The organism is Methanosarcina sp. MTP4 (assembly GCF_000970045.1).
Taxonomy (GTDB): Archaea; Halobacteriota; Methanosarcinia; order Methanosarcinales; family Methanosarcinaceae; genus MTP4.
Genome location: NZ_CP009505.1, coordinates 2018500 through 2133842, shown reverse-complemented (window position 1 = coordinate 2133842; position 115343 = coordinate 2018500). Strand labels below are relative to the sequence as shown.

Genomic DNA, 115343 nt, shown 5'->3' with positions numbered 1-115343 from the left:
GGATAAATCAGGCTTTAGACAGATTTTTAAGCAGATTTTTTGGACAGTTTTTTCAATCTATCCTTTATATCTTGTAGCTCGTTTTCCAGGGATTCGAGCGTCTCTTCAAGGTAGGCGATTTCCCCCTCCCTTGAAGGCTCAGGCCAGGGAACTTCGCAAGGAATGTATGGTTCGGGTGTATAGTAAGGATCAGGATGCGGATACCATCTGCACCAGAAACCCCTGCCGAATCCGAAGTGTCTGTATCCACGTCCGGGCACACCTCGATAATCAGCAAAGTACCCCCTCTCCCTTTCCATTCTGGAATAAGGTGGAGTTGTAGGGAAAGCAGTTTCTTGAAGTGCATCTGTTTTGTATTGCTCGATTACCTCTCTAACCGTACCTCTGACGCCCGTTACTACTTTTATGCCGGCATTTGAAAGGACCGGTAATGCATTTGGGCCGATGTCTCCTGTTAACATTACGTCAATACCTTTATTTGCTACTGCCTGGGCGGCCCGGACTCCTGCACCCCCCCGCGCTGAAGCTCCCGGGTTTTCAAGCACTTCAAATTCCATCGTCTCAGGATCAACGATAACAAAATACCGGCATCTTCCCAGGAACGGGTCTACGGAAGCGTCCAGATTCCTCTCAGTAGCTGTTACACAAATTTTCATTTGTTCCCCCCAAATTATTAAGGAATTTCAAAAAAATACAGGCTTTCAAATAGCTTTCAAATAGCTTAACATCAGTTTTTTGTCATTGAAACACTGTTTTGCTATTGGAACACTGTTGCTTCCCTTATTATTACCCATTTTTATATATATGACTTTATTATAAGTAATTTCTGTTTTGCTAAGAGATCATACAGGTTTTCATAAATAATACATATTAACCAGTAAAAAATATCACAATTTCAATCTAAAACCTGCCTTAACCTCCGAAAAAGCATTCGGGAATCTCCTGGAAATTTCTTCTTTATGAACGGTGCAGTGACAGGGACCAATAAGGGTTAAGCCTTTAAGCAGGTCGTACTCGGTACTTCCATGAAACCCACCGATTATGCCCACCACCACACCGAATTTCGATGCCTTGTCAATGATTTCGGCAAGTCCCGGGTGGGAACACCCGGTAATAACATACAAACCCCTTCCCGAATCCAGAATAAGGGACTGTTCTCTTACGCCCGTACCAAGTTCCCCTGTACTACGGATATTCTTGCAAATTTCCCGTGCCCCGGAAACCTCAATTAATTCCGCCATTGAAGCTATTTCATTTTTCAGGCGATTGGAAAATGAGGCAGGTGCATAGACTTCAATTTCCGGGTTTATATTTAACAAAGCAAAAAGTCCGCCGGTATGATCCCCATGCTCATGAGATAATACTACTTTTGTAATCTCCCGGGAAGGGATATCGAGCATTCTCAAATTATATAGTAGTGCATTGCCATCCCCACCAGTGTCGAAAAGGACACTTTCGTCTTCTGTCTTTATATGGCAGGAAAAACCCCAACCGCTAATTAAACCTTCCTTTGCTTCGTTATCGTACACTACTGTTAATTTCAACTTTTCCACTCCCATTCCAGCCTTTCTGTTCCGATTCCCGCTTTTTCACTTTTACTCCAGCATTTGTGCCCCAATTCCCGTTTTCCTACTCCATTAGCCATCAAGCTTTTTCTTTATATTTTCCCAGAGACCTTTGACCATTTTTGAAAATTCACCATCTGAATACTCTATAACAGTCATTTCCTGCATCATAGCTTTTGTCGGTGTATCGTCATAGGGCAGTTTACCCGCAAGTTCGATCCCATGCTCTTTGCAATACTCCTCGATAACGCGGGAATTCTTCTCATTTATATCGTATTTATTTATACAGACCATAGCCGGAATATTGAAGTGGCTTGCAACACCCAGTATCCGCTCAAGATCGTGTATGCCGGATACACTTGGCTCGGTTACTGCCAGAACCAGGTCTACACCTTTAATTGAAGCAATCAAGGAGCACCCGGTCCCCGGAGGGCCGTCTATGAGAACCAGATTTCGATCATATTTTTCTGCAAGTTTTCTGGCGTTTTCCCTGACAACCGCAACTAACAGCCCACTTGCCTCCTCTGCGATGCCGAGTCTTGCATGTGCCATTGGCCCGAACCTTGTTTCGGAATTGCAGGCATATCCTGCTTTTCGTTCAATCAAGCTGATCGCTCCTTCCGGACAGACATATGCACAGACCCCGCAACCTTCACATGCATAAACATCAATCCTGATATCATTGCTTATGGCATCAAACTTGCAGGCATCCCTGCAAATGCCACATCCGGTACAGATGATTTCATCAATAGAAGCTACTTTTAATCCGGTAAAATCCATGGTTTCAATTATTTCGGGTTTCAAAATTAGATGCATATCGGAAGCATCAACATCACAGTCAGCAATCACGGCACTTTCTGCAAGCGAGGCAAATGCCGCTGCAATAGTCGTTTTCCCGGTGCCCCCTTTTCCGCTTATTACAGTAAGCTCTTTCATGTTCCCGCTTCCTTCAAGTTACCTGCTTCCTCTGAGGCAAGCTGTACCCGTATCTTATCCAGCAGCTGCACAAATTTTTCCCTCCACTCCGGCATCCTGCTAACAAAAGGAATTCCTTCGGAATACAAACGTGCAATCTCACGGTCATGCCGTATCTTCATAAGAACAGGAATTCCCTCTGTTTCGCAGTACTTCTCCACCCTGTCATCACCGATATCGGAACGATTGATTATTATGCCGAAAGGTATCCCCAGTTTCTTTATAACGTCAATAGTAAGCAGCAGATCATGGAAGCCAAAGAGCGTAGGTTCTGCAACAAGGATACAATAATCCGAACCCCTGACAGAAGTGATAACCGGGCACGTCGTACCCGGAGGGGCATCAAATATTACGGTTTTGCTTTCATCTGCATATTTTTTCAAAACTTTGATAACCGCAGATACCAGCGCTTCTCCGATATTCAATGCACCCGAATAGAACTCCAGGTTTTCGCCTTTTGCTTTTTCTTTTGCTTTTTCGATTATTCCGATGCTTCTGTTTTTATAAACGATTGCGGCTTTCGGACACACCAGGGCACATCCGCCGCAGCCATGGCAGAGTGCCGGAAAAACAAGTATATCTTCCGGCAGTACGGCAATTGCATTGAACTGGCAAAACCCGGAACATTTGCCGCAGAAATCACATTTTGTCCTGTCCACGATGGGCACTAAAATATTTACATCTTCAATCTTTTCAAGATCCAGGCCCAAAAATAAATGGCAGTCGGGTTCCTCAACATCACAATCAAACAACTGTACATCTTCAATTGAAAGGGCAAAATTAACAGCTACCGTTGTTTTCCCTGTCCCTCCTTTTCCGCTTGCAATTGTAATTTTCGTATATTTAGCCTCCAGCCTGTTTTCATATTTACTGTTCTTCAGGAATTTACTCTGTATGTGATGTGAGCCTGCTCAGGCCTGATACCTTCTCCACAACTTTTTCAACATCTTCAGCCTCTTCCGGCATCCGGAGCATCTTCACAAAACTATCGTGAAGATTGTGAAAGGGGCCTTCGCCGATTTCACCCACAATCACAACATTGACCCCCTGACTTTTCAGAAATTCTGCAGTCTTAAGACCTCTTTTCCTTTCAAGACCCGAGGCAGGGTTCCGGTTGACCTGCCAGCTTTTTATTTCGTCACCTTCGAGTTCAAAAATAATAAAATACGGAGCCCTTCCAAAATGCCGGGAAACTTTTGATTGCAGACCTTCCGGTTCCAGGACGGGAACTGCGATTTTCATTGCTGACATCTTTCCGGGTTTTGCATTGATAACCAGATGTTCCAAATTCTTGACCTCATTTTTCACCGTTTTTTCGATTTCCTCAGAAAGCATCTCCACTCTTTTAAGATCGGCATTACCCTCGATTTCAATTTCAATCTCCCCGAATACCACCAGACCGGACTTTCGAAGTCTGATTTCTTCGACCTGTTTCACGCCCTGAATACTGGCTACATTCTGCCTGGTTCTCGTAATCGAATCCCTATCCAGCCACGCGTCCATCAGTGTCAGTACTGAGTCCCGAGCAATACCGATTCCAAGTTTGAATATCATAAGCGAGATCAGCAGCACCCCGACACTATCGAGCCACATTATGCCAAGGATTGAACCTGCAATTGCAATGACAACTATCAGGGAGCTAAAAACGTCTGTGTAGGAATGCAGTGCATCAGCAATCAAAGCCTGGGAATCTATCTGTCTGCCGACTCTGGCTTTGTATTGAGATAAAGCATACATTGACATCGCCGAAAACAGGGCTGTTCCAAGGGCGATACCCTGCAGTTTTATCTCAACAGGATTTTTGATGTTCAGCAGTGCCTCGTGTACAAGTTCGATTCCGGAAAAGAGGATTATAACCGAAACAAAAAGTGAAACCAGGTTGTCTGCCTTATAATAGCCATAGGGAAATTTCTCTGCGTTGCCTTTCAGGCTGAGCTTAAGCCCGACCCAGACGGCGAATGAAGTAAAAATATCCAGTGATGTATGCACAGCATCTGCGATCAGGGCTGAACTTCCGGAATGAAACCCGACAAAGCCTTTCAGAATTGCAAGAAAAACTAAGGTAAAGGTTGAGTTCCTTGAAGCATTTGCCCCTAACAGTAAGTTTTCCTGTACAACCATTCTCCCGCATCACTCCTGAAATGCACATACGGGAAACATATATTTTGGGAGTTGATATTCGGCCCCTTCCTTTCCGGGACTTTTTTTTCAAAAAGATGTTCACCAAACTCCATCGCCTTCTCCATGCCTGCCAAGAAGGTTTCGGAATTTGTCCCACTTAGAGAATATTACGTTATACTGGATTTTATAATAATTTATATAAAAAAATAGATTAGTTCCTGCCCGGACAAAATAATTTACCTGAAGCCTGAACGCATTTTAATAATGATATTCATAGGTAATCCCATGAATGAAAGCCTGAAGAGAACTCTCCTTAAAAAATGCAAAGATATGGAAATACCCATGGTCGGGATAGCCAGCACAGAACGCTGGGAAAAACCTCCGTTTCGGCCCTGGATGCCGGAAGAGTTCTACCCGCAGTCAATCTACCCCGAGGCAAAATCTGTGATCGTTATCGGGCTTCCTATCAACCTTCCGGTGCTTGAAAGCTCTCCTTCCATACATTACAGTGAGCTTTACAGGACCGTAAACATCCTGCTCGACCAGTACACCTACCGCCTGTCCAATTATCTGACCGAAAAAGGCTATCCTTCAATATTCATCCCCCGAGACGGGTACGGCTCGGGCAAGGTGCTCCTGGAAAATCCCTTTGCCTTTTTTTCACACCGGCACGCGGCTCTCCTTGCAGGGCTCGGGAATTTCGGGGTAAATAACATGCTCCTCACCGAAAAATACGGCCCTCGGGTGCGCTTTGGCTCGGTATTCACAAGCGCGGAGCTGCCTCCGGACCCTTTAATTGAGGAACGGCTCTGCACCCGCTGCATGCGCTGTGTACGCATGTGCCCCTCAAACGCCCTCAATGAAGCTGATTATCCGGAGGGAAAGACCGACAAGAAAGCCTGCACTTCCTACAGCCTGGAACTTGCCAGACGCCATATATCCCCCTGCGGCATCTGCATCAAAGTCTGCCCCGTTGGAGAAGACCGGAAGCTGTACGGAAGGGAAGATGCCTCGATCTACGCCAGGAAAGAAGAATTCCCGAAATACCACAAAGCTTGGGAGCACGTCAGGGCCTATGGAGGAAAGTGAAGGCAATTTTAGGGGCTTGATGGTAATTGGGAGGAGGGTTCTCGCATGGTGGGAATTGGAAACATTGAGGGAAAAGTGAAGGTGCAAGTCAGGACATATGGAAGAAAGTAAAGGCATCGCCGGGTGCCCATTCTTTTTTACGTCCACGCTTTCCCCACAGGTATTTTTTGGGTGGTGGGGGCGAGTTACTGAAAAACATAAGCCTACGAATCTCTCAACGTTTTTTTCAAATATGTGGTATGTGCTCGTTTTTTCATATTTAATCAATGACTCGCCCCCACGACCTATTCTGAATTTGAGTATTTTTTTCAGACACTTCTTTCAAGAAACAACATTCAAATCACTCTTCAACAACCAGCCCCCATATCCTTTTCAACGGCAACTCCGCCTTCAACTCATCATCAAACTTTTCGTAATACTTGAATATCTCGTGAAGTATATTCCCCTGGTCCCATAAACGTATAGTGAAAAATGCGTCCTTTGCTTCTTTCCTGGCTTCTGAATTATAGCCGCCCCATGAAACGAAAAGACCCTGTTCTGCCCTTACCTTTGACATCACACCCTGCAGCTCCCTCAGGACCTTGACATCTGCAGGCGTGCAAGCCCTGTACAAGACTGTTAATTCCTTCCAAGATTCCATTAGTTATCTTGGAATCGAAATAATTGAGAACTCCATCCCAATGGTTTTTTACGGTCTTTGATGCTTCAATTATTGGTTTAGATATCCTTGGCTATAGTAGTTGATTACTGAGCTGGAATAAGTTCTTCAAGGTTAGTAAACTAATAGTAATGATTAAGGGGGAAATATAGCCAGAATCGGAGTCTTAAGACCTAAAGTAACGGACTTCCAGGATTGGAAAGGCAAATTCGACAAGAAGCTGGCGATTTGAAAGAATAGCGTATGGCCTTTACACGAGCTGTATTATGATGAAGCCCATTAAAGCTTATGTCGTTCATACCTTAAACGATGACAAATTGGACATGGCAAAACAGCATGTAAGAATTTCAAGCTTTTGGAAAGCAGACCGAAATTAAGCCCTCTGGCAATCGGCACTCAACTCTTCCGGGAGGAGATAAGGTTGAAGAGATTGCTATTGGAGATTTGGTCTTGAATTTTTAATCAATGGGGGGTAACGTTATGACTGACGACAGAAAGAACCCTGAAACGGGCAGAGCAGACAAACAAGAAACCGGTAGAAGCATGCCGAACCGCGACTGGTGGCCAAACCAGTTGAAGCTCGAGATCCTGCACCAGCATTCTTCCAGGTCCAACCCTATGGGCGAGGACTTCAACTACGCAAAAGAGTTCAAGAGCCTTGACCTGGCGGCTGTGAAGAAAGATCTTGCGTCGCTGATGACTGATTCGCAGGACTGGTGGCCGGCGGACTTCGGCCACTATGGCCCTTTGTTCATTCGCATGGCGTGGCACAGCGCCGGCACCTACCGCGCCGGTGACGGCCGCGGCGGTGGCGGTAGAGGCCAGCAGCGCTTCGCACCGCTCAACAGTTGGCCGGACAACGTCAACCTGGACAAGGCACGTCGCCTGCTCTGGCCGATCAAGCAGAAGTACGGCCGGAAGATTTCATGGGCTGACCTCATGATTCTTGCGGGCAACGTCGCCCTGGAATCGATGGGATTCAAAACGTTCGGTTTCGGAGGCGGCCGCGAGGACGTCTGGGAGCCGGACCAGGACGTCTACTGGGGTTCCGAGGACACGTGGCTGGGTGGTGATAAACGCTACTCCGGTGACCGGGACCTCGAAAATCCGCTCGCTGCCGTGCAGATGGGGCTGATCTATGTCAATCCTGAAGGCCCGAACGGCAACCCGGATCCGATAGCGGCGGCCAAGGATATCCGCGATATTTTCGCTCGCATGTCCATGAACGACGAAGAGACCGTTGCGCTCATCGCTGGCGGTCACGCCTTCGGCAAAACCCACGGTGCCGGCCCTGCGTCCCATGTCGGGCCTGAACCGGAAGCGGCCAGTATTGAGGAGCAAGGCCTCGGTTGGAAGAGCAGTTTCGGCACCGGAAAAGGCGGTGACACGATCAGCAGCGGTTTGGAGGTCACCTGGACCAGCACGCCAACGAGGTGGAGCAACAACTTCTTCAGGATCCTGTTCGGCTACGAATGGGAATTGACAAAAAGCCCGGCCGGTGCATATCAGTGGCAACCGAAAGGTGGCGCCGGCACCGGCACGATTCCTGATGCTCACGACCCGTCCAGGCGTCACGCGCCAACCATGCTGACAACTGACCTTTCCTTGAGGTTCGACCCTGCCTACGAAAAGATTTCAAGGCGCTTCTACGAGAACCCGGATCAATTAGCGGAAGCATTCTCACGCGCGTGGTTCAAGCTGACGCACCGCGACATGGGTCCGCGTGCACGCTATCTTGGCCCGGAGGTTCCTGCCGAAGAGCTCATCTGGCAAGACCCCATCCCCGCGGTCAACCACGAGTTGATCGATGAGAAGGACATTGCCTCCCTCAAGGGCAAGGTCCTTGCCTCAGGGCTGTCGATCCAGCAACTGGTTTCGACCGCCTGGGCGTCGGCGTCCACCTTCCGTGGCTCCGACAAGCGCGGCGGTGCGAACGGCGCACGAATTCGCCTTGCGCCGCAGAAGGATTGGGAAGTCAACCAGCCAGCCAAACTGGCGAAAGTGCTGAACACTCTCGAAGGTATCCGGAAAGAGTTCAACAGCGAGGCCTCTGGCGGCAAGAAGGTCTCGCTTGCTGACCTGATCGTTCTGGCTGGTTGTGCAGGTATTGAGCAGGCTGCGAAGAATGCCGGTCACGATGTGACGGTCCCCTTCTCGCCAGGGCGCATGGATGCCTTGCAGGAGCAGACCGATGTGGTCTCCTTCGCCTTACTCGAACCGATTGCTGATGGTTTCCGCAACTACCTCAAGAGCCAGTACACCATATCAGCCGAGGCATTGCTGGTTGACAGGGCGCAATTGCTGACGCTGTCCGCACCAGAGATGACGGTGCTCGTTGGCGGTATGCGCGTGCTAAACACCAATTTCGGACAGACCCGGCACGGCGTTTTTACCCGGAAGCCGGAAGCGCTAACAAATGACTTCTTCGTGAACCTCCTCGACATGGGCACGGAGTGGAAGGAGGTATCGGACGCCGGGGACATGTTTGAAGGGCGTGATCGCAAGACCGGAAAAGTCAAGTGGACCGGCACGCGTGTCGATCTTATCTTCGGTTCGAACTCCCAGCTCCGAGCTCTGGCCGAGGTCTACGGAAGCGCGGACGCGCAGGAGAAGTTTGTTCAGGACTTCGTGGCGGCCTGGGCAAAGGTAATGAACCTTGATCGCTTCGACCTCGCCTGATCGTAGCATAAACGTCTCCAAGGGCTTGAAGATCTTCAAAAAAAACGACTTTGCTCAGGCTGGAGAAAGGTACCGGTTGCTTGACAATACAGGGCAGAAACATATGATTGGCAACCTTGTGGCCGATCTGAGCCATGTCACCATTCCAGCTATTCAGAGACGTGCAATCGAAAAATTACGGCGGGCTGATGAGACTTTGCAGTATCTGTAGAGCCAAAAGGAGTTCGAGGATATATTAAATTAAAGAAGCGAGGATATGTCGAAATAAAGAAGGCTATCCTCGAATTCTCTATTTTTATCGCGGAATCGCCCATTAATTGCTTTCACTTTGGCTTTTGGATTGCCTGATTGTTATGCGAGATTACTATTTCCGTAAGTAAAGAATCTCTATTAATCAACGAACTCACTCATTCCAGGCCCCATTTCTTCCTGAACTTGAGCTTCTGCTGGCTGCTCATCCAGTGGCTGCCGTCACAGTAGGGCTTGTTCTCTGACTTCCCGCAGCGGCAGAGGGTTACTCTGTTTCGGGATTCATACATGCTGCCATCTGCAGATTCAAAGGGGATACCACCTCGAACCCAAAGGGGGCCTTCACAACCTTTTTGTTCGTCATGAACCAGTACAATAGAAGGTTCAAATTCTTTTTCAAAGGGTTTGCCTGTCTTCTTATCCCACATGACCAGCCGGCCCGAAGGGCAGATCATGGCTTCCTCTATAGCGTTTTGTCTGGCTTCCGAGTCGTCCGATTTTTTTATGAGATCCCTTATTCCGCCAGACCGCTGGCAGAAACGGGAATGATCGCAGAGCTCGTGGGCATCGGTGAGTTTTAGATCAGGACCTTCAAACGTTTCCGCTTTTTCCAGGTAAGGCTTTCGACTGGCTGTTTCGCTGCCGTCAAAACCGATTTTGCGGTGGGTCCCATCACAGAAGGGCTTATTTTTGGATGAGCCACAGCGGCATAAGATATAGGCATCCTGCCGGGGGTATTCCTTTATATCAATTAATTCTCTGGTATGACCAGCGTCGTCGGTGACAATTATCTGTTCGAAAAGCGGCACTCCACCTGTAACCCGATAAGGTCCATCTTTGATTATCTTAATCCTCATTTCTTTTTCATTGACTGCCATAACCATAGTCTCCCATTACCTCTTATAATGCAGTACTGGATGTTTAGTCTGACTATTCGCCTCTTTGATGATTCCTCCGCGTATACACGCTCAAAGACTATCCCAGTCTGGAAATCGGATATTTTCGTAATTAAGAGGACAGCCACGCAGCTACTTTCTGAGTTTATCGGAAGTCAAAAAACACATCTCCTTGTGGTTTTCTAAAAATTACCGAGATCTGGGTGACATAGGAATAGGATTCCATAATGTTTTATACTAGACACGAAATTAACGATTTTTATATGACCCTTATTAAAATAATCATCATTGAGTATAGCAGAAAAATAAGTTCGGAGCAAAGGTAACTGAATAATTCCTATTTGAATAGAAGCACTCTAAATGTTTAGGAGGACGAAAAACAAGCTTTATCGAAAACTTCAAAATAATTTAGATTCCCACCCCCCTCACATCCACCAATTTCTAACTTTTTTGTATAAAAAGTTGTAACTTTCCGTAGTTACGAATCTCTGTTGATACTTATTTATTAGACACCCATGCAAATCACATAAAAAATATATTTTACAAATTACCTCCATAGGGAATTTAGTATTAAGAAGTTGTAATATTCTCCGGTTCACGCTTCAGAAACACCATCATGAGCCTGCAAGCCCTCATAATTGATCATCGAAGCAAAAAAGTACCAAAGGCAACTTCAACCCCCGGCACCTGCCGCACGCCAACTCCCTGATGTGGCCTGACAGGGCATCCCCACGGATCAGGGTATAAAAAGGGGCTTAAACCTCAGGGAGATGCGCCCCATTCTGAAAATGGCTTACTTTTTGAAACTTTTCAGTGAACACATGTATTTATCTGAGCGCGGTTAAAACTATAAATGGAGAAATATAACTACGTCTCCTTTAAACCTCCTCCTAGCCTCCTGAGGAGCCCATGAAAAAAGTGTGAGGAAGCCTCGTATAGAGATACTCCGGCTGTGGAAATCTTGAGGCATCTGTCAGGATATCTGTCTTGAATGAGGTGCCAAAATACTGAACATCTTAGCTACACAGCTGTTATTCAGGGAAAAAGGTAGGGTGTTTCTACGAAACATTCGTAGGAATCTTTACGAGTTTAAGATAGCCCGGCACGGATTCGAACCGAGGTTGCGGGATCCAGAGTCCTGCATGATTGACCACTACACTACCGGGCTTCGTTGATTTAACTCTCGGGCACGCCTTCGAGCGCCCCTGAGCGTATCTTCTAAAGGACAAATCTGTATATATAGCTTTCGGCCCACATTATGAAATTTTACGGTTTACTTTAAAGGTTTTCTTCTTTCTGGTCCAGGACAGCGGTCCACCACCAGCGGGCCATGTCCATCAGGTCGCTGGAAAACTGGCCTGAAAGCCTGTACTCCCCTTTGCTTATGGAGATGAGCCCTGCACCCAGGAGCTTGTTGCGCATAGCATAAAAAGAGGCACGTCCAACCTGAAGTTCTTCAAGTATCTTTTCCCATTCTTCGGTCCTGACCGGGTTGCCTGCAGCCTGCCTTTCTTCTATTATAGTTAAGAACTTCCGGCCTCTCAGGGCAGTGGCATCTTCCTGGAAAATGCGCCGCATGAGGGCATCGTAAGGGTTCCTTGTTTTAGTTATGCGGGAATTTGCGTCCGAGCGGACAATAATGGTCGTCGCTGTTCTTGGGGCGTTTTTAACAAGTGACATAGTCCATCAGCAAAATTAGAATGAGATCAAAATTTATGTGGCAATCTTAAATTTATGCAGCAATCTTTATGCAATTGCATCATTTGACGACTCAGGTGGCGTATTTACGACTTTCATAAGCAGATCCAGATATTCTTCTCGCAGAGTGTATACCATCGGGGTCTTATAGGACTCCTTGTGAGACCTCAGTATCCCGAGCTTTGAATGAATATATCCCACCATGGATGCAACCGTATTCCTTGAAACATTGTATTTTTTTCCAAGCATTTCATGCAGCTCGTCAATGGTTGCTTTCTTGACTTTTATAAAGATGCATAAAATTGCTCTTCGATAGCCGGTGGAATCTACTTCAATAAATTTCTCTACTCTAGATTTGATTTTGGAACGGATGGATCCCATGTGTTACCACCTCTACTGATACAGTAAACTATGTCAGTTTTAACTCTATATATAGGTTTGTAAATTAATTCGTTATGATGGGAATGATTATAATTTTTTTTACTTGCTCGATAATTATATTTTTATCACTGATACCATTAATTCTAATGTATATATATGCCCTCCCTCGATATATTGTTTTTTACGCCCCAATAATATATTTGCTGGATTTAGGGGACTTGCCCACAAAGTAATCCTACTTCTATATTTTTATTTTTCATCCGTTTTTTCAAAAAGCCATCCTATGGCGTAAAACTCTGAAATAGGCCTTAGAGTACCCTCCAATCTTTGAAAACTTGTAATATATATTTACCCCGGTACTTAATAAGTTTCGAGTAACTTCTATATAAAGATTTCTCCTCAGGCGGTTACTGGTATCGATTTTATAGGGGGCTCCTCTCGATGACTCTAGCGAACTCCCCAGTCTCCTGTATGAACCGATCCCCGGCATAATTCGGAGTTATTTTGAGTTTTCCTCAGGATCTCCTCCGGAATTTAATATAAGTTCTCCCTCCTTTCCCGCTTTTTACCTTCTGTAGCTTTCAAAGTTAAACTGTTTGTGCTTTCACATATTTTCAGTCCTGAGGGGGATGAATTTTAATAGTTTTATTACCTTAGACAGAAATGTATGGGGAGGCTGGCTTGCATAGAGGCCTTCCTAACTTCCCGCCCACGTTAAGGTGTGATAATAATGGATTACAGGTATGACCTTCAGGGTAATGTTCTCTACATGGGGGAAACTCCGATGCCCGCATACAGTCTAGAAGAAAATGAAATCGGTACCTGCACGCACTGTGACTCCCCAATGGTTAGCATTAGCTATCATGTTTCGGGGGAGGAAATCGTAGTTGCAACAAAGTGCACGGCATGCGGGGTATTTTATGCGATCATATATGGCCCGGAGTGGAACTGGCTGGACGAAGCTCCCATTTCTCTGCTACCTGTCCCGATTCCTATAAGTAATCCGGTAGTTAGGGATCTGGAAGGGCTTGAAGCCATACCCTTAAAAAAAATGGAGGCTGTATTTTCAAAAGGGGAAATAGAAGCGCTCTTTGCAAAGGCCAGGGAAATGGCCCCTATTCGGCAGCACCTGTACCGCGCCCGTAAAAAATATGGACAGTTTGAAGAAATTTTCGAGCTCAGGCTCGAATTATAAATTATTACTCCATTTTTTTATCAAATACTGTTTTTTTGCAAGGACCTGGTGAAATATTTCTCATAAATCGGGTAAATAGGAGATTAAATTAGTTGTAACAATATATTATTACACCACAACCTTATTAACATCTTCCCATATTAATTCAATGTTGACTATTAATAAAAGGATCTTATTAATATTTTGTGAATATTATCTTAAAATATGATATTATATTTAATCATGCATATTGGGGGATGGCTCAGATATATATGGTAACATGAGATTATATAAGGTTATATATCACAAAAATTTAGATCACTATTCTATAAATAGTTCTTACAATTCCCAAAGATTGTATATGCGTTTTTAGTACTTTATGACTCACGTAGTCTAGCATATATGGGCCAAAAGATAATATATAAAAATATGCTTATTTATTACTGTCTCAATGGGTGAACTTTGAAAAAAAAGCATAACTTTCAGGAAATAAATACTTATTTCGTCCTGGGTTCATTTCCTTCAAGACTAATTTTTCTACTTTGGGCTGCTTGTGAACATAAACCCACTTTTGTAATAATCACCGTGGCACATAATTACTAAGGGTAATCAAGGTGTTTCTCCTGCTAAATTGAGTCTCCATTTCCTGCATCAAGGGGCTGTTCTTATAGTTTATATGGATTGGTTTCCAGGCAGGTCAAAATCTATGTTTTGGTTGACCCGATCATTACATAACATATAGGAATATGCCCTTTTCCACCGATATACCCGTTATTTAGTAAGAAAAATAGTTCAGAAACATATATCACCCTGCAAAAACCAGATAATTACCATATGTTATATGAATATGCTTAATTGAGATCTCTGGACCCATAGTTATTATTGGGATAAATCGCCATCTCGGACTTAATTAATGTAAAATTTTACTATTTATTACTATGTGTACTTAACTCATTTTTTGTAAAATAGTCTAGCGTTATCAGCTCAAATAACATTATATAAATATAGGCAAATTTAAATGGTTTTTTAAAATAACTCTATTTGTATAATTGAATTTCCATTTTATATTGTTTAAGGTGTGTAATAATCTTAAGCAGAGTCATAAAAATGAATATTGTATACTATATACCTCTTTGAATTGTATCTAATCATAATTCTTAAAAGTAACTTAAATATCCCCTATCTACTCCCATATGCATATCTTTTCATGTAATATCATCTAAGGTCAAATTGCCTTGAAAAAATCAATTAATTATCAATATATGTTTTATATAGTATATATTAATTGATATGCCCTTGCATTTGATGCCAGTATGCAAATTATCATGCCTTCATTAAGATATATATATAATTGGTTATCTGCTGTAATATGTATGTTATTAAGGTATGGTTTACAACATATCATTCATACCTCTAAGTGCATATATAGTATGTGTATATTATGATATATGTTTTTAATTTAATACTTATTTCTTATGACTTTTGTATTGGCAACTTATATGCATAATACACCTCATTGCATATAAAATATAATACATCTAAGTTCAGCATCCATTAAATACATTATCATATGAATAGGCTGTCACAAACCACTATTTATTAGAATTTTTAACTATCAATAGTCATTTCCCTATATTTATTTCTGTATTGGTTTGCAAGCAAGCACATTTTACCATATATCCATAATTTTTATTGAGCTATATTTATATATTATTTTCCACTTTGAATGAGCTAGACTATCGGAGGCCAGATTCCCCAAAAACATATGCTTGCTAAATTTTGCCACCTTTTCAATTTAAAAGTGAAATTTTAAATTAAAATGACGGGATATTTTATTTAATGGGCAACTATAATAATATTCAACATGTATAGTATATTTATTATATAATAAAATCCCCATTATTATAATATGTCAAATATAATTTAAGAACAATACATTATATTGCCCTACTGCACTTAACCTGGTGACCCCCCGGCAGGATTTATAATATAACAGTATATAATATAACAGGACTATTTACTTTAGATATTCTTTGTTTCTTATGCACAATCAGCATTTATTTAAGGGCGGATGCTCTATTTCAAATAGTTCATCAATTGAAATGTACAGTGATGTGAGACCTCCCCATATGCAATTTATTTTTACATAGAGTTTCCTGCGAGACCCGTTATGCTAGAAAATATCGACCTGACAATGAGCGTGAAAAACGGAGATTATAAAGAGAGTCTAGACTCCCTGGAAGAAGAACTTGGAGAAATCCAGCGCCAGGCCTGGGAGCTGAAGATCCCGATTATTCTTGTGTTTGAGGGCTGGCATGCCTCGGGGATTGCGGAGGACATTAACAGGTTCATCCTGCCCCTGGACCCCAGGGGATATGACTTCCACACAATGGTGAGACCTGGCTATGAGGAAGCCCTTAAACCTTTTCTCTGGCGTTTCTGGACCAAGATCCCGGTCAGGGGTAAAATTGCAATCTTTGACAGGAGCTGGTACAGCCGGGCAATTATCGAAAAGTACGGAAGAGAAAGCTCTGATAAGGCCCTGGAAAATTGTCTGAAGGAAATCAATTATTTCGAACGCCAGCTTTCCAAGGACGGCTACCTTATCCTCAAATTTTTCCTCCATATAAGCGAGAAGGAACAAAAAGAACGCTTCAGGAAAATCCGCAAGAGCAATATCCCCCTGATCGTGGATGAATACGAAGATGCCGGCGGAGAAGAACTTGACTTCATTCACGAATACTCCAGGTATTTGCCTGTGGTAGAAAAGGTCCTGGAAATAACCGACTTTCCCCATTCCCCCTGGACAATTGTAGAGGCAAATGACAGGAAATTTGCAACCCTTAAAATCTTCAGCACTGTCATTCAGGTTGTCAGAGAACATATAGAAAAAGTTACCAGGACTCCCGGGCAGCAGACCATCAAATACCTGGACATCTCGACCTCCAAAACCCTCGACCTTAACGGTTCCTTGCTGGAAAAGACAGACCTTTCAAAAGCGCTTTTATCCGATGAATATAAAAAATCAAAAAAACAGTTTCAGAACACACTCAGCGAACTCCAGTACGAACTTTTCAGGCAGAAGCGTTCTCTGGTAATCGTCTTTGAAGGTATGGATGCGGCAGGCAAGGGGGGGGACATCCACCGACTGGTCCAGGAACTGAACCCAAGGCTTTACAGGGTGATCCCTGTAGGAGCCCCAAACGACATCGAAAAAGCCCACCACTACCTCTGGCGCTTTTTTGAGGGCATTCCGAAAGCCGGGCACATGACTATCTACGACCGGAGCTGGTACGGGAGAGTCCTGGTGGAACGGATAGAAGGGCTCTGCAGTGAAGATGAATGGAAGCGGGCCTACCGGGAAATCAATGAGTTCGAAGAAGTCCTAGCAAACTCGGGAACAATTGTCCTTAAGTTCTGGCTCCAGATCGACCGGGATACGCAGCTCAAGCGCTTCGAAAGCCGAAAAGCAGACCCCCGGAAACAGTGGAAAATCACTCCTGAAGACTGGAGAAACCGGGAAAGATGGATAGCGTACGTAGACGCTGCAGAAGAGTTGCTCCAGAAAACCAGCACAAGCTATGCCCCCTGGATTGTCGTGGAAGCCAATGACAAGTACTATTCAAGGATCAAGGTCCTGAAAACCGTGGCTGAAACGCTGGAAAAAGAACTTAAGTCCTAATTTGCAGTAGAAATTAGCTGCCAGACAGGGCATCAAATCGAATTTTTTGATAATTAATAGAAAACTATTTCAAGTAACCCACAAATAATTCTATATGTTCGATGAAGACCTGATCCGAAAATGGGTGGACAACGGCACGATAAACCCGGAACAGGCACGGAAAATGTCCGAAGATCTTGCCGAATACAGGGAAGAGCACAAATCAAAAGGACAGATTATTGCTTTTTCGGTAATCGGCACAATCTTAATCGGTGTCGGTGCCATTCTCTTTGTAGCCTCTCACTGGAATGGAATCCCGGATTATGCAAAAACGCTGCTCCTTGTGGGAAGCACCCTTGGTATACATCTCTCAGGCTACCACTTCCTATACCAAAAGCAGAAGTACCCGAGGTTGGGATCTGCTCTTCTCTTTTTATCAGCAATCTTCTTCGGGGCCAGTGTCTTTCTTATCGCCCAGATCTATAATGTTAATGCCAATTCCCATTTTCTGGTGTTCATCTGGCTGCTGGGTTCCCTCCCTCTGGTCTACGGGTACTGCTCCACCGCAAGTGCGGGCTTATGTTCTCTACTATTTTTTATATGGGGCGGACTGCTGTACAGCGAGAACCGGAGGCTTGAAGAGGCAATTGATATTCTGGACCTCTTTCTCTTGCAGGGGCTTGCCCTCTATCTGGTCGGGACTCTCCATGAACTCTTTGAAAAGGTAAAGTCTGCTGCCAGGCCCTACAAATTCATAGGGCTGCAGGCAACCCTCCTCTTTTTGTTCCTGCACACATTTCGTCTAAATTACGAATTCGGAAAAACAACTCCCATTATTTATGCAGCCATCGGAACCTTACTGCTGATCCTGCTGCTCCCCCCAAGCCTGCGCACCCGGTTGAGAAGCTATCAGACCGATGTGGGAGTCTTCATACTGGTGCTGCTCCTGCTCGGCATGAGCCTCGTCACAGGCTACTACCCCGAAAATGAAAAAACTTACATGATAGTATTCAATGTTATCTTTCTCGGGGTGCTTATTATGCTGCTCTATACCGGCTACAGCAGCGAAAACATGGGGGCCATCAATACCGCAATGTTCTGGTTCATTCCCTTCATCATTGCCCGGTACTTTGATTTCTTCTGGGAAATGCTGCCAAGGTCCCTTTTTTTCATTGCAGGAGGTCTTGTAATGCTTGCAATCAGTATACTCCTTGAGCGAAAAAGAAGAGAACTCAAGGCCCGGTTCGGGAGAGAAAAGGCATGAACCCGAAGAAAATCCTCTATATAACTTTCGCCATCTGGCTCCTTATTTTCGCAGGCCTCATCGCCTCAAAGGAGTATACCCTGCGGACAGGGGAGGAAGTGCTCCTGAAAACAGTACCTGTAGACCCCAGGGATATGTTCAGGGGGGATTATGTGGTCCTTAACTACGATATCAGCCGCCTTGATCTTACCGAGGTCCCGGCCGAATCCGCCGATTTCGAATACGATGACAGGGTATACCTGGCGCTGGAACTTGAAGACGGCTACGGCGTGCCCAAAAAAATATACAGGACCCCGCCGGAAGGTGAGCTTTACATCAAAGGGACCGTGAAAAGTATAACATACGACTATGAACCCACCGTGGAAGAAGTGCCTCACGAAGAACCTCCTGTGCCCCGGAGAACATCTGTTTCCAAAATCCGGGTCGAGTACGGCATTGAGAGCTATTTTGTGCCTGAAGGCCGGGGCCGGGAGATCGAAACGCAGCAGTGGAAAGGAAAACGTGTGGACGTAAGGGTCGTGCTTGACAGGCAGGGAAATGCCATAATCAAGGACCTGCTGATTGATGGAGAAAAGGTGGCGTTTTAAAACTGGTTTGAAAGCCGGTTTGTGGGGGGCCGTTATTCTGCGGTCCCTTTCTTTTTACAATGCGATCATCCTGTATTTTTTACTTTAGACCCTTCGCCCTGCACGTTTTTACCTCCTCCCTCTCAGCATCCGGAGTATTTCAATTATCAGGACCCAGAACGCAAGAATAAGTGCAAGTAGAATCAAAAGGAAAATAATCAGCATTGGCCGGAGAAGAATAATCCAGATTGCGGCCAGGATGCCAAGAACGCGTATGATTATATCCAGGATTCCAGGGTTCGAATTGCGCCTTCCGGCCTGCCAGCCAGGTGTTTTTCCACGGCCAGATGCCGAAGTTCTGCTGCCGGGACCTCCGGAATAACTGCCCCATTCTTTTCTGCCTGAAGTCCTGCCTGTTCCGCTTTGCCTTTCCCACGTCCATGTATACTCTTTCCTCCAGGTGTACTCCCGGGGTTTCGAGTAACTGCTCCGGCCCGAAAAACCTGGTCCGAATTTCCTTTCCCGGTCATATTCAGCCCGGTTTTTCGGGTCCGAAAGAATATCATGCGCCTGGTTTATATTCTTCATCTGCTCTTCGGCATACGCACTGTTGTTCCTGTCGGGGTGGTATTTAAAGGCAAGCCTGTGGTAGGCGGCTTTTATTTCCTCTGCAGAGGCATTTTCCGAAATCTCCAGAACCCTGTAGTAATCGTTTACGACCATGATTGTACCGGGAGAACCAAATTCAGGACCTAACATTCAAAAGCCTGACACCCAATTTATGGGGTGATCCAGGACTAATCCTTATTGAATTTAAAAGTAAATCAATAAAGTTTAAGGCACTAATTTTCACCTGAATATTATAAACTTATCGAATGGTATTAAAGATGTTTTGCTGAAAATAGTCTTAAAGACGTTTTGCCGAATCAAAAACAATGAGATACAATACTGAATAACTGAAAATGAGATAAAATACCGAATCAAAAACAATGAGATACAATACTGAATAACTGAAAAAAACAGTACAAAAAGCAAAAAATAGGCTCGGAAGAAGAGAAAAGGATAGCAGAAAAAGAGCCATGAAATTGCAGCTTCAGAAACACGTTTTATTTTTTCTTTAGGTTAGCAGGGGTGCCGACAGGGGACAACTATTGCCCCTCAGGAACTAAGTCTGAGGGCAGGGAAATTATTAATTCAGGAAATGTCTTCATGTTACTGCTTTTCTTTTCAGCTTCGTGGTTCTTTAAAGCTGTTTCTATACTTTCGGCCAGCTCATTTTCATCAAAAGGTTTGGTGATATAGCCAAAAGCTCCCGTCTTTTCGGCCTGTGCCCGGATCTTTTTATCGGAGCAAGCGGTAATGTATATTACAGGGGTATTGAACCTGGTTTGGATCTCTTCTGCAGCTTTCAATCCACCAAGCTTGCCTTTGAGCATGATGTCCATAAGTACCAGGTCAGGAAAGATGCTTTCAGCCTTGCAAACTGCGTCTTCCCCTGTGGAAGCTATGCCCGTAACCTGATACCCCAGGCTCTTTAACATTCTCTTTATTCCCATTGCAACTATGTGTTCGTCTTCAACGACAAGAATCTTTTTCCCTTTCATTAATTTACACCTTTATCTGTTCTCCCTCTCGTTGAAATGTTAAACCCGGTTTTCCTGCCCGAATAATACACCATCTTCCCTTCATTTCATTTCTCAGAAATTCTTAGTATGAAGGCATGGAGCCTTACTTTCGGAAACCATCGCAGGGATATTTCCCTCCTCCTGTTAATTGGGAAATACGGAGATCTTTGCTTATATCCCCTCTTTTGCCTGCCAGAACCTTTATCCTGCCATTTTCGGTCCCGATAAAGCTTTATCCACCAGGGTTTTATCCACATAATTCAGCACTGGAAAACGGCCCATATATTCCGCGTCCTTTCCGTTTCCCGGAATTATTGCATGTCGGCCTACATCCAGCTTAATTCCAACCTACCTACAACTTAACGTCCGGCCTGACATCCATCCTGACACCTGATTGCGTTATTTAGCTCCATTTTCGGGAGGCTATTTTTATTCCCCGGAGCCTGGAGAGGCCCATAACATCATGAAAGGTGGAAAAACAAAATCCCAGGAAGGGGTGAATCATTCTGAATTTCAAGAGCTAATAGATTGGGTTATTTCTTAATGGATTGGATTATCTCCTACAGGTTGTTTTTATAGAAATAAATCTATATAACCTGCTTTGTGGTGCTCTTTCGGTGGGGAAGGGATTTGAAAAGGGCCATGTTCCTGGCGCATGAGGGCTGACATTTCCAGTGCCATGGGATATTTTCATTACGTTATAATTTTTAAAGGCATTAAAATTCATCTTCAGGCATTCACTCTTCAGATCGGGTCTGACGTGGTACAGCCTTAAGGAAACACATGAAAAAAAGAGGATTTAAAAGAAAGAACACTTAGCCAACTATTGAAGATGTTCTGCCAGTTCCCTTCTACACTCACATGAATAATCAAAGTTGCGCTGGCGCACCCCGCTGCAAGCAACGGGGTATGTTCGCGCCACCGCTGAAGATTCCATGAAAGGAGACATTAAACATAATAAGGTTTAGTTCGAGCAGAACTTAACAAACAAAAAGTGGAATTGAGAATTAGCATTATCATCAACGTTTCCCGGGGAAGTATCCATCCCCGCAGCAAGCTACGGGGTATTCGACTGAAATAAATGCATTAGGAATTACTGGACCCGGTTAACTGAATATAATAACTCGGTTATAGCAACTCGGTTATAGCAACTCGGTTATAGCAACTCGGTTATAGCAACTCGGTTATAGCAACTCGGTTATAGCAACTCGGTTATAGCAACTCGGTTATAGCAACTCGGTTATAGCAACTATAGTCAAGGCCCCAAATTCCTTCACCAAGCTCAAGTGAAAGTTTACCACAGAAAGCACGGAAAACACGGAAGACACGGAATAAAGGAAATAGGGGCACAATTCTTCCGTGCTTTTCGTGTCTTCCGTGGCTATAATGTAAGTGTAAATATTTGCTTTCGGGACTATAGACTATAGTAACCCGACCCGGAGCACTGGAACTTAATCCTGTACTCCGGGTTGCTGTCGAAAGCCTGATATTAAAGGTTACGTACTGTCAGGATTTTCTTCCTGCTTCTTTTTTTCCACTTCATGCCTGTGCAGCGCCACTTCGATACTGCTGTGCAGGTCTTTTTCTTCAAAGGGCTTGACGATATAGCCGAAAGGCCCTGTCTGCTTTGCCCGTTCCAGGATCTGGCTGTCGGAATATGCAGAGAGATAGACCACGGGGAGTTCGAAGCGTTTTATGATTTCCCGAGCGGCTTCTATTCCATCAATGTTTCCTTTCAACATGATATCCATAAGCACAAGGTCCGGGAAGGTGCTCTCGGCTTTGCTGATAGCGTCTTCTCCTGAGGAGGCTATCCCCGTGACCTGATATCCCAGGCTCTTAAGCATTTTTTTTATGCCCATTGCAACTATGTGCTCGTCTTCAACAACAAGAATCCTTCCTTCGGCCATTTTAAACTCCTTTCATACTTTGATCCTGTATTTTAACTCCCCGAACCGTATCTTGAATTCGGTGCCTTCCCTGCTCGTGTCAAGCTCTACAACGCCTTCTATCTGATCGACAAGGTTAACTACCAGCTGAAGGCCCAGGGATTCCGTATCCCTGAAATCAATGGCTTCCGGGAAGCCCACGCCGCTGTCTCTGACAGTAAGCAAGAAACACTCTTCGGCTTCCCCTGCCTGCTGCTCGCCCCGGGTGCCAGATGCTTTATCTAAAGATTCACATTCATCCCTTTTCAGGCTGATGCTGATCTCTCCGCAGTTCCTTCCCGCAAAAGCGTGTTTCAGGGAATTCGAAACCAGTTCGTTGATGATAATCCCCAGGGGGATAGCAGTGTCCATCCCAAGGAAGATGTTATCCACATCAAGCTTCAAGCTTACTTCACTCACTCCTACGGAATAAGACTGGAAGAGATAATCGGTAAGGTTCCGGATATAGTCCGCAAAGTCCACGCTTACCATGTCCTCGGACTGGTAGAGCTTTTCGTGGACCAGGGCCATGGATTTTACCCGGTGCTGGCTGTCCTTGAAAGCCCCGATTGTCTTTTCGTCCAGGAAATTCCCGGATTCCAGGTAAAGCAGGGTTGAAATTACCTGCAGGTTGTTCTTGATCCGGTGGTGGATTTCTTTCTTCCGGATTTCTTCCATCTGGAGCAGGGCTTCTTCGGCTTTCTTGTGCTCCGTGATATCCAGGATGATACCCTGCAGCCGGATTTCTCCAAGATGGTTTCTCTGGATGAAAGTCCTTTCATCAACCCAGCGCGGTTCCCCGGATTTCGTAAGGATCCGGTATTCCGAATTATAAACTTCACAGCTGGACTCCACGTTTTTGGAGAGTTCTTCCTTCATCCTGTCCAGGTCATCCGGGTGGACTATTTCCCCGTAGAGGAGCCTTTTGGAGGTGAAATCTTCGGGACTGTAGCCCAGCCTGGAGACATTTTCGGAAACGAATTCCGCAGGCCACATGTCTTCGTATTTCCAGAGGAAGACAATCACCGGGCTGTTGTTGATAATATTCTCCATCTCTTCTTTAAGCTTGTTGGACTGCTCAAGCTCCAGTGCATAGGCAAGCAGGGCTTCTTCTGTCTTCATGCGCTGGGTGGTTACCCTGTCAAGCACTTCCCGGGTTTCTTCTATCCCGTCGGTCAGGAGCTTGAAGTCTCCCTGCCCATGCACCTCAATACTGCGTTTGAAATCGTTGTTCTGGAAAGCGGTGAGGACCGTATTTGAATCGTCAATGATCATATTGAGGGTTTCCGAGAACTTGTCAAGGGTATCCCCGAGTTCCCTGAACCCCCCCTGCAGGTCCGCATTGACCCTTTCTTTCAGTTCCCCTGCTGCAAGGGCATTGGTCACCCTCATGGTTTCCCGGATGGGGACGATTACCGCGTCAAGGATCTTATTCAGGCCCCTCGGGATTTCCCGGAAATCGACTTCAACATCTGTATCCGCCCTTACATCGAGTTTTCCTTTAACGGCATCCTCGGCGATGCTCTTGAAGTCTTCAACTATTTCGTCTATGGGCTTTGTAATGGACCTGGCAATCATGTAGCCAAGGGCGGCCATGAAAAGAATTGAAATTGCAGAGATTATAAGCAGCCTGTTCCGGAGGTCCGTCACTCCGGCCAGCATTTCTTCTTTGGGAACTGCCAGGACGAATGCGAACTCCCCCGTCTTAACAGGTTCGTAGAACATCACAACAGTCTTTCCTGTGGTGGGGTCGGTGGTTTCAATATGTCCTCCCACACCATTTTGAATATCTTCTGCTGCTGCGAGGACCTCTTCCGCTTCAGAATCCCGGAGGCTCCTTTTTCCGATCCATTCCTTATTGGTAGGGTGGGAGAGAAAAATTCCTGTATTGCTTACCATGAAAGCATAGCCCGTATCAAAAGCCTGGATATCACTTATGACATCATCCAGATATTCCAGAGGGACGTCAACACCTGCTATCCCCACAAACTCACCGTCCCGGATGATGGGGGAGTCATAGCTTACCATGAATATCCCTTCGTAAAAGTAAGGCTCGGTCAGGACATCTTTATTCGTGCTTTTTGGCAGCTGGTAATAGTCAGAGCTCTCATAGTCAACAAGCGGCTCGATAGTCGTGGGGCCGTTGATATTGTTGCAGTAAGGGACAAACCTTCCAGTAGAGTCGTAGCCCGGGGTATCCGCGTAGTCCGCATCCCTGCCATCAAAAGCGTTAGGCTCAAACCCAACATAAGCCCCGATCAGGTTAGGTTTTTCTTCAAGGACCCTTCTCAGAATATTCTTCACTTCTTCCCTGTCGGCGCCTTCATACTCGGCCATCGTGAGGGCAAGAGTGTTCGCAATTGCCCGGTTGGCTTGCATATTACTGTCAAACTGGTTCGCATAGTTGCTCGCCATTTCGACGGATTTCCGGTAAGCAAGGTCTTCTTCCTGGGAGGTCACCGTGCCGATAATGACTGCCGTAGACACGGCCAGGACAAGAAAAACCCCTACGACAATAAAAAGAACCAGCTTTGTTTTTAAGGGGACGTTTTTGAACCTCATTGTACCAAACTCCCGCCAGTTGATGGCCAGGTAGGCTGAACGGCGAAAAACAGGTTGCCATTTCACGGCTTTGACGGCCGACAGCGTTTATACACCGGTTACTTCCCGGCATAGCCCCCTGTAATGCATGAAAAGTTCTCTGCCCCAGCGAACTGCACTTGCATCGAAGCTCATTGCCTTTCTGTGATCGTATTTTCCCTGCTTGTCGAAAAGGCAGATGTACATGAAACGGTCGGTGACAGCAATTGTGGGAAGCCTGAGGCTTTTTTCACTAAAGACTTTCACTACCGTATTTCCGGAATTCAGCAGTACTCCAAGTTCGGTCGGAGATTCGGTTTTCAGTCTCTCGAATACTGCTTCCGTCACCACGATTTCCACTTTTGCATCACTCTGTGAAAGTTTCGAATAAAGGGAAGGGTAAAGGGGATGATAATAGGAAAGAGAACTCATGATGCACCTGGATTTCGCAAGGTTTTCAGTAAATTCTCGGGGGAGGTCAAACATATGGTTCAGGTCGGGCTCTATCACCATGCATTCCCCGAGTTCCCCCAGGCGCATAAACAGGTCTTCGGGTATGGCACTCATGTCCCGGCTTGCCCAGTACCCTTTGTTGTCCTCAAGGACTTCAAACGTGTTCAGAAGAGGGAGCATGTTTCCAACTACCAGTTTCCCAATCTCCGATAGCTCGTACACTTCCTCGGCCTGAAGAATCAGCTCCTGCTTTTTCAGGATCTTTATCTGGGGCATCATCGCTTTTGAAGTCACATTAAGAGAGGCTTTTATTTGCTCGATGTCCCGAGGCCCTTCCATCAGCAAAAGGAGCAGATTTTTCCTTTTTTCAGAAAGCCAGATTGTATCACTCAGGGAAGAACTCATTATGAAAGATATTTTATAAGAATCATTTTATTTAAAAATTGTGTTCTTAATCGGAAAATAAATGGAATATAGAAAAAGTTAACGGTGTAAAAGGTAATCTAAAAGGGATAAAAGGCTAGCAAAAATAACTGCTTGATTTTGGGATAAGGTCGTTTCACGAATGGCATTGAAAATTTTAAAGGCGTTGAAATATCCGTTCACCCTGGCATTTTCCACTCATCCGTCCATTTCCACCTCATTTGTCCAATTTCCTATCCCCCTCACTTTAACCTGAAAGTTCGGAAAGAGCATCATGGTTTGGGCTATATAATATACAGGCCCTATAATTGATCAGGAACTGGAAGGGAATACCTATCCGGCACAAACAAATTGCCAGGAGAAATCCCGGCATATTGACTTAGATAATTTCAAAAAATTGGCACTAAAAACGGTTTAAACGGTTTAAACAACAAATGGCACAAAAAACGGTCTAAACGGTTTAAACGACTAACTGGTACTAAAAACAGTTCAAAAGACGAAAGTCAAAAAAATTGCATCCTTAAAAAATGGGAAAAAACATCTCAGGAAGAACGGAAGAAGTCGGCTCGCACGTGGGAGTGCAGTTTGGCTCTTTACGGGCCCGCCTGAGAAAATGAGAGCTGGAACGGAACTGGCCAAACCAGAAATGGAGGCAGTTCTTCATGCTCCTCTTTTGAACCCCAGCAAATGCATTGAAAAATAACCTGAAGGTTGTGGCGGTGGGATTTTATGTCACAACCCTCAGGCCCCTCCAACAATTCTTTTCTGTTTTTGAATTGGACTTTGAATTTTTTAGTAGGCATTTTTTCGAGACTTTTTATTTTTATTCCCCAATATGTTTTTTCGGGATTACAGGTGGCCGGATTAGTTATTCAACTATAGTTGTTAGTCATCTCAGTGCCTTAAATGGTTATGGAAATGTATTTTCCTGGTTATCCCAATGCCCTTACAGCACCATATTTTTTTGTGCATCCTGAACTACAGTTTTAGCTTCCGGGATGCCAGGTACCTGTTTTCATGTCTGACGAAAACTGCATTTTAATCCCATTGTAATTTTTAAAGCCATAAAAAAATCTCCTGTCGCAGGCAAAGTCCCCGGGCCCTATCCAGAACCCGTTACTCTTGATGAAACCTCAGAGTTTGGGCTTTATATAAGCAAGGGCATATACTAATTTGTCAGGGAACAGTGAAACCCGTTGGTCGTTCTCCGGTCAGCGTCGGTTTTAACCTTGAAATGATCAGAGGTTCAAGAAAGTAAATAATCGGGAATAAGATATATGTGAGCAGATCCGCCCCCTTCTGACGTAGTGGGAAAAGAAAAGGGAGGGCATATAGCGGAAATCTGGACATATGGGAAACGAACCTCAATGCCGGGATATGAGTTGGGACTCATCAATGAAGAAGCCGGCAGAATAAGCACAAATGGATATGAGTTGATGAGCCGGGAACTCATCAGCAGAAAAAAGGCAGCTAAACGCAAACAGGATGTAAGTTGGGAACTCACCAACAAAAAAACAGCAATAGTAAAACGGCAATAGTAAAAAATAGGATATGAGTTGGGAACTCACCAATAAAATAAGAAATCTGCTGGGATTTAATTAAACTGACAAATGAAAGTTTAAAACCCTTCAAAAGTGAAAGCCCCATGCGAGAGGAAACCCGATTCTCAAAAAAGGGGAAGTGTATCTGATTCAAACAACCCCTTTAAAAAGAAAAACCGGCGTGTAAAAAGTATCCCGCAGATTTTACCCATCTCTTTTTTGATTCAGGGCTTAATATTACTCCTATACTATTTTTTAATTCAATGGAGATTTTCCACATTTATAGTCAAAGACCCAAATTCCTTCACCAATCTCAAGTGAAAATTACCACAGAAAGCACGGAAAACACGGAATAAAGGAAATAGGGGCACAATCCTTCCGTGTCTTCCGTGTCTTCCGTGGTTAATAAAATAAGTGTAAATATTTACATTCGGGACTCTAATTGAAAATGTCCCACTCTTATTGAAAATCGTTCTACATTTAATTGAAAATATCTGCATCTTATTGAAAAATTATATACATTTTACGGTAAATCAGGATTTTCTTCCTGCTTCTTTTTTTCCACCGCGTGCCTTTGAAGCGCTACTTCGATACTACTGTGCAGGTCCCTTTCTTCAAAGGGCTTGACGATATAGCCAAAGGGGCCTGTCTGCTTTGCCCGCTCAAGAAGCTTGCTGTCGGAATATGCGGAGAGGTAGACCACGGGGAGGTCGAAACGTTTTATGATTTCCCGGGCGGCTTCGATCCCGTCAATGTTTCCTTTCAACATGATGTCCATGAGCACAAGGTCCGGAAAGGTGCTTTCGGCTTTGCTGATAGCGTCTTCTCCTGAGGAGGCTATCCCTGTTACCTGGTACCCCAGGCTCTTCAGCATCTTCTTAATGCCCATTGCAACTATATGCTCGTCTTCGACGACAAGAATCCTTCCTTCGGTCATTGTAAACTCCTTCATAATTTTGTCCTGCATTTCAACTCCTTGAACCAGATGAAGAATTCGGTTCCTCCTTTACTCGTGTCAAGCCTGATTTCACCTTCGATCTGGTCAACAAGGGAAACCACCAGCTGAAGACCCAGAGAATCCGTGTCCCTGAAATCGAGGTCTTCCGGGAAACCCACACCGCTGTCTCTGACATCAAGTAAAAAGTACTCTTCAGGATTTTCAGCCGTACTGTTTTCATCCCTTTTCAAGCTGATGTTGATCTCTCCGCTGTCCTTTTCCGCAAAAGCGTGTTTCAGGGAATTTGAGACCAGCTCGTTGATGATGATTCCCAGAGGAACTGCCGTATCCATTCCTAGGAAGATCCTGTCCACGTCAAGTTTCAGACTGATATTTCCGTTTCGAATGGAATAGGACTGGAAGAGGTAATTGGTAAGGTTCTGGATATAGTCTGCAAAGTCCACGCTTACCATGTCTTCGGACTGGTAAAGCTTTTCGTGGACCAGGGCCATGGACTTGACCCGGTGCTGGCTGTCCTTGAAAGCCCCGATTACTTTCTCGTCCTCGAAGTTCCCGGATTCCAGATAAAGCAGGGTTGAAATTACCTGAAGGTTGTTCTTAATCCGGTGATGGATTTCTTTTTTCCGGACTTCTTCAATCAGGAGCAGGGCATCCTCAGCCTTCTTATGCTCTGTGATATCCAGAATGACACCCTGCAGGTGAACCCCGCCCTTCAGGTCCCTCTGGACAAAGGTCCTCTCATCAACCCAGCGCAATTCTCCGGATTTAGTGAAGATCCGGTATTCCAGGGAATAAGCGTCCGAACCTGACTCCACGTTCTTTACCAGTTCGGATTCTACTATCTTGAGGTCATCCGGGTGGATTATATCCCCGTACAGGACGCGCTGAGAAGTGAAATCCTCAACCTCATACCCAAACCGGGTGACGTTTTTCGAAACGAACTCTGCGGGCCACTTATCTTCGTATTTCCAGAGGAAAGCAACCACAGGGCTGTTATTAACAACCCTTTCCATATCTTCTTTCAGCTTGTTGGACTGCTCAAGCTCCATTGCATAAGCCAGCAGAGCTTTTTCAGCTTCCCTGCGCTCGGCCGTGACCCTGCCCAGGGAGCGGCGGGCTTCTTCTATCCCGTCGGTCAGGAGCTTGAAGTCTCCCTGCCCGTGGACCCTGACCGGATGTTTGAAATCGTTATTCTGAAAGGCGGTGAGGACCGCATTCGAGTCATCGATTATCGTGTTGAGGGTCTCGGAGAATTTGTCAAGGGTATCCCCGAGTTCCCTGAACTCACCCTCGACATCCAGGTTGACCCTTTCTTTCAGTTCCCCTTCCGCAAGGGCATTGGTCACCCTCATGGTTTCCCGGATGGGGACGATTACCGCGTCAAGGATCTTATTCAGTCCCCGCGGGATTTCCCGGAAGTCAACTTCCACGTCGGTATCTGCCCTGCTGTCGAGTTTTCCTTTTACCGCATCATCAGCGATGCAGCTGAACCCTTCAACAATTTCATCAATTGGCCTTGTAATGGACCGGGCGATCATCCAGGCAAGGGCGGCCATGAAGAGGATCGAGACAGCCGAGATTATGAGCAGCCTGTTCCTGAGGGCTGTCACCCCGGCCAGCATTTCCTCTTTGGGGATGACCAGGACGAATGCGGAGTTGCCCGTTTCCACGGGCTCGTAGAACATTACAATGGTTTTCCCGGTTGTAGGGTCCGTGGTCTCCAGATGCCCTCCCACCCCGTTTTTAATGTCCTTGCTGGCTTTCTCCAGGTCCTCTTCCCCAAAATCATGGAGGCCTTTTTCCCCGATCCAGTCCTTATGGGTAGGGTGGGAAAGGAATGTCCCTGTGTTGCTCACCATAAAAGCATAGCCCGTATCAAAGGTCCTTACCTCGCTGACTACCTCGTCCACGTATTCCAGGGACACATCCACTCCTCCTATCCCTACGAACTCTCCGTCTTTAAAGATCGGGGAGACATAACTCATCATGAACACGCCTTCGTAGTAATAGGGCTCTGTAAGCAAATCTCCTTTCGTTTCCTTTGGAAGCTGGTAATAGTCCGAGTGCTCGTAGTGGAGCAGCGGGTCCAGAACAATCGGCCCGTTCATTTTGTTCCAGTAAGGAACAAAACTGCCCGTGGAATCATGGCCGGAAGAATTTACGAACTCAGCGTCCTTCCCGTCAAAGGCATTTGGTTCGTAAGCTACGTATGTCCCTAGAAGGAGGGGGTTTTCAATAAGCAGGTTTTTCAGGATGCCCAGGACTTCTTCCCTATCCGAAGCCTCATAGCTGTCCATGGTGTTGGAAATCGTCTTTGCTATGGCAAAGTTGGCTTTCATGTCCGCATCGAACCGGTTCGCATAATTGGCGGACATTTCTACCGACTGCTGGTATGCCAGCTTTTCTTCCTGGGAGGTAACCGTGGAGATGATAACCCCCATGGAAGCTGCCAGAACCAGCAAGACCCCGATTACGATGTAAAGGATCAGTTTGGTTTTTAATGGGACATCCTTGAATCTCATGATGGGTTCAATCCTGTGTTTTTTGGCTTGCTGTGAAGGAGTAAGGGGGAGGACGAATGAAGGGAAAAATGATTAAGGGAAGGACGAATGAAGGGAAGAATGATTAAGGGAAGGACGAATGAAGGGAAGAATGATTAAGGGAAGGACGAATGAAGGAAATGATTAAGGGAAGCTTAAGGCAATGACTCTCGAGTAAAACCCGAATTCGGACTTCTCATTTTACTTCTTCTTGAAAATACCCGCATTCTCAGGCATCTGATACTTTCCGGGTTTCTTTCCGGTAATGCATGAACAGTTCCCTGCCCCATTTCAGGGCACTTGCATCAAAGCTCATGATTTTACTGTGGTCATATTTCCCCTGCTTATCAAAGAGGCAGAGGTACATGAAGCGGTCCGTGATGGCAAGGGTTGGCAGTCCCGGCTTTTCGCTGCAGACTTCTAGCTGAGTATTTTCCGCATTAATGATGGTCTCAAAATCTTCCTTGCACTCGTTTTTCATTCGGTCAAGCACAGGTTCGGTAACCACTATTGACATTTCAACCCCGCTTTCCGCAAGTTCCGAGTACAGGGAAGGGTAGAGTGGGTGGTAATAGGAAACCAGGGTAAGGATTTTCCCGGCTTTTTTCAGGTTTTCCGTAAACTCCCTGGGAAGGTCGAACATGTGGTTGAGGTCGGGTTCGATAAGCATGCATTCCCCAAGTTCCCCGAGCCTCAGGAAAAGATTTTCAGGAAGGATGCTAAGGTCCCTGCTAGCCCAGTATTCCCGGTTATCCTCAATAACCTCCAGGGTATTAAGGAGGGGGAGCATGTTCCCGACAACAAGCCTGCCGATTTCCGAAAGCTCGTAGGAATCCTCTTCCAGGACGACCAGTTCATCTTTCAGCAGGATCTTTACCTGGGGCGTCATGGCTTTGGAGGTCACGTTCAGGGACGTTTTGATTTGTCCCATATCCCTTGGACCCTCCATCAACAGAAGGAGCAGGTTTTTCCTTTTCTCGGAAAGCCAGAGTGTATCACATAACGAAGAGCTCATTTCAATCATATTATATACTTACGATTTATAAAAATATTGTGCTTTTTATCGTGGCTTCCGGTCCCGGACCCCAATAAAGCAGCAATAAGCAGAGAGATGAAGGTACGAGGAAGTGAAACTTCTCCGTATCCTGTATACTATACTGAATACCCTGTATACTATATCCTATATATTGTACTTTGAACAGATCTTTCTATATTGTACCCCGAACAGGTCTACTCTAATTATTCAAGCATTTCCATATATACTAATCTCCCGCGTATGGCCAACCTCTTGCGCCATGCTAATCCTTTGCGCTATACCAGCCCCCTGTGTATATGCGCATAATTAACGCCGTTATCCCCCTGAAGGGATCTGGCACATCTGCCTTCCTGAATCTCTTTATCCCTGCCAATGCCTTCTGACCTTCTCGGAGATCGGAATAGCGCCCAATTCCCGGCATTCTGGTAAAAACAGGATGGGCTAGGCTAAATATTTTTGAAAACAAAAAGAAAAGCAATCAGGGTTATTCAGATTTCCAGATTATCCCTGTACTTCAGAAAGCCGGACTGTTTCATGACACACAACAGAGGTTGAAAATGGCAGATGAAAAAGGATCAGCCCTGTCCCTATCAGGAGCAAAACGGTTTTCCTATGAATGGAGGTTTTAAAAATGGCAAACAAAGAAGAATTAATTCAGGAACTTTCGGATGCGATTATCTCCTGTAAGAAGGACGCAGTACTCGCTGCCGTAGAAAAGGCAAAAGAAGTAATGGAACCTGCAGAAATCATTGAGAAAGGACTTGCAGCAGGCATGAACGAGGTCGGAGTCCTTTTCGAAAGAGGGAAACTTTTCCTGCCCCATGTGATGATGGCTGCAGATGCAATGACCGCAGGGGTCGCAGTTCTTGAAGCCAACATGCCAGAAGGCAGTGAGAGTAAAAAGCTCGGGGTCATCGTGAATGGGACCGTAGAGGGGGACGTACACGATATTGGGAAGTCTATTGTTTCTACCATGCTCCAGTCTGCAGGTTTTGAAGTCCATGACATTGGAAGGGACGTCCCTCTCAGGAACTTTATTGAAAAGGCAAAGGAAGTCAAAGCAAACATGATTGGACTGTCTGCCCTGATGACCACAACCCTACCAGGCCAGAAGGAAGTCATCGAGCTCCTGAAAGAGGAAGGTATGAGGGAGAACGTCAAGGTAATGGTTGGAGGCGCACCCGCCACCCAGGCCTGGGCTGACAAAATCAGCGCGGACTGCTATGCTGAAAACGCCAGTGAAGCAGTTACCAAAGCAAAGGAGCTTCTCCTTTAATCCAGATCCCGGAGGATAAAGATAGCTTTTTTTCGGGAGGCCTTTTCCCTGGAAAGAATCCTGGCCTCTTTCCGGACAGGACATCCTGTTTTCTCCTCTAAAATTACGGAACCTGTTTATTGCTGTCAAGAGTGGAGCTAATCATCGTTCAATCCAAAAAAATGTGGAGTGTGTGCAGAGTATGACTGAAGAAAGCAGCGAAGCCGGAGGGCTTCAAAGAACAATAGACTGGAAGCAAGGGCTTGCAATTGCTCTTGGGGTCCCTGTGCTGATCCTGCCATCCATCGGCTATTTTGCAAGTTATGTCTGGGCTTTTGCAATTATTATATGGGCTCTTTCCGTATTCCAGGGTTTCATGCAGAACTTTGCTTACGGAGAACTTGCTACCATGTTCCCGAAAGCCTCAGGGTTGCCCGGGTATGCCCAGAGCGTATTCAAGACAAAAGATAAGAACACGAGGTATGACAAAAGCAAGCTCCTTGGAGGTTTCAGCGCCTGGAGTTACTGGTTTGCCTGGAACCCGGTGCTGGCGATCTTTGCAATCCTGATCGGAAGCTACCTCAAAGGCCTTGTCCCTGCCTTTGCCGGGGTGCCTGACCTGGCGCTCTACATCGCATCCGGGGCAGTTGTATTCCTCTTCCTTATTGTTGTTAATTATCGCGGGCTTTCCGGCGGAGCAACGCTCGGGTATATCCTCGCCGTACTTGCCCTTGCCCCTCTTATCGTAATCACTCTTGCCCCCTTTGTAACCGGGCACTTTGAAATGAGTAATATCACAGGCGCCTGGCTGCCTCCCGAATGGTCCTGGGACCTTGAGCACGTCCTGATCCTGCTCGGGCTCTTTGCAATGGCCCAGTGGAGTGCCTGTGCCTGGGAAACCGCAGCAATCTATGGGCCCGAGTACAAGGAACCGAAGTCCGATGTCCCAAAAGCCCTCTTCATCTGCGGGGGGATCTGTCTTGTGACCTTCATCCTGGTCCAGGCAGCATGTACGGGGACCCTTGGGATTGAAGGCATCCTGGCCGAGCCCTTCTCCCCGATGCTCCCGGTTGCCCAGATGACCCTCGGACCCATAGGAGGTGCCATTGCCATCCTCATGCTAATTGCAGCAATGGTCCTGATCATCCAGACCGCCTTCCTCGGAGCTTCAAGGGCAATGTACTCCCTGTCCGAAGAAGGAAACCTGCCGAAGTTCTTTGGTAAAATGAACAGCCACGGGACCCCGGTCAATGCCATGATCGTGATCGCGGTCTTCAACCTTGGTCTCATTACCCTGGGGACCCCCTCAGCCATCCTTGCAGCATCCTCTATCGGCTATGTCTTCGCAAACGGAATCAGTCTCTTTGCCTATGTGAAGGCAAAACTGAACCCGGAATTCTCAAGCCTCGAAAGGCCCTTCAAGGCCCCCAAAGGCTGGCAGTATATCGCCTTCGCCTTCGGGATATTCAACCTACCGCTCTGCCTGATCGGTGTGATCTTCCTGAACAGCCTTGAAGTGGGATGGACTTCCACAATAGTTGGGTTCGTGGTGCTGGCCCTCTATGTACCGCTCTGGCTGTACTCCCAGAACGAGACTGCAGAGCCTGCGATGAAGGAAGCAGCAGTGCCGAGCGAATCCATAATGTAAGCCTGGAAAAACAATACATGGGAAAATGCCCGAAGATTCCTGCAGTTGGAAGCATAGCTGCAATCTCCGGGCTTTTATTTTTTATATTTTATCTGTTATGTTTCCATTCATTCTTTCATATCATTTCACTTCACTTCACTTTATCTAGATTATATTCTTACTTAATTAAAATTTGTAGAATTGCAGGAGAACCTTCGATCGTAGGCGTCTTCATGAAAAATTTACTGAAAAATTTGCAGTCGCTTAAAAATTCTAAAAGGAATAAAAAATTCCGGGTCAGAGGAAATTGCTCATACTTGTTGTAAAGGCACAGAGCTTTTGAAAAACCAGGACAATTCAGGCTATATATATGTATAAATATATAATTGGCTGGTGAGCTGAATAGAAAGCTAGCCAGGTAATATAATACAGGGGTGAACTACAGTAGAGACCCGCAGGTGTTGAGTATGAGTTGGGGCTCATCACTCAAAGCAGGCAGGATTCCGGAAGTTAGTAAGGCTCGTGAGTCCGGCCTGCCAGAGAAAACAAAACCGCAAGAAAGCCTCAAGTACGGACAGTAGATAAGGAAAAAAATCGTATTCTCAGGTGCACAGGGCTGTGCTGTCCGCCTTAAGGCTTTTAAAATAACTTTTTTGTTGCACGAAAAATGGGACGGTAAAAAGCATGATCCGTAAGGTAAAGTGTCCTTCTGAAAAAACATACATTGGTGCCTGATTGCAGGGCTGAAGCACCGAAATCCACCTCATTCCCCCATGCAGAAATACTGGCCTTCAAAGCGGAACTTCCTGTAAAGCTCACAGTCCCGGCACAGGCAATCGTCCTTCTTTTCAGGGAGCATGTCATCTGTTAGCCTGCTTTTTCCCCTTGCACAGAACATATTTCCGCTTCCCGGGTACGAAGGGCAGCTGCCGCAGATGCAGGCCTTTGAGTTGTGATAGGAAAAACAAACCCCGAAATACTTGCCGTAGTTTTCAGGTCCTTTTCCAGGGTCTTTTTCCAAGATCCGTTTTTTCCTTTCACTTCCCATTTCCACTCTTCCTTTCCACTCTTCCTTTCCACTCTTCCTTTCCACTCTTCCCTTTGAGCATCACCTGACTCTTTTTTCCTATTCAAATTACATCCCTTGAAACTATCATTCTCCGGGCTCCGTGCATAAGGACAGCAATTTATAAGATATCAAAACATATCTTATATTCAGAATATATTATATTTACCTGGGAGTTTCACGGGCAAATTGCCCGGAACTACCAAAAAAGGGTTCTTGAGAGTGAGAGGAGTTACAATGGGATTCAATCATTTAGCTGAAAGTGATGAAGAGGCTCTGGATGAGGCACTGGATAGGCAAAAAGTCCTGGAAACCGTGATCAACAACAGCCCTGTGATGGTTTTCCTGTGGACCGCGGAAGAAAACTGGCCTGCGGAATATGTCTCTGAAAACGTCAGCCTGCTGGGGTACAGCGCAGAAGATTTCCTTACCGGCAGGATCGTATATGGCAACATCGTGCATTCCGAGGACCTGGAGAAGGTCCGATCGGGGCTCAACAGGTGCTGTGCACTGGGAAAAGATATTTTTGTCCAGCGCTACAGGGTGCTCACCGGTAAGGGAAAAGTGCGCTGGGTAGAAGAAAAAACCTTTATACAGCGTGATGACCTGGGGGAAGTAACCCACTTTCAGGGAATAGTCCGGGACATTACCGAAGAAATTGAAAAAGAAAGGGCCCTGAGGGATGCCCTGGAAAGCCAGAAAGCCCTCATGGAAAAACAAAAAGCCTTGCTAGACCGGGAAAAAGCCCTGGAGACCGTGATTAACAACAGCCCTATGGTCGTATTCCTGTGGAAAGCCGATAAGTACTGGCCAACGCTCTACGTGTCCGAAAACGTCCGGCAGTTTGGGTATTCCCCCGAAGACTTCATCTCCGGCAGGGTCCTCTACGGAAAGATCGTCCACCCTGATGACCTGCTCCAGGTGGAACTCGAACTCGACGAGAACTGCAAGGAAGGCGGAAAAATGTTCAACCGTGAATACCGCATCCTTACAAAGTCCGGGGAAGTGCGCTGGGTGGAAGAAACGACTTTTATCCAGAGGGATGAAGAAGGAGCCGCAACCCATTTCCAGGGCATAATTGAGGACGTCACGGAAAAATACGAAAAAGCCTGAAAAAAACCTTAAGGTTCCGAAAGTCCGGAGAAGCCTGAAAGAACCTGGCAGGTACCTGATTTTTAAACGGATTTTAACCTGTTTTATCCAGGAACCGTGCAGCTACCTGCAGGAGTTTTTTTCTCTTTTCCCCTGACATTTTATCCCAGGTCCCGACCAGCACGGCTGTCCTGTAGTTTTTAAGGAAAAACTCCCGGTTTTTATCGATAAAGCTCCAGAAAAGGGCATCCCAGACCTCGCACCACTCCCCTTTTTCATAATCCCCCATCTTAAGGAGGTAGTTTGAGCCCGAGATGTAAGGTTTCGTGGCAAAGCTCCCGCCGTCCGCAAACTGGCTCATGCCGTAGACGTTCGGGACCATCACCCAGTCCGCGGAGTCCACGAAGAGTTCCATGAACCAGCGGTAGACTTCGGCAGGGTGGATTTCACAGAGCAGCATGAAGTTCCCGAGCACCATCAGCCGCTGGATGTGGTGGGCATACCCGTATTCCAGGACCTGCCGGATGGCCCGGTCTACTGGCTCGATGCCCAGGTCCCCCCGGTACCAGCGCCCTTCCAGTTTCCTTTCGTGCCCGAAGAAATTTCCCTCAATCTCCGAGCAGTGGTACATCCCCCGCATGAACTCCCTCCAGCCAATCACCTGGCGCACAAAACCTTCCAGGCTTGAAAACGGAAAATATTCTTTTTCACTTTCTTTTAGTCTCTCCTCATCATCTTCTTTCCCAACCTTTCTGAATATTTCATCTGCTTCTGTGCTCCTTTCGTAAGTTTCGATAGCCTTTTCAACCACCTCTCCGGGGGTCAGGAGCCCGAAGTTAAGTAGGGGCGAAAGTACGGAATGAAAAAGGAAAGGTTCCCCTTCTGCAAGGGCGTCCTCGTAAGGCCCAAAATACCTGAAACGCTCTTTGAGAAAGGTGTCCAGCCAGGCAAGGGCTGCTTTTCTTGTCGTGGGCAGGTAAAAATTCTCAGTCCTCCCGGGGTGGTCCGGAAAGAGGGTGTCTACAAGGGCTATTACTTCTTCCGTATTCCCGGTTTGAGGGGCAGCCTGAAGTTTCGGGACTTCCAGTCTCCGGGGAAGAGGTTTTCGGTTTTCCCGGTCAAGGTTCCATTTGCCGCCAACAGGAAGCCCGTCTTCTGTCAGCAGGACTCCAAGGCGTTTTCTCTGCCAGATGTAAAAGTCGTTAAAGCGGAGCTTTTTCCTCTTCCCTTTATAAGCCCTGAAAGTCTCCACAGGGGTTAGGAAACCGGGAGAGTCCACCGTTTCAAGCTCAACCCCGTTCCGGGCACAGAAATCAAGGATGCTTTCCCTGAAAAAGGAGTCTTCGAGCGTATAGGTAACGATCTTTCCAATCCCGTACTTTTCCAGGACATTCCTCAGTTTTGTCTCGTAAGTCAGGTTTTTGGTTTTTTGCAGGGAACCGGGTTTGCCCGAGTTTGCTGAGGGGATAAAGTTTTCCGAAGTGACCGGGTTTTCCAACTCTTTGAAGTTTTCACCGGAATCGGACTCTTTTTTTCCGGGAAGCGGATAGTAAAGCACATCATATTTTTCGGCCAGCCAGTCACGGTATGAACGCATTGCCGAAAGTACGAAAACCAGTTTATGTTTGTGAAAAGTGTAGCGTGTACAGAGTCCCGGATCTTCGGCCATGAAGAAAAGGGTTTTTTCGTCAGGCTTCAGCCGATCCGTGGACGGGAAAAGGCAGTTTCCCGGTATCAGGGCAAGCCTGTCGTAGCTGTGTACTCCTTTTTCCTGTCCCGTAAAAGTTTCCTCCCCATTCATCCCCTCGCATCTTTCAAAAGCCATACCTTTCCCCAAACCCATGTACCTGCAAAACCATCTCTCCAAACCCATGTACCTGCAAAACCATCTCTCCAAACCCATGTATTGGTTTCTGATCCCTTAATGCTTGTTTAATGCCAAGTCCCGGAGTTCATTTCATCCTGGAAAGTGTGCATTCAGTGTGAAATAATAGCAATTGTTAATACTGCTAATAAGGTTTGGCACTTCCTTAACAATTAACTATTTATGCGTGAGAATATACATGAGTAACTTACAGACATAATTTTAATTGTGTCGGCATTTGCTCCATATTTCCCTTTGGGGGGAGGAGTAGGTATGAGTATGGAAATCCCATACTCCGAATAACTGACGAAAGTGTAAACCGGAAACAGGAATTGCTGGGGAACTGAAAGGAAAACCGGCATGATCTAATCCGGAAATAGCTGCAAACCCGGGGTTTTGTGGGATACGGTTCCGAATCCTGTATTCTAAAACCGTATCCTGCAGAACCTGTATTTGGGAATAATAAAGTTTATTAGGGTGAGGTTCCGGAAGTGTTCAGGGCCCGGAAAGACTGCTCTTTTTATGCCCTCCTGAATGGAGGACCCAGTAGTAGCATTTTCCCTGCCTGGTTTTAGGGGTGATTTTTCCTTTTATTTTTATGGGGCCTCTGGTCTTTATGTTTCTCGCGGCGTCCCTGGGGACCTCAAACTCCATGTTGCTTATACCGCAGCCCGGGGGGACGTAGTACATCAGGGTAATGTCCCCTTTGCCAATAAATTCCGAGACATCTCCCAGAACAAATTCGAATTCGCTTCCGTATTCGGATTTTGTTTTTATCCTTTTTATCGTGAGCTGGTATCCCTTTTCAACGGCTGATTTTTTCATGAAATCCGATTGAAAGTCATAGATGACCCTGTGCTCCAGGTCCACGGGGGTAAAATCAAAATCGTGCCTGCAAACTTTTTCCTGCCAGGAGAGGTTTTCCTGCATGGCATCAATCAGGAGCTGACCGTGCAGCAGTTCATGGTAGAGCAGGCCTTCGTTTTCTATTTTTCCGAAATCGTCTCTTTCTTTTTCTCTCAGTTCCTCGGGGTTGAGCATTAGGTAGTTTGTAAATTTCAGCGTTTTAATTCCCTTCTTTATCCCAATCCCACATTCGTTCCACGAATAGGCTCCAAAGCTTCCCTCTTCCAATTTACCTGACTGGCTCTCATCCCAGCTGATCAACAGGGTCCTTATCCGGATCCTGACTTTTTCCACCTGACTTTCCTGAAAAACAGTGCAGTTTATTTCTTTCCTGAAAGGTTCCGTTGAGAGACTTTTAACTACATCGTGTATGGAATGGGGAAGTATTTCTTTTTCCGAAGCTTTTATAAGGCGCTCGGCAATCGCAAGGAAAAGTTCCTTCTCTTCCTCGGTGGGTCTCTGCGGATTTTCAATTTCCCCTGAGACCAGAGAAACGGGTAAACGAGTGGAAACTAAGGCAGACCCTCCCCAAACATGCACAATATTTATTCTGTATAATATATAACATATGGTCTAAATATATGCATTTTGAAATAGAGTTCCTGAATAAAGATTTTCCGGGAGGAAAAACTGTGCAAAGCTACTCGAAAATCATAAACACACAACATATATAATAGGAAAATAAATATATTAATAATTGATCTGTATCTTGTTATATATGCTCAACTATTAATTGTTATGCACTTAGTTAATATGCATCGGTTAATGTTCATTTATTAATGTGCGCCGGTTAATGTGCATTAGTAAGCAACACGCATTTAACCATCAACACCCGATTAATGAATATAAACTGTCACGCACTACAACTGCCGCCCACAAAAATATCCCGTAACCCTTTCCCACGGTGCATGCTTATGGTAAACCCACTGGTCGATCTGCTCTTCCTTTCCGAGAAACGAAAGAATATACTCCTTCTTTTAATGGAAGGCCCAAAAAACATCGAAACGATAAGGGAAATCCTCAAAGCCAATGCCACTTCGGTCCAGCCCCAGCTAAAGAAGCTCAAGGAACAGCACCTGGTTACCCAGGAAGAAGACCTCTACGTACTTACCGATATCGGAAGTGTCGTTGTGGAAAAAATGAAACCTCTGCTGGACACCCTTGACCTGCTGGAAGAAAATGTGGACTACTGGGCTAACAGGGATATGGTCACAATTCCCCCGGAGCTCCTGCGCAGGATCAATGAACTTGGGAAATGCACCACGACTGAGCCCGATATTGACCGCATGTTTGAGTTGATACCCCTATTAGTAGAAAACATGAAAAAGGCTAAAAGGGTAAGAGCGCTGCTTTCTTACTTCCATCCCCTCTTTCCTTCTCATTACCTTGACCTGGCTCGGAAAGGTATCAGAGTTTCTCTCCTCATTCCCGAACCGATCCTGAGAAGGTGGGTTGAAGATTACAGGGCGGAAACGGAAGAATTACTTAGCCTTGAAAATGCCGAGCTTTTTACCTTTAAGAAAAATGATAAAGTCCCCTCACTCATGGTAGCAGACAATTTCATGGCAATGGCTCTCTTCCCCAAATCAGCGGTTTTTGACCGGAAATACATGATGAGTTTCGAGCCCGCTGCCCGCGTATGGGGAGATGAATATATTGACCACTTTCAGAAACTGGCAACCCGAATAGAAAAGCTCGAAAACTCTGAAGGATAATCGGAACAGGAAGCTGCCTGAGCCTGAACCAATCTAACAGGGAACCAATCTAACAGGGAACCAATCTAACAGGGAACCAATCTAAAAGGACTTGCAGGTGAGCTATTCCCGTATTACTCGGCTCCCGTATTTGCAGGACCTGTTGTGACTTTTTTATTCGATTAAGGCTCTTGAGCTTTCATTTTACCATCCGGAGTACTCTTCAAACCCCACCTCTCCTCTTGCATAGGCTTCATGCCAGCCCTCGGGCACGGGCAGTTCTCTGTAGAGGGCTTTTCTCCTGGCTTCCAGCAGATTCGGCTTTTCCCCCATAAATTCCGCAGCACAGAGCACTCCACCCCTGTTTCCTGCAGCTTCACCCAGTTCCTGTAACCAGCTGTATCCGGAAAAGGACCTGAGCAGATGGTGGTCAAGGATAAGCGTATCAACATTGCCTGCAAGTAGGAGCCCATTTTCAAAAGCTTCCGTTTTGGCTTCCGGGACACGGTGGGAAAGGTAGATTGGAGGCCCCGAAGCCAGGACTGTCGTGGGTTTCCAGGCAAGTACGGTGAGGACTGCTTCCCTGTCCAGGAGCTGGATGTCCGAACAGTGGACAAAGACCTCATCCCCTTCCCGGATGCAGGTCATCAGCACCTCTCCGAAACCCTTACCCTGCGCACCGTGGGGGACTGGCCGGGAAAAAGAAATGCAGCCGGAGTTTTCCCCTTCCGAATTGGGGAGGGGGAAACCGAGAAAGGTGGAAAGTTCTTTTCTCCTCCGGGCTGAGAGCCGTGAAATATTTTCCGGCCCCTTGCACCAGAACCTGACCCCTTCGAGAGGAGGGAGAGCTTCTACGGGGAGCTGGTAGGGGTCTTCGGCTCTCATGGGCATGTGGTCCCCGTGGTAATGACTGATCACAACGTCCGTGGCCCCGGCAAGTGCGGAAAGGATTCTGGCCCTTATCCTGGCAGCCGCAGCAACCTCCAGGGGATGGGGAAACAGAGAAAAGCGGATGCGAGCCAGGGCAACTCCGGGATCGATGACTATCACCCGATCTTCCACCCTGACCACACAGGCAAGGGACCTTGCTCCGAAAGATTCGCTTCCAAGGACCTCAATTTGCATATAATATACTAACACGTGCATCCAGAACCCTTTTTCGGAGGAAACGGAAAAATGGGAATTTTACCCGGATTTTTGCCCGTATAAAAATTGCCTCTGGCTTGAACGCATGGAACGGGGTGAATTATAGTCCCGAACATAAACATTTACACTTTCTTTATAACCACGGAAGACACAGAAAGCACGGAAGGATTGTGCCCCATTTCTTTTATTCCGTGTTTTCCGTGCTTTCTGTGGCTAAACTTTTACTTGAGATTGGTGAAGGAATTTGGGGCCTTGACTATAGATGCTTGAAACCGAAGAAAAAAACTTGAATGATAAAAACGGACGAAAATTCCGGGATTCATGCTCTTCATCGGAACCCTCACTTTTCATCCGAACTTTTATTCCTTATTTGCCCCTTTTCTCTTCATCCGAACCCTTACTCTTCATTTGCCCCTTTCTCTTTATCTGAACTTTTACTCTCCGTTCCCGCAGCCTCATAACTTCCTCCCTTTTGTGCCTTTCCTGAAAGGTACTCTTCGGAAAACATCCTGACTATGAGGATAAAATAAGATAAAAAGAGGGTCCCGACTACGATCCCGATCAACCCAAAGAGGGATACACCTATGATTATCCCAAGCCGTAATTTAGACTTAATGTTATAAAAGCTGTATTTCGGAGCCGGGAGAAGCTCCCGAATAGCCGGACCGAAATAGGTTGACCGAATTATATGGAGAAATTCGGTGGAGAAATAAGATGGAAAAGTTCACATCGGGAACAGGTTTTCCAGCTGCTTTACAATTTTTTTAACATCTCCTTTTGAGAGGGTCACTTCCCGACTCAGGACGTGGGAACTCAGGCTGTCCGCAAATAGCACCTGGACGGGGCTTTTTTCCAGAGGGATTTTCGAACCTGCTATGGCGATTACAGGCTGTACTTTTATCTCTTTGTTTGCGATTTTGAAATAGCCTCTCTGAAGGCGGCTCCCGTATTTCAAGCCGTTAAGGTACCTGTAGACAAGATAGCTGCTTCTCTTTACCTGGTCGTACGGGGTGAAGGAGTGTTCCTTGAAGACTTTTTTCACATAGGCAGGGCTCCAGTTTTTCGTTTCGATTACGTAAACCCCGGAAGGCCCCACAAGCAGGTGGTCGATCTGGGCAGATTTCAACTTTTTGCCTTCGAAGCTTATGTACTCCTCAAGCTCCAGCTTCAGGTCGTTGAAGAGATAGTATTCGTCAGGGAGGGAACGAAGCTTTTCAATAACATGCAGCTCTCCCTCGGCTCCCCAGTAATTGTTTGAGACCATTATTTTTTTAAGAGCTTCAAGCTGTCTCACAAGGGGAAAGAGCTTTCTTTCGATTTCCGAACCGCTGTTGTTTTTCAGGTACCCGGAGCGGTCTTTCACTTCCTTCAGGACGGTGTATTCGTTCCTGAGCAGCCTGTCCGCCTCTTTTTGGGACCCGGCTTTCAACCGGGCATGGCGTCTACCTTTCAGGTACCTTTTCACCCGGGCCAGGAGATAGGATAAAAGCTTTCCCGGAACAGGGCGCACTTTTTCAGCTTCTTTCAATTCGGCTTCCAGTTTTACAAGTTCCAGCCTGCTTTCTTCCGAGATGCGGCAGGATTCTTTTTCGATAACCTGCCTCAAATCTCCAATCTTTGCGTCCAGTTCCTTGATTTCCCTCCGGATTTCTTCTTCAGCCAGCCCTGCCTTTTCGGAATATTCGGACTCAAGCCTCTGCCTTTCCTCGGAAATTTCCCGGAAACGCTCAGCCGGAATTCCGTTAGACCTGACGTCCCTCAAAAGTTCTTTTTCCGCACCCGAAACACCATATTCTATCACGATACAAATCCTCTGTTTTTCTTTTTGTGAAAAATTATTAAATCTGAATATCCCGTGAGCCCAAAAGCTCGAATAGTGAGCCTGGGAGCCAAAATAACCTGTGATTGAATGTCTGAAAGTCTGAATAGTGACCTGAAAAGCTGAAAAGCTGAAAAGCCGAAGAGCCAAAAAGCTAAAGACCTAAAAGCCTGAAAGTCCGAAAACCCCGGAGATTCCGGCAGGTTTTTGCAGGCTTTTTCGCGACTCTACAGGAAATCCGTTATCAGGGTTTGCCTCTCGTCCCTTTCCCGGAGCTTCGAGACCCCGACTCCCACCAGCCGGAATTTCCTGCCGCCAAGGAACTCGGAAAGGAGCTGGCGGACCAGTCTTTTTATCACGAAGATATCCGAAGTCCAGATCGGGACGGTTTTCGAACGGGTATACGTTGAAAAGTCCTCGAAGCGAACGGTCAGGGTCACGGTCCTGTAGAGGAAGTTATTGCTGAGCAGGGAACCGTGCACTGCCTCGGCAAGAGCGTCCAGGGAGCCGAAAACCTTTACCGGGTCGCCGGTGTCTTCCTCAAAGGTCCCGTGCCTGCTTATGGACTTTATGCCCTCTTTTTCCCGTACCTCCCCGAAATCGAGTCCGTTTGCCATCTGCTTCATCCGCAGGCCCATTTTCCCGAATTTTTCCTTCAGGAGCTGGACATCGCAGTTTGAAAGCTCTTCCACCGTGGAGATTCCCATCCCTTTCAGGGCTTCCGTGGTTTTTTCCCCTATGCCCGGGATTTTCGAGACCTGCATTGGAAAAAGAAAATCCCTGACGTCTTCGGGACGGAACACGGTCACCCCATCCGGTTTCTGGAAGCCCGAGGCAATCTTTGCAAGGAGCTTGTTGGGGCCTACCCCCACGGAACAGGTAATTCCAGCCTGTTTCCGGACTTCGTCCTTGATCCGAAGGGCATAAAGGGCAGCTTCCTCAAAATCCCTGACCTCGGGCCCGGGCACCAGGTATGCCTCGTCCACGCTGACCTGCTGAAACTTTTCCGCAAAACCCCTGAGGATCTCCATTACCCCCGCCGAGACTCCCATGTAGAGCTTCATGTTGACGGGCAAAAAGACCGCTTCGGGACAGAGCTTATACGCCTTTGAAATCGGCATTGCCGAATGTATCCCGTACTCCCGCGCCTCGTAGGAACAGGTGCTTACAACCCCTCTCCCTGCTCCTCCTTTCGGGTCAGACCCCACGACAACGGGCAGTCCTTTCAGCTCGGGGCTCTCCCTGACCTCCACAGAAGCAAAAAAGCTGTCCATGTCCACATGGAAAGTAATCCGCTTTTTAGGATCGCTTTTTTTCGGATCGGGGGCAGGCATTATGCGATAGATAAAAGCTACCTCTTAAAAAAGCTTGAGCACGCGGGGTGAAAGTATTAACCTACTCTAAATTAAAGGAATGAAAATGGGGAATGAAACTTCCCGAAAAAAGCATTTCTACAAAGCAGGATAATATATAATTGGAATGGCTGGAATAATTTAGATAATCATACTATAGTCAAGGACCCAAATTATTTCACCAATCTCAAGTGAAAGTTTAACCACAGAAAGCACGGAATAAAGGAAATAAAGGAAATAGGGGCACAATCCTTCCGTGCTTTCCGTGTCTTCCGTGGTTATAATGTAAGTGTAAATATTTGCGTTCGGGACTATAATATAAAATAATAATTAGAAAACGAAAAATAATAATTAGAAAACGAAAAATAATAATTAGAAAAATCAGGATAATTAAAAGTACACCGGAAGAAAATTTCGAAGCCTTTATTCATGAAGTGGGGGGAACTTCATTATACCTATGCAGGAAAATCAGGAACTTAAAGTCTTCAAGGAAGGAAGCCATAAGGTTGATGACTCTGTCAAACGGCTGGCTGCAAATATGAAGCAGGCCTCAAAAAAAGTCGTCGGCACAAGGTTTCCCAAAGTCACATCAAAGTCCCTTGCGAACAATCTCCTTACACTGCCTGACTGTGCCGAAGGAAAAATTACGCTCGTCAGTATAGCCTTTGCGCGCAATGCCCAGGAACAAATCGACTCCTGGATCCGGCCTTTCGAGCGGGAGTTTGGAGGGGACGAACATTTTGCAATCTACGAGCTCCCGATGATCAGCCAGGGCTGGAAAGTGCTTTCCTGGATGATTGATTCCGGGATGAGGGGTGGGATCCCAACGGAAAAGCATGACAACGTGATCACATTCTACGGGGATTATTCGGACTACCAGGAAGCCCTTGAGATGGAAGATACTCAGTTGGCTTATGTCTTTTTGCTGGACCGGAAGGGGATTATCCGCTGGAGAGAGCAGGGGTACGCCACACCTGAAACTGAAAAAGAACTTATCGAGATCTCAAGGGCTCTCCTGGGCTGAAGCAGCTTCAGATAAAACAGACTGAGATGAGAAAGCTGAGGTAAAGTGAGGAATTTATGGCTGGAAAGGGGGATTCATGGCTAGAAGGCAGGTATTTCTGGGGATCCTGAGGGTCATTGGCTTCTTCGTCCTTATTATCGCAGTGTACACCATTGTTCAAAATATGCAGGCACAGGAATGCGCTGAAGGGGAGTCAGGGCTTGACTGTATTGAGCTTCCGCCGGGGTTTTCTATTGATTACTATGCCGAAAACGTGGATAATGCCAGGTCAATGACGCTAAGCCCGAACGGCACACTCTTTGTCGGGACCCGGAATGCAGGAAACGTCTACGCGCTCCCGGATAGGGACCAGGACAACCGGGCCGATGAGCTGCTCATGATAGCTGAAGGGCTGAACATGCCAAACGGGGTGGCCTTCAGGAACGGTTCGCTCTATGTGGCAGAGGTTTCCCGGGTGATCCGCTATGACGATATCGAAAACAGGCTGGAAGACCCGCCTGAACCCGTGGTGGTAAATGACAGTTTTCCCTCTGACAAGTCCCACGGCTGGAAGTACATAAAGTTTGGGCCTGACGGGAAACTCTACGTGCCCGTGGGGGCACCCTGCGACGCCTGTGACAAAGAGGAAGAAGACGCACGCTACGCAACGATCATGCGGATGGAAGCAAACGGGAGCGGGCTTGAGATCTTTGCCCGGGGGATCAGGAACAGCGTGGGTTTTGCCTGGCACCCGGAGACCGAAGAACTCTGGTTCACGGACAACGGGCGGGACTGGCTCGGGGACGACCTGCCCCCGGACGAGTTGAACAGGGCACCGGAACCGGGCCTGCATTTCGGTTTTCCTTTCTGCCACGGAGGCGACATCCCTGATCCGGAATTAGGAGAACTGCGGGACTGCGAAGAGTTCACACCTCCTGAAGTCAAGCTTGGCCCCCATGTGGCGGCTCTTGGAATGACCTTTTACACGGGTACGATGTTTCCCGAGGAGTACAGGAACCAGACCTTTATTGCAGAACATGGCTCCTGGAACCGGAAAATTCCAATCGGGTACCGGGTGACCCTTGTCAGGTTGGAAAACGGGACACCCGTTAGTTACGAGGCCTTTGCGGAAGGCTGGATCCAGGGTTTTTCGGCCTGGGGAAGACCCGTAGACGTTCTTGTCATGCCGGACGGGGCGCTGCTGGTCTCGGACGATAAAAACGATGCGATCTACAGGATCAGTTACCTGGGGACCGGCCAGGGAGTTATTTAAATAATTAACTATGTGAAACAACTTGTAATTTGAATGTAATTTATAATGTGGAAAAAGATTTGCGATGTATAAATAATTTTCAATGTGGGGTAAATTAAGAACCGGAACAAAAATCTTTATGATTTAAGTCCCCCATATAATAACGTAAGGGGTGAATATTATGTTATCCAAGATTCCAATCGATCTTGAAAAAGTACCAGAAGAAGACATTGACAAGCAGATTCTCAGAGCCGGCATCATCGCCGAACTCGATGCTGTAAGCCTTTATGAACAGATGGCTGACCTGACCAAAAACGAGGACATCAGGGCAATCCTTCTGGACATTGCAAAGGAAGAAAAGACACATGTGGGGGAGTTCCAGACCCTTTTACTCAGGTTTGACCCGCAGCAGGGGCTAGAACTGGAAGCAGGAGCCGAAGAGGTGGAAGAAGAACTCTCCAAATAAAGCTTCATGAGGCCTGAGTTCTGACAAAAATCCTGATTCCGGGTCTGAATACCCGAATCCTGAACCTTCAAAAGATCATATTTTGAGGGGAGTCCTTTATCCAAACCCTCTTTCTTTTTTACCCTGTACAGCTCTTATTTTTCTCCCGCAATAAATAACTCGGTCATGCTGTATGCTTCATCGTCAGGGAACTGTTTTGGCGGGTGCTTCATGAAATAAGCCGACGGAGAATAGAGCACTCCCCCTACCCCGCGGTCCAGGGCAAGTTTACAGCAGCGGATGGCGTCGATGACCACGCCTGCGGAATTCGGGGAATCTTCCACCGAAAGCCGGAGTTCCAGGTTCATGGGCACGTCCCCAAAGAGTTTGCCTTCCAGCCTGAGGAAACAGACCTTGTTGTCTTTCTGCCAGGGCACGTAGTCACTGGGTCCCACGTGGATGTTTTCGACTTCCAGGCGCTTGGCCAGCACGGATTGCACGGCTTCGGTCTTGGAGGTCTTCTTGGACTTCAGGCGGCTGCGGTTGAGCATGTTCAGGAAATCGGTGTTTCCGCCGGTGTTGAGCTGGTAGGTGCGCTCCACTTTGACCCCCCGCTTCTTAAAAAGGTCGGCAAGGGTCCGGTGGACGATTGTGGCTCCCAGCTGGGACTTGATGTCGTCACCTATTATCGGGAGGGCTTTTTCCTCAAAACGCCTGGCCCAGGCGGGGTCGCTTGCTATGAACACGGGCATGTTGTTTATAAACGCGCAGCCTGCTTCAAGGGCGCAGTCGGCATAAAAGCGGGCAGCCTGCTCCGAGCCTACAGGCATGTAGTTCAGGAGGACTTCGGCTCCGGAGCTCCGGAGAGTTCGGATGACGTTTTCCTTTGTAGCCTCCTCCGCTTCCGAGAGCAAAAACCTGCATTCTTCAGGATAATCTACGAGATGTTCGGAACAGCCGTCCAGGACCCTTCCCATTTTTACTTCCACGCCCGTAGCCGGGACTCCGGAACAGAAAACGGTGGTGCAGTTGGGAGGAGCGAAGATAGCATCCGAGACATCCTTTCCCACTTTTCGTTTATCAATGTCATAAGCCGCCACAACCTCAATATCAGAGGGATGGTAGCCTCCCAGGTCCCGGTGCATCAGGCCAATTATATCACTGTTGCCCCTGGACCCACCATACCTTTCACTACTTTCCTCATCGCAGCTTTCCTTTATCCTGTAGTACTCAATTCCCTGTACAAGGGAACTTGCACAGTTCCCCAGCCCTGCAATAGCTATTCTAATCCTGTTCTCCCCAGCCGTCTGCATTCCCCCTGAATGCGATTTCCTGAGCTTTCTATCCCCAATAAATATAGCCCGGAAATAATGTATGGAATTTCTTTTAAATTACGGTGCTTTTTCTCCGATCTGTCCTATCCCAATCCAGCTGCTTACAACAGGGTCATTGACACCTGCTGCTGCCGATTGCATCAGGGATAAACAATGATAAGCAATGATAAGCAATGATAAGCAATGATAAGCAATGATAAGTAACGATAAGTAACGGAAACTGTAACCCCCAATATTCTATGCAGAAAGTACTATAAAAAACATTTTACAAAAAATAAAAAAACTGTGGCACTGTTCGTCCGGAAAGAAGTCTTCCAATCCTCATTATTCAGGTCATGGAAGCTGGGCGTACAGGTATCAAAGATTTATCCAGAGCACGTACATTACATGAATTCCTATGAACAAAGGTACTAGAAACTTAAATAGGGGTTTCTGGGTCTTGTGCCTGAAGCGCTGCATCCCCATCCAGGCCCCGATGGGTCCGAAGAAGGCTGCTATCAGGAGGGTCTGCTCCGAAATGCGCCATTTTTGCCGTTTCGCCTTGAACTTGTCCAGCCCGTAGAGGACAAAAGAAACTGAGTTAAGTGCAGCATACAGGATGGGAATAAAAAGGTACATGCCGTTTTCCATGGAAAGGGATTATCCATAATAATAATTAAAGGCTGTGATATTCACCGGGGATTCCGGGCTTCTGAAACTGTTTGCGTTTTAATCTCACATCTTTGAGGAGGGATTTTGAAGGAAAAGGAAAAGTAACCTGAAAACCAATATATGCAGGCAGAAAAAGTGGGGTGGAATATGAAGTGGGATGAAATATAAAGGGGGATGAAATATAAAGGGGAGCAAACGATCAACGTGAGTTTATTATCAATGGGGTTCGACCAATGGGAATTTACGAGTAATGGGAGTCCATGGTCAACGGAACTAGACGATTAATGGGAGTTAGCGATGGGAGCTGAAAAGCAAAATTCCCGTAGCCTGGCTTTTCCTCCGCCGCTTATACTGCGGGCAGGCCGCTACCTTCCCACCCTGATCTTTCTGGGGTTTGCAGTTAATCTTATTCTTCCCGAGCTCGCCTCGGTTGAAGAGTCCCTGCAGGTCATCAAAACAATGGTCCTGTGGGCTGTGCTGCTGGCTGCCCTTGCCCAGGTTATAAGGTATATGGGAAGCGGCTATCTCCTTCATTCTATTGTGGCAAACGTAAACCAGAAACTTTCAGTGTCCAGGGGAGCCCTGATAACTATTGCTGCAGCTAGCGTCGGGCTGCTTGCAGGAGGGCCGCTTGGAAACGGGGCAGCCACATACCGCTGGATACGGAAACTGGGCATCAGCGCCGAAGCTTCGGGGCTTGCAGGTACCCTGCCCACCTTTTTCAACAACACAATTTTAGTGATACTGGGAGTGGCAGGAATACTCGAGCTACTGGCAGCAGAGGAGCTTTCCTCCGCACAGTTCTCCGCCTTTTTCCTGGTCCTTGTCGGGATGGGCATGGGGATTGTATCAGTAGGCTGGGGAAAACAGCACAGGAAAGGCTTCATGGCTGCAGCTGTCAGGGAAGCTGCCTTTTTTTCCAGGGCTCTCCAAAGGCCCTACAACCCACATTCAACTGAAACCGCAGTCCTCCGCATGTTCGCAGCCTTCGATGTGCTAGAAAAAGGGGGTTGGAAACGCCCGGCTCTTGGAGCAGTGCTCACCATCGGCTTCGATATGTTGACCCTTTACTTCTTCTTCATAGCTGCCGGAAACCAGGTAAGCCTGAGCGTCCTGCTTGTGGGATACGGCCTGCCCCTGCTCTTCGGGAGACTGGCATTTCTCCTCCCGGGTGGGGTGGGGATTGTGGAGAGTACCATGGCAGCTCTCTACACAGGCCTTGGAGTGCCGGGGCCGATTGCAGTTGTGGTCATCCTCGGCTACCGGATGTTTTCGTTCTGGATCCCGACCTTTTTAGGGTTCCCGCTTGCGGCTTACCTTCAGAAGGAATGAAAACCGGAATGGAACCGGAAACCAAAATGGGAGTCCAAATGGAAATCAACTATAAATCAAAATAGAAATCAAAATAGAAATCAAAATAGAAATCAAACCAGGAATTAACTATAAATAAAGCAATCAAGCTCAATTCCCATATAACTCTTTTAATTTTGTCTTCATTTCGAATTCAATTCGCGTCCCCATTCAATAATATTTATATGTTGGAAGGAAATTACACTACAGACTGATTTTTCCCTGATCGTTATATTCGAAAAAGGAATTATTGAATGCTGCATGACATGCAGAGTCATGGCATAGAACTACTCACCAAAAATCATCAAGTCAAAAGAAGGTCCTTCTAATGAAATACTGGCAGCCGAAATACGAAACAATGGGTCACGCCGAGATGAAAGAACTGCAGTTAAAACGCCTGAAAAACAGCGTCAAACTGGTCTATGACAATGTCCCCTTCTACAGGCAGAAATTTAAGGAGGCAGGGGTCACTCCGGACGACATCAAGACCCTCGAAGATGTCCGGAAACTGCCCTATACCCGCAAAACGGACCTTCGGGACAACTACCCCTTCGGGCTCTTTGCTGCAAGCCAGGACGACATCGTGCGCATCCACGCGTCTTCCGGGACCAGCGGGAAGCCCACGGTTGTCGGCTACACCGCACATGACCTCGATGCCTGGTCGGACCTTATCGCAAGAAGCCTGACCATGATCGGGCTTTCGAACAGGGACGTTATCCAGAACTCCATGAACTACGGCCTTTTCACAGGAGGCATGGGCTTCCACTACGGCGTGGAAAAACTCGGAGCAATGACCGTCCCCGCAGCCACCGGAAACACCGCCCGCCAGCTCGAGATGATGATCGATTTCGGCGTAACCGCAGTCCACTGCACTCCTTCCTACGCCTTCTACCTTGCCGAGACCGCCGAAGAACTCGACCTCATCGACAAACTCTCCCTAAAAGCAGCCATCTTCGGAGGCGAACCCTGGTCCGAAAACACCCGCAAGCAGCTTGAAAAGCGCCTCAACCTCAAAGCCTACGACTGCTACGGCCTCTCCGAAATGATCGGCCCAGGCGTCGGTTTCGAATGCCAGGAACAGGACGGCCTGCACATCTGGAACGACAACTTCCTTGCAGAAGTCCTCGACGAAAATGGAGAACAGGTCGCAGAAGGCGAAAAAGGCGAACTGGTCCTAACCTCCCTCAACAAAGAAGGCTTCTGCAACATAAGGTACAGGACCGGCGACATGACCCGCCTCTTAGAATCCGACTGCGCCTGCGGCCGCACAACAACAAAGGTCTCCCGCCTCCTTGGCCGTGTCGACGACATGCTCATAGTCAGGGGCATCAATGTCTTCCCCTCCCAGATCCAGGACGTCATCTCCCGGATCCCCGAAGTAGGCGAACAGTTCCAGCTCGTCCTCGACCGCAACAAACACATGCTTGACGAACTGACCGTCGAAGTCGAACTCGAAGAAAACGCCTTTACCGGCGAACTAAAAGACCTCTCCGCCGTCCAGAACCACGTCCAGAAAGAACTCAAAGCCATCCTGAACATCCGGACGAATGTTGAGCTGCTTGAGAAAGGCAGTATCGAAAGGACCGCAGGAAAGGCTAAGAGGATTATCGACAGAAGGGAAAAGCTGTAAAGCTTCTATTTCAGGGAGCTTTTTCCCTGCACCTACCTTTTTTTCGATTTAAAGGCTTTATATGCCTTTTTTTACTTGTTTTTTTCCTGAAATTGAATTGTCGGATAGTTTCTAAAGACTCAGGGGTTTCCTGCTACGTTCTTATGAATGCTGGGTAGTTGACATCATCAAAATAGGCAAAGGTATAAGAGAGAGCTCACCGTTACAAGCAGTTATTAACTTTTAAGCAGTAAATTAATCTTAACTTTTCTGAAGTTGTGCTTATAGCTCTTAATTGTTTTTAATATCTCTTAAATATACGAATATGAAAAAGCAATTAAGTAGCTTTTTCAGACAAATCATGGAAAGTTTAACTATGAATAATTTTAAAAAACTAGGCCTCAGTAATGCTGTTTTGAAATCAATAAATGAACATGGCTTTGAAAGCCCTACAGCAATACAGGAAAAATCAATTCCCCTAATACTTGCTGGGGAAGATGTTATAGCCGGATCCGCAACAGGTTCCGGAAAAACACTCTCATTTGCTTCTGGCATATTACAAAATTCCGAAAAAGGAAAAGGAATTCAGGCTTTGATCCTGACCCCTACAAGAGAACTGGCGGAGCAGGTGGCAAATACTTTCAGGAAATTCTCAAAATACGACCCGCTAAAAATCGCATCTATCTATGGCGGTGTAGGGATCAATCCACAAATTAAAGAATTAAAGAATGCCGAGGTTGTTGTTGGAACACCCGGTAGGCTACTCGATCATATCAGCAGAAATACCATCAAATTCAATAATGTGAAAACACTTGTCCTTGATGAGGCAGACCATATGTTTGATCTGGGATTCAAAGTGGATGTAGAAAAAATCATCAAGAAATGTCCTCAAAACAGGCAGACCCTTTTGTTCTCTGCAACCATTTCAAAAGATGTTGTCCAGCTTTCCCGCAAGCACATGGAAAACCCGGTTCGAGTATCAGTAGAGTCTTATATCGACCCGCAAAAATTGAATCAGGTTGTTTATAAAGTGCAGGATGATATGAAATTATCTCTGCTTGTGCACCTTCTACAAAATGAGAAGTCAAACCTCGGGATGGTTTTCTGCAACACAAAAAGAAACACTGACAAAGTCGCAAAAAACCTGAGAAAAGTAGGTATCGATGCCCTGGCAATTCATGGCGGATTGACACAGAACAAACGAACTCGCATAATGGAAGAATTCCATTCCGGGAACATATGTGTCCTTGTATGCACAGATGTAGCCGGAAGAGGAATTGATATACAGGGTGTTTCCCATGTTTACAATTATGATATTCCCAAGGAGAGTAAACAGTATATTCACAGGATTGGAAGAACTGCACGAGCAGGAACAGAAGGAAAAGCGATAAATATCCTTTCCAAAAATGACCATGCTAATTTCATGAGTGTGCTGAAAGACAATGATGTAGATATTAAGGGACAGGCACTACCTGCTCTAAAGAAAATTGTAATTGAAAAACCGGGAAGAAGATTGCCAAAGCCGGTAAATAAAATGAAAAACCCCTCCAGAAAAGGTCAGCAATATACCAGGCACAGAAACAAGTGAACACCGTTCGCCTGTGCATTACATTATAATTAACCATTGATCAATTGGAATCGGCAGGAGCAATGGACAGCTCCTGCAAAAACCCAGGCATGAGAATAAGAACGACGGCCAGGGTGCGCCACTACGATGTTAATCACTTGGAAATCAAACAGTCCTCATGCCAGGCTTTGTTGCTGATATGAGGGTGACATTGCTGTTGCCGTGATTTGCCAGTGCCCTATAAGCTCATCCACAAGGCTCGATGCGAAGAGCCCGTCCGGCCCCTGTGGGGTAAGGTCGGTGAATGGGGATTCGTAAAGTAGTGCAGCATCCATCACGCCATGTTCTGTAAGGTGGTTCACAATCAGGTTTATTAATTCTATCTGGTTCGCGCTCAGGGTCTTGCCTGATAGGAAAGTGGTCATCACTTTTTTTGCAGCTCCCCGGTCCAGGCCTACCTGAGAATAGATGTTAAAAAATGAAGATCGAATTTTTATTTCCTTGAAACAGGGCTCCTGTTAAATTTGCTTATTTTCAGGAAACAGGGCAGCCATCCAGTTTAAACACCCGTGCCAGCCGAATTGCGCCTCGGTATCAGAAAAATCTATGATTTTTCTTTTAGTTACGATGAAATCGCAACAGTAAGCGGTCCGTTTCGCTCGCTACGCTCACTCAAGCGGACCAGTATTTTAAAATCCAAAGCAACCGCCGAGTTCCAGCACCCATACCCACCCACGTTCGCCGAAGGCGAACGGCTTTTCCCTGAAGACTGAAAAGAAGAAGCAATAGAAGAAGAAGAAGCAATAGAAGAAGAAGAAGCAATAGAAGAAGAAGAAGCAATAGAAGAAGAAGAAGCAATAGAAGAAGAAACAGTTTTGGAATTTAAATCAACATTCTTCGGCACCATTAGAAACCTTTCTGGAAAATAGAGTTTATCGCCTAGAGGCTGATCACGAGGTCTAAAAATTATAATAAAATACAGCTCTGACGTTGTAAATATAAAAAATGAAGATATGTGTTTGATAACACATATCAAGCAGAGTTCGAATTTACCTTAATATCCCGGTTCCTTTTACCTTAACTCTTCGGATCGAACTTTATAGCCCGGTCGTACACGATCTCTGAATAGGATGGTCCGGTTTTTGTTGTTTCCTCCAAATAGGCCCTCCAGGCAACAAAGAGCGGCTGGTCAAGCTCTATGCCGCGAGCTCCCACGCCGTAGGGCACCTCGTAGCAGTATGGGTCTTCTTCAGTGCAGTTCCTGGCGAGCTTGTAGACGTACAGGTATTTCGCATTCGGATTGTCAGGGAGGTACTCCTCGGCAGATCCACTGAAATCCTCATCAGTGATTGCTCTAACACCATTCCACACATCAGCTCCGTATATGCAGAAGTTCGAGTATGTCGCCTTTCCTGTGGCTACATGGTTGACCCCATAGACAATTATGAACTCTTCAGTATTGTTGCCCAGGGTAATCGCCGGATCCCTCAGGAAAGGATAGTACTGTGAGGTGTCAAAGAAAGGCGGTGTCGGCGAAGAGATAGTCTGGTTTGCTGACCAGAGATAGGCAGCGTCGTTATCAGGACCTACGGCGTTAATACCTCTCTGGATAGCATCACTCCCTATAGGAACTCCCTGACTGGTCGGGAGCTCTGTGGCATTGGATTGGTTATATCTGTCAAGAATCGCAATCCTTAGCTCTTCGAGATCATCCACAAGGTCGAATTCTGTTTGCCCGGTTCCGCGAACCCTCAGTTCCGGATAATCATACGGGTCAAGCTCAGTAGTGTTGTTGGAAGTAATCCGGAAAATAGTTGCAGGCGTATTATTTATGTAATCATCCCCAGCCTCCGTGTCATTGAATAGGGCCGGGCGGATAAATGCGGCAAATGTATCGGAGTCATTCTCCAGGCCCAGGTTCAAAATGGCTGGAGGAAGAACCTGAGTGTTGGTTATATTATCCGAATACCCTGCTGATTGGGCAGCAGCCCGGATGCGCTGGTCAATGCCTTTGTCGGCTGTAATGATTATTACCGTGGTCTGGTTGAAAGGATCTCCGGAAGACCCGTTTGGAGTCCCTTCGGTATTGATAACCAGGTTGTTTACCGTATCTTCCACGTTGGCAAAGATCCATCTCCTCTCATCATCAATTGTCCTGTGTATTATGTAATGGTCGTAGCTGAAGTACCTGCATTCCGGCGGTGTCCTTCCCACAAAAACAACAGCTTCATCAGGACCCAGGTTCCAGAATGGAGTTACATTCTCGCTTACGCCCAGTGTACTGGTTATTTGCTTAATTCGTTCTTCCACTTCATAACTAGGTGCCGGTGGAACAAAATATATCAGATACTTTGTGGTGGGATTGTTTCCATACGCAGAAGGTAATGCTCCTTCCTCCAATAACCTGATTAGATCAAAGTAAGCCAGTTCACCTTCCTGTACGGTGAATCCGTCCTGTTCCAGAGCCTCTTGAAAAGCCTTCGTTTCCTCTGTTTCATTCTGTGCAAGGCAAGTTCCAGTTAATACCGTGAACAAAAAGCCAAGCAATATGACCTGTACATACTTTTTCATATACCATATCCTCCCGTAGCTAATTTAGCATCAAGTTTATCAGTTTTGGACGTAACGTATCTAAATTAGCCAACCAGTAAGTGTAAAATATAATATATCGATTAATTATATAAAACAAAAAGAATACTAATTTCTTAGTTATTAATAGTCCTTAAAAAATTTCAGGAAACTTTTTCCTTGCCTTACTTTTTCTTGAATAGCCGAATTGCGCCTCGGCAGTACGCGGTCCTTTTCCCTCGCTACGCTCACTCAAGCGGACTAATATTTTAAAACCCAAAGCAACCATTTAGTTTTAACATCCGTGCCCACCCACGTTCGCCGAAGGCGAACGGCTTTTTCCTGAAGACTGGAAAGAAGCAGTGGTCTTGGAATTTCCACCAGCCTTTAAGTTTTATCGCGAAAAAATCCGAATCACCCACTTCTTAACCCACTAAATGGCAAAACTTATTTTACCTGCCACCAATATCAAAAAAGAAATTGGAGGAGTTTATGGTCCCGCTACCCCTTGAAACCATTGCCCAGCAGGCAACTAATATTCTTCTGCCAGCCCTGCCTTTCCTTACTCTTGCAGGAAAGTCCGCAGCTGATAAAGGAAAAGAAGTTCTTGAAGACATGGCCTACGAAAAAGTTATTGAAAAGCTTGGTTCCGAAAGTGGGAAAAGGGCAAAAGCTCTGCTGGAAAAGATAAGTCCGAAAATGAGTGAATCCCTTGGAAAAGCGCTTACAAAGGCTTCCAAAAATTCCGAAGACCCGAAAGCAAAAGAAGAATTGCAGCAGGAAATCTTCAAACTGCTGGTGGAAAACCCGGAGATTGCGAGAGAAATAGAAATCATCGTAAACATAAATCTCAAAATCGACCTGGTCAAGCAGCTTGTTTTCGGAGACAATAACCTGATACTTAATCTGGAAGGCGTTCAAGGGGAAGAACTGATCAAAGTTCTGAAATATATGGAATGGAAGAGGCAAGAGGAACTAATTCAAGAAGTTCAAAGAAGTTATAGCCCTTCCGCTCTGCCAGATTATTCCAAGAATCTAATGAAATTTGTAACCGAAAACAGGGCAGAAGAACTTTCTCATGCCCTCAACCGTCTTCAGGAAAACAAAATTCTACTTTTCAGCGGTATCGCAGGTGTCGGGAAAACTACCCTTGCAAGGGTTCTGATAGACTTCAGGCCGACAGGCGTCCCAGAACCATTCTGGTTCGACTTCCATCATAATAGAGATGCAAATCTTGAAGATGTACTTGAAGCTCTTGCAGCCTATCTGGAAGCCCCCGAGATACTGAGCTTCAAAGGAAAAAGACAGGCAGGAAAACCCGATATAAACAGACTTACAGAGGAACTGAGAAAAAGAAACTCCCTCTGGCTGGTCTTTGACGACCTGAGCTACATGATTAATGAAAACCGGAATTTCATAGATCCAGGGTTGGGTCTGCTCTTCACATCCCTCAGGGACAACACCCACAGGGCAAAGGTAATCCTGACCAGCCGGATTATGCCCCTGCTGGACAATGGAGAATACCTGATCGATGAACTCGAAGACGAAAACCGGCAGGAGATAAAGGGTCTGAAAACAGATTTTGCCGTTAACTACCTGAAAGAAAACGGTCTTGACAAAATTGAACTCGATATACTGGAATCTCTGGTCGAAAGCGTGGACGGACACCCTTTCTCATTGAAACTGCTCGTGGGTCTCACAAAGAAACATACACCAGAGAATATACTAAAAGACCTTAATCTTTACAAAAAACACCAGGAAGACCGCATCAAAAAAGCAAGATTCCTCTTTTACAAACTGGTGGATGAAGAAAAAGAGCTGCTGGAACGCATCGCCGTCTACCGTCAGCCCGAGCCTCCTGAAGCCATCAAAATAATGTTTACAGACAACACCCCCATTGATTCCGTTGACACTCTACTCGATAAATCCCTCCTCGAAACCGACCACAATGGAAAATACTGGCTCCACCCCCTTGTGCAGGAATTTTCTTACAATGACCTGAAAAATAAGAATGAAGCCCATGCGATCGCCTGCAAGTATTACCTCTCCATTCCCCTCCCTGAGAACCCCAGAAAGAAAGAAGAACTCCAGTCAGCAATCGAAGCCCACCACCATGCCTGCGAAGAGGGAGGATATGACCTGGCTGCAATCATAATTTATCGCTCCGGTCTGCACCAACTTCTGGACATATGGGGAAATTACACTACACTTGTTGAATTATACAATCGGTTGCTTCCGGTTGATCCGTTTAATGAAGAAATTCTACTAAAGAAAGAATTTCAAAGTTTTGTTTTTGGGAACCTCGGTCTCGAATATAGTAATCTAGGAAATGTGAGAAAAGCAATTGAATATTACGAACAGGCACTGAAAATTTCTAAAGAAATCGGCGACAGGCGCGGAGAAGGTGCAGACCTTGGAAATCTGGGCTTAGCATACAGTCATCTGGGAGAGCCCAGAAAAGCAATTGAATATTACGAACAGGCACTGAAAATTTCTAAAGAAATCGGCGACAGGCGCGGAGAAGGAAATCGCCTCGGAAATCTGGGCTTAGCATACAGTGATCTGGGAGAGCCCAGAAAAGCAATTGAATATTACGAACAGGCACTGAAAATTTCTAAAGAAATCGGCGACAGGCGCGGAGAAGGTGCAGACCTTGGAAATCTGGGCTTAGCATACAGTCATCTGGGAGAGCCCAGAAAAGCAATTGAATATTACGAACAGGCACTGAAAATTTCTAAAGAAATCGGCGACAGGCGCGGAGAAGGAAATCGCCTCGGAAATCTGGGCTTAGCATACAGTCATCTGGGCGAGCCCAGAAAAGCAATTGAATATTACGAACAGGCACTGAAAATTTCTAAAGAAATCGGCGACAGGCGCGGAGAAGGTGCAGACCTCGGAAATCTGGGCAACGCATACAGTCATCTGGGAGAGCCCAGAAAAGCAATTGAATATTACGAACAGGCACTGAAAATTTCTAAAGAAATCGGCGACAGGCGCGGAGAAGGAAATCACCTCGGAAATCTGGGCTTAGCATACAGTCATCTGGGAGAGCCCAGAAAAGCAATTGAATATTACGAACAGGCACTGAAAATTTCTAAAGAAATCGGCGACAGGCGCGGAGAAGGAAATCACCTCGGAAATCTGGGCAACGCATACAGTCATCTGGGAGAGCCCAGAAAAGCGGTTAAGTTTTTGAAACAATCCCTGGCTATAGGAAAGGCAATTGAAGATCCAAGGATAATTGGCTTTTGCGAGCAGAAATTGAAGGAACTTGAAGGGTCTAACGACTGATTTTTATCTTTTTTTCAATTTCAGGGGAAAAGCCGTTTGCTTCGCAAACGGGGGCTGCTGCCGGGGAAAAGACCAGGTTGGAAACCCGGCTATTAGTTAAGCGAACAAAAAAGGTCGCTAATAAAACCAGGGATTTACAGGGAAAATCCGGGTTCCTGCTTCAGATCATTCTGTTCAGGCTTCAAAGCCAAACCCAAAACCAATAAGCTATTAAGTAAACAACCCCAAACTTTACCTGCAATTTTTACCGGATTTAAAATTCTTAACAATCATATTTTTGCTCAGCTTTTAAAGGTGGAACTATGCCTCACATAATGGAGTTACTGGGAAAAACAAGAGTCGTCGTAAAAGACGGGAAAGTCGTGGAAGTCGGAGAGCCGGAAGTCGATTGGTGCCCCCTTTTTGCCAAGATTCGCGGGATCCAGAAGATCACCGGCGAGGAAGCAAAGAAGAACATGGAGTTCAGGATAAAGGACTTCGGGATGTTCACCGACAAGCGCAAGCTGGAGCTTGAGGACTTTGTAGGGTTCGGAGCCTCCGAAGTCATGATGACCGGGCTTAGCAGAGGCTTGCTTGACACAACCGTGACCGCCTGCGACGGCGCAGGGACCGTGATTTCCAACAACCCCACCCTTGTCCAGGGCATGGGAGGCAGGATGTCCGGCCTTGTCGAGACCGAGCCAATCGACGGTATCATAAACGGTATCCAAGAACGCGGCGGAATCGTGCTCGACCCCTCGACTGCCGTAATGGACCCTGTTGCAGGAGTGAAAAAGGCAGCTGAGCTTGGCTACAAGAAGATTGCAGTAACCGTTGCCTTTGCCGATACCGCTAAAAAATGCAGGGAACTCGAAGCCGAACTCGGGCTTGACCTTGTGGTTATCGCCGTACACGTAACCGGACTTGACAGGGAAGAAGCCCAGGCTCTTGTTGAAAACTCGGACATCGCAACCAGCTGCGCCTCAAAACCCGTCAGGGACCTCGTAAAGCCCCTCGCGCAGGTAGGGACTGCCGTTCCGCTTTTTGCCCTTACCCAGAAGGGGAAGGAGCTTGTGATAGAAAGAGCAAAAGATATCAAAACCCCGCTCCTGATCAATACGATGGCTCTTCCGGTGCTGCCGGAGCACAAGCAGCCCAGGGACCTGATTTAAGGCGGCAATAAGGCCGTCGTTACTTTTTTTCTTTTTGTTTCTTTTTTACTTTTTTCCTTTATTTTTCATTTTCTTTTCCTTCATTTCCCTTTTTTTCCTCCATTTTCCCTAATTTTTCCTTCATTTTTCCTTCATTTTTCCTTCATTTTTCCCTCTTTTTTCCTTCATTTTTCCTTCATTTTTCCCTCTTTTTTCCTTCATTTTTCCCTTTTCTATTTCCAGCCACCTTTACTCATTTCTTCAGATTCTAACTTCATTTTGTCAACAAAAAAATAGTTTCAACATCAAGCGGTAAATCTGGAAAACCCTGAAAAGGTATTAAAATGACTTTAAAAGTCTTTGCAGTGCACTGAAATATACTAACTACATTTCAATGCCGATTAAGTATATATTAATAACCAACCAATAGGAGATTGTGGTATGATTTCTCCGGAGAAAATCAAGCTGCAAAGAAGCAAACAGGCCGGAAACTGAAGTAAAAGGCAAAACCAGAGGAAAAAGAAATGGCTGTAAAAGATGAAATTCACGGACAGATCGTTGCAGGTCTTAAGGATGCAAAGTTTCCCATAAACACACCCGGAGAATTGCTTGCTGCTTTCCCTGCGGGAGCAGACACCACATGCAAAGCCGGGGATATTGAAGTTACTGCGGGAGAAGCAGGCAAATTGCTCACTGAAGCGGATTTCCCGTTCAAGGATGCAAAACAGGTTGCAGACACAATAGTCGGAAGGGCGGGGCTTTAAGTCCTGCATTCTTTTATCTCAATTTTTAACTGTTCACTCCTCATTGTTCACGACTAATTACCCGGAGCACTGTCTAAAGCAACAGTATGGAGCAAAAACAAATTCGAAACCAGGGGAAAAATTTGGAAATAGGTAAAAAAATTTGAAAAATGTTGAAAAAACAAATTTAAAAATCGATCAGAAAAATAGGTTAAACAGTTAAAAGGAAGAAGCTAAGAATAGTTACTGCCAGGACATCTTATCAAGCATCTTGGTTAAGTTACTTGCCTCATCAAAGGATAATTCAGGCCAGCTCTTCCCGCATTCATTGCAATACTGACTAATTTTTTTATGTCTATCCATATACCTGAGAGACTTTATTACTAAATTTTTTTGCCTAACAGTCATTGAAGAATCCATCAGTTCCATAAAACACTCCTTGAATAATATATTCATTTTTCAGTAGTCTGCAGTCGATCAAAAAACAGAAAGCACTAAAAACCTTATACTCTTTGCTTGTTATATATATGGGCTTCATACTATATATATACATGTATTGCAATGATCTACATATTAGATAAAAATATCAATATATAGTCATGTATATATATAGTTTGAACAAATACAACTTTATTCAGTACCTACAGGTGTGTCTATTATGCCTCATATAATGGAATTATTGGGGAAAGCCAGGGTAGTCGTAAAAGACGGAAAGGTCGTAGAAGTTGGGCCTCCGGAAGTAGAATGGTGCCCCCTCTTTGACAAGCTGAGGGGAATCCGAAAGATTACTGCCGAAGAAGTCAGGAAAAACATCGAATTCAGGATCAGTGACTTTGGACTGTTCACCGACAAACGCCAGCTCCTCGAACTTGACACCTATGTGGCTTTCGGAGCCTCCGAAGTAATGATGAGCGGCCTTCGTCGAGGCTTCCTTGAAACAACCGTAACCGCCTGCGACGGCGCAGGGACCGTGATCTCCGGTAACCCTCCCCTTGTCCAGGGGATCGGAGGCAGGATGTCCGGCCTGATCGAAACCGAACCCATTGCCAAAACCATCAAAGGAATACGGGAAAACGGCGGGACTGTGCTCGACCCCTCAGGTGCAGCCATCGACCCTGCAGGCGGGGTAAGGAAAGCCGCTGAAATGGGGTACAAAAGGATCGCAGTAACTATAGCAGACGCAAAAACCGCCAAAAACTGCAGGGAAATAGAAGCCGAACTCGGGCTTGACCTGATCGTGATTGCAGTCCATGTAACAGGGGTCAGCCGGGAAGAAGCCAGGGAGCTTCTGGAAAACTCGGATATCGTAATAAGCTGCGCTTCCAAACATATCAGGGAGCTTGCAAAGCCGCTTGTCCAGGTGGCAGTTGCGATTCCGCTTTTCGCTCTCACTCAGAAAGGAAAGGAGCTTGTGATTGAGAGGGCAAAGGATATCGAAAGGCCGGTTTTGATTAATACTATGGAGCTGCCGGTTGTGCCGGGGGAGAAGCAGCCGAAGGGATTGGTTTAAAGCGGGTTTAGGAGCGTTTTCCATTCATTTTCCCTTTTTGTGTATTTTTGAAGGGGAACAAGGCTTAGGGTATGAATTATAGGATTTTTTGTGGATTGAAAAGCTGAACCCCAAATTTTTGAGTGTTTTGGACTCTAATCAAGTAACGAAAGTAGACACCATTTCGGTCATCCCGGAAAAACTAAAACCGAAATCGCTAAAACCACCGCCGGTAAATGCATCTTTTCTCACTTCGCCTGCCTCCCAGCCAACAAACCAAACTGATCGAATTCGAGAAGCTGGCTGCGGGGTTTTCTGAAGTTTCGGATCGAAGAGAGAAGGCGGGAAAAATTCTATTTTTCACGAAGAATATGGTTGTTTCGATGAAGTGCACGCAAGCGCCCTGAAACAGCTAAAAAATAGAAAAAAAGATTTAAAAATGATCTTTTCTCAAAATCTCTTCTCAAATCATTTCCAGGTAGGCCTTTACTCTTCGACCTGTCCTCCATTGCTGAAGAACATTTTGTCACCGTTGTCCCCGGAGTAGACGATAAGCTGACCGTTCTCCATTGCTACTGACTTCACATTGAACAGCAGCGTTACATACTGGTCATACAATGAATCGGGTCCGCATGCGGCAAGAGTCATCGGGCCTGGCCCTAATGTCAGGGTGTTTCCTTCCAGGGTGTAGCTTCCACTGCCCCGGTTGCAGTCGGCTTTGATGGAATATGTGCCGTCCGGAAAGAGAGAAAGAGTGTAGTTTTCAGGGTCAGGGACCACTGATTGAGCGACTGGATCGGTTTCAAGAAGTCCTGTCCACTGCCATTCGATGCTGGTAATGTCATCAACCGAAATGATTTCAGGCTCAGAAGGGGTGATTTCGGCAGGCTCAAGTGGAGTTTCTTCCTGCTCAGTACTGCCAGGTGAAAAGGCACTCAAGGTTATAATTCCGACAGTGAGGAGTAATACAAGATAAATAGACATGTTTTTCAAATTCATCATAGACCTCTTTGGATTGACGAGCTAATGAAAAGCATTGTTTCAATATAACTTTTGTTTAAGCTACGATTTGATTTGCAGTCATGCGACTCTGTTTTTGGATCGGAAGGAGAAAACACTTCACGACCTGTTCGAAGAAGAATTCATGTCGTTCTGGCCAGGTTCACGCAAGAGCCCCAAAACCGCCAAAAAATAATAAATAAGATTTGGAAGTTAAAAGTTGAAAATTATCATTAGCCGGATCAGACATCACAGGGCAGCAGAATATTTAAAAAAATATAATATTCGAGTAATGTACCAGAACCGTTATTAAAACTCATTCCCCCTATTATGACAGGGGAAAAGTGGGACTGAACTTTCACGGAAATCAGGATGAGGTATTAAATCGAGCCTTATAAGCTGCGAGACCTCATGGGGATCCAATACATCAACAGCATAATAATCAGAAAGAATAATCAGAAAGATAATTGGGGAAATTTCTGATTTTAGCCTGATAATTTTAGATGAAATGCGAAACTGAGTTTTAAGGAGGGACAAAGCACCAGAGGCTCCAAAATCCCTACTTTTCTACACCATAGATAGGAAAAATTAGTGGAATAAAATTCTGGAGGTTGAAGGTTGAAAAAAACACTTACAAAAAGTATGGCATCTTGTGTAATACTTATCCTTATCGGGTCGGTGGTTGCGCTTGCTCCGGGATCGGAAACAGGATTTGAAAATGTAACAGAAACAGGATTTGAAAACGTAACGGAAACAGGATCTGAAAATGTAACTGACGGAGGATAGGATTCCTAGCCAATAGATACAGGATCCGATAACGTAACCGAAGAATATGATCCTGAAATAAATCCTGAGAGCTTCGTCGAAGGAGTTGACAATCCTTACTTCCCGCTGGTCCCGGGTACAACTTTCGTTTATGAAGGAGAAAGCGAGGAGGAAGGCACGACCATCCTGAATGAGGTTTTTGTTACCAACGAAACCAAGGAGGTAATGGGAGTTACCACCACCGTTGTCCAGGATACTGAATACGAAGACGGGGAGCTGGTTGAGGAAACCTTTGACTGGTACGCCCAGGACGAAGCCGGAAACGTCTGGTATTTCGGAGAAAACTCCATCGAATATGAGGACGGAGAGCCTGTCAGTACCGAAGGTTCCTGGGAAGCCGGAGTAAACGGCGCAAAGCCCGGAATCATAATGTTGGGAAACCCCAAAGTCGGGGACATTTACTACCAGGAATTTTCACCGGGCGAGGCTGAAGACCAGGCCGAAGTGCTCTCATTGAGTGAAACGATCACGGTTGCCTATGGTTCCTTTGAAAACTGCTTGAAGACAAGGGAATTTACCACGCTCGAACCCGGCGAAGAGGAAAACAAGTACTATGCCTCAGGCATCGGTCTGCTTCTTGAAGAAGAAGTGGAAGGAGGAGATGAGAGACTGGAACTCGTGGAAATTACTACTGAATAAAAGGGGAGGATAAAACCGGTTCCTCCTAATTTATTTTTTGCAAGTTACTGTTTACAATCTACAGTCTGCAATATACTTCTTACAAAATGTTCATTTATTATAGGCCATTTGCCTCTTATAACCTGGGGGTAGCTTTGATGTACAAAACCAGACAATACATAATAATGGGGTTCTTTCCGGACATGAGGTTTATTTTCAAATCCGGGACAGGCATCCAATTTTCTTGTGTTGATATTCTTTTCACTTACCATGTTAACGAAAGATCAGGGTGAAGATGGAATTTGAACCTGAACCAAGAAAAAAGCTTTACGAACTGATAAGAGATTCCCCGGGAATTCATCTAAGGGAGCTCGAAAGGCGGCTGGATCTGGTAGTGGGCAGCTTGCAGTACCACCTTCACTATCTCGAAAAGAATAACCTGATTTCGCATTTTAAAGATGAGGAATACGTCCGATATTTCGTAAATAAAAGGATTCCCGAAAAGCGTGAGAGGGAAATGATCTATTTTTTAAGGAGGAAAGGCTGCAGGCATATCCTGATAAACCTGCTCCAGAGCCCCGACACGAACAATAAGGAACTGTCTACCGCAGTCGGGCTCTCCCCCTCAACTGTTTCATGGCACCTCAATAAGATGGTAAAGTCCGGTATCATTGAAAAGGACAGAACAGGGCAAAGATGTAATCTCAAAATTGTAGACCCGGACCTTACTGCCAGGCTGCTTATATCCTACAAAGACTGTTTTCCCGATAGGCTTCTTGAAAACTTCATCGAAATGTGGAATTTTGGGGACAGTAAAAAGTGAGCTTAAGAAAAAGTGAGCTTATTTGATCATTTGATAACTTGATCATTCGATATAACTTATAAGATATAAAAAATAAGAATTGAAAAACAGAGGCCGAATAAAATTCCTTCGGAACTGAGTTTGAATCTCAGATTCCAGAGGCTTATCCGGATTGATTTTCTCCGAAGTTAAATCCTGTTACTCAGTGGTAATTTCTACAAGTTCCAGTCTTTCATCTCCACCTTCAACTTCCTCTTCAAGAAGCAGACCGACGCCTGAGGCATAGTACTTGTTCTCTTCCTGGCCAGGTTCAAGGGGGTTCCATTCCCTTGTCTTCAGGCAGTCTTCGAAAGAGCCGTAGGCAACAGTGACCGATTCATTTAAAAAGACAACTTCAGCCTGGTCTTCGGCTTCACCCTGGTAGAACTCCTGGTAGTAAATATCTCCCACCTGTGGGTCTCCCGGCATTATTATCCCTGGCTGGGCCCCGTCTACTCCGGCTTCCCAGGAACCGGCGGTGCTTACGACTTCACCTTCATCGTATTCTTTGGACTCCTCACCGAAGTACCAGACATTCCCATCTTTATCCTGGGCGAACCAGTCAGAGGTCTCTTCTTCCAGCTCATCGTCCTCGTATTCCGATTCCCTGACAACGATGGTGGTTACTCCCATCACATCCCTGGTTTCATCAGTGACGTAAATCTCGGTTCTTAAAGGATCACCTTCATCGCTTTCCCCTTCATAGAAGAAAGTTGTGCCCGGGACCAGCGGAAAATAGGGGTTATCAATTTCTTCGACGAAGTCCTCGGGGTTTATGACAGGGCTGTATTCCCCTTCCACTCCCACGGCTTCTTCAGGGACTTCCTCTTCTACTACTTCCTCTTCTACTACTTCCTCTTCTACTACTTCCTCTTCTACTACTTCCTCTTCTACTACTTCCTCTTCTACTACTTCCTCTTCTACTACTTCCTCTTCTTCTACCACTTCTTCTTCTACCACTTCTTCTTCTTCCCCTTCTTCAGGGACTTCCTCCTCAACTCCTTCCTCAACACCTTCTTCCGAAGGTTCTTCAGCACAACCGGAAGCAAATAACATTGCCGCAATGAGTAACGCAGCCACAAGAATACCCCGTTTCTTCATAACCTTCCCCCAATTGTTTAAGATAAGAATGGGTGCACATATATGCACACGTGTGGGAAAATATACAACGGTAAACTTACTTTCCCGATAAATACACTCCCCGATTATGTTTTATAAACTATTGGTATATAAAGATATTAATTCCAGGTACATTTTATTAAACTGATAGTGGGAGTTAAAATGAAGGTTGGAAGGCTTTTTTAAGCTTTTCGAGCCTCAAAAGGATTCAGGCTGCTTTGGCAAGGTTCACGGCGGTGGCTGCCCAAAGCCATCTGAGACCTTCCGATATCGCAAAAAAATGAAAAAGAGAAAGTAAAATAAAAAGCAGAAGATGAGATTGAACTTCACCCGGGCTCCGGATTCTTAAGTTTCAGATCCCTTCAATCACTCCCCCATTGGTAAAGATCATCCTGTTGTCTTCACTCCCGGAATAAAGGATGAGCTGGCCGTTTTCCATTTCCACTGAATTTACGTCGGAGAGCAGCGTAACATATTGATCATACAATGATAAGGGTCCGCATTCGGCAAGCGTCATCGGGCCTGCCCCCAGTGTAAGAGAGTTTCCTTCAAGCGTATAGCTTCCTCCGCCACGGTTGCAGTCGGCTTTGATGGAATACGTACCATGCCTGGAAAAAACAATAGTGTAGTCCTCAGGGTTCGACACTTCTGTTTTGCCTGAGATCCCCGGCTCCTGAAGCTCGATCCACTGCCACTCGATGTCAGTAATTTCCTCAGCCAGAGTTGCTTCAACCTCTTCCTGTTCGTCCCCTTCTTTTTCGCTTCCTTCTTGCTCTGCCTCATCTATTCCAGGCTCTTCCATTTCAGGTTCTTCCATTCCGGCTTCTTCTTGCTCTATCTCTACCTGCTCAACCTCTTCTTCCTCAACCTCTTCTTCCTCAACCGCTGCCTGATCGGCATCTTCAGGAATAGTTTCGGCAGGGGCTTCCTGCTCTGCACAGCCCAGCGAAAAAACAGCCGCAGCCATAAGCCCGATGGTAAGAAGTAAAACAAGACCTACGGATGTATTTTTGAGTTTCATAACAATACCCCCATCTGGATAATAGTATGAAACTCGTTAACTTAATATCCTTTTGATTGGGCAAAATTTTGCTGTACTGTTGTCCGAATCTGTTTTCAAAAACCAGACGGGGGATTCTTTGCAGATTTTTTCAGGCACTGGAAGGCGTGATCCTGCACACAAATCCTGCACACAAATACCCATGCTTGATTCTCAAAACCCTCCCTCCGGGCAGGCAGGAGTAAACGGATTTACTTTTCTGACTCTTTCCCTTCCGGTTTTGCCTTCCCCACCTTTTCCAGCCTGTGAGCAACGATCTGCTTTCCAATTACAGTGGCAAAACCGGAGAGGATTCCCAGCCCGCAAAAGATGTAGACCATTGTGAAAACTTTTCCCGGATCCGTTTGAGGGGAAAAGTCTCCATATCCCACGGTTGTCAGGGTTATTACCGAAAAATAGAATGAGTCAAGCCAGGTCCAGCCCTCGATGTTGTGGTAAAAGAAAGTACCCAGAATAAGAATTAGCCCTACTATAACTAAAAGGGTCTGCAATTCCTCATTTTTAAGCTGGTTTTTTAAGGTCTTGAGAAACAACAGTAAAGTGATGAAAATAGATAACATTAATCCTGCCCCCCTTTAAGAATATAATAACAAAAGGTTAAAAATATACCTTCTATGGCAGCTTACCCGAAAATGCCGATCAGCAAAAGGGGGAAGAAACAAAAGGGCAAAGAATCAAAAAGGCAAAGAATCAAAAAGGGAGGAAGAAGCTCGATGAACCCTTCTTTATCTTTGTTCTCTTCTCTGTTCTCTTCTCTCTCTCCTCTTCTCAATGTGTTCCACCCTCTTGTTCACAATATGCTCCCCGATAACATCAACAAACCCGAACAGAATTCCCAGCCCTACAAAGATATAAATCATCGTAAAAATTTTACCCACATCCGTTTGCGGAGAAAAGTCTCCGTACCCCACAGTCGTCAGTGTGATTACTGAAAAATACAAAGAGTCAAGCCAGCTCCAACCCTCGACGTTGTGGAATACATAAGTCCCGAGAATAAGGACAAAAGCCACGGAAGATAAGAGGGCACGAGTCTCCGGTTTTTTAATCAGTTCGTATAACGATCTCAGAAACATCACAAATGTGATTAAGTAAGGGAGCATGGTTTCTTTCTCCTTAGCTTTGAAGTCAGGTACAAATTCTCATCAACTCCGAATCTTCATCAACTCGTTATAATAATAACTGACAACGTATCTCAAACAGAAGACATTATCTTCTCAAAACTGCGGGTTTTCCAGCCCGTCCCATTTCCTGAAACTCCTTCCGAGCAGGGAAACGGCCACAGGTACGAGCGCCAGGTCTGCAAGCAGATAGTAGGGTCCCAAAATCGACAAAACGATGTTGAGGATCAGGACCGGGACTATTGAGAGGGCATAGAGTGCAAAGGTCTTTCCATTGTAGAGGTTCACCGAAGGGTAAAGCCCTGTCAGGTAGACAAGCACCGTGACCATGTAGAAGGATATGGAGAGGAAGACCAGCAAAGAGGGGACAAGAGTGTAAGGTGCCGTCCTCAAGCCGAGGCCGAAGAGGAAAACGAAGGGGACGACATTCAAGAAGGCATAGCTGTCGAGTTTGCTCTTTATCACGTCCGAGACCTTCAGGGGGAGGAAAGCGTAGGATGAAAACAGGTCGAATTCCGTAAGCCAGTTGTACATCGAGGAAGAAAGCACCCCCAGGACCAGGGAGAAGAGGAGCAGGGAGTCGAGAGCCGGGATCACGTTTCCAAGGGCAGAAAGCAGCACCCAGACCAGTGTGGCCGGGAGCAGGAAGGAGAATATGATTTTCCCGAGCCCGCCTTCACTTCTTTTCAGGTCAAGGAAGTCCTTTGCAACAAAAGCCGCATAGCGGTAAGAGCCAAAGCGGGAGGAAAGCCCGGAAAAGGAGTTGGAAAAACTCTTCTGCACCTGGGGATAGTCCACTTTCAGGAAGATAAGGGAAAGAGCGGAAGGGACGAGTACAAGGAAAGCCGAGACCAGAAGCTGCCGGGTTTGGGAAGGAACAAGGTAAAAGGCAAGTGCCGGAAGGGCGTACAGGGTTTCCCCATTGAAGTTTCCGGAGGCAAAAAGCAGGGCAGGAAATGCCAGCAATAAACCGGCAAGCACTGCTTTTCCCGAATGGGCATAGACCGTGGAAAGGAAAAACACAACTGAAAGCCCGATCATGAAGGAAAGGGAAAGCGTGAGGGTGAGAAGCGGGATTTTGAAACTTTCGGCAGCCGAAGGAAGCACGAATTTTACCGCCAGGGCAAAACCTGCAACGAAAGGCAGGACGTAGAGGAAAAAATAGTACACAACATCTTTTACAAGGAAGTTCAGGAAAACGACCCTCTCGGAAACCGGAAGCGTCCTTGAAGAATATGTAATCAGGCTTGCCTGCCCGAAGCGCCGGTTCATGAACTCTCTTCCCATGAGCCCGAAAGCGCCCACCATGCCGCCTACCAGCAGGAATAAATAGTGCATCCCGAGAGCGATTCCCTTATCCGTAACGATTACCCTGAAAACCGGGAGGACCAGGCTCACAAAGAACGTGAAGAGGAAGATGAATACCGGAAAGAGGGCAAAGCCGCTGTGCCCGAAGAGGCTGGAGTGCATCCGCCACTCTTCTTTCATCATGCTTTTGAAAATGTCAAGCATAGGCGATCATTCTCATGCAATTATTTCTGTTTCATCCGTTTCTGCCTGATTTATTTTGGACAGGTTCCCGTGATTCCCGTGAATTCCGGCGCCAGTGCCGGTGTTCAGCTGGCTTTCCCCGGGCTTTCCCACCAGTTTCAGGAAGAAATCTTCAAGGTTCCGGTCATCCAGTTCGGGGCTGTCCATGCGCCCGCTATGGACGAGTTTGCCTTTATAGATGATCCCGATACTGCTGCAGATTTCCTTTGCGATTTCCAGGATATGGGTGGAGATGAAAACCGTGCCTCCGTTTTTCACGTAACCCCGGAGGAAATCCTTTACTTTCCGCTGCATAACCGGGTCCAGGTTGATCAGGGGCTCGTCGATGATTGCAAGTTCCGGCTCGTGCAGGAAAGCCTGGGCAAACATCAGTTTCTGGCGGGTACCCCGGGAAAGGTCTTTGCAGAGCACGTTTTTCTGCTCTCCGAAATCGAAAAACTCGAACCAGCGCTCACAGGCTTCCTCGTATCCTTCCAGCTTTCTGATTTTTGCAACGAAATACAGGTACTCTTCAGCAGTCAGGAAACTGGGCGGGGTTTCCTGTTCAGGGATTACCCCCACAAGCTCCCGGACCTTCAGAGGAGCTTCCAGGACGTCCACCCCGTGTACCCTCAGGGAACCGGAATCCGGTTTTATCTGACCCGTGAGCATTTTTATCATGGTGGTTTTCCCGGAGCCGTTTGGGCCCAGGAGCCCGAAAAGTTCCCCTTTTTTAACGGAGAGGTCCACGCTGTCCACTGCTTTTATTTTCCCATAAGATTTTGAGAGACCTTTTACCTCAATCATAATCCCTGGCTCCTGCAAGTCTTGCTAGTCTTTCTTCATTATCGGGGTAAACCCTGCAAGCCTTTATTCTGCAAATTTTTGTTCTGCAAACCGTTATTCTGCAAACCGTTATTCTGCAAGTCTTTATTCCGCAAACCTTTATTCTGAAAGCCTTTATTCTTCAAGCCGTAATTCCTCGTCAGGATAAATTTTAATCAGTGCTTTGTAAGACTCGGTAATTATTATCTTGTATATGATGAAAATCGGAATTGCAAATACCATCCCCAGGGGGCCGAGCAGCTTGGAAGCGGCCAGGGTCAGGACCACACTCAGGAGGGGGTTGATGTTTACCTTTTCGGAGATCATGAAGGGGATAAGGTAGAAGTTGTCCACAAGCTGGGCAGCTAAAACCGTGCCTGCTACCAGGATAGCTGTTTCCGGGCTGGTCAGGTAGCCCACAATTATGGGAGGAATCGCCCCTATTATCGGGCCGATGTAGGGGATGATGTTCAGGAAACCTGCCAGGACTCCCAGGAAAAACCAGCCGTCAACTCCTGCAAGATAAAAACCTATGCAGCAGATCAGGCCCACAACAGAACTTTCGATCATCTTTGCGCTGAAGAAATCTTCAAGCTCTCTTCCCATGTCCTTTAAACCCCTATCGATAATCTCGGCATGTTTCGGAGGAGCATATTCGCCGATGTAGCTGGCAAGCTTATTCCGGTGCCTGAAATACATGCTGAACATCAAGGGAATTATGAGGGCTCCTGCAAAGAGATAATATGAAATTTTTGATATGATTCCGGTAAATTCGGTAAAGATGGCGTTGCCTACTTCCTGCAGGTCGCCGGGTTTGATAACTCCGGAATTCGTTAGCTTTGTAAACCTCGATTCGCTCCCGAAAAGCGCGGAAGCCCCGCCCGTAAAGTCCTGCTGCACTTTTGCAGCTTCGGCAAGCAGGGCGGCTATCTCGTCCATCTGGCTGCTGATGAGAACCACAACAGCAAACAGGGAAAGAAGGATCAGGGAAAAACCTATAGCCTTCCGGTTCAGGTTCGGGAACCTGTCCATTACCCTGTTGAAGCCGGAGAGTAATTTTTCACTGATCAGGAGCAGGATAGCCCCGAGAATAAGGACTATGAAAATGTCCTGGAAATAAAACAGGACCGCAAAAAAACCTGAAAAAACTACGGAGATTGCAAACAGAAACCTCCATACGTACCTGTTAGCGCTAAGTGCCATTTTTCCCGCCCGTCTCCTATTATTTAGTCTCTTCCTGTTAGTACATCTCTTTTTAATTTTTCACATTCTCTGTATAAACTTCTAAACTATATATAAACGTATAGCCTGAGGAGTTAAAGGTCCGTTTAATTCCGGATTGCTTCGTAATCACAAACCCGCTTTGAATTGTTCATGTAGTACATAAATAATTCTTCTCCCCATTTCAAAGCTCCAGGTTCCTGACAGAGCAGGTATTGATTTGTCAGTACCCCGTTTTTCCCGTAAAGCACAACCGAAAGAAGGTCATCGGTCAGCAGGACTGCCGCAGGAAGTCTGGTCCCTGTATATACAAAAATGTCCCGGTTTTCCCGGTCCAGGAGTTTGCCTGTTTCTTTTCTGTACCCCTTGAAAAGGGTCCCGAAAAGGGAGTTTTTCAGCTCAGGGGAATTTTTGTCTTCAAGCAGTTCCTCCTGCATGTCTTTAAAAGCGGCTTCACTGATTATGATCCCGGTCTCGATCTTTCTTTCCAGGAGTTCGGAATAAAAAAACGGAAGTTCGGAGTAAAAGGCTGAAAAAAAGAGCCTGACCCGGCCTGAAGCCAGGATGCTGTTCAGTACCCTGTTCTGGAGCAGGATACTTTCGTTTTTGAGAGGGATAACCCGGCACCGCTCCAGTTCATGGATTCTTTCTCTCAGGAAAGGGGGAAGGGAACTGAGCTCATGTTCCTTCCAGTAATCCATATTCTCTTCGTAAAGCTCCAGAGTCCCGAGCAGGTGCTTCATGTTTGCAACCACTACGGGACCCATGCCAGAAAGCCTGTACATATCGCCTTCCTTTTCGACCAGCCCGGTTTTCAGGAGCTGCTTAATCTGCGGGATCATGGATTTCCAGGGAAAATCGAAAGCTTCCTTAATTTCCCCGGAACTTTTCGGGCCATCGGCAAGGAACAACAGCAGGTTCTTTCTTTTTTCCGAAAAGAATAGGGTGTCCAGTAGCTTTGATTTCATACTCTTTTCCTCTCCAAATCCTTCGATTATTCAAACACTTATCAGACATTTATCAGACACTTACAGGTTCAGAATAGCTGTTTTTCCTTAGAATCTTCGCAAAAATTTCCGTAGCCTTTCCCCGGTGGGTGTCCATCAGGATAATCAGGGGCGGGAAGATCACGAAGGTCACAAGCATTGCCAGGAGGACGTCAATAACCGTGACCAGCCCGAAACTGCTGATCATCGGGAACGGGGAGGCTATCAGGGCTGAAAACCCAAACACGGTTGTGGCCCCTGATGCAATAAGGGCTGTTCCGGTGGTAGACACTGCCTGGTAGATTGCGTCCACAGGATCCATTCCGGCATTCTTTTCCTCAAAATAACGTTCCATCATCAGAATCGAATACTCGGACCCGACCCCAAGGATCAGGGCACCCATGACCGCAGTCATCGGGTTATACGCAATACCCATGCCCGCCATGACCAGGCCTGACCAGCCAATCACGATTATCATGGGGATAATGGGGGAGAGGGCCTTTACGAGGTCCCTGTAAACCACCAGAAGGCCCATCAGTACCAGGAAAACCCCAAGCAGGGTCATCTGGCTCCGGCCATTTGTAAGCCCGTCAATCATATCAATGATAACCACGGAATCCCCCGTGATCGTAACAGTGACCCCGGGAGGCGGCTGCATCCATCCAATATCTTCCTTGACAATCTCCCGTAATTCCTCGATTCCCGTAATTTCAAGGTCGGCCATTGCAGTCCCTATGTCCAGGTCAATGTGGAGCAACTGCCCGCCCTCGAGATATATTTCCTTCTGACTTTCGGGAATCTCCTCATATATTGCCTGTATTTCCTCTGAAGTTCCGGGAATTGTCCCGCCATTTCTTTCCTTTACCAGGTCCACGATACTTGTGGCGCTGTAGATGTGCGACCTACTTGCTACTTCATGCAGGGAAAATTCGTCCATCCACTCCAGCAGTTCGGGATCGCTATTATCCTCAACTTTCAGAATGACGTTCAGGTGGTCCCCTGACCCCGGCATGATACTCTGCATATGCTTGAAGTTGATCAGGGAAGGCATATCCTGGGGAATGAAGGTGTTGGTATCGGTCTGGATCGGAATAGAACGGTCGGCATACAGCCCCGCGGAACAGGTCAAAAGCGCTACTACGAGAATTACGGTGGAGTATTTCAGGGTATAGCCAGTCAGTTTTTTCAGGGTTTTTTCAATTGCTCCGGGTTCATGTCCTGCGGAGACGGAGACGGATAAATCCTCCAACCCTTCATCGAAGCCATTTTCCCCTTTTCTGCGCCCCCCCTTCTTAAACATCCCAAACAGGTTTTTCTGAGCTATCCAGTCAAAAGTGTAGAGGGTAACCAGCCCGAAAAAGAGTGAAGAAAGGTAACACATGATTACCCCTATGAGCAGGAGTTTTCCGAAATCCTGGATCATGGGGACGACAGAGGTAAACAGAGAAACAAAACCAAGGGCCGTCATTGTTAGGGCAATCAGGACGGCGGGTGCGGTGTGCTTGACCGTATAAACAAGGGCCTGAGCCGAATTTTTGCCTCCTCGGATTTCCTCTTCCATCCTGTTGTGGAACTGGATAGCATAGTCAATCCCGATCCCTATCAGCACCGGGAATGCGGACATGGAAACCATTGTCATGGGCACCCCTGCATATCCCATAAACCCGAAAGTGAAGACTATCCCCAGCAGGACAACGGGGAGCGGGAGCAGTCCCCACCTGACATGCCTGAATACAAGAAAAAGGACGATTACCATCAAAATCCCAGCAATCCCGAGCAGTACGCCCATACTCTTTCCCATTTCACTGTTAATGTCAAGCATAAGAGAAGGCCTGCCTGTGATAATCAGGTTATAGCCCGGAGGAAAATCGGCTTCTTTTGAGGCGATTTCCACATTATTGATAATGTCTTCCTGCTCCTGGTCCGTGCTGCTTCCTTCGATCCCGATAGCTATGAGCATATGGGTATCATCAAGCACGAGTGACTCGAAATATTCAGGATAGCTATCTATCATCTCCCAGACTTCCGGATCAGAATCGGGAATTCTGGACCTCCCGGTTTTTGCATAATTAATTTGCTTCATGACGGAAGCAGGGCTTGAGACCGTAGTAACCCCGGGGATATTCTCTACCTGATGCTCCAGCCTATCGGCGGCCTTCATAAGGTCCACTGTTTCAACATCGTTTCCTTCCACCATCACAACAATGCTTTCCGTACTGAAGGTGTTCAGGAAAAGGTGGTCATAGTCCTTGTACAGCTGCGAATCCTTTGACACCTGGGTATCGGTCCCGGACGCCATTTCGATGTATTGGGCTCCCTGGAAAGAGAGCAGGACCAGCATAAACACAACCGCAAGTATGATTGCACGGTTGCTCTGGATAAAAATGCCCAGTTTTTCAAAAACGTTTTTTATATAGAATCCCCCTCTGGAGGCTTTAATTATTATTTAATTTCTTCCGGTTTTCGATTCAGTCAACTTTGATTCAGTCAACCTTAATCAAGTTAGGCCTTCATTCAGTGAATTTTTCCCAAGTTCATTTTGATTCAGTTAATTTTCGTATTATTCGAAAAGTTCCATAGCAACAGCTTTTGAACAATGATTTTGCTGCAAAAAAGCCCCAAACAGATCAAACTGAAATCTGTCTGAAATTCTTTTTAGCACCTTAGTCCGATTTCTGCGGGATTTTCAAAATCCGGAACTTCTCTTTCAAGGCTCAGGGCATTAAGGCTGTAGAAGGTTTCGTTCAGGGAGAGCATAAAGTCGGCCCTGATCCTGGAAATCAGTTTATCGGGACGGAGGCAAACAAAATGGGTCGGTTCTCCTTCAATAATCCGGACATGCCCTTTTTCCGCCATTCCCCTGAGGACCTTGTACACCTTGGGCCTGGGAACTCCGCTTGCTTCATAGATTTCCCTGGCTGTCCCCTCTTTCAAACAGACAAGGGAGGCGTAGATCTTTGCCTCGTTTTCCGTAAAGCCTAGTTTCTGAAGGTTATTGATTAGTTTCAGGGTCATGTTTCTGCTCCGTGAAGGATACTAAACTAAAAACTAAAGTTCGACATCAATTATTTTTATAATTCTTTTTGATTATTTCTGTAGTTTTGTCATGTTTTCGAGGGTTACGGGCTTCGGGTTTACTTTCCGCTTTCCATTGCCGAATCGATTTTCCTCATGACTCGCAACATCGTTTCAAGGCTCTTTTCAAAATCCCTGAAATCCTGCTTATCACCTAAGCTCAGAAGCTCGGCAGCCATCGCCTCGGAGATCTCATTCAGGAGTTCATAGCACCGTTCCCCTTTTTCCGTAAGGGAAATGAGGACTTTTCTGCGGTCTTCAGGATCGTTTTTTCTCAGGACAAACCCTTTTGCTTCCAGAGAATCAACCATTCTCGAAAGGCTGCTCCGGTCCATGCCTACATATGTCCCGATAGTCGAGGGCATGACTTCCTTTACCAGACCAATTATCGTGATAACACCAGGTTGATTTTTGCTAAGCTCCTTGAGTTCGGCATTTTCAGATGCGGCTACTTTTTGAAAAAACTGGTCTTCAAACAATTTACTGTGAAGTGCTCGGAATTCAAGATCCATCAACCTTACTTTCTTAATACATTCGGGGTCCATGTTTCCTCCAGGGATCTATAAGGCTGCAATAAGCCCGTAAGAGACTGATGACTTTGCAGATTCGCAATCCTGCAAAAAGGCTTCAGCAACCACATACCTGGTTCCCTTTCCGGGTATAGCTGAGATTTCAGCAGATGAAATCGCAATAGTTAGTATACAGATGGTCAATAAACTGATAGTTTGTATTTATATTGATGTAAAATCAACTGATGATTTATCATCGAAATGGTACAATACTATTTAAATTTATCCATTAACATAGATATGTCTGAGGATTCAAGAGTATGCCCTGAAAATGGAAAATGTGATCTAAAATTGCAATTTTCTCCGGAAAATATGCACATTTTTCAAAAAAAGAATGTTATTCGATAAGTGCTCCATATTAAGAAGGTTTTTCGAGCAATCTATCAGGGTTCACTTTTGAAATACCGGATCCGGAGTCAGGTCCTGAATATTCAGTCTATGGTTTTCTTCGCAAACAGCTGTTTCGCCATGGCGACCCTCTGTTCAAGGTCCGGCCCCTCAAGGTCCTCTACCACGGCTTCAAGGAGGGTGGGGATCTCAAGGTGCTGGGGGCATTTTTCCAGGCACTCTTCACACTGCACACACTGGGAAGCAAAGCCGGGGTCTCCTCCAAGGGCACCACCCAGACTTGCTGCATACATGAACTTTGCTTCATCGGCATTGCCAGACATGTGCAGGTTGTTGTATGCATCAAAACAGGCAGGAATATTTACCCCTGAAGGACAGGGCATACAGTACCTGCAGCCGGTACAGCCCGCTTTCATGAGTTCGCGGTACTTTTTCTCGGCCTTCTCTACAAGCTGAAGTTCGGTTTCAGTCAGGGAATTCGGGTAGGCTTCACCTGCCACCTCTAGGTTTTCTTCCACATGGGCTTCCTCGTTCATGCCGGAAAGTACGACCGTTACTTCAGGGTGGTTCCAGACCCAGCGAAGGCCCCATTCCGCCGCTGTCCGCTTAACCGGAGCCTCATTCCAGAGATCTTCCACGGCAGGAGGCACGGGGCTTGCGAGTTTTCCTCCGCGCAGGGGTTCCATAATGATTACGCCAAGGCCCTTCGAGGCTGCATATTCCAGGCCTTCGGTCCCTGCCTGGTTCTTTTCGTCCAGGAAGTTGTACTGGATCTGGCAAAAGTCCCAGGCATAAGAGTCAACTATTCGCCTGAAGTCCTCTCCCGAGCCGTGGAAGGAAAAGCCTGCGTTAATAATCCGCCCGTCAGCTTTTGCTTTGTCAAGGAAATCAGCCACACCCAGTTTTTCAACCTTGTCCCAGAGTTCGCCAACGAGGCTGTGGATGAGGTAATAATCAATATGGTCCGTGTTGAGCTTTTCAAGCTGGGCGTTCAGGAATTTATCCATTTCGTCCCGGCTTTCAATCATCCAGGAGGGAAGCTTTGTTGCAAGTTTGACCTTTTCCCGGTAGCCGTCGGCAAGGGCTCTTCCGAGGAATGGCTCGCTCGCACCCATGTGGTAGGGCCAGGCCGTATCGATGTAGTTTACACCGTGGTCGATTGCATAGCGGACCTGCTTCCTGGCTCTTTCTTCGTCGATCGTTCTGTCTTCATTTACGGGAAGGCGCATGCATCCGAAGCCCAGTATTGAGAGTTCGTCCCCGTTCTTTGGCATTTTTCTGTACAGCATTTTTCATTCTCCTTATTTTTGATTGGATTCTGGTTTGATTTTGATTTTGATTTGAATTTTGATTTGAATTTTGATTTGAAGTCTGATTGATCACTTTTCTTTCTTTGAGGTCAGTTGTTTGAAATTAGCTTGTTTACAGGCATTTATGATTGACTGATCACTCCAAAGTTCCGTGAAAAAAATTATTCGGGAGCCAGACCTTTCCAGAGGATCTGAAATCCTTCCTCGATGATTTCATCCATATCCAGCGAGCTTCTGGAGTCCAGAACAAGACTTACCACCGCCCTGCTGGACTGGTAAAAAATCATCATGGCCAGTTCCATTGAATAATTTCCGGTTTTTCCATTCCTGAAGCCTTCCTCCGCCAGAGCGCGGATGGATTCATACTCCTTCATCGCTTCTTCCCTGGTGATTTTTGTGATATAGGGGGATGAACTGAACTGTCCCACAAAAAGGAACTCTTCAGGATTATTAACGCCGCACCTGACGAAATTCGACCACAGCTTCTTCATCCTGGCCTCAAAAGTGGCTTCGGAATCAAGCCCTTCTTTTATACAGATGCTTAACCTGCCCTTAACCTCAAAATAGAGGCTGTTTATCAGGGCTTCCTTGCTTGGGAAGTAGTTGAAAAGGGTCCCTGTGGCTACCCCCGCGTCCTTTGAAATCTGCGCGGTGGACGTGCCGTGAAAACCCCTCTCCGTAAAGAGCTTCAGGGCTGCGTCCATGATTGCGGTTCTTTTGTTCTTAACCTGCCGGTTCATGTTAAACTCTCAACTAAGAAAATTGACTAATCAGTCATTGGTGTTTTCGGTATAAAAGTTTTACTTTTGCTCCCCCAGCTGAGCACAGGTAGCCCCCGACACTCCACTTACTTCTTCTATCATATCCAGGGCTTCCCCGAATGACAGGAATTGCTGCCCGGTCGTGACATGAAAAAGAAAAGAAGATCTCCGGCAATAAGAGCAAGCCCGCCTGCAAAGAAAACATCATGAACACCGAGCAGGTCCACAATCAGCCCCCGAGGAAAAAACTGACCTAGTAATTTTAAACACCCATGATTGTTGCTTCAACAAGAGAGCACGTGTACCAAATTTTGCTTTCTCGCAGTTGCTTCACTCGCCTCAAGGAGTTTACATATTGCATATCTACCCATTCCAGCCTGAGCAGCCCTGCAGACATCGGCTTTCTTAAGCTACAGCTCCAGTTTATGACCCTTCTCCAGCTGCTGAATCTGTTCTTCGCTTCTGGCGGCCAGTTCCCTGAACTGATTGATAGTATCCCGCATTTTGGGCAGAGCTTCCTGCTTATAGGTGCTGATGGAATCCAACGCTTCCATGACATCGGCAAAGGCAGTCTTCAGCGTCTCGACAGAGATATTGGTTTCCATTGACTGTTCCTGGATTTCCGCCCCCTGTTCCTTCAGCATTTGCGAGGTGCTGCCGATGATATTATTAGTGGTCTCATTGAGCATTTGAATCTTCTTCAGGACAATCTTCTGGTTATAAAGAGCGCCGGCAACCATCACTGAGGTCTTCAAAGCGGAAACCGTCACATTTTTGGCTCTTTCTACCCCGCGCATCAGTTCCTTATTATTTCTGATCACAAGCTCTATCGCCATTACGCCCTGCTGATTGACTACGATCATCTGCTGCATATCCATAATCCGCTGCCGCAGTGGAAACAGGACTTCTTCGGTGACAAATTTAATATTTTCCGGGTCTTCATTGCTGGCTCTGGCTGTTTCGATCTGCGTTTCAATGGATTCGTCCATCAGGGTACCAAGCCGGACCTCTTTTATCAGCTTTTTAGTCAAATTGCGCAATGCCTGCTGTTCGATCTCCAGAGTAGTATTATCGTTTTTCAGAATTGTTTTCCCCTTGTCCAGAGAGACAATGATGTCCGCAATCGCCGAATCTGCTTTCTGGTATCTGGCAAAATAGTCCCTTACCGGGTTGAACAGCTTGCCGAAAATGCCGGTCCTGGTGAAATCAATCAGGCTGGGGTCCAGGTCTTTTAATTCCCGGTTCAAATCCATTAGACCTTTTGCCACAACGCCGCCTTCATCGCCGTCTCTGGACAGTTTCCCGACTGTCACCTGCAGCAAAGAATTTTTATCTGCCGAGCTTTTCATCGAGGCAGCCCCGAAAGACTCGATCGACTGGAGGATATGCTTCTTTTTGGCAAATTCATCGATATCCAGAGTCAGAATTTCCGCAACATTTTTCTCCGCTACAGCCTGAAGCTGGGCGACCTCCTCAGATACCGGTTTGACCTGCTCCTCCACCTCACTCTTAATCGCCGCTTCATCGGGCACTTCCATAGTAAAAGCCATCTTAGCCCCTCCCGTATTTACATTTCGGCATTGAACAGGTTGCCCAGCTTATAAACAACGTCATCGGTATCGGCGTTAATGCTGGCAGCCTCATTTATGCTGGAGATAGCCTGCAGGGCCGGAAGATCCGCATTATAGCCAATTGTGTATATAGGTATTCCAAGGTCCTCTACAATGTCTTTAATATCGTTCAGCGAATGGCCTTTATTGGTCTCGCCGTCGCTGAGAACAAAGATAACCGGTCTCAGATCGGGATCTGCATCCCGTTGATCCTCGATCATCTTCATGGCGACAGCAATCGCATCGAAGGTTGCCGTGCTGCCACATGCCTGCAAATCATTAACCGCTCCGACAAACAAGGCTCTCTGGTTCAGATCGAATCTGGAAATCGGCAGATCGATATTGACATCGTTGGAATATGATGCCAGGCCAATCATATTGTCCTCCCCGATGTAGTATTGACCTTTGAGCAATGAATCTTTCAAATTGTTCAGCGGCTCGCCCATCATGCTGCCGGAGACATCGGCCACAAATACTGCGCAAATAGGTTTTTTCTTTTCTTTCCAGAGTTTTTGGGACTGGATGATCACATCGCCGCTGACAGGTCCGGTTTCGGATTGGTATTCATTAAAGCCGTTAAAACCATACTCGGTGGCCAGGATCTGGTACTTTTCCTGCTGGGAGAATTCAACGAATTCGTTCAGGATTTTCATTTTCTCTTCCGATAGGTCGCCGATCGCATACATCGGGCTGTCATGTCTGAACCCAAAGGGTATAAATTCGTAGTACCCGATATCCGGTGTATTCACATAGGTCTGGTATTCCAGGACAAAACCGTCCAAAACACCTGATTTGGCAGATTCCCTCATTTGCAGAGTAGTATAGGCGACCACGGGAATATTGGCCTGGAAGCCCTCAAATCCTGCTTTTGCTTTGTCGCTCAATAAGTTGCTGCTGTCAAAGGTGTATAAAGTTGAGATCAGGAAGTTCAGCCCGGTTGAACTGGCAAAAGGATTGGTGTAGCCCATCGCCAGTTCCTTGTTCGCGACAGCATCGGTAATCGTCCTGGTATTGACTGCCCCGTGTTTGTTTACCAGTTCGTCTTTCTTGGATTTAGTGAGCAGGACCCCGGCCACATTGCCGGCAAGTCTTTCTTCCACTAACTCGGCTTTAACCCCTCTGGAGATGATTAGCTCTCCCCAGAGCTCATTGGACGGCGTATAGGCATCCGGCAAGTACTTCCCGGAAATAATATAATCGGCGGCTTCCCCGGAGGGGATTCCTCTGAGCCTTATCGATACCTGCTTGCCGTCAATCATTATTCCCGCGTCATTGAAGTCCCTGGCCACTTCCGTTAGCCAGCCATCAGCACCGCTGCCAGCTTTTTCTGTTGAGGAGAATATTTCGATGTAGCTGGGTGTGCTGCTATCAACCTGCGGAGGGTATCTGGAGATATCAGGCAAGTCTTCGGACAGGGAGTTTTTCAGGTCCGGGGAAACGTCAACATGGCCCATAGGATGCGGGACTGCATTCACATTGATGTCTTTAACGACCCCATCCAGCGATTTCTCATCGGGTCCGATTATAGTAATCGCCGCATAAACTAAGATAAATACTACAACTGCTGCTCCGATTATCTTCAAAATTACTTGTTTGTTGTTTTCGTTCGGCATGCCGATGCCTCCCTCTTCAATTCTTATAGTATTTTGCCTGTTTGATCAGATTATCGATCTCGATCATGCCGGGCATTTGCTCCAGTTGGCCACTCTCTACACTGTTTAAGCCTGAGATCTCCAGCAACAGCTTATCAAGCTTTAGCAGGATCTGCTCATTATCTTCAGTGGCAGCTTTCACAAAATTGATATACTCATTAAAAATTTTAAGTTTTTCTTCCATAAATTGCTGCGAAAAGGCCCCTTCTTCGTATTTCCTTCTAACGAAATTGTAGTCTTCTTCATCGAATGCATCCAATTTATTGAGGATGCTGCGGATGTTCATAAAAAAGATCTCTTCCACCTCAGCGATGACCGCATCAAATTTCCTGTAGCTCATCTCTGAGGCACTGAAGATCTGCAGAAGGATATCCCGGATAGTTTTATTTTTATTCTGCAGCCGCTCAATCTGATCGAACAGCATGTCAACATTTTTTTCGAATGTTTTGAGCCCCCTGTGGACATTCAGTGCTTTAATATAATCATTCACAGTCCAGACTTTATCAATTTGAAATACTTTCTCAGGTCCGGTAAGGAGCTCATAATTGCCGTAGATTAACCCGGCGCCGCTTAAGAAGATGAATGTGGTGCCAAGGGCTGTTTCCAATGCACCGGCCCCGAACAACCCCAGTCCGATCAATCTTGGAGAAAAGGTAACTATGTTGGCGGCGGCAATGCCCAGATTCAGGCCTGACAGTTTAATCAGCTTTTTTCTGTCCATGTACTCTTATCCCCAGATTTTTCTGTGTAAAGATCGAGCACACCCAGTCTTCCGAGGTGAAGAAGACCTTATAAGGCCTGTTTTCGACACGCTGGTCAGGGAATGCCTTGAAGGAGTTGAGCGCAAACTTGGTATGAGCCTCCAATCCCATCTGGTCGGGCTGTGCCGGAACATGAACGATGACGTCTTTCGCATGCCGGTTCGCGAAAGTCTTCAGATTCCTGTGCGTTCCAGGCACCATCCGCCGTCTGAAGCAACATCATGTTGTACTGTTCAGTTCCTATGCTCTTCTCTCCGTTTATTTCTATTTCGTTCTCAGTAGAATGTTAACATATATGAACAGTTTACACATAATAAACCTTGTGAAGTTGAACTGTCGTCTTTTAAAACTTTATCAATCAGTATGTAGGGAATGATTAATTTCCAACCCTCTTCTCAAGCTTGACTAAACTCGCCTCTGTCTGCCATATTCGGCACTTCGAATTTCTCGTTTTTAAGTCTGCTTGTTTTGGTTAATTTTGATTGACTGATAACTCAAAAGCCTTCAGAATCGAAAATTATATCTACAATTTTTACAATATACAGTAATTACTGGAAATTGTGTAAATAGGGCGTTGAAATGAAAACAGTAAAAAAAGAATTTGAGAATCTTGTGTATCAGGGGATGAAATCCTACGGACTTGATGAACTTTCCTCTAAATTGCTTGCAATACTTCATTCTGAACCAGATCCACTAACTTTAGAAGAGCTTTCTACAAGGACCGGGTATAGTTTTTCAGCAGTTAGTGCGGCAATGAAATTGCTTACTGGAATCACTCTCGTAGAAAAAACAAAGAAAGCCGGTTCAAAAAAATTGTACTTCTCAGTTCAAAAAGATATGTTGACAATGATCATTAATGCAGTAAAAACCAAGAATGAGGTCTTTGTTAGTCCTGCGCTTAAAGATCTTCCTGCAATAATTGAAAGATGCAAAAAAAACAGGTCAGAGGACTCTGAAGAAATGCTCAAACTAATCGAAGATTACTATCAGCAAATGGTTGCATTAGACTTAATTTTTAGAAATATTGCGGAATACATTGAAAATATCCAGGTGGAGTTGAAGAAAAAATGAATCAAAATACAAAACTAAGATATTTGCTCTTATTATTTATTGCAATTATCTTAACAGGAATCTCTACGGCTAATGCAGAAATTTCCAGTTATGCATGCGTAAACGCAGAGTTACAGGAAATAAGTCCCAGTTCAATAGGTATCGATGAAGAATTCACCCTGGGAATTAATCTTGAGAGCTGCGGTACTAAAACTCCTGAAGATATTACTTTTGAGATAATCAGCATCCCCTCAGACATAAAAGTTACAGAAAATTTAGTTACTAAAGTTCCAAAATTAACTTATAGTACAAGTGAAAGGTACCTGGTATATCACATGAGAACAACTCCTGATGCTAAACCTGGCCCTCATCTTATAAAGATGAAATTAACATATCCAAATACCCCCGTTGAAACAACGAAATATTATGAAATTGAGGTCAGAGTGATAGGCGAAGATGCTGAACCGAGAATCTCTTCTGTCAAAACCAATCCTGAATATATCTATGAAGGAGATACAGTTGACTTAAGGTTAGGCATAGAAAACTTTGGTGAGGCAATAGCAAAATCTGTATCAATTGGCCTGGACCATGAGTTTAAAGGAATTAAAAATTCCACAATTGGAACTCTTGGCTTAAACGGGAGTCAAACTGCATTATTCAAGTTTAAAGCAAGTGAGGCTGGAGAATTTGAAATCCCTGTCATTATAGAGTATGAAGATGATTTTGGCAAGCAAAAAAATGAATATGACATTAAAATAACCGTGCTTGACAAAAAAGGGAGTTTGAATCTTGCATCCGTAAAGGTTGATCCTGTTCTTCCTTACATGGATGATACTGTAGAATTGACCATGAGGGTCGAAAACTCCGGGGACAGGACAATAAATTCAATAAGGGTCTATGCTGACCATCCGTTCAAAGGACTGAAAGAATCCTTTATAGGAACTCTTGACCCGGATGAAGACGGACCTGCGGTAATTACTTTTATAGCTGATGAAGCAGGGGAATACGAGATCCCTGTGACCATAACGTATATTGATGATTTTGGAGAAGAACAGATCGAAACGAAGATCAATGTCATAGTCCTGGAAAGCAGTGGTGGGGCAGGAACAGCTGCAATCGTATTGCTTATCCTGGCAGTTATTGGAGGATTGATTTACAATAATTACAGAACAAAAAAGTCAAAGGATGAGATAATCAGGCAGTTAATGGAAGGCAGTGATAACTCTGCTGACAACAAAGAACAATGAGAGGTCTCCAATATGATCAATGATATCAGGGTGGGAGCTCTCATTGCATACTGCAGTGTAAAAAGAGGGAACAAAAAAACACTAATGTTCATCGTTTTTGTTCTCTCGCTCATTTTTATGAACCTGGTGTTCCTTCCATCAATGATAGGAGGAATGACTGTTCTATTTACTGGTATGATGCAGGACTACCCTTACGGGGACGTTGTCATTGAACCAACAGGCGACAAAACCTACATCAACAACGCTGATAATGTCTTGCAGAAGGTCCGGGCTGTCGAAGGAGTAAGGGCTGCAACAAAACGACTGGACGTGGGAGCATCTATTGAGCATAAGCAGAAAGTTGTGGGAGTAACCGTGACGGGTTTGCTTCCGACAGAAGAGTATGAAATTTCGCGATACCCGTATATTATCACTGAAGGGGATTTCTTAGGGGAACTTTCCCGGGATGAGATCATCATTGGTGCTGCAATCGCAGGCACAAGTCCAGTTTTTGGAGAAATATATGATAACCTGGGTGAAGTCAGAGCAGGATCCCTTGTTGATGTAACATACAGCAATGGCGTAAAAAGGACCTATAAGGTCAAAGGCATCATGGAAGGCACATTTGAACTTGTTGATCTTAATGCTTTAGTTCACTACAAAGAAATTGAAGAAGTATATGATTTGGAAGAGAGTAAAGCTACCAGTGTAGTTGTAAGGGTTGACAAGCAGGGGACTGAAGAACAAATACAGGATAAGATCAGAGAAGCCGGGGTGAATGAGCAAGTCTTCACATGGGCTGATAAATCAGAGTCTCTCATAAGGCAAGCAATGCAAAGCCTGGGTGCTATAGATGTCATGTCAAAGTTTGTGAGTTTGATCGTAGGTGCAGCACTGGTCCTCATCATTATCTATATCAATGTACTTAATAGGAAAAAAGAGATCGGTATTTTAAAAGCAGTAGGCATTACTCCAGGATCAATAGTATTATCCTATGCGTTCCTTAGCATGTTCTATGTTTCCTTAGGAATATTTGCAGGATTGGTATTATACTTTGCACTTATGCTTTACTTCCAGGCAAATCCGGTAATATTCTACGAAACCATGGAAATAAGACCCCAGATCGATCCGGTGCTGCTTATCGAAAGCATAGTTACCATGCTTACACTATCGGTGATAGCCGGGATACTCCCTGCCTGGAGCGTATCAAAAGAAAGCATACTCAAAGCCATCTGGAGTCGATAAAAAATGATCACAGTAAAAAACCTGAAAAGGTATTACGGGACAGGGGAAACAGCTGTAAAGGCTCTCAGGGGTGTTTCGTTTGAAATAAAGAAAGGGGAATTTGTAGCGATAATGGGTGCGTCCGGAAGTGGAAAAACGACTCTTTTAAGGATACTGGCATTATTGGACGACGCAACAGATGGGGAATATACCATTCGGGGATTGAAGGTTTCCAGTTTGCCTGAAGCAGAAAGGAGTTATTACAGGCTGACACAGGTCGGTTATGTCTTCCAGGATTATGCACTTATAAATGAAATGACCTCTGCAGAAAATGTTTATGTGCTCTCCATGATGGAAGGCAAATCAAGGAAGGAATCTTACAAAACTGCTCTTGAAGCATTAGATAAGGTTGGTCTAAAAGAAAAACATAACAGGATTCCTGATGAATTATCCGGTGGAGAAAAACAAAGAGTGGCAATCGCAAGAGCCATAGCAAAAAAACCTGACATATTGTTTGCTGACGAGCCATGTGCAAACCTGGACACTCGAAACTCAAAACAAGTACTGGATGTGTTCAAAGAGCTGAATGAAAAATATGGCCAAACAATTATAATGGTAACTCATGAACCATGGCATACTGAGTATGTTGACAGAGTAATTACTCTTGAAGATGGTAGTTTAGTTAGCGATGAGCAAAAACGAAGGTAGTCCATTTTTATACGAATTTACAGGTTTCCAGTGGGTTTTTGGACTCTGTCTTTTGATCGTCGCCGGGGTTCCAATTTTGCAGCCCAACCCCATGCCCACCCACGGTTGCGCAAGCAACCGGCTTGCCCCTGAATTTAATGAAAAAGATGAAGAATTAAAAGCTGAAGCCGCATTTTTTCTTTTTTGAAATTTCCTTTAAGGTTTTCGCTGAGTTCAAACGTGCTTATTCATTTTGGCAATTGCTTTGGGCAGGCCTCGCTGACACTCGGGAAAGACACAACTTACGATCAAGAAAAAGAAAAACAGAATTGGAAGGTTTAAAATAGAATCAGGCTAAAGACTTTAGAAAAAACTGCCTGTGCAGGATTGCACCAGATTGCCTGCAAAACCATACTTATCTACAAATCCATACTTATCTACAAATCCATACTTATCTACAAATCCATACTTATCTACAAATCCATACTTATCTACAAATCCATACTTATCTACAAAACCATACTTATCTACAAATCCATACTTATCTACAAATCCATACTTATCTACAAATCCATACTTATCTACAAATCCATACTTATCTACAAAACATCATCCAACTTTTCTAAGCGGGAGGCAAAACCCTGAAAGAAACTCTTCTCGAAATCAAATCCGCATTCATGGAATACTTCAAAGAGCGCGAAGCTGAAATCAACGGCTCCCTGCTTGCCGTCCTTTCAGGGGAAAACCTGCTCTTCCTGGGTCCACCCGGCACCGCCAAGACCCTGCTTGCAAAAAATGTCTGCCAGTCAATCGAAGGCGGAAACTTTTTTAACTACCTCCTGACCAGCTTTTCCACCCCCGAAGAGATCTTTGGCCCGCTTTCCTTAAAAGCCCTTGAAGAAGACGAGTTCCGGCGGAAAATCGACGGCTGCCTCCCGACCGCCCACCTCGCCCTCCTGGACGAGATCTTCAAGGCGAGCAGCGCTATCCTGAACAGCCTCCTGACCATCCTGAACGAACACAAATACCACAACGGAAGGGAGATTGTAGACGTGCCCCTGCTCTCGGTTTTCGGGGCGTCCAATGAACTTCCCGAAGAGGATGAAAGTCTCGAAGCCCTCTACGACCGCTTCCTCTTCAGGTACAGGCTAGCCTATATCCAGGACGACGAGAACTTCCGAAGCCTTCTCTTCCGGACCCTCGGGGACTTCGAACCTGCCGTACAAATTTCGGTGTCCCAGATCGAAGAGCTGCGTGCCAGTGCGGAAAACCTGCCCGTTGACCCTGATGTCGAGCTTATCATCACCGAACTCAGGCGGGCTCTCCAGCTCCGGGAAATCGAAATCTCGGACAGGCGCTGGAAAAAGGTCGTCCAGGTGCTGAAAGTTGCAGCCTGCAGCAGCGGCTGCCCGACTGTTGACCGGACGATGGCGCTTTTGCTCCAGCACATGCTCTGGAACCTCCCCGAAGAACGCGAAGCAATCCGGAAAACGGTCTTCGAACTCGTGGTCTCCGGCGGGATCAGCACCGAGAAACTGCGCCTGGATGCCGGGGACCTGAAAGCTGCCATAAGCATCGCCCTGATAAACGAGCTGCCGATTGGAACAGTCTGCGACAGCTGCGGAGAAGAATTCAGCCTCAGGCAGGAGGTGGAAGCGCACCATAACATGCACCCGAACCACAGCTATAAACTCAAAAGGGAAGGGGATTCCAGAATTTACCCTTACGATAACCTCATCCGGGAAATCGATTCCCTACAGGAAAGTTCGGGGAAAACTGCCGCTCTCTCCCCGGCTCAGAAGGAAGTTTTTGAAAACGAATATGAGGACCTGGCAGGCAGGTTGAAGGGTGTAAAAAAGCGCTTTGAAAAAGAACGCGAACTTCTCAGGGACCTCATGGAGGCAAACATCTGGCTCTCAACCCTCGACCGGAACGAAGCCCTGCTCCTGCACGATACAAGAAGTGAAGAACTTTCCGAAATTGAGGGCCTTATGAAGGAAATCCGTTCCGTCCTCGGTTTACAAATCAGGCCCTCAGGACACGTCGAAGCGGAAGCTGAAGTAAATGCGGAAGTGAAAGCAAAAGTCCCGGTCCCGGATTCGAGCAGCAGCTCTGCCGGGTTCATGAAAGGGCTGGGGTCCAGGTTCAAGTTGAGATAAACAAACCGGAAAAATAAGGAATAAACAAGCTGGATAAGCAAGCTAGATAAGCAAGCTGGATAAGCAAGCTGGATAAGCAAGCTGGATAAGCAAGCTGGATAAGCAAGCTGGATAAGCAAGCTGGATAAGCAAGCTGGATAAGCAAGCTGGATAAGCAAGCTGGATAAGCAAGCTGGATAAGCGAGCTGGATAAGCAAGCTAGAGCAAACAAACCAGGATAAACCCGGATTCGTATACTATAGTCAAGAACCAAAATTCTTTCACCAATCTCAAGTGAAAGTTTAACCACAGAAAGCACGGAAGACACGGAATAAAGGAAATAGAAACACAATCTTTCCGTGCTTTCCGTGTCTTCCGTGGTTATAATGTAAATGTGAATATTTGCATTCGAGACTATGGTTCAAATTATCATAAAGAACGGAAGGCAGGGAGTAGGGTACTGATATGGAAAAATCGGATAGTCTCCTGAACAATCTGAATGACCCCTCCCTAGAAACTTACTCTTTTTTTTCAAGAAACAGGCCCTGGCACGGCTCCCTTACCGTCCGGAAGCAGACCGCAGCCCTGCTGGAAGGCGAGCTTAGAAGCACAATTGCCCGGCCCAGGACTATCCCCCGATCTCTGAGAGAAAAAATTGCTGAAGTAATCACCCAGGAAATCCTCTTCGGACAGCCTTATGAAATAAAAGACCCTGCAAAATTCATCGGGCATTTCGGAGCCTTTTACCCTGTTTTCCTGACCCTGAAAAACTCAAAACCCTGGCCAAAACTCCGAAAGATCGCGAGAAAAAGTCCCGGAGCCGGCGTTGCCTGCCTGAAGCTTCTCCTCCCGCTTGTGTACGATGTCATGGAACGTTTTTCGGCAGCTTCCGATTCTTCCGTAGAGGGACTCGGGTTCGAAATTGAGGCTGTCCTCCGGGAATTCGAAAAGGTCTTGAGAGAAACTTTCCTCCTCTGGGGAAACCGCTCTCAGGAAGGACTCACGGACAGGGGTGGCAAGCCTTGTCAGCCGGATCTGGAACCAAATAATGGGCAGACGGCTCTTTGCGAAGCTGTCCTGAACTTCATGCAGATGGACGGCTACCAGGCTTTCCTGGACGGCATGCTGAAAGGACTCTACCGCAGGATGGACGAGTTCATCTCGGAGATGGAGGAAAACCTGGACCTCTTCGACCTGCTTGCCCTCCTCTTTCCGGGCAGAAACTGGAGCTATTCCGTAAAGGAACTTAAAAAAGAGCCCTTTTATGTCCACCTGAAGATGGTCAGGCGCTTTTCAAGCTTTTTCGAAGAAAACCCGGACCTGAGGCGGATTGTGGACTTTATCGGAAGGCGGGAGTTCGATCCTCCGGCAGACCGCATACGCTACTCGCCCTTCGGGAAAAACAGGATCCAGACCGTCCGCTTCTCCGACTCCCTGAACAACCTCCTTCCAATGGAAGCCGCAAAACTCCTGAATCCGACCCTGAAAAGAAAGTTCTACGCGGACATGCTGGAAGGAAGGCTCCTTAGCTACCAGCTGCTTGGAAAACACTTTACAGGCCCGCCCCGCCTGAAACCAAAAGGCCCCCTGATCGTCCTTGTGGATACCTCGGGTTCCATGCACGGGGCTCCCCAGACCCTTGCCAAATCCGCGGTGCTTGCCATAGCAAAAAGGATGCTCGCCCAGAAACGGGACATGAAAGTCATCCTTTTCGCCTCCACAACCCAGCACCTGGAAATCGAGCTCAGCAGCAGGAAGCGGATGTCGGAAAAGTTCCTGAACTTCCTCCTCTACACCTTCGGGGGCGGGACGGACTTTAACACCGCGCTTGCTTCCGGGCTAAAGAGCCTTAAAGAAAAGGACTTTCGGGGTGCGGACCTGCTCTTTATCACGGACGGGAAGTCCGAGGTCTCCGACGAACTTGTGCTTACCCGCTGGGAAGAGGCAAAGAAGAAGTACAACGCAAAGATCTATTCGCTGATAGTGGGAGCTTCCGGAGCAGGAGGGCTTGAGGAAATCTCGGATTACACCTACCTGGTGGAGATGGACGTGGGAAGAGAAGGAGCCGGCGGGGTTGTGAGGCTGGTTGAAGTGAAAACTAAGGATGATGAGCCTTAAATTAGGTGAATATTGCTTAAAATTGCTTTTTTGTCCTTTTGTTATCTCCGGTATTAACCATTTTTTTTCATACCCTGCATATTCAAGGCAAACTTTGCGATAATAACAAATATTTTAAAGCCAATCATCTTTTAGGAGATTTCATGAAAGTAAAGTGTGTGATACTGTTTATTCTCGTAATTTTTTGTTTCATGTCAATGTCAGGCTGCTCGGGCCTTGAAGAGGAGGCCGGAGAGGAAGAAACAGCAGTAACCGAATCTGTTGAAGAAGCAGAAGCTGCTGCAGAAGCCGAAAAAGCAGTTGTATACGGACCTGGAACCACGGTCCTGAATCCTGAGCCAGGACTTCCCGACCGGCCTGAGAGCAAGCTCTCAGAGTACGAAAAATACCCTTCCAGGGAAGCCCCGGTTTATGAAGGGATTGAATTCGACAAGAACTCCCTCCGTTTTTCCGAGATATTCAGCGATTTCGATACCGTGACCGCAAACCCGGACGCTTTCCGGAAGGCTGCTGAAGACGGGACTATAGAACTCTATCTGAGGGGAAGGGCTTTTGAGCTTGAATTTGACGTGGCTGAAACCTTCACCCCGAAAGTAATTATGGAAAATGAAAGCGGCTTTTATACCGAAGAAACAGCTCCCATCAGCAACTACAGGGGAAAGGTTGCAGGCATCGAGGACAGCCGGGTTGCCATGACTGCCGGGGAGAATGTGGTTATAGGAAGCATCGATATTGGGTACGTGGAAAATTACTGCATTGAACAGACTAACCGGACCCTGAACGGAAAAGTAATCCATGTGGTTTACAGCTCAGCGGACCGCAAGCCCAGGGAATTTACTGAATATCCCGAGCTCTGAACTTTTTACTTAAAATCAAATTGCTTGCGGCTACCCCACCCAAAAGAGAGGTATGCTTCGGGCCGCACATCAGGTTTCTCAGAAACCAGGTTTCCTGGGGATTCGGAAAGCTTCGAGTTGCCGTTGCCCGGATTCCCCTAATCTAAGGGACTGGAACGCTGCTTTCGGTTTCCCCTGAGATTCCACAACATCTGCGATTCCATAACATAGTTTTTGAGATAGTCAGGTTGGTTTAATGTACGGTCCCATGATCATATCTTTATAAGATCCCCCTGCCGGGACCTTCGGATACAGGACCTCTTCCCTGTCCGTGCAGGCTTCCAGGAAGCAGGGTCCGTCTGCATTCATAAATGCTTCAATTTTCTCTTTCAAATCATTTCTGCTGCTGACTCTCTCAGCGTAACTGAAGCCAAATGACCTTGCAATCTCTGCAAAATGCACATCTTTTGGCCTTTGCGTTCCTGTACGCATTCCTTCGTAAGCTGCATCCTGCAGGTTCTGGACCATACCATCGCTTCTGTTGTTCAGCATGAGTATCTTGATCGGAAGGTCCAGCGATGCGATGGTATGCAGTTCTCCCAGATTCATCCTCAGGCTGCCGTCCCCATCGATTGCTATGACTCCTGAATGCGGGTTCGCATAATGGACACCGATTGCTGTGGGCATGGAAAAGCCCATTGTGCCAAAGGAGCCGGAAGTCATGAAAGATTTTGGGCACTGCATTGGTAGGTATTGTGCTGAGAGCATCTGGTGGTTGCCTACACCGGTGGTGATCTTTGTGCTTCCGTCAACGTATTCTGAAAGCATTGAAATGACCTCGGCAGATTGTATGTATTCCGATGTCCTGTTGTAATCCAGAGGCCAGGATCTTTTCAGGTCTCTTGCCCGCATCTGCCACTCCCGAATATCCAGATATATGTTATACTTCCGGGCATAGTTCAGCAAGTCGCGGAGCGCTGTGGCAGCATCCCCGATGAACGTGAATTTCGGACTGCGCTCGATTTTTATCTGATGCATTTTCTCGGGATTGATATCAATGTAAGCTATGTCAGTACCTATTGCAAACCCGACCTTTTCTGCAACCCGGTCATCCCATCTTACCCCGATAGCGAAGAAGAAGTCGTTCTCCTGTATGAGCATGTTCGCATATGGGGTCCCGAACATTCCCAGCATTCCCAGGTTCAGGTCATCCCTTTCGTCAACGACGCCCTTTGCCATGAGTGTATTGACAGAAGGTATTCCGAAAAGCTCATTGAATTCCCTGATGGCCTGGCTTCCGGCTTTTGAGTTCAGGCCGCCTCCAAGATAGAGCAGGGGCTTTCTGGATTTGAGCAGCAGCTCAAAAAAGGCTTTGCATTGTTCCTCACACAGGTGCCTGTCATCGTGATAACTTCCCTCGAACCTTGTGACGGCCGTACCATTATACTCATGGTTTTTCATCTGTTTGTCAAGAGGGAAATCTATGACTACAGGCCCGGGTTTTCCTGACTTTGCAAAGTAATAGGCATCCTTGACTATGGCTTCTATGTCATCACCATTAGAGAGCTGTATGACCTTCTTGGCTGCATCCCTGAAGATGCCTTTGACATTAATATGCTGGAAGGAATCGGTGCCTATCTTATGCTCAGGGACCTGCCCTGCAAATACAAGCAGGGGAATGCTGTCCCCATAGGCATCAGCAACGCTGGTGAGCGTGTTAGTTATGGCAGGTCCGGATGTGACTATGGCTACACCTACCTGGTTGCTTGACCGTGAATAACCTGCTGCGCTGAATGCTGCCGATTGCTCGTTGGAATTAACTATAATCTCAATATCACTGTGCCTGAGGGCATGGAATACCGGAAGTATTGCTGCTCCCGTATAGCCAAAGATGTGTTTGACACCCAGGTCCTCCAGACTCTTAATAAGGACTTCTGCTCCACTCATTTCTTTCATCTTAAAACTCCCGGAAAGAAACCAAAATGGCAACAGGACGCACTATTCAGTATATTAACCAAAAACAGCACACTTGAGCCAGAATAGTTTCTTTTTCTTGCTCAAGCGAATAGTACTACCACTAATACAACTACTACAGATACGGGTAAATTGGATTCCGTGTAGTTTGTGGTAGAATTTAACATTAGAATAGTGGAGGGAGATTGTTATATTTAAGGGTTGCTATGAGGTTTTCTGAATCTTCAGTATCGAGTGAAGGTCATTCATTGAAAACCGCTTGCAAAAAAACTAATTATAAACATGCTAATATAAAACTGAATTTGCCATAGTTGGCTCTCCAAAAAAGCCATTTCCTCAAGGACCTGCAGTCACTCACCTGAAAGGATTTGGCAGGTACACAAAAATAGCGATAATAGCAAGCAAAACAAGGGCAATAGCCAGAACCGCACTGATCAATTTCTTTGCGTCCATTTTATCGCTCCATTGTTATTTTAAGCATGATCACCTATAAAAAACATTTCATTTTCTCGGAGATTGTTTTACATCTAATATTTTAAATAAAAACGAAGAGTTATCAGTTTTGTACCGATTTATAGAAAGTTTCAGCAAACTATCTCTCAAACTGTCTCTTTAAGGTGAAAACCATGGGAAGCCAGAAACTGATCCAGGACCCCCAGCAAATCGAAGCCATCCTCGCAAAAGCAAAGTTCATCCGCCTCGCCCTCTCCGACCCCGAAACCAGCAGCCCTTATCTTGTCCCCCTATCCTTTGGCTATAAGGACAACGCAATCTACCTCCACGGCTCATCCACAGGCAAGAAAATCGACATCATCAGGAAGAACAACAAAGTCTGCTTCGAAGCCGACATCGAAACCGAAGTGATGACTGCCGACGACCCCTGCAAGTACAATGTCCGCTACAGAAGCGTAATCGGGCATGGAAAGGCACAGATTGTGGAAGATTTCGAGGAGAAAGTTGAAGGGCTGACGGTGCTCTCGGAGCATTACGGGAAGAAAAGACCCTTTGAGTTTGATGAGAAGAAAGTGAAGAAGGTAGCCGTGATTAAGATTGAGATTGAAAAGATGACGGGGAAAGAGTACGGGTTTTAATCGGTTTATCCGTGTTTTATCCTGTAAATCATTATTAATCCCGTAAATTTCAAAAACAGCAACAAGGAGTTTACTGTAAAGTACTGTAAAGCCAAATATTTTACAGTAAACTGCTTTTTTCGATTTACTGTAAAATATTTCGAGGTTTTGAACTTTACAGTAGACCTTCTGGCTTCGGATTTACTGCTAATTGCCGTGATCGAAATTTAACAGTAAACAACCAGAATAAGTTTTACTGTAATATATTCCTGCTCAGGCCGGGCTTCGCCCGGAAACTATTCCCTGTTTATCGTTAAGTACCCAAATTCCTAACCAACCTCAAGTGAAAGTTTAACCACAGAAAGCACGGAAAACACGGAATAAAGGAAATAAAGGCACAATCCTTCTGTGCTTGTCGAATAAGTCAGGGGGATTTCTCCCCCTTCCTCTTCTAAGAACCGGACTTGCACCTTTCAATGCATCCGGCTCAAGCATTCTATAACCCTTTATGTATCGGGCGGCAGTCTTATGACTGCCTTTGTAATCCTGGTTTGCAAGTTATTAACTCCCTTCCGACTTTGCGCCAGTCGATCTGTTGCCAGAGCTGGCAGAGTTGGGCGTCTGTAAGCTTCTTATCTTTACAGATATCGTTGAATGACTTACATTCATAATTTTGCATCCTTCATACAATAGAATACCGTTCAGTAAGTCTGCACTCTTTCGAGTTAAGGCAAGTTTGAACCTCTATCCAACCTATTACCGGTTGACGTTCGCTTTTTACTGATTCCTATACCCTCTATGTCATCGTAGATCCTCACGGATTTCCTACCCAGTAGGGAACATGTAGGGCTTACCAAGTTCCATAACATGAATAATTGTAGATTCCTTAGGAGCCATCTATAAGCCGAGAACCGTTTGTCCATTCACTGTAGCGTCACAGAAACCGCTACAGTCTGATTCCGTACCTTTTGGTTCAAGCGCGAGTCCAATTTCGCTTGTTCGGAATAACGACTCTTACAATGGTTCACTTTACGTTCTCCATAGAACCTTTATCCTAGCAAATAGTCTGAACTGGACTTTCAGAGGTCTTCAAATTGTCCCAGGAATCAAATTTCATCCCAGATGTAAAAGAAACCCAGCAGGGGTAACCTTGCAGGTGTAAATGCGTCCCGCAATAAATGGGAAGCGTAGCCTGCTGCCGCAAAGAAGAACCCGAAAGCAACTTCATTCCCGGGGTTAGTAGTCAGGACTTCTGCGTAGATATAGATAAAGAATAACAGCACCAGTACCAGGAATAGAATTGAATGGAAAAATTTCCTGTGATAGCCGCCCCTTGGCGGTTCCAGCAGGTCAGGCAGCCTGGACCCTATTGCTGCGGATGCGATAGCTAGCAGTATAAATTCAAAGCCGTAGATAAGACCTCTTGAATTTAAAAACAGGAGTAGAAAGATAGAAACCATTACCCCGATGTACAAATGCTCTTTTCGGCCTGCCATAGTGCATACCACCTTTTCTCATATCATCGGTGTATCGAATAGATAATTGTATATTAAATTTTGTTCAGGCAAATAGTTACATTCAGGAGATATTTATAAATAGTTTTTATAAGATAGCCCTTGGTCAGTAATTTTTATTGACTAATTTTTCCAGAGACCCCGTATCAGTATTTTTATCAGGGACTCCGCATCAGTATTTTACCAGGGACCCGGCATCAGGGAATCCTGTAAACCAGGACATAAGCAAAGAAGCTTAAAAACAGCCTTATCGAAGAAAAGGCAATCGAAACCATTGAGAAGGCCAGCAAATAGATATTGAGGGCAAGAATATCCAGGAAAAAGCCGGATAAGTCTGCCTTGAGAAGCAGAGCGATTATGTTTACCAGGAAAATAAACAAGAATATCGTAACAAAGCCTCTTGAAGCTCCTTTCAGGTCTTCTTTGCTAAGGGCGATGTGAGAGGAAATCCCGATTGCCAGGGCAAAATAGATCCAGAAATTGAGGTTACTCACGTTTTCAGCCGAGAAGATGCTCCCGAAGAGTTCGGCGGTAAGCATGAAAATCTGCCCCAGGATCTCGGAGTCCAGCCGGGTGGGCTCAAGGGCCAGAAAGTTCGAAAAGCTGGAAAAGGAGGCAGGCAGAAGCAGATGCATCCCCAGGACCAGAGCCGCCGTCCCGCTGAAGATGGGCCCCATCCCGATGAAAAAATTCCCGATGTTCTGATAGAGGCTTTTCGGGTCCCAGCCGTGCTGGACGTATCCCAGGACCCCGTCTTTTCTTTTCAGGGCAAGCAGCTTGAACTCTTTTACATTGTGCCGGAAGAGGTAGCACATTATCAGGTGGCCGGATTCATGCACAGGAGTGCCTATCCAGGCGGTCAACATGATGCCTTTCCAGCCGAACACCCTCTGGATGTAGAAATTGGCTCTGTTTCCTATAATGCCGAGAATCAGGCCTATCAGGATGAGGAGGCCTGTCACGCAGAAGGTTTCGAACAGGCTAAGCTTCAAAATCGTGAGTAACGTGTTTTCCAATTTTCAACCCCCTGGCTTCCGGATAATGGCTAAAAGCCTGCAAGCCTTTTCTATAGTTAAAAGGGTAGATAAGTGATATTAAAGATTTTCTCAAACAGTAGATTTATCCAGGCATATATTCAAGCATATATTCAAGCATCGTTTTTAATGTGACACGTCTTTTAACTTACAACAAAAGTTACTTTTACGATTATAGCAAATAGTGAAGCGGAGGATTTTGAGCCTGTGGACCTGGAAATCAAACGTGGGTATGAAGTGCTTCCCGACAACACGGTGAGGTTTGGCATCCGTGTGAGCAACTCCGGGAATTCGGCCATTTCCGATGTAGAGGTCATCCTGGATTACAATTATTCGCTTTTCGAGCTTGAGGGCAATATTGTGGAAAAGCTCGGGACGCTTCCCCCTTCTGCTCCTCGAACCGCAAAATTCCTGCTAAAACCTCGCGGCTGCGTCCACAGGGAGGAGATCGGGGCGACGGTCCGCTACAAAGACCACAGCTGGGAAAAGCATACCCTTGATATGCGTCCAAAGGAAATCCACTGCGTCTGTCCTTTCCTGAAAGAAAAAGCAATCACAAGGTCCGAGTTCCTGAGACTTTCCGATACCGGGAATTCAGCTGAACATGGCCTTAATTTCGAAAACATCTCTCCTGAGAAGCTCGTAGAGTTTCTGTCCCACACCTGCAAAAACCGGCTGTACAAAGTTGACGAATTTTCCATAGAAAACGGGAAAGTCCTCTACCTGGCGGGGGAATCTCTCGGAGAAAAGGCTTATTACCTGCTCACAGCCGTTGTCCTGGAAGAGGGGGGAATTGTCCGGGTCCTCCTGCATGCAAACTCGGACAAAGCCTTCGGGCTCAACGGATTTTTGAATGAAATTCTTGAAAACCTCCGGCACCTTGTGCAGAACATCGGTGCTGCCAGGGAAATCGGGATTATCAAAAAGGAGCAGGTCATCAACATCATTGACTCGGTGGTGCAGCACACAAATTTTGCAGGGGGAACTGAAGCGCCAGAGGTTGCTGTCCGGGGGAGTGTGGTGCAGCGGAGCAAAATAGGCTTCCTTGAAGAAGAAGAGGAAGAGGAAGAGGAAAAGGCTCAGGCAACAGAACAAACCATAGCAGAAAAAACCGCACCTGAAAAAGCCGTTAGACATCCGCCTGAAAAGAAAGCTCCCGCAAAAGAGCCTCTCACCCGGCCTCCAGAGAAAAAACCCGATAACCCACCCAAAAAACCGATACCTGTCCTCGGCCTGATGCTCATTGGAATCCTTCTTGCGGGAGCTTCTGCCATAGTCCTGGGCTGGGGTGGAGGCCCCGGAAATCCTGAAACTTACACAAACTCCATTGGCATGGAATTCGTGCATGTCCCGGAAGGAGAGTTCATGATGGGCTCGCCTTCAGGCGAAAGAGGCACAGACGCTGATGAAAGTCCCGTGCATAAAGTTACGATCGAAGAGCCATTCTACCTGGGAAAATACGAAGTTACCCAGGAACAGTGGCAAAAAGTAATGGGAAACAACCCCTCACATTTCAAAGGGGACAGGCTCCCGGTTGAAAGGGTTTCCTGGGAAGAAGCCCGGGAATTCATACAAAAGCTCAACGAAATGGAAAAAACCGACAAATACCGCCTCCCCTCGGAAGCCGAATGGGAATATGCCTGCAGGGCAGGGAGCGACGCCAGGTATTCTTCCGGGTATGATGTTTCCACCCTTGGGGAACATGCTTGGTACGATGCTAATTCGGAAGACAAAACCCACCCCGTAGGCCAGAAGAAAGAAAACCCCTGGGGCCTTTACGACATGCACGGGAACGTCTGGGAATGGGTTCAGGACGGCTGGCACGATTCCTATTACGGAACCCCTTCCGACGGCAGTGCCCGGGAAAGTTCAAGCAACTCCCTCAAGGTCAGGAGGGGTGGGAGCTGGGAAGGCAGCGCCGGGTACTGCAGGGCAGCTAACCGGGGGAACAGCGGCTCAGGGTACAGGAGTTCAGGGCTCGGGTTCCGGGTTTTGAAGGAATTGTAATTTTTTTGAAGGGACTGTAACCCGTTTTCAGTTTACTCATTTCACCTGATCCCGAAAACCTTTTTTACACCATAAGAGATCGGCTTTGTAGAAAAGCAATCTAAATCAAGCCGGACAGGGTAGCCGTAATTCTACCATTTAACATTCCTGAAAACCTTTTTTCTATCTGCTTTTCAGGTACCGGCATTCTCACCGGTCAGCTTGCTGACCGGCTTTTCCATGAAGTATATTTATAAGACTAAAAATTGTATGCAAGTTGCCATAAAATATCTTCAGATGATTTAAAAATCAGAATATTGACATGAGGAGTCGAATAAAAATAAAAGCTCGTATAAATGGTAATGGCAGCCAATGATTGTAGCTAATGATTGTAGCTAACAACGGTAGTTTATTTTGTAAGCACTTTGTCATGAAGGTGTTTTTTGAGTACTTTCACTTTTTGTTTTTTTTCATAATTTCAGGAAAGGCCGCTTGCTTACGCAAGCGGTGAGGGCCCTGTGACTCGATACTAAAACAGAAACAAGCAAAGTTGGATACTATTAAGCCCTGATCCCTGTAATGAACCAGGGCCTTTTTCTTTTCCCGGAAGTGGACTCATTTGTGTTATCGAAGGCCATGGGCAGATACTTAAGACGAAAAGGTGAATGTAATGTTAACTGACTGTAATACCAATGGACTGCAATACCAAGGGATGGGACAAGTGGTTTCAGAAAGCGAAGAGAAAAAACCTTCAATAAAAGTCGTAAAAGATGGTCCGTATCTCGTCAAGAACTTAAAGAACTTCAGGAACTCAAAAGGGGAACCCATTGAAACAAAGCCGACAATGGCCCTTTGCAGATGCGGAAAGTCAGAAAACAAACCCTTTTGCGACGGAGCTCATTCAAAGATCGGGTTTTCGGGAGAAAAGGAAGAAGACCGTATACCCGATAAAGTGAAAGATTACAAAGGCGAGAAGCTTACCATTCATTACAACAGGGGAGTCTGCGCCCACGCCGAATCCTGCGTTAAAGGCTCATCTTCCGTTTTCAGGGTGGATAAAAGGCCCTGGATCGACCCGGACGCTGCGGACCCGGAGGAAATTGAAAAGATAGTCCGAAACTGCCCATCGGGAGCCCTGAGCTGTTCCAGGGACGGGGTGCCGTATGAAGACGAAACTCGCCCTCCTGAAATTACTATTTGCAAGGACAGTTTTTACAAAGTTGTCGGAAATATCGAACTGGAAGACCCTGAAGGTTCGGTCCCGCAATCAAAAGAGCATTACACGCTCTGCCGCTGCGGAGCTTCAAAGAACAAGCCATTTTGTGACGGGACGCACTGGAAAATAAAATTCAAAGACGACAAGAACTGACCTTTCCAGAACACTACGGTAAAAAAGGAAAAATTGAAAGGCAAAATGTGAAAATCAAAAAAATTAAACAGTGAAATTAAACAGTCATAGAGAGGGTGAAAGCTGTTTCACCGAATCTAAAGCCAGAAGATCATTTCTGTCTTCCACGTCGAACCAGACAGGTGTTTTGTCTTCCGGGTCGCAGTTGTAATTTATCGTTATTTCCTCATTTTGCTGGATATCTCTTATGCAGACGTATTTCAAAAGACCGTTTTTTAGGTCTTTTTCGTATTTTGCGTTCGGGGTGTACGAGTGGTTGTATAAGGACCCGTAACCCAGGGCAACCGCTGCTTCTCTTGAGTCGGAACCCCAGGCGAAGTAGTAATTGAAGAGCTTTGTGTGTTCCAGAATATCTACTTCTTCCGGGGGAAGGACTATGACGGGACAGGTTTCTATGATTTCGTCTTTTTCGAAATGTTTCTGTGCAAATACGCCTTTACCTTTGCCAGGTGCGTCTTTAACACTTATCAGTGACATTAGATCAGGCTCCTGTAACTTGTTCTACGTTGCCTGTGAATTATTCTACTATGTGGCATAGGCTAAGAATTTATAGGTTTCCGTCCGCAAGGTTCCGGGGAAATTTTGGGCCGATTTAACCCCCTTACAACAAAATACATGAAAATTAACAAAAATGATAATTTATACGTATCCATATGGAAAATTCCAGTTTATCTTTTTTATCACTTTCTCCCTTAATGCCCCCTTTTCCTCACACCTCTCCAGTACCCCAGCCCAACCAGCAGCAGCGGATAAACCACCCACCAGCTGAACCCCGAGACCAGAAACGAAAGTGAAACAAAAGAAAGCCCCGTAAAAACCCACCGCTTCCACCCGGTTTCGAGCTTCCAGTACGAGAGCACCACAAAAGCGTAGAGGAAGACAAAGTTCTGGTTCACGATGAGCACCATGGCTGAAATCGGGACTTTGAAGACATAGGTCGCAGCGATGAGGATAAGGGAAACTGCATAAAGAGCAAGCAGAGCCGGGACAGGGATCGATCTTCCCGAGAGCTTGCCCAGGGAGGCGGGGAAAATCCCCTCGTTTGCGGCGGAGTAGAGCAGACGGCTGGCTGTGAAGTTCCAGGAGCTTGCGTTTGCTACCAGGACGATTACGATCAGCAGGAGCAGCAGGTTTCCGCCCGGGGTTAGCTCGACCAGGCCTGCAAGGCCGGAAGCCCCTTTCAAGGAAACACCGCTTACTTCAGCCCCGGCTGTTGTAAAGGCGAGCAGCAGGTAGATGAAGACCACCACGGCAAAACTCAGCCAGTAGACCCTTGGCACGTTTTTTTCCGGGGACTCCAGTTCCCCGAGGGAGAAAGAAAAACTGCCCCAGCCCAGGAAAGCCCAGAAGAGGAGGGCTGCGATTGTCCAGAGGTTTTCGAATTCCACGCTGCCTTCCCCTGAAAGAACCTGTGGGAGGAGGGAGAGACCCGTGACAAAAAAGTCCAGGTTAAAAACGGAAATTACAAGGAGCAAAAGGACCAGGACCCCCAGGGCTGCGTAGTTGACGAGCGAAACCGCCCTGACGCCTGCAAGGTTGAAAAGGGTCATTGCAGTTACGATTAGCACGGCGAGAAACGGAACGTAATCAAAGGGCAGGGAAAAGAGGCGCTGAACATACTCAGCCCCGATAAGAGTGAGAGCAGGGATTCCGGGAACCGAGCCAAAGACCAGGTAAGCAACTGCATAGCCTCCCCAGGGGCCGACTGCTGCCTCGGCATAGCGGGCAAGGCCTGCACTTGTGGGAAACTTCAGGCCGAGGGTAGCAAAGATCCGGATCAAAGGAAAGACTATAAGGGAAATCAAAATCCATCCCAGGACAGCCTCGTAAGGGTTTCCGATTTCCAGTACCAGGCCCGGAAGGCCGAGAAGGCCGGAGCCTATGATCATGGAAACTGCAAGGGCGGCTCCTCTCCAGAGTGTTATTTCTTTTCCAAGCCCGGGACCGGACGTTTTCTGGCCTCCTTTATGTGTCCTCGATCTTATTTTTCATGATTTTTTAATCCGGGCCGCTGCCGGATAGATAGGAAAAAAATTAGCGTGAGTTAATGTGAGAGTTTTGCATCATGGGTTTTGTTTTCAGGCTTTAAAATGCTGGTGTTTGGGCTTTGTAGAAACTTTGGCCTGTAGAAAACCTACCTAAATCAACCCGTACAGGGTAGCTGTAATTTCCCAGTTAAGCCTTTCCAGACATCTTTTTTCGACTTGCTTTATAGGTACCGGCATTCTCACCGGTCGTCTTCGACGACCGGCTTTTCCACCCGAATTCCGCATCGGGAGCACGGGGTCCGTTTCGCTCGCTTTGCTCGCTCAAGCGGACTAAAAAGCTGAGTTTTAAGTATTATTTTTTATTTTTTGGTTATGCTGGGCTGCTGCGTGCGCTTTTCCGAAACAACCGTAATTTCTAAAAGAAATCGAAATGAGCCTTCCCATCATTTCGTTGTGAAGTTTCCGTAAAATCCGAAAAGTGTTTGCACGATTGCCTGGTGGGTCCCGGGGCTCTCACCGGTCGTCTTCGACGACCGGCTTTTACATTAAGTATATTTAAAGGAACAAAAATAGTAACTAAGTATAGTCAGGTAAGTGACCAAAATATGCTTGGATAACCAAAAAATCAAAATATGGCGTGAAGTGAGTTGAATAAAAAGAAAAGCCAATAATTGCGGTTTATTTTGCAGTTGCTTCTTTTCAGAAATTTAGGAAAGGGCCGCTTTCTTCGAAAGCGGTGAGGGCCCTGGGCACTATATGGGGATCAAGACCTGACTTGAAATTCAATATAAGATATGTCACAAACCAGGGCCATTTTAAGCAATATGACAGGATTTGTAGGGAGGCGGTGTTTGGCTTTTAACTTGCCTCATCCTGTCAGCTTCAGTAGCTTTCAGTGCTGAAGCCCGGCCAGCAGTTCACTTTCATCAGAGCTAAGCACATATTGCTTTTCTTTCTCAAGCAGTTTCTCCTTTTCGGAAACGTTCCACCTGTAGTATCCGAGACCTATCAAGAAGATCGGGTAGATAATTTCCCAGGTGAAGCCCGAGACCAGAAAGGCAAGGGAGGCAAGGGAAAGTGCTGAAAAGACCCATCTCTGCCACCCGGATTCGGATTTCCAGTAGGCAAGGATGATGAAGGCATAGAGGAAAACGAAGTTCTGGTTAACGAGCAGGATCAGGTCCGAGACCGAGATCCTGAAGAAATAGGAGGCCAGGACCAGGGCAAAGGATGAGATGAAAAGGACCGCAAGGGCTGGCACCGGGATGCCTCTAACGGACAGTTTTCCAAGGCTTTCAGGGAAAATTCCGGTCCTGCCACCGGAAAAGATCAGGCGGCTTGCGGTAAAGTTCCAGGAGCAGGCGTTTGCTGCGACCACTATGACCATGAACCAGACCAGAAGGTCTCCTCCGGGGGTGAAGCGAACAAGGCCTGAAAGCCCGGCTGCACCCTGGAGAGGGACTCCGGCTGCCTTTGCTCCTGCGCTGATGAAGGCCAGGAGGAGGTAGATCGAGGTTACCAGGACAAAGCTCAGCCAGTAGAGGCGGGGGACGTTTTTCTCAGGGTCCTTGATTTCCCCGAGGGAAAAGGAGAGGTTCTCCCAGCCAAGGAAAGCCCAAAAGAGGAGGGCTGCAATGGTCCAGAGGTGCTTCAGGTCCACGATTGCGCCCATGCCTTCACCTGCATCTGCACCCATAATCGGGTTCAAACCCACCTTAAGGGCTTCAAGGGCAATTTCGAGCCCTGCAGATAAAAAGTTCAGGTTGAAGAGAACAAGCAGGCTCAGCAAAAGAAAGAGCACGGCAAGGGCTGCATAATTGATCAGGGAGACGGCCCTTATGCCTGCCAGGTTTGAAAGGGTCATCAGGATTATGAGGAGGATTGCAAAAAGGGCAACACCCAATGCAGAAAGGGGTAGTAGCTGCCGTACGTATTCAGCTCCTACCAGGGCAACGGCAGGGAGCCCGAAGAGGAATGAGCCTGCGACCAGGTAGGAAACCGCATATCCACCCCATGAGCCGACGGCTTCTTCGGCATAGCGGGCAAGACCAGAGGTGGAGGGGAATTTCAGGCCCAGACGGGCGCAGATATGAATAAGGGGCAAAGCGACAAGAGAGATAAGCAGCCAGCCAAGGACTGCCTCGTAGACATTTCCGGCATCAAGGGCCAGGCCGGGGAGCGCAAGGATGCCTGTTCCGATAAGCATGCAAATTGCAAGCCCGAGGCCCCGCCAGAGGGTTATTGTTTTTCCGAGTTCGGTCATTTTTTCGTCGCCGTACATTTCACATTTCAATATATATTCTTTGGCCGGCTGAAATCAAGCATTACTTCCACTGGAAATCCATCAACGCTTTACTCAGGACATTGAGCAGCACATTAAGCAGAAAATTGAGCGGCAAATTAATTGGCAATTACATGTCCGAATTTACAGGTCCGAACTTGCAGGAAACGCTGTCTCTTCCTTTTCACTGTTTTCCTTTTCACGTTTCTGACGCCTGTTTTTCCTGACAAAACCGTAATACCCGAGGCAGGTCAGGGCCACGGAATAGAGGATTTTCCAGGTAAAGCCCGAGACCAGGAAGGAGAGCGAGAGCAGGGAAAGGGCCGAGTAGACCCAGCGTCTCCATCCGGTTTCGATCTTCCAGAAGGAAAGGAGAATGAAGCCGTAGAGGAAAAGAAAGTTCTGGTTTACGAGCATGATCAGGGAAGAAATCGGGACCTTAAACAGCCAGGTTCCCAGGATCACCAGTACGAAGATTACGTACATGCTCAGAATGCTTGCAAGGGGCTGCCCGTGTTTTGAAAGCTTCCCGAGGTATGCGGGCAGCACTTTTTCTTTCCCGGCGGCGTAGAGGAGGCGGCTGGAGGCAAAGTTCCAGCAGGTTACGTTTGCCAGGATCACGATTCCCATCAGCCAGATCAGCAGGTTCCCCGGAGGCGTGAATTTTACCAGTTCCACCAGTCCGGACGCCCCTCCCAGGGGGACTCCGCTCGCATCCGCCCCGATGCTTGTGACTGCCAGCATGAGGTAGATGAAAATTGTAAGGACAAAACTCAACCAGAAAACCCGGGGCACGTTCTTTTTCGGGTCCTGAAGCTCCCCGAGCCCGAAAGACATGTTTTCCCAGCCCAGGAAAGCCCAGAAGAGAAGGGCTGAGATTTTCCAGACGTTATAGGGGTCAAGGGTTTCAAAATCCCCTCCTGCAATTGCGGATACGCCTTTTGAAAGGGCTTCCATGGAAAAACCTACGCCTGAGGCAAAGAATTCGAAGTTAAAGTAAGTAAGGGCTGCAATCAGGAAGAGGAGCACAACTACGGCTGCGTAATTGAAGAGCGAGACAAGCCTGACCCCGGCTATCGTGATGAGAGCCATGGCTGTGGCTATAAGAATTGCAAGCAGGTAAACCCCGGATGGGGGAAGGTCAAAGAGGTGCTGCAGGTATTCCCCGCCGATAAGAGCGACCATAGGTTCTCCAAGCATAAAAGAGCCGCAAACGAGGGCTGTTACCGCATACCCTCCCCATTCTCCAACAGCTTCCCTGGCATAAAGGGAAATCCCTCCCGAGTACGGAAACTTCACCCCGAGCCTGGCACATATCTGGATCAGGGGCATTGTTGCGAGGATGATCAGGAGCCAGCCGTAGACCACTTCCTGCACTGTCCCTACGTCCGCCACAAGGCCCGGCAAGCCCAGCAGCCCGGAACCTATGACCATCAGCATGGCGAGCACCACACCGCGTCCGAGAGTTACTGTTTTTTTAAGTTCGGTCATTTTTCATCCCTTCAGAATCAATAAAGCCATGAAAGTTGATTGATAAATATAGTCAAAGACCTAAATTCCTTCACCAATATCAAGTGAAAGTTTAACCACGGAAAGCACGGAAAGCACGGAATAAGGAAGTAGAGGCACAATCCTTCCGTGCTTTCGGTGTCTTCCGTGGTTATAAAGTAAGTGAAAATATTTACATTCGAGACTATAGTTAGAGCTAATCGCTAAATCATGGAATACGGATAGAAACAGTCCACATGCCTTCCAGCTCTATAACTTTTGCGCTTTTTTACCGGCAGTCGGGTAAATTTATTCAAAAAGATTAGACATTAAAGGGAGGCTAAAAACCTGCCCTCAAATCCGATTTCCCAACACATGTCCTCAATGCCTTTCCTCAAATCCGATTTTCCAAAGCCTTCCTGCCTCTAAAGCCTATCCTCAATGCCTGAGTTTCCCTCTCCCGAGAGAGGCAAAGACCCCTATGAAGCAGAGTACCGAAAAGATGGTAAAAGCCGTGTGCACGCTGGTCAGGAGTCCCGAGTGGTATTCGGCCGTGATTTCCACCCTGCCGATGAAGATCGAAAAGATCATCATGGAAAGCCCCATGCTCAGCATCTGCCCGATCAGGCGCATGGTGCCCATGGTCCCGGAGGCGATTCCGTAATAGTGCCTTTCCACGGAACTCATGATGGCGTTGGTGTTGGGGGAGGAAAAAAGGGCAAAGCCGAGCCCGAGTACCATGAGGATCGCCATAATGTTCCGGAGCGGGGTCTCTTCCGTAAGGAAACTGAAGGCAAAGAGACAGACCGCTGCAAGCCCCATCCCAACGGATGCCACGATTCTCGGCTCAACTTTATCCGAGAGCCTCCCTGCAAAAGGAGAAAAGAGAGCCATTACCACAGGCTGGGCAACAAGCACGCTGCCCGCAGCCAGGGGAGAAAGCCCCTTGTTGTACTGGAGAAAGAGGCTCAGGAGAAAAGCAACCGCAGCCGTCGCACTGTAATTGATAAGGGCTGCAAGGTTCGAGAGGGCAAAGGTATGGTTGTCCCGGAAGAGCCTCAGGTTAATAACCGGGCTTTCCGCCTTCATTTCCCAGAAAACAAAGCCCAGGAGCCCAACAAACCCAGCGGCAAGAAACGCATAAGCCGTCTGCTCCGGCACAAGGGAAAGCCCGTAGATCAGGGAAAAGAGCATGAAGCCGTAAATTACGGTGCCCACGAAATCGAATTTTTCTTTCTTGCCCCCCTCCGCAACCTTCACCCGGAAAGAGAGCAGGAACGCCGCAATTCCCACGGGCACGATGGACAAAAAGATGCTCCTCCACCCAAAAGTCTCCGCAAGCACTCCGCCCAGGAAAGGCCCTGCCGAAAGCCCGATGTACACGGCTGACACGTTTATCCCAAGCACCCTGCCCCTCTCGTTCCCCGGAAAAACCGCAGCCAGAAGGGCAACGGCTGTCGCATAGATCATCGCCCCCCCGATCCCTGCCAGCACCTGGCAGCCTATAAGCATGGGCACGGACGTCGCAAAAGCACAGAGACAGGCAGCCACGGTATAAACCCCGATTCCGTAAATGAAAATCTTCCTCATCCCGTAGAGGTCCGCAAGCCTCCCGAAAGGTATCAGGAGCACCGCCGAGGTCAGCAGGTAGGTAGTCGGGATCCAGCCCAGCAGCACCGCATTTGCCCCAAACTCCCTCCCGATCAGTGGAAGCGCGATATTGACGGAAGACGCAATGTAAGGCGACAGGAAAGAGGCAAGGGTAGCCGCAATAAGAATGCACTTCTTTTCCATGGAGCTGCACTCAATAGCCGGGAGAGCGGGTTTCGGGGAATTCATGATGGTTAGATCCTTTTTTTCGGTGTTGTAGGGCGGATAGCTGTGAGGTCTGGACAAAGGAAATAGAGCTTGTTTCACAGAATTGAGACTAAATTAGAGTATGGAGAATCAGTTTTGCTCCGATGTTTAAAGACCTTTCCAAATAATCCCGACAGGTCTTTGGCTAATTATTTAGATTCCCAGAAACAGGGACGTTGCAGAAGCTGAAGTCAGGTACCGGCACTCTCACCGGTCAGCTTGCTGACCGGCTTTTCCAGAAAGTATATTTTAATAACTAAAAGGTTCATCCTGATGACTGTAAAATATATTATTAGATAACTAAGCGATATATTTTAATAACTAAAAAGTTCATCCAGATGACTGTTAAATGTATTCAGGTAACCAAAAAGTACATCCAGATGACTGAAAAAATGTATTCAGGCAACCAAAAAGTACATCCAGATGACTGAAAAAATGTATTCAGGTAACCAAAAAGTGCATCCAGACGGCTGGAGAGGAGAGCTCAGAAAAGATATAACGATTAATTTTGGAATCAGTACAGCAGAATAAAAATTTTAACTTTTTAAAATGAGTCCTTAAAAATAAGTTCTTTAAATTGAAGTCGAATTTAAGCTACTATCCGCCAAAATGAGGTTGGTCTAATTAAATTCCCAATTTTTTCTATTAATTTTTAAGAAAAAGCCGGTCAGCAAGCTGACCGGTGAGAACCCGGGGTTCTGAAAGCAATCAGTCCCCGGCTAGACTGGATACGGAGGAACAGCGTTCTCAACGTTATTCATTTTACCCTAAAACCTCATCCTTTTTATTCCCATCGTTTTTATTCAGCTTTTTTTATACTGTATTTTTTATTAAGGTTATCATCAGGTTATTATTCAGTCTTCTATTCCCATCCCTCTTTATTCCCGACTTTTTTATTCCCAACCTTACTCCTGCTTTTCGAGACAGATCAGTTCTTCGCAATACGGAAGTTCCTTAATCATCCAGGCGCAGAATTCCCTCCACTCTTCAAGCTTGTGGTTCCGGCGCTGGAAATAGATGTTCCGGAGTTCGGCGTAGTTGGTGATGACTGTGCGCTTCTGCATAAAGGCACTCGGGAGGTCCTGCACAAGTTCCCTGAAGACCTCCTTCCGGTATGTGACGTCCTCTTCGTTTTCTCCTTTGCAGGCATTGTAGGTCTCGATCAGCTCGTTCAGGTGTTCGACCTGGGCTTCCCGGTATTCGGTCACAGTGTCAAAGGAGAAGTCCCGGAGGGTCAGGGGACGGCTGGTGAGCTTGTGCATGGTGGAGCAGGAGTTTTTTTCCACGAACTTGTAAGTGTCAAATTCTTTCCACCAGTAAAAAGGAGCGTTGATATCAAAGCAGACCGGGATGAACCTGAGGAACTTTGAATGTTCCGTGCCTGCCAGGGTCAGCATCTGGGCAAGTCTAAGGTCCTTTTCCCCGAGCTGGCAGTTCCCGTCCTCCTCCGGTTCGCTGCTGTCCATCAGGTGCCAGGAATTTTTCGGGTTTCGCATGCCCTGGATTGCGTAGTAGATGTTATAAGTGCCGTGTAACTCGATTTCGATCATGAAAGTGCCTCTCAAGAGAAGTGAATATATTATAAGATATTATTTTTAAAAAGTTTTGGATCTATATTGTGAGAAACTCATGATATATTTATTGCTATTTGCTGCCAGACAAAACTGCACAGTTTACCTCTCATCTATGTTTGCCAGAACAAATTATTGAAACCCCAGGTGCAGGGTTTATAAAAAAAGAAGCTATACAAAAGAAAGGAATCTCATCGAAAGAGCAGAAGTTCTACAAAAAACAGGAAGACCACTCATGTCCGATGCCCTCGAATCTCCAAATAATCTTGAACTCTCAAAGCTGCAAAAAGTTCTGCAGGCTTTGCGATCCGAAGAAGAAGAAGAAGAAGAAGAACAGGTCAAAATAGGAGAACCGGGCGGACAGGAAGAATTACTTTCTTTCGCCCTGCAGACATACGAAAAGCTCCAGGAAAAAGGTTCTCAGACCGGTACGCCAGCCAGTGAACAGGAAGAACTCAAAAATGCACTCATGGAACTAATCCCGGATGAAGCAGGGAAAGCTCCTCTCTACCTGAACTACCCGGAGGCATCTCCTCTCATTTTCGAGTTCTGGGCCGAGGCTGAATCTTACGAAGCCGTCAGCGAACACATCAGAAAAACGCTGTACGGGACTCCTCACAATGCCCCGAAACTCCTCTACTGCCACCGGAATAAAACAGCACCCATGCAGAGCCCTGAGGCTCTTCAGGTTCTTCAGGAAAATCCGGAACTGCTCTTCGGGGAAAAGGAATACACAGCCCTTGCAAAGGTTATGAACCCCGAACTTATATACAGGGCACTTCACCTCAACCGGGCTATCCGGAAGATGAACGTTTTCGGGATCGGAACTCAGGAATCCGTGCAGGAATCCGGGGAAAGGGAGGAAATCGACACAAAAAGCCTTGAAGAAATCGTTTCGGAACGTTTTATGCAGATCCACGAACTCCGGAGAAGTGCTTGAGGAATTCAGCAATTCGAAAAACAGTTCCTGTGAGAGAATTCCCGGTTGCCAGAGGAAAGGGGAAATTATTTAACAGTAGCAGGCACTTTGTATCCGCATGGGATACCCTTATAAATACAATTTTTCTGCAAGTACCGGATTTTTCCATATCACTTCAAGCAGTAACAGCATATATTTCAAGTTCGAAGTCGTTGATTTCCACAAACCGATTTCGGATGCGGAAGATACGGAAACCTGTATGCCTGAAGGGTGTTCCCCGGAGGAACAGAATATCCCCGAAAAGAACGATTGATTCCAAACTCGAATTCCAAACTCAAAGCCAAACTCAATTCCTGATTTTAATTCCGAATTTAGACCCAAGAACCATAAACCCCGGAAACATTAATTCTGGAGATGACCCCTATCGATCCCCTCTACTTCATAATCCTCCTTTTCACAGGTGCTTTTACGGGCCTGATCTCGGGCCTCCTGGGTGTGGGTGGGGGTTTTATCATGTCCCCGGTCCAGTTCTGGGTCCTGCAGGCGGAAGGGATTTCCCCTGACCTGGCGATTCGGATCGCTTTTGGGACAAGCCTTTTTGTAATCCTGCCAAATGCCATAAGTGGAGTGTTGAAGCACCAGCGAAACCTGACCGTGCTCTGGAAGCCTGCTGTCCTGATCGGGATTTTCGGCATGGCCGCAAGTTTTGGAGGAGCAGCCGTGGCAGCGGTCCTGCCTGCAGAGGTCCTGAGCAAGATTTTCGGGGTAACTATCATCATCGGAGCGCTGAAAACGTACAGGACTCCTGCGGTCCCCACTGAAGAACGGGAAGTAAGTTCCAGCATTCTCCTTTACGCAGGTGCAGGCATTCTCATTGGCTTTTTTTCCGGGCTCGTAGGAATCGGGGGAGGGGTGATCGGGCTTCCTATCATGCTCGTTCTCCTGCACTTCGGAATGCGAGAAGCAATCGGGACCTCGGCTGCCGTAATGATTTTTACGTCCATAGGAGGGACAATAGGGTACATAATTAACGGCTGGGGACAGCCCGGGCTTCCACCTTACTCCCTGGGCTACGTCAACATCCTGAACTGGGTCCTGCTGGCAGGGCCGGGAATCCTTGCGGCAAGGAAAGGAGCTCAGATTGCCCATGTTGTCAATCCCGAGTACCTGAAACACCTCTTCGTTGTCCTTATGATTTACATCGGGCTGAAAATGATCGGAGTTTTTTGAAAAATAAGACTATAGTCCCGAACGTAAATATTTACACTTACATTATAACCACAGAAGACACGGAAAGCACGGAAGGATTGTGCCCCTATTTCCTTTATTCAGTGTTTTCCGCGCTTTCCATGGTTAAAAGTGGCTAAATAGCTTTAATCGATCACCCGGTTCAGGCGCTTTCGATCGCGGTTACAGCGTCGAGTTTTGCAGCT

Annotated in this window: 96 protein-coding genes, 1 tRNA gene and 2 pseudogenes (1 of these 99 running past the window's edge); 39 read left to right on the top strand and 60 right to left on the bottom strand. The window is 46.4% G+C overall.

Going from position 1 to position 115343, the window contains the following annotated elements:
* Positions 1-26: 26 nt before the first annotated feature.
* The 5 genes from MSMTP_RS18510 to MSMTP_RS08945 all read right to left on the bottom strand — a co-directional run bounded on the left by MSMTP_RS18510 (position 27) and on the right by MSMTP_RS08945 (position 4661).
* Complete coding sequence (locus MSMTP_RS18510) at positions 27-656, bottom strand: NifB/NifX family molybdenum-iron cluster-binding protein (protein ID WP_082090563.1); 630 nt, start codon at positions 654-656, stop codon at positions 27-29.
* Between the two features lie 231 nt (positions 657-887).
* On the bottom strand, positions 888-1553 hold the full coding sequence (locus MSMTP_RS08960; RefSeq protein WP_231582995.1) for an MBL fold metallo-hydrolase: 666 nt from the start codon (positions 1551-1553) through the stop codon (positions 888-890).
* Between the two features lie 84 nt (positions 1554-1637).
* Complete coding sequence (locus tag MSMTP_RS08955; RefSeq protein WP_048178709.1) at positions 1638-2501, bottom strand: ATP-binding protein; 864 nt, start codon at positions 2499-2501, stop codon at positions 1638-1640.
* Complete coding sequence (locus MSMTP_RS08950; RefSeq protein ID WP_369799634.1) at positions 2498-3367, bottom strand: ATP-binding protein; 870 nt, start codon at positions 3365-3367, stop codon at positions 2498-2500. The genes MSMTP_RS08955 and MSMTP_RS08950 overlap by 4 nt, the downstream gene beginning before the upstream one ends.
* 58 nt (positions 3368-3425) lie before the next feature.
* Positions 3426-4661: a cation diffusion facilitator family transporter gene (locus MSMTP_RS08945; protein ID WP_048178707.1), complete on the bottom strand. Its 1236-nt coding sequence runs from the start codon at positions 4659-4661 to the stop codon at positions 3426-3428.
* Between the two features lie 285 nt (positions 4662-4946).
* Here MSMTP_RS08945 and MSMTP_RS08940 point away from each other — a divergent pair, with 285 nt between their 5' ends.
* Entirely contained in the window at positions 4947-5750 is an 804-nt protein-coding gene (locus MSMTP_RS08940; RefSeq protein WP_048178706.1) for a 4Fe-4S binding protein, read from the top strand.
* 340 nt (positions 5751-6090) lie between these two features.
* Here MSMTP_RS08940 and MSMTP_RS08935 read toward each other — a convergent pair whose 3' ends face one another.
* Positions 6091-6390 (bottom strand): restriction endonuclease, encoded by a 300-nt coding sequence (locus tag MSMTP_RS08935; protein ID WP_048178705.1) that lies wholly within the window; start codon positions 6388-6390, stop codon positions 6091-6093.
* Positions 6344-6445 (bottom strand): annotated as a pseudogene (locus MSMTP_RS18505) (transposase); the annotation flags it as partial. The pseudogene MSMTP_RS18505 and the gene MSMTP_RS08935, both read right to left, overlap by 47 nt.
* A 443-nt stretch (positions 6446-6888) precedes the next feature.
* Between MSMTP_RS18505 and katG the strand changes: the two are divergent.
* A complete protein-coding gene (gene katG, locus MSMTP_RS08930; protein ID WP_048178704.1) occupies positions 6889-9087 on the top strand; it encodes a catalase/peroxidase HPI in 2199 nt (732 codons plus the stop codon).
* Positions 9065-9298: a catalase-related domain-containing protein gene (locus MSMTP_RS20365; RefSeq protein ID WP_048178703.1), complete on the top strand. Its 234-nt coding sequence runs from the start codon at positions 9065-9067 to the stop codon at positions 9296-9298. Before katG ends, MSMTP_RS20365 begins: the two co-directional genes overlap by 23 nt.
* A 196-nt stretch (positions 9299-9494) precedes the next feature.
* On the opposite strand, the gene MSMTP_RS08920 is transcribed toward MSMTP_RS20365, so the two are convergent.
* The 4 genes from MSMTP_RS08920 to MSMTP_RS08905 all read right to left on the bottom strand — a co-directional run bounded on the left by MSMTP_RS08920 (position 9495) and on the right by MSMTP_RS08905 (position 12311).
* Entirely contained in the window at positions 9495-10214 is a 720-nt protein-coding gene (locus tag MSMTP_RS08920; protein WP_231582731.1) for a CDGSH iron-sulfur domain-containing protein, read from the bottom strand.
* 1113 nt (positions 10215-11327) lie between these two features.
* Positions 11328-11400: transfer RNA gene (locus MSMTP_RS08915), tRNA-Gln, on the bottom strand.
* A 110-nt stretch (positions 11401-11510) separates the two neighbouring features.
* The gene (locus MSMTP_RS08910; protein ID WP_048178701.1) at positions 11511-11912 is read right to left on the bottom strand and encodes a hypothetical protein; all 402 of its coding nucleotides are present in this window, start codon (positions 11910-11912) and stop codon (positions 11511-11513) included.
* Between the two features lie 66 nt (positions 11913-11978).
* Positions 11979-12311 (bottom strand): DUF2551 domain-containing protein, encoded by a 333-nt coding sequence (locus tag MSMTP_RS08905; protein ID WP_048178700.1) that lies wholly within the window; start codon positions 12309-12311, stop codon positions 11979-11981.
* Between the two features lie 730 nt (positions 12312-13041).
* Here MSMTP_RS08905 and MSMTP_RS08900 point away from each other — a divergent pair.
* The 4 genes from MSMTP_RS08900 (at position 13042) to MSMTP_RS08885 (ending at position 18997) form a co-directional block, all read left to right on the top strand.
* Complete coding sequence (locus MSMTP_RS08900) at positions 13042-13506, top strand: hypothetical protein (RefSeq protein ID WP_048178699.1); 465 nt, start codon at positions 13042-13044, stop codon at positions 13504-13506.
* Positions 13507-15655: 2149 nt separating this feature from the next.
* Positions 15656-17167: a polyphosphate:AMP phosphotransferase gene (pap, locus tag MSMTP_RS08895; protein ID WP_048178698.1), complete on the top strand. Its 1512-nt coding sequence runs from the start codon at positions 15656-15658 to the stop codon at positions 17165-17167.
* A 94-nt stretch (positions 17168-17261) separates the two neighbouring features.
* Positions 17262-18410 (top strand): DUF2157 domain-containing protein, encoded by a 1149-nt coding sequence (locus MSMTP_RS08890; protein ID WP_048178697.1) that lies wholly within the window; start codon positions 17262-17264, stop codon positions 18408-18410.
* Positions 18407-18997 carry a GDYXXLXY domain-containing protein gene (locus tag MSMTP_RS08885; protein ID WP_048178696.1) on the top strand — a complete coding sequence of 197 codons (591 nt, stop codon included), beginning with the start codon at positions 18407-18409 and terminating at the stop codon, positions 18995-18997. The genes MSMTP_RS08890 and MSMTP_RS08885 overlap by 4 nt, the downstream gene beginning before the upstream one ends.
* A 108-nt stretch (positions 18998-19105) precedes the next feature.
* On the opposite strand, the gene MSMTP_RS08880 is transcribed toward MSMTP_RS08885, so the two are convergent.
* From MSMTP_RS08880 to MSMTP_RS08835, 8 genes are all read right to left on the bottom strand, one after another.
* Positions 19106-19735, bottom strand: a complete 630-nt coding sequence (locus MSMTP_RS08880) for a DnaJ domain-containing protein (protein ID WP_197076033.1) — start codon at positions 19733-19735, stop codon at positions 19106-19108.
* Positions 19736-20124: 389 nt separating this feature from the next.
* On the bottom strand, positions 20125-20580 hold the full coding sequence (locus tag MSMTP_RS08875) for a response regulator (RefSeq protein WP_048178694.1): 456 nt from the start codon (positions 20578-20580) through the stop codon (positions 20125-20127).
* Positions 20581-22097: 1517 nt separating this feature from the next.
* Positions 22098-22511: a response regulator gene (locus MSMTP_RS08870; RefSeq protein WP_048178693.1), complete on the bottom strand. Its 414-nt coding sequence runs from the start codon at positions 22509-22511 to the stop codon at positions 22098-22100.
* Between the two features lie 12 nt (positions 22512-22523).
* Positions 22524-25091: a histidine kinase dimerization/phosphoacceptor domain -containing protein gene (locus MSMTP_RS08865; protein ID WP_048178692.1), complete on the bottom strand. Its 2568-nt coding sequence runs from the start codon at positions 25089-25091 to the stop codon at positions 22524-22526.
* 87 nt (positions 25092-25178) lie between these two features.
* Complete coding sequence (locus MSMTP_RS08860) at positions 25179-25967, bottom strand: winged helix-turn-helix domain-containing protein (protein ID WP_048178691.1); 789 nt, start codon at positions 25965-25967, stop codon at positions 25179-25181.
* Between the two features lie 2082 nt (positions 25968-28049).
* A complete protein-coding gene (locus tag MSMTP_RS08845) occupies positions 28050-28478 on the bottom strand; it encodes a response regulator (RefSeq protein ID WP_369799621.1) in 429 nt (142 codons plus the stop codon).
* Positions 28475-31006 (bottom strand): histidine kinase dimerization/phosphoacceptor domain -containing protein, encoded by a 2532-nt coding sequence (locus MSMTP_RS08840; protein WP_048178688.1) that lies wholly within the window; start codon positions 31004-31006, stop codon positions 28475-28477. Before MSMTP_RS08840 ends, MSMTP_RS08845 begins: the two co-directional genes overlap by 4 nt.
* A gap of 247 nt (positions 31007-31253) precedes the next feature.
* A complete protein-coding gene (locus MSMTP_RS08835) occupies positions 31254-31955 on the bottom strand; it encodes a winged helix-turn-helix domain-containing protein (protein ID WP_369799620.1) in 702 nt (233 codons plus the stop codon).
* A gap of 736 nt (positions 31956-32691) precedes the next feature.
* Between MSMTP_RS08835 and mtbC the strand changes: the two genes are divergently transcribed.
* Positions 32692-33336 (top strand): dimethylamine corrinoid protein MtbC, encoded by a 645-nt coding sequence (gene mtbC, locus MSMTP_RS08825; protein ID WP_048183147.1) that lies wholly within the window; start codon positions 32692-32694, stop codon positions 33334-33336.
* Between the two features lie 181 nt (positions 33337-33517).
* The gene (locus tag MSMTP_RS08820; RefSeq protein WP_048178686.1) at positions 33518-34963 is read left to right on the top strand and encodes an APC family permease; all 1446 of its coding nucleotides are present in this window, start codon (positions 33518-33520) and stop codon (positions 34961-34963) included.
* Positions 34964-35705: 742 nt separating this feature from the next.
* Here the strand turns inward: MSMTP_RS08820 and MSMTP_RS08815 are convergent.
* On the bottom strand, positions 35706-36035 hold the full coding sequence (locus MSMTP_RS08815) for a DUF2769 domain-containing protein (RefSeq protein WP_231582979.1): 330 nt from the start codon (positions 36033-36035) through the stop codon (positions 35706-35708).
* A gap of 210 nt (positions 36036-36245) precedes the next feature.
* Between MSMTP_RS08815 and MSMTP_RS08810 the strand changes: the two genes are divergently transcribed.
* Positions 36246-37121 (top strand): PAS domain-containing protein, encoded by an 876-nt coding sequence (locus MSMTP_RS08810; protein ID WP_048178685.1) that lies wholly within the window; start codon positions 36246-36248, stop codon positions 37119-37121.
* 73 nt (positions 37122-37194) lie between these two features.
* Here the strand turns inward: MSMTP_RS08810 and MSMTP_RS08805 are convergent, their stop codons facing one another.
* Positions 37195-38925 (bottom strand): cryptochrome/photolyase family protein, encoded by a 1731-nt coding sequence (locus tag MSMTP_RS08805; RefSeq protein ID WP_197076169.1) that lies wholly within the window; start codon positions 38923-38925, stop codon positions 37195-37197.
* Between the two features lie 534 nt (positions 38926-39459).
* Positions 39460-40410, bottom strand: coding sequence for a hypothetical protein (locus tag MSMTP_RS08800; RefSeq protein ID WP_048178684.1), 951 nt, complete (start codon positions 40408-40410; stop codon positions 39460-39462).
* Positions 40411-40784: 374 nt separating this feature from the next.
* On the opposite strand from MSMTP_RS08800, the gene MSMTP_RS08795 reads away from it, so the two are divergent.
* A complete protein-coding gene (locus tag MSMTP_RS08795; protein ID WP_048178683.1) occupies positions 40785-41585 on the top strand; it encodes a winged helix-turn-helix domain-containing protein in 801 nt (266 codons plus the stop codon).
* Positions 41586-41768: 183 nt separating this feature from the next.
* On the opposite strand, the gene MSMTP_RS08790 is transcribed toward MSMTP_RS08795, so the two are convergent.
* The 4 genes from MSMTP_RS08790 to dinB all read right to left on the bottom strand — a co-directional run bounded on the left by MSMTP_RS08790 (position 41769) and on the right by dinB (position 45866).
* The gene (locus MSMTP_RS08790; protein WP_231582978.1) at positions 41769-42710 is read right to left on the bottom strand and encodes an MBL fold metallo-hydrolase; all 942 of its coding nucleotides are present in this window, start codon (positions 42708-42710) and stop codon (positions 41769-41771) included.
* Positions 42711-43107: 397 nt separating this feature from the next.
* The gene (locus MSMTP_RS19970; RefSeq protein WP_231582977.1) at positions 43108-43275 is read right to left on the bottom strand and encodes a hypothetical protein; all 168 of its coding nucleotides are present in this window, start codon (positions 43273-43275) and stop codon (positions 43108-43110) included.
* 159 nt (positions 43276-43434) lie between these two features.
* A complete protein-coding gene (locus MSMTP_RS08785) occupies positions 43435-44511 on the bottom strand; it encodes a nuclease-related domain-containing protein (RefSeq protein ID WP_048178681.1) in 1077 nt (358 codons plus the stop codon).
* A 245-nt stretch (positions 44512-44756) separates the two neighbouring features.
* On the bottom strand, positions 44757-45866 hold the full coding sequence (gene dinB, locus MSMTP_RS08780; protein WP_048178680.1) for a DNA polymerase IV: 1110 nt from the start codon (positions 45864-45866) through the stop codon (positions 44757-44759).
* 472 nt (positions 45867-46338) lie between these two features.
* Between dinB and MSMTP_RS08775 the strand changes: the two genes are divergently transcribed.
* The 3 genes from MSMTP_RS08775 to MSMTP_RS08765 all read left to right on the top strand — a co-directional run bounded on the left by MSMTP_RS08775 (position 46339) and on the right by MSMTP_RS08765 (position 48602).
* Complete coding sequence (locus tag MSMTP_RS08775; RefSeq protein WP_231582976.1) at positions 46339-46905, top strand: hypothetical protein; 567 nt, start codon at positions 46339-46341, stop codon at positions 46903-46905.
* Between the two features lie 76 nt (positions 46906-46981).
* Positions 46982-48157: a sorbosone dehydrogenase family protein gene (locus MSMTP_RS08770; protein WP_048178679.1), complete on the top strand. Its 1176-nt coding sequence runs from the start codon at positions 46982-46984 to the stop codon at positions 48155-48157.
* 160 nt (positions 48158-48317) lie between these two features.
* A complete protein-coding gene (locus tag MSMTP_RS08765; RefSeq protein WP_048178678.1) occupies positions 48318-48602 on the top strand; it encodes a ferritin family protein in 285 nt (94 codons plus the stop codon).
* Positions 48603-48736: 134 nt separating this feature from the next.
* On the opposite strand, the gene MSMTP_RS08760 is transcribed toward MSMTP_RS08765, so the two are convergent.
* A complete protein-coding gene (locus MSMTP_RS08760; RefSeq protein WP_048178677.1) occupies positions 48737-49894 on the bottom strand; it encodes an inositol-3-phosphate synthase in 1158 nt (385 codons plus the stop codon).
* 378 nt (positions 49895-50272) lie between these two features.
* Entirely contained in the window at positions 50273-50545 is a 273-nt protein-coding gene (locus MSMTP_RS08755; protein ID WP_048178676.1) for a DUF1294 domain-containing protein, read from the bottom strand.
* Positions 50546-50863: 318 nt separating this feature from the next.
* On the opposite strand from MSMTP_RS08755, the gene MSMTP_RS08750 reads away from it, so the two are divergent.
* From MSMTP_RS08750 to MSMTP_RS08740, 3 genes and pseudogenes are all read left to right on the top strand, one after another.
* Positions 50864-51898 carry a YbhN family protein gene (locus MSMTP_RS08750; protein ID WP_048178675.1) on the top strand — a complete coding sequence of 345 codons (1035 nt, stop codon included), beginning with the start codon at positions 50864-50866 and terminating at the stop codon, positions 51896-51898.
* A gap of 316 nt (positions 51899-52214) precedes the next feature.
* Positions 52215-53546, top strand: a pseudogene (locus MSMTP_RS08745) (phenylacetate--CoA ligase family protein); the annotation flags it as partial.
* 340 nt (positions 53547-53886) lie between these two features.
* The gene (locus tag MSMTP_RS08740; RefSeq protein ID WP_231582975.1) at positions 53887-55113 is read left to right on the top strand and encodes a DEAD/DEAH box helicase; all 1227 of its coding nucleotides are present in this window, start codon (positions 53887-53889) and stop codon (positions 55111-55113) included.
* Positions 55114-55268: 155 nt separating this feature from the next.
* Here the strand turns inward: MSMTP_RS08740 and MSMTP_RS08735 are convergent, their stop codons facing one another.
* The 3 genes from MSMTP_RS08735 to MSMTP_RS08730 form a co-directional block, all read right to left on the bottom strand.
* Entirely contained in the window at positions 55269-55544 is a 276-nt protein-coding gene (locus MSMTP_RS08735) for a type I restriction-modification enzyme R subunit C-terminal domain-containing protein (RefSeq protein ID WP_369799633.1), read from the bottom strand.
* A 170-nt stretch (positions 55545-55714) separates the two neighbouring features.
* On the bottom strand, positions 55715-55999 hold the full coding sequence (locus MSMTP_RS18500; RefSeq protein WP_156153757.1) for a hypothetical protein: 285 nt from the start codon (positions 55997-55999) through the stop codon (positions 55715-55717).
* 170 nt (positions 56000-56169) lie between these two features.
* Entirely contained in the window at positions 56170-57402 is a 1233-nt protein-coding gene (locus MSMTP_RS08730; protein WP_255351027.1) for a hypothetical protein, read from the bottom strand.
* A gap of 750 nt (positions 57403-58152) precedes the next feature.
* On the opposite strand from MSMTP_RS08730, the gene MSMTP_RS17950 reads away from it, so the two are divergent.
* The 3 genes from MSMTP_RS17950 to MSMTP_RS08715 all read left to right on the top strand — a co-directional run bounded on the left by MSMTP_RS17950 (position 58153) and on the right by MSMTP_RS08715 (position 62845).
* Positions 58153-60951: a tetratricopeptide repeat protein gene (locus tag MSMTP_RS17950; RefSeq protein ID WP_052718337.1), complete on the top strand. Its 2799-nt coding sequence runs from the start codon at positions 58153-58155 to the stop codon at positions 60949-60951.
* 302 nt (positions 60952-61253) lie between these two features.
* On the top strand, positions 61254-62102 hold the full coding sequence (locus tag MSMTP_RS08720; RefSeq protein WP_048178670.1) for a methanogenesis marker 8 protein: 849 nt from the start codon (positions 61254-61256) through the stop codon (positions 62100-62102).
* A 503-nt stretch (positions 62103-62605) separates the two neighbouring features.
* The gene (locus MSMTP_RS08715; RefSeq protein ID WP_048178669.1) at positions 62606-62845 is read left to right on the top strand and encodes an MTH865 family protein; all 240 of its coding nucleotides are present in this window, start codon (positions 62606-62608) and stop codon (positions 62843-62845) included.
* 222 nt (positions 62846-63067) lie between these two features.
* Here the strand turns inward: MSMTP_RS08715 and MSMTP_RS08710 are convergent, their stop codons facing one another.
* Positions 63068-63253, bottom strand: a complete 186-nt coding sequence (locus tag MSMTP_RS08710) for a hypothetical protein (RefSeq protein ID WP_048178668.1) — start codon at positions 63251-63253, stop codon at positions 63068-63070.
* 229 nt (positions 63254-63482) lie between these two features.
* On the opposite strand from MSMTP_RS08710, the gene MSMTP_RS08705 reads away from it, so the two are divergent.
* The gene (locus MSMTP_RS08705; protein ID WP_048178667.1) at positions 63483-64334 is read left to right on the top strand and encodes a methanogenesis marker 8 protein; all 852 of its coding nucleotides are present in this window, start codon (positions 63483-63485) and stop codon (positions 64332-64334) included.
* Between the two features lie 465 nt (positions 64335-64799).
* Here the strand turns inward: MSMTP_RS08705 and MSMTP_RS08700 are convergent, their stop codons facing one another.
* Entirely contained in the window at positions 64800-65252 is a 453-nt protein-coding gene (locus MSMTP_RS08700; protein ID WP_052718336.1) for an META domain-containing protein, read from the bottom strand.
* Between the two features lie 678 nt (positions 65253-65930).
* Here MSMTP_RS08700 and MSMTP_RS19190 point away from each other — a divergent pair.
* The 3 genes from MSMTP_RS19190 to MSMTP_RS08690 all read left to right on the top strand — a co-directional run bounded on the left by MSMTP_RS19190 (position 65931) and on the right by MSMTP_RS08690 (position 67578).
* Positions 65931-66098, top strand: a complete 168-nt coding sequence (locus MSMTP_RS19190) for a hypothetical protein (RefSeq protein ID WP_156153756.1) — start codon at positions 65931-65933, stop codon at positions 66096-66098.
* Positions 66099-66302: 204 nt separating this feature from the next.
* Positions 66303-66776, top strand: a complete 474-nt coding sequence (locus MSMTP_RS08695; protein ID WP_052718335.1) for a hypothetical protein — start codon at positions 66303-66305, stop codon at positions 66774-66776.
* Between the two features lie 274 nt (positions 66777-67050).
* Positions 67051-67578 (top strand): winged helix-turn-helix transcriptional regulator, encoded by a 528-nt coding sequence (locus tag MSMTP_RS08690; protein ID WP_048178665.1) that lies wholly within the window; start codon positions 67051-67053, stop codon positions 67576-67578.
* Positions 67579-67755: 177 nt separating this feature from the next.
* Here the strand turns inward: MSMTP_RS08690 and MSMTP_RS19185 are convergent, their stop codons facing one another.
* The 17 genes from MSMTP_RS19185 to MSMTP_RS08605 all read right to left on the bottom strand — a co-directional run bounded on the left by MSMTP_RS19185 (position 67756) and on the right by MSMTP_RS08605 (position 85742).
* Positions 67756-68697, bottom strand: a complete 942-nt coding sequence (locus MSMTP_RS19185) for a hypothetical protein (RefSeq protein ID WP_156153755.1) — start codon at positions 68695-68697, stop codon at positions 67756-67758.
* 370 nt (positions 68698-69067) lie between these two features.
* Complete coding sequence (locus tag MSMTP_RS08680; protein ID WP_048178664.1) at positions 69068-69736, bottom strand: META domain-containing protein; 669 nt, start codon at positions 69734-69736, stop codon at positions 69068-69070.
* Between the two features lie 230 nt (positions 69737-69966).
* Positions 69967-70335 carry a potassium channel family protein gene (locus MSMTP_RS08675; RefSeq protein WP_052718333.1) on the bottom strand — a complete coding sequence of 123 codons (369 nt, stop codon included), beginning with the start codon at positions 70333-70335 and terminating at the stop codon, positions 69967-69969.
* A 165-nt stretch (positions 70336-70500) separates the two neighbouring features.
* Positions 70501-70875: a potassium channel family protein gene (locus MSMTP_RS08670; protein WP_231582974.1), complete on the bottom strand. Its 375-nt coding sequence runs from the start codon at positions 70873-70875 to the stop codon at positions 70501-70503.
* Positions 70876-70989: 114 nt separating this feature from the next.
* On the bottom strand, positions 70990-72405 hold the full coding sequence (locus MSMTP_RS08665) for a hypothetical protein (protein ID WP_048178662.1): 1416 nt from the start codon (positions 72403-72405) through the stop codon (positions 70990-70992).
* 12 nt (positions 72406-72417) lie between these two features.
* Entirely contained in the window at positions 72418-73230 is an 813-nt protein-coding gene (locus tag MSMTP_RS08660) for an ABC transporter ATP-binding protein (RefSeq protein WP_082090561.1), read from the bottom strand.
* Between the two features lie 153 nt (positions 73231-73383).
* Positions 73384-74451 carry an AI-2E family transporter gene (locus tag MSMTP_RS08655; RefSeq protein ID WP_048178661.1) on the bottom strand — a complete coding sequence of 356 codons (1068 nt, stop codon included), beginning with the start codon at positions 74449-74451 and terminating at the stop codon, positions 73384-73386.
* 125 nt (positions 74452-74576) lie between these two features.
* Positions 74577-75437 carry a winged helix-turn-helix domain-containing protein gene (locus MSMTP_RS08650; protein WP_048178660.1) on the bottom strand — a complete coding sequence of 287 codons (861 nt, stop codon included), beginning with the start codon at positions 75435-75437 and terminating at the stop codon, positions 74577-74579.
* A 52-nt stretch (positions 75438-75489) separates the two neighbouring features.
* Positions 75490-77796: a hydrophobe/amphiphile efflux-3 (HAE3) family transporter gene (locus tag MSMTP_RS08645; protein ID WP_231582973.1), complete on the bottom strand. Its 2307-nt coding sequence runs from the start codon at positions 77794-77796 to the stop codon at positions 75490-75492.
* Between the two features lie 314 nt (positions 77797-78110).
* Complete coding sequence (locus MSMTP_RS08640; protein WP_048178658.1) at positions 78111-78470, bottom strand: TrmB family transcriptional regulator; 360 nt, start codon at positions 78468-78470, stop codon at positions 78111-78113.
* Between the two features lie 119 nt (positions 78471-78589).
* Positions 78590-79075, bottom strand: coding sequence for a MarR family winged helix-turn-helix transcriptional regulator (locus MSMTP_RS08635; protein WP_048178657.1), 486 nt, complete (start codon positions 79073-79075; stop codon positions 78590-78592).
* 455 nt (positions 79076-79530) lie between these two features.
* Positions 79531-80736 (bottom strand): aldo/keto reductase, encoded by a 1206-nt coding sequence (locus MSMTP_RS08630; protein ID WP_048178656.1) that lies wholly within the window; start codon positions 80734-80736, stop codon positions 79531-79533.
* Between the two features lie 182 nt (positions 80737-80918).
* On the bottom strand, positions 80919-81497 hold the full coding sequence (locus tag MSMTP_RS08625) for a TetR/AcrR family transcriptional regulator (RefSeq protein ID WP_048178655.1): 579 nt from the start codon (positions 81495-81497) through the stop codon (positions 80919-80921).
* Between the two features lie 431 nt (positions 81498-81928).
* A complete protein-coding gene (locus MSMTP_RS08620) occupies positions 81929-83068 on the bottom strand; it encodes a toxic anion resistance protein (RefSeq protein ID WP_048178654.1) in 1140 nt (379 codons plus the stop codon).
* A gap of 17 nt (positions 83069-83085) precedes the next feature.
* Positions 83086-84741 (bottom strand): VWA domain-containing protein, encoded by a 1656-nt coding sequence (locus MSMTP_RS08615; RefSeq protein WP_048178653.1) that lies wholly within the window; start codon positions 84739-84741, stop codon positions 83086-83088.
* 16 nt (positions 84742-84757) lie between these two features.
* Positions 84758-85501 (bottom strand): hypothetical protein, encoded by a 744-nt coding sequence (locus MSMTP_RS08610; protein ID WP_048178652.1) that lies wholly within the window; start codon positions 85499-85501, stop codon positions 84758-84760.
* Positions 85479-85742, bottom strand: a complete 264-nt coding sequence (locus tag MSMTP_RS08605; RefSeq protein WP_052718332.1) for an ester cyclase — start codon at positions 85740-85742, stop codon at positions 85479-85481. The genes MSMTP_RS08610 and MSMTP_RS08605 overlap by 23 nt, the downstream gene beginning before the upstream one ends.
* Positions 85743-86120: 378 nt before the next feature.
* Between MSMTP_RS08605 and MSMTP_RS08600 the strand changes: the two genes are divergently transcribed.
* The 9 genes from MSMTP_RS08600 (at position 86121) to MSMTP_RS08565 (ending at position 94841) form a co-directional block, all read left to right on the top strand.
* Positions 86121-86612 carry a GbsR/MarR family transcriptional regulator gene (locus MSMTP_RS08600; protein ID WP_048178651.1) on the top strand — a complete coding sequence of 164 codons (492 nt, stop codon included), beginning with the start codon at positions 86121-86123 and terminating at the stop codon, positions 86610-86612.
* Positions 86609-87838 (top strand): COG1361 S-layer family protein, encoded by a 1230-nt coding sequence (locus MSMTP_RS08595; protein ID WP_048178650.1) that lies wholly within the window; start codon positions 86609-86611, stop codon positions 87836-87838. The genes MSMTP_RS08600 and MSMTP_RS08595 overlap by 4 nt, the downstream gene beginning before the upstream one ends.
* A gap of 12 nt (positions 87839-87850) precedes the next feature.
* Positions 87851-89062: an ABC transporter permease gene (locus tag MSMTP_RS08590; protein ID WP_048178649.1), complete on the top strand. Its 1212-nt coding sequence runs from the start codon at positions 87851-87853 to the stop codon at positions 89060-89062.
* A 3-nt stretch (positions 89063-89065) separates the two neighbouring features.
* Positions 89066-89749 carry an ABC transporter ATP-binding protein gene (locus tag MSMTP_RS08585; protein ID WP_048178648.1) on the top strand — a complete coding sequence of 228 codons (684 nt, stop codon included), beginning with the start codon at positions 89066-89068 and terminating at the stop codon, positions 89747-89749.
* Positions 89730-89936 (top strand): hypothetical protein, encoded by a 207-nt coding sequence (locus tag MSMTP_RS19180; protein WP_156153754.1) that lies wholly within the window; start codon positions 89730-89732, stop codon positions 89934-89936. Before MSMTP_RS08585 ends, MSMTP_RS19180 begins: the two co-directional genes overlap by 20 nt.
* A gap of 179 nt (positions 89937-90115) precedes the next feature.
* On the top strand, positions 90116-90373 hold the full coding sequence (locus MSMTP_RS08580; protein ID WP_048178647.1) for a hypothetical protein: 258 nt from the start codon (positions 90116-90118) through the stop codon (positions 90371-90373).
* Between the two features lie 32 nt (positions 90374-90405).
* A complete protein-coding gene (locus MSMTP_RS08575) occupies positions 90406-91887 on the top strand; it encodes an AAA family ATPase (RefSeq protein ID WP_082090560.1) in 1482 nt (493 codons plus the stop codon).
* Positions 91888-92331: 444 nt separating this feature from the next.
* On the top strand, positions 92332-93984 hold the full coding sequence (locus MSMTP_RS08570; RefSeq protein ID WP_048178645.1) for a VWA domain-containing protein: 1653 nt from the start codon (positions 92332-92334) through the stop codon (positions 93982-93984).
* 143 nt (positions 93985-94127) lie between these two features.
* On the top strand, positions 94128-94841 hold the full coding sequence (locus tag MSMTP_RS08565; RefSeq protein ID WP_048178644.1) for a hypothetical protein: 714 nt from the start codon (positions 94128-94130) through the stop codon (positions 94839-94841).
* Positions 94842-95063: 222 nt separating this feature from the next.
* Here the strand turns inward: MSMTP_RS08565 and MSMTP_RS08560 are convergent, their stop codons facing one another.
* Positions 95064-96776 carry a thiamine pyrophosphate-binding protein gene (locus MSMTP_RS08560; protein WP_048178643.1) on the bottom strand — a complete coding sequence of 571 codons (1713 nt, stop codon included), beginning with the start codon at positions 96774-96776 and terminating at the stop codon, positions 95064-95066.
* Positions 96777-97420: 644 nt separating this feature from the next.
* On the opposite strand from MSMTP_RS08560, the gene MSMTP_RS08555 reads away from it, so the two are divergent.
* The gene (locus tag MSMTP_RS08555) at positions 97421-97885 is read left to right on the top strand and encodes a pyridoxamine 5'-phosphate oxidase family protein (RefSeq protein ID WP_048178642.1); all 465 of its coding nucleotides are present in this window, start codon (positions 97421-97423) and stop codon (positions 97883-97885) included.
* Positions 97886-98970: 1085 nt separating this feature from the next.
* Here the strand turns inward: MSMTP_RS08555 and MSMTP_RS08550 are convergent.
* On the bottom strand, positions 98971-99360 hold the full coding sequence (locus tag MSMTP_RS08550; RefSeq protein ID WP_052718331.1) for a metal-dependent hydrolase: 390 nt from the start codon (positions 99358-99360) through the stop codon (positions 98971-98973).
* Positions 99361-99575: 215 nt separating this feature from the next.
* Positions 99576-100394 (bottom strand): hypothetical protein, encoded by an 819-nt coding sequence (locus MSMTP_RS08545; protein WP_048178641.1) that lies wholly within the window; start codon positions 100392-100394, stop codon positions 99576-99578.
* A gap of 225 nt (positions 100395-100619) precedes the next feature.
* On the opposite strand from MSMTP_RS08545, the gene MSMTP_RS19965 reads away from it, so the two are divergent.
* Together MSMTP_RS19965 and MSMTP_RS08535 are read left to right on the top strand one after the other, a co-directional pair.
* Positions 100620-102419, top strand: a complete 1800-nt coding sequence (locus MSMTP_RS19965; protein ID WP_052718330.1) for a formylglycine-generating enzyme family protein — start codon at positions 100620-100622, stop codon at positions 102417-102419.
* Between the two features lie 700 nt (positions 102420-103119).
* Positions 103120-103767, top strand: coding sequence for a CDGSH iron-sulfur domain-containing protein (locus MSMTP_RS08535; RefSeq protein WP_231582972.1), 648 nt, complete (start codon positions 103120-103122; stop codon positions 103765-103767).
* Between the two features lie 84 nt (positions 103768-103851).
* Here the strand turns inward: MSMTP_RS08535 and MSMTP_RS08530 are convergent, their stop codons facing one another.
* The 6 genes from MSMTP_RS08530 to MSMTP_RS08505 all read right to left on the bottom strand — a co-directional run bounded on the left by MSMTP_RS08530 (position 103852) and on the right by MSMTP_RS08505 (position 112970).
* Positions 103852-104283 (bottom strand): SET domain-containing protein, encoded by a 432-nt coding sequence (locus MSMTP_RS08530; RefSeq protein ID WP_048178639.1) that lies wholly within the window; start codon positions 104281-104283, stop codon positions 103852-103854.
* 215 nt (positions 104284-104498) lie between these two features.
* On the bottom strand, positions 104499-105731 hold the full coding sequence (locus tag MSMTP_RS08525) for an APC family permease (protein ID WP_255351041.1): 1233 nt from the start codon (positions 105729-105731) through the stop codon (positions 104499-104501).
* A 955-nt stretch (positions 105732-106686) separates the two neighbouring features.
* Complete coding sequence (locus tag MSMTP_RS08520; RefSeq protein ID WP_048183116.1) at positions 106687-108057, bottom strand: amino acid permease; 1371 nt, start codon at positions 108055-108057, stop codon at positions 106687-106689.
* 162 nt (positions 108058-108219) lie between these two features.
* A complete protein-coding gene (locus tag MSMTP_RS08515) occupies positions 108220-109566 on the bottom strand; it encodes an APC family permease (protein ID WP_048178637.1) in 1347 nt (448 codons plus the stop codon).
* Positions 109567-110001: 435 nt separating this feature from the next.
* Positions 110002-111402: an MFS transporter gene (locus tag MSMTP_RS08510; protein WP_082090558.1), complete on the bottom strand. Its 1401-nt coding sequence runs from the start codon at positions 111400-111402 to the stop codon at positions 110002-110004.
* Positions 111403-112325: 923 nt separating this feature from the next.
* The gene (locus tag MSMTP_RS08505; RefSeq protein ID WP_048178636.1) at positions 112326-112970 is read right to left on the bottom strand and encodes a hypothetical protein; all 645 of its coding nucleotides are present in this window, start codon (positions 112968-112970) and stop codon (positions 112326-112328) included.
* A gap of 256 nt (positions 112971-113226) precedes the next feature.
* On the opposite strand from MSMTP_RS08505, the gene MSMTP_RS08500 reads away from it, so the two are divergent.
* From MSMTP_RS08500 to MSMTP_RS08490, 3 genes are all read left to right on the top strand, one after another.
* A complete protein-coding gene (locus MSMTP_RS08500; RefSeq protein ID WP_048178635.1) occupies positions 113227-113931 on the top strand; it encodes a hypothetical protein in 705 nt (234 codons plus the stop codon).
* Between the two features lie 97 nt (positions 113932-114028).
* Positions 114029-114223 (top strand): hypothetical protein, encoded by a 195-nt coding sequence (locus MSMTP_RS08495; RefSeq protein WP_048178634.1) that lies wholly within the window; start codon positions 114029-114031, stop codon positions 114221-114223.
* Between the two features lie 101 nt (positions 114224-114324).
* On the top strand, positions 114325-115140 hold the full coding sequence (locus MSMTP_RS08490; RefSeq protein ID WP_048178633.1) for a sulfite exporter TauE/SafE family protein: 816 nt from the start codon (positions 114325-114327) through the stop codon (positions 115138-115140).
* Positions 115141-115300: 160 nt separating this feature from the next.
* On the opposite strand, the gene MSMTP_RS08485 is transcribed toward MSMTP_RS08490, so the two are convergent.
* Positions 115301-115343, bottom strand: partial view of an ABC transporter permease gene (locus MSMTP_RS08485; RefSeq protein WP_048178632.1) — the 3' end only. The gene runs 1127 nt beyond the window's last position; 43 of the gene's 1170 nt are visible here — the last part of the coding sequence; the start codon falls outside the window, past its right edge; its stop codon occupies positions 115301-115303.

What these genes read in the sequence shown, in the direction of transcription:
- MSMTP_RS18510 (WP_082090563.1), bottom strand. Translation starts at nt 656, where the DNA reads ATGAAAATTTGTGTAACAGCTACTGAGAGGAATCTGGACGCTTCCGTA.
- MSMTP_RS08955 (WP_048178709.1), bottom strand. Translation starts at nt 2,501, where the DNA reads ATGAAAGAGCTTACTGTAATAAGCGGAAAAGGGGGCACCGGGAAAACG.
- MSMTP_RS08945 (WP_048178707.1), bottom strand. Translation starts at nt 4,661, where the DNA reads ATGGTTGTACAGGAAAACTTACTGTTAGGGGCAAATGCTTCAAGGAAC.
- MSMTP_RS08940 (WP_048178706.1), top strand. Translation starts at nt 4,947, where the DNA reads ATGAATGAAAGCCTGAAGAGAACTCTCCTTAAAAAATGCAAAGATATG.
- MSMTP_RS08935 (WP_048178705.1), bottom strand. Translation starts at nt 6,390, where the DNA reads ATGGAATCTTGGAAGGAATTAACAGTCTTGTACAGGGCTTGCACGCCT.
- katG (WP_048178704.1), top strand. Translation starts at nt 6,889, where the DNA reads ATGACTGACGACAGAAAGAACCCTGAAACGGGCAGAGCAGACAAACAA.
- MSMTP_RS08920 (WP_231582731.1), bottom strand. Translation starts at nt 10,214, where the DNA reads ATGGCAGTCAATGAAAAAGAAATGAGGATTAAGATAATCAAAGATGGA.
- MSMTP_RS08910 (WP_048178701.1), bottom strand. Translation starts at nt 11,912, where the DNA reads ATGTCACTTGTTAAAAACGCCCCAAGAACAGCGACGACCATTATTGTC.
- MSMTP_RS08905 (WP_048178700.1), bottom strand. Translation starts at nt 12,311, where the DNA reads ATGGGATCCATCCGTTCCAAAATCAAATCTAGAGTAGAGAAATTTATT.
- MSMTP_RS08900 (WP_048178699.1), top strand. Translation starts at nt 13,042, where the DNA reads ATGGATTACAGGTATGACCTTCAGGGTAATGTTCTCTACATGGGGGAA.
- pap (WP_048178698.1), top strand. Translation starts at nt 15,656, where the DNA reads ATGCTAGAAAATATCGACCTGACAATGAGCGTGAAAAACGGAGATTAT.
- MSMTP_RS08890 (WP_048178697.1), top strand. Translation starts at nt 17,262, where the DNA reads ATGTTCGATGAAGACCTGATCCGAAAATGGGTGGACAACGGCACGATA.
- MSMTP_RS08885 (WP_048178696.1), top strand. Translation starts at nt 18,407, where the DNA reads ATGAACCCGAAGAAAATCCTCTATATAACTTTCGCCATCTGGCTCCTT.
- MSMTP_RS08880 (WP_197076033.1), bottom strand. Translation starts at nt 19,735, where the DNA reads ATGTTAGGTCCTGAATTTGGTTCTCCCGGTACAATCATGGTCGTAAAC.
- MSMTP_RS08875 (WP_048178694.1), bottom strand. Translation starts at nt 20,580, where the DNA reads ATGAAAGGGAAAAAGATTCTTGTCGTTGAAGACGAACACATAGTTGCA.
- MSMTP_RS08870 (WP_048178693.1), bottom strand. Translation starts at nt 22,511, where the DNA reads ATGGCCGAAGGAAGGATTCTTGTTGTTGAAGACGAGCACATAGTTGCA.
- MSMTP_RS08865 (WP_048178692.1), bottom strand. Translation starts at nt 25,091, where the DNA reads ATGAGGTTCAAAAACGTCCCCTTAAAAACAAAGCTGGTTCTTTTTATT.
- MSMTP_RS08860 (WP_048178691.1), bottom strand. Translation starts at nt 25,967, where the DNA reads ATGAGTTCTTCCCTGAGTGATACAATCTGGCTTTCTGAAAAAAGGAAA.
- MSMTP_RS08845 (WP_369799621.1), bottom strand. Translation starts at nt 28,478, where the DNA reads ATGAAGGAGTTTACAATGACCGAAGGAAGGATTCTTGTCGTCGAAGAC.
- MSMTP_RS08840 (WP_048178688.1), bottom strand. Translation starts at nt 31,006, where the DNA reads ATGAGATTCAAGGATGTCCCATTAAAAACCAAACTGATCCTTTACATC.
- MSMTP_RS08835 (WP_369799620.1), bottom strand. Translation starts at nt 31,955, where the DNA reads ATGGGACAAATCAAAACGTCCCTGAACGTGACCTCCAAAGCCATGACG.
- mtbC (WP_048183147.1), top strand. Translation starts at nt 32,692, where the DNA reads ATGGCAAACAAAGAAGAATTAATTCAGGAACTTTCGGATGCGATTATC.
- MSMTP_RS08820 (WP_048178686.1), top strand. Translation starts at nt 33,518, where the DNA reads ATGACTGAAGAAAGCAGCGAAGCCGGAGGGCTTCAAAGAACAATAGAC.
- MSMTP_RS08810 (WP_048178685.1), top strand. Translation starts at nt 36,246, where the DNA reads ATGGGATTCAATCATTTAGCTGAAAGTGATGAAGAGGCTCTGGATGAG.
- MSMTP_RS08805 (WP_197076169.1), bottom strand. Translation starts at nt 38,925, where the DNA reads ATGGCTTTTGAAAGATGCGAGGGGATGAATGGGGAGGAAACTTTTACG.
- MSMTP_RS08795 (WP_048178683.1), top strand. Translation starts at nt 40,785, where the DNA reads ATGGTAAACCCACTGGTCGATCTGCTCTTCCTTTCCGAGAAACGAAAG.
- MSMTP_RS08790 (WP_231582978.1), bottom strand. Translation starts at nt 42,710, where the DNA reads ATGCACGTGTTAGTATATTATATGCAAATTGAGGTCCTTGGAAGCGAA.
- MSMTP_RS08775 (WP_231582976.1), top strand. Translation starts at nt 46,339, where the DNA reads ATGCAGGAAAATCAGGAACTTAAAGTCTTCAAGGAAGGAAGCCATAAG.
- MSMTP_RS08770 (WP_048178679.1), top strand. Translation starts at nt 46,982, where the DNA reads ATGGCTAGAAGGCAGGTATTTCTGGGGATCCTGAGGGTCATTGGCTTC.
- MSMTP_RS08765 (WP_048178678.1), top strand. Translation starts at nt 48,318, where the DNA reads ATGTTATCCAAGATTCCAATCGATCTTGAAAAAGTACCAGAAGAAGAC.
- MSMTP_RS08760 (WP_048178677.1), bottom strand. Translation starts at nt 49,894, where the DNA reads ATGCAGACGGCTGGGGAGAACAGGATTAGAATAGCTATTGCAGGGCTG.
- MSMTP_RS08755 (WP_048178676.1), bottom strand. Translation starts at nt 50,545, where the DNA reads ATGGAAAACGGCATGTACCTTTTTATTCCCATCCTGTATGCTGCACTT.
- MSMTP_RS08750 (WP_048178675.1), top strand. Translation starts at nt 50,864, where the DNA reads ATGGGAGCTGAAAAGCAAAATTCCCGTAGCCTGGCTTTTCCTCCGCCG.
- MSMTP_RS08740 (WP_231582975.1), top strand. Translation starts at nt 53,887, where the DNA reads ATGGAAAGTTTAACTATGAATAATTTTAAAAAACTAGGCCTCAGTAAT.
- MSMTP_RS18500 (WP_156153757.1), bottom strand. Translation starts at nt 55,999, where the DNA reads ATGGTGCCGAAGAATGTTGATTTAAATTCCAAAACTGTTTCTTCTTCT.
- MSMTP_RS17950 (WP_052718337.1), top strand. Translation starts at nt 58,153, where the DNA reads ATGGTCCCGCTACCCCTTGAAACCATTGCCCAGCAGGCAACTAATATT.
- MSMTP_RS08720 (WP_048178670.1), top strand. Translation starts at nt 61,254, where the DNA reads ATGCCTCACATAATGGAGTTACTGGGAAAAACAAGAGTCGTCGTAAAA.
- MSMTP_RS08715 (WP_048178669.1), top strand. Translation starts at nt 62,606, where the DNA reads ATGGCTGTAAAAGATGAAATTCACGGACAGATCGTTGCAGGTCTTAAG.
- MSMTP_RS08710 (WP_048178668.1), bottom strand. Translation starts at nt 63,253, where the DNA reads ATGGAACTGATGGATTCTTCAATGACTGTTAGGCAAAAAAATTTAGTA.
- MSMTP_RS08705 (WP_048178667.1), top strand. Translation starts at nt 63,483, where the DNA reads ATGCCTCATATAATGGAATTATTGGGGAAAGCCAGGGTAGTCGTAAAA.
- MSMTP_RS08695 (WP_052718335.1), top strand. Translation starts at nt 66,303, where the DNA reads ATGGGAGTTACCACCACCGTTGTCCAGGATACTGAATACGAAGACGGG.
- MSMTP_RS08690 (WP_048178665.1), top strand. Translation starts at nt 67,051, where the DNA reads ATGGAATTTGAACCTGAACCAAGAAAAAAGCTTTACGAACTGATAAGA.
- MSMTP_RS19185 (WP_156153755.1), bottom strand. Translation starts at nt 68,697, where the DNA reads ATGAAGAAACGGGGTATTCTTGTGGCTGCGTTACTCATTGCGGCAATG.
- MSMTP_RS08680 (WP_048178664.1), bottom strand. Translation starts at nt 69,736, where the DNA reads ATGAAACTCAAAAATACATCCGTAGGTCTTGTTTTACTTCTTACCATC.
- MSMTP_RS08675 (WP_052718333.1), bottom strand. Translation starts at nt 70,335, where the DNA reads ATGTTATCTATTTTCATCACTTTACTGTTGTTTCTCAAGACCTTAAAA.
- MSMTP_RS08670 (WP_231582974.1), bottom strand. Translation starts at nt 70,875, where the DNA reads ATGCTCCCTTACTTAATCACATTTGTGATGTTTCTGAGATCGTTATAC.
- MSMTP_RS08665 (WP_048178662.1), bottom strand. Translation starts at nt 72,405, where the DNA reads ATGCTTGACATTTTCAAAAGCATGATGAAAGAAGAGTGGCGGATGCAC.
- MSMTP_RS08660 (WP_082090561.1), bottom strand. Translation starts at nt 73,230, where the DNA reads ATGATTGAGGTAAAAGGTCTCTCAAAATCTTATGGGAAAATAAAAGCA.
- MSMTP_RS08655 (WP_048178661.1), bottom strand. Translation starts at nt 74,451, where the DNA reads ATGGCACTTAGCGCTAACAGGTACGTATGGAGGTTTCTGTTTGCAATC.
- MSMTP_RS08650 (WP_048178660.1), bottom strand. Translation starts at nt 75,437, where the DNA reads ATGAAATCAAAGCTACTGGACACCCTATTCTTTTCGGAAAAAAGAAAG.
- MSMTP_RS08645 (WP_231582973.1), bottom strand. Translation starts at nt 77,796, where the DNA reads ATGCTGGTCCTGCTCTCTTTCCAGGGAGCCCAATACATCGAAATGGCG.
- MSMTP_RS08640 (WP_048178658.1), bottom strand. Translation starts at nt 78,470, where the DNA reads ATGACCCTGAAACTAATCAATAACCTTCAGAAACTAGGCTTTACGGAA.
- MSMTP_RS08635 (WP_048178657.1), bottom strand. Translation starts at nt 79,075, where the DNA reads ATGGACCCCGAATGTATTAAGAAAGTAAGGTTGATGGATCTTGAATTC.
- MSMTP_RS08630 (WP_048178656.1), bottom strand. Translation starts at nt 80,736, where the DNA reads ATGCTGTACAGAAAAATGCCAAAGAACGGGGACGAACTCTCAATACTG.
- MSMTP_RS08625 (WP_048178655.1), bottom strand. Translation starts at nt 81,497, where the DNA reads ATGAACCGGCAGGTTAAGAACAAAAGAACCGCAATCATGGACGCAGCC.
- MSMTP_RS08620 (WP_048178654.1), bottom strand. Translation starts at nt 83,068, where the DNA reads ATGGCTTTTACTATGGAAGTGCCCGATGAAGCGGCGATTAAGAGTGAG.
- MSMTP_RS08615 (WP_048178653.1), bottom strand. Translation starts at nt 84,741, where the DNA reads ATGCCGAACGAAAACAACAAACAAGTAATTTTGAAGATAATCGGAGCA.
- MSMTP_RS08610 (WP_048178652.1), bottom strand. Translation starts at nt 85,501, where the DNA reads ATGGACAGAAAAAAGCTGATTAAACTGTCAGGCCTGAATCTGGGCATT.
- MSMTP_RS08605 (WP_052718332.1), bottom strand. Translation starts at nt 85,742, where the DNA reads ATGGTGCCTGGAACGCACAGGAATCTGAAGACTTTCGCGAACCGGCAT.
- MSMTP_RS08600 (WP_048178651.1), top strand. Translation starts at nt 86,121, where the DNA reads ATGAAAACAGTAAAAAAAGAATTTGAGAATCTTGTGTATCAGGGGATG.
- MSMTP_RS08595 (WP_048178650.1), top strand. Translation starts at nt 86,609, where the DNA reads ATGAATCAAAATACAAAACTAAGATATTTGCTCTTATTATTTATTGCA.
- MSMTP_RS08590 (WP_048178649.1), top strand. Translation starts at nt 87,851, where the DNA reads ATGATCAATGATATCAGGGTGGGAGCTCTCATTGCATACTGCAGTGTA.
- MSMTP_RS08585 (WP_048178648.1), top strand. Translation starts at nt 89,066, where the DNA reads ATGATCACAGTAAAAAACCTGAAAAGGTATTACGGGACAGGGGAAACA.
- MSMTP_RS19180 (WP_156153754.1), top strand. Translation starts at nt 89,730, where the DNA reads ATGAGCAAAAACGAAGGTAGTCCATTTTTATACGAATTTACAGGTTTC.
- MSMTP_RS08575 (WP_082090560.1), top strand. Translation starts at nt 90,406, where the DNA reads ATGGAATACTTCAAAGAGCGCGAAGCTGAAATCAACGGCTCCCTGCTT.
- MSMTP_RS08570 (WP_048178645.1), top strand. Translation starts at nt 92,332, where the DNA reads ATGGAAAAATCGGATAGTCTCCTGAACAATCTGAATGACCCCTCCCTA.
- MSMTP_RS08565 (WP_048178644.1), top strand. Translation starts at nt 94,128, where the DNA reads ATGAAAGTAAAGTGTGTGATACTGTTTATTCTCGTAATTTTTTGTTTC.
- MSMTP_RS08560 (WP_048178643.1), bottom strand. Translation starts at nt 96,776, where the DNA reads ATGAAAGAAATGAGTGGAGCAGAAGTCCTTATTAAGAGTCTGGAGGAC.
- MSMTP_RS08555 (WP_048178642.1), top strand. Translation starts at nt 97,421, where the DNA reads ATGGGAAGCCAGAAACTGATCCAGGACCCCCAGCAAATCGAAGCCATC.
- MSMTP_RS08550 (WP_052718331.1), bottom strand. Translation starts at nt 99,360, where the DNA reads ATGGCAGGCCGAAAAGAGCATTTGTACATCGGGGTAATGGTTTCTATC.
- MSMTP_RS08530 (WP_048178639.1), bottom strand. Translation starts at nt 104,283, where the DNA reads ATGTCACTGATAAGTGTTAAAGACGCACCTGGCAAAGGTAAAGGCGTA.
- MSMTP_RS08520 (WP_048183116.1), bottom strand. Translation starts at nt 108,057, where the DNA reads ATGACCGAACTCGGAAAAACAATAACCCTCTGGCGGGGCCTCGGGCTT.
- MSMTP_RS08515 (WP_048178637.1), bottom strand. Translation starts at nt 109,566, where the DNA reads ATGACCGAACTTAAAAAAACAGTAACTCTCGGACGCGGTGTGGTGCTC.
- MSMTP_RS08510 (WP_082090558.1), bottom strand. Translation starts at nt 111,402, where the DNA reads ATGAATTCCCCGAAACCCGCTCTCCCGGCTATTGAGTGCAGCTCCATG.
- MSMTP_RS08505 (WP_048178636.1), bottom strand. Translation starts at nt 112,970, where the DNA reads ATGATCGAAATCGAGTTACACGGCACTTATAACATCTACTACGCAATC.
- MSMTP_RS08500 (WP_048178635.1), top strand. Translation starts at nt 113,227, where the DNA reads ATGTCCGATGCCCTCGAATCTCCAAATAATCTTGAACTCTCAAAGCTG.
- MSMTP_RS08495 (WP_048178634.1), top strand. Translation starts at nt 114,029, where the DNA reads ATGGGATACCCTTATAAATACAATTTTTCTGCAAGTACCGGATTTTTC.
- MSMTP_RS08490 (WP_048178633.1), top strand. Translation starts at nt 114,325, where the DNA reads ATGACCCCTATCGATCCCCTCTACTTCATAATCCTCCTTTTCACAGGT.